The sequence below is a fragment of the Myroides gitamensis genome, from assembly GCF_029894455.1.
Classification (GTDB): Bacteria; Bacteroidota; Bacteroidia; order Flavobacteriales; family Flavobacteriaceae; genus Flavobacterium; species Flavobacterium odoratum.
The window spans coordinates 1-115,343 of sequence record NZ_JARYHN010000001.1; the positions used below are offsets into that span (position 1 = coordinate 1).

Here is a 115,343-nt window from a genome sequence, read left to right on the forward strand (position 1 = left end):
AAAAAATATCTTTCCCCCGTACGGGCACATGGCCATGTGCCCCTATGCTCGAAGCACCTTTTTCAAAAGAAAACTTTCTTTTGCTTGATGCATTTTCCAAAAAAGCCCCTTGCAAAAACGCAAAAAAGCAACATCATCGCTCCACGCGATCCCAAACCATGAAAAAGTCAAAAAAACTTTTAGATGTAACGTGTATGATAATAGCGAGTTGCGACAATTATCGAAAATACTTTTAAAAAAAGGTTGCGTAAAGTTTGGAAGTGGCGAAAAAGGTGCTACTTTTGCATCCGCATTAAACAAGCAGACGTTCATAGAAAAGCAGTAGAAAAGACTTGAGATTAGCTAAAAAATATTTTTAAAAATAAATTTGGATAATCGAAATAAAGAGTCTTATCTTTGCAGTCCGCTTCAGTAAATACTGGGGTTAGCGAAAAGGGATGAAAAAATATTTTTCAAAAAAGTTTTGCTAATTCAAATAAAGTTTTTACTTTTGCACTCGCTTTGGTAAACAAGGGATGACGAAAAGAGGGAAAGAAAAAAATCTAAATTTTTTTTGTCAAATCAAAAAAGTTGTTTACTTTTGCACTCGCTTCGAAATTTAAGTAGAAGAGAGTTTGAAACACGATCATAGACATATTGGACAACAGCATACAAAATAAAGAGAGTAAGGTGATTTTAGGATCACGAATAAACTAGCTAACTTTTTACAATATTAAAAATATACGATGAAGAGTTTGATCCTGGCTCAGGATGAACGCTAGCGGCAGGCCTAACACATGCAAGTCGAGGGGTATAGAGAGCTTGCTTTCTAGAGACCGGCGGATGGGTGAGTAACGCGTATGCAACCTACCTTTTACAGGGGAATAGCCCGGAGAAATTCGGATTAATGCTCCATGGTTTATATGAGTGGCATCATTTATATAATAAAGATTTATCGGTAAAAGATGGGCATGCGTATCATTAGCTAGTTGGTGTGGTAACGGCATACCAAGGCGACGATGATTAGGGGTCCTGAGAGGGAGATCCCCCACACTGGTACTGAGACACGGACCAGACTCCTACGGGAGGCAGCAGTGAGGAATATTGGTCAATGGAGGCAACTCTGAACCAGCCATGCCGCGTGCAGGATGACGGTCCTATGGATTGTAAACTGCTTTTGTACGGGAAGAAATGTAATTACGTGTAATTATTTGACGGTACCGTAAGAATAAGGATCGGCTAACTCCGTGCCAGCAGCCGCGGTAATACGGAGGATCCGAGCGTTATCCGGAATTATTGGGTTTAAAGGGTTCGTAGGCGGTTTAGTAAGTCAGTGGTGAAATCTTATAGCTTAACTATAAAATTGCCGTTGATACTGCTAAACTTGAATAGTATGGAAGTAATTAGAATATGTAGTGTAGCGGTGAAATGCTTAGATATTACATGGAATACCAATTGCGAAGGCAGATTACTACGTACTTATTGACGCTGATGAACGAAAGCGTGGGTAGCGAACAGGATTAGATACCCTGGTAGTCCACGCCGTAAACGATGGATACTAGCTGTTCGGTTTTCGGACTGAGTGGCTAAGCGAAAGTGATAAGTATCCCACCTGGGGAGTACGTTCGCAAGAATGAAACTCAAAGGAATTGACGGGGGCCCGCACAAGCGGTGGAGCATGTGGTTTAATTCGATGATACGCGAGGAACCTTACCAAGGCTTAAATGTAGATTGACAGGTTTAGAGATAGACTTTTCTTCGGACAATTTACAAGGTGCTGCATGGTTGTCGTCAGCTCGTGCCGTGAGGTGTCAGGTTAAGTCCTATAACGAGCGCAACCCCTATTGTTAGTTGCCAGCGGGTCATGCCGGGAACTCTAACAAGACTGCCGGTGCAAACCGTGAGGAAGGTGGGGATGACGTCAAATCATCACGGCTCTTACGTCTTGGGCTACACACGTGCTACAATGGCCAGTACAGAAAGCAGCTACCAGGCAACTGGATGCGAATCTCAAAAACTGGTCTCAGTTCGGATTGGAGTCTGCAACTCGACTCCATGAAGCTGGAATCGCTAGTAATCGGATATCAGCCATGATCCGGTGAATACGTTCCCGGGCCTTGTACACACCGCCCGTCAAGCCATGGAAGCTGGGGGTACCTGAAGTCGGTCGCCGCAAGGAGCTGCCTAGGGTAAAACTGGTAACTAGGGCTAAGTCGTAACAAGGTAGCCGTACCGGAAGGTGCGGCTGGAACACCTCCTTTCTAGAGAAAAAAAGAGGTTGGTTTATTTACTCTCGCTGTTTGTTCAAATAAAAAAAATAAGTAATATACAGAGTCTCGTAGCTCAGCTGGTTAGAGTACTACACTGATAATGTAGGGGTCGGCAGTTCGAGTCTGCCCGGGACTACTAAGTATTACAAAGGAAATTCTAGAGGTTAGTTAAACCGTTGAAAGTTACTGTTGACTGTAAACTGTTAACCTGTAACCTTATAATGGGGGATTAGCTCAGCTGGCTAGAGCGCCTGCCTTGCACGCAGGAGGTCATCGGTTCGACTCCGATATTCTCCACAAGAACGCAAGTTCAAAACGATCATTGACATATTGTAACGACAAATACAGTTAGATAGTAATAGTAATATTATTATTTTAATAAAAATTTATAGAAAGTACGATTCGAAAGAATTGTAAGCACATAAGCAAAATAAGGGCGTATGGGGAATGCCTAGGCTCTCAGAGGCGAAGAAGGACGTGATAAGCTGCGAAAAGCTACGGGGATCGGCACACACGACTTGATCCGTAGATATCCGAATGGGGCAACCCACTATGTTGAAGACATAGTATCCGAATAGGAGGCGAACCTGCTGAACTGAAACATCTAAGTAGGCAGAGGAGAAGAAAACAAAAGTGATTCCGCTAGTAGTGGCGAGCGAACGCGGAATAGCCCAAACCAATGTTGTTACGGCAATATTGGGGTTGTAGGACCACGATATTTCTTGCGGATTGAATTAGAATTACCTGGAAAGGTAAACCGAAGAGGGTGATAGTCCCGTATAAGTAAGAGAAGATAAGGATAGTGGTATCCTGAGTAGGTCGGGGCACGTGAAACCCTGATTGAAACTGGCGGGACCATCCGCTAAGGCTAAATACTCCTGAGAGACCGATAGTGAACCAGTACCGTGAGGGAAAGGTGAAAAGAACCGTGAATAACGGAGTGAAATAGATCCTGAAACCATACGCCTACAAGCGGTCGGAGCCCCTTTGTGGGGTGACGGCGTGCCTTTTGCATAATGAGCCTACGAGTTACCGTTGCTGGCAAGGATAAGTGATTAAGTCATGGATCCGTAGCGAAAGCGAGTCTTAATAGGGCGCTTTAGTCAGTAGTGGTAGACGCGAAACCGTGTGATCTACCCATGGGCAGGTTGAAGTTTAGGTAACACTAAATGGAGGACCGAACCGTTTAACGCTGAAAAGTTTTCGGATGACCTGTGGGTAGGGGTGAAAGGCCAATCAAACTCGGAAATAGCTCGTACTCCCCGAAATGCATTTAGGTGCAGCGATGATCATAGTTACTTAGAGGTAGAGCTACTGATTGGATGCGGGGGCTTCACCGCCTACCAATTCCTGACAAACTCCGAATGCTAATTAATGATAATCATCAGTGAGGGCATGGGTGCTAAGGTCCATGTCCGAGAGGGAAAGAACCCAGACCATCAGCTAAGGTCCCCAAATGTATGCTAAGTTGAAAAAACGCGGTTTGATTGCCCAGACAGCTAGGATGTTGGCTTGGAAGCAGCCATTCATTTAAAGAGTGCGTAACAGCTCACTAGTCGAGCGATCGAGCATGGATAATAATCGGGCATAAGTATACTACCGAAGCTATGGATTTACGTTTTAAACGTGAGTGGTAGGGGAGCATTCTATCGACGTAGAAGCCGTATTGTGAGATATGGTGGAGTTTATAGAAAAGAAAATGTAGGCATAAGTAACGATAAGGGGTGCGAGAAACACCCCCGCCGTAAGACTAAGGTTTCCTGAGCTATGCTAATCAGCTTAGGGTTAGTCGGGACCTAAGGCAGACCCGAAGGGGGACGTCGATGGCCAACGGGTTAATATTCCCGTACTACTAATAATTGTGATGGAGTGACACAGTGATGAAAGCACCGCGAACTGACGGAATAGTTCGTTGAAGCACGTACCTATATTCCCTATAGTAAAATGCGTAGGGGATGGAGAAATGCGATAGTACTCAGCGTTTTCGAACAACGAGATAGTGTGCCTAAGGGCTGTCAAGAAAAGCTTCTAAACTTAGATTATTAGTACCCGTACCGTAAACCGACACAGGTAGTCGAGGAGAGTATCCTAAGGCGCTCGAGAGATTCATGGCTAAGGAACTAGGCAAAATAGACCTGTAACTTCGGGAGAAAGGTCGCCAGCGCAAGCTGGCCGCAGTGAAAAGGTCCAGGCGACTGTTTATCAAAAACACAGGGCTCTGCAAAATCGTAAGATGAAGTATAGGGCCTGACACCTGCCCGGTGCTGGAAGGTTAAGAGGAGATGTTATCTTCGGAGAAGCATTGAATTGAAGCCCCAGTAAACGGCGGCCGTAACTATAACGGTCCTAAGGTAGCGAAATTCCTTGTCGGGTAAGTTCCGACCTGCACGAATGGTGTAACGATCTGGACACTGTCTCAGCCATGAGCTCGGTGAAATTGTAGTATCGGTGAAGATGCCGATTACCCGCAGTGGGACGAAAAGACCCTGTGCACCTTTACTATAGCTTAGTATTGTTCTTGGATAAGTGATGTGTAGGATAGGTGGGAGACTTCGATCCTGCGTCGCCAGGCGTAGGTTAGTCATTGTTGAAATACCACCCTTTGCTTATTTGAGATCTAACTCTGCACTGCAGAGGACATTGCTTGGTGGGTAGTTTGACTGGGGTGGTCGCCTCCAAAAGAGTAACGGAGGCTTCTAAAGGTTCCCTCAGCACGCTTGGTAACCGTGCGTAGAGTGCAATGGCATAAGGGAGCTTGACTGGGAGACTAACAAGTCGATCAGGTACGAAAGTAGAGCATAGTGATCCGGTGGTTCCGCATGGAAGGGCCATCGCTCAAAGGATAAAAGGTACGCCGGGGATAACAGGCTGATCTCCCCCAAGAGCTCATATCGACGGGGGGGTTTGGCACCTCGATGTCGGCTCGTCACATCCTGGGGCTGGAGAAGGTCCCAAGGGTTGGGCTGTTCGCCCATTAAAGTGGCACGCGAGCTGGGTTCAGAACGTCGTGAGACAGTTCGGTCTCTATCTACTGTGGGCGTTAGAAATTTGAGTGGATCTGATTCTAGTACGAGAGGACCGAATTGGACCAACCTCTAGTGCATCTGTTGTCTCGCCAGGGGCATCGCAGAGTAGCTACGTTGGGCAGGGATAAGCGCTGAAAGCATATAAGTGCGAAACCCACCACAAGATGAGATTTCTTTAAAGAGCCGTTGAAGATGACAACGTTGATAGGCTATAGATGTAAAGGCAGTAATGTCATAGTCAAGTAGTACTAATAGCTCGTAAGCTTATGTGTACTCCCTCTACTAATAAGTAGAGGGAGGGCAACTTTCTAAAATGAAATAAGTATTTGTTACGTTATAATATACCGAATTAGTTATAGGATCCGAGAGGAATTTATAACAACCGCTTTAGGGTGGTTATTGCGGCGGGGCTCACCTCTTCCCATTTCGAACAGAGAAGTTAAGCCCGCTAGCGCAGATGGTACTGCCACATGGTGGGAGAGTATGTCGTCGCCCTTCTTTTGAAAAGCCTGATTACGTAAGTAGTCAGGCTTTTTTGTTTTATACCGGTTTGGAAAGACGTAGGGGCCAATGGCAATTGGCCTTCTTACATGATATATATTGTATCACAGTAAAATATCGTGATGAAACGCTGCACCGTAAGGGCCAATGGCAATTGGCCTTCTTACATGATACATATCGTATCGCAGTAAAATATCCTTATAAACGCTGCACCACAAAAAAACACAAAAAAGCAAAACAACAAAAAAGCATTCCTCAAAAACGCTTTATCTTCTATTTATTCCTTACAATTTAGCCCTTGAAACACATTATTATCAAATGTGTTTTTTTTATTTAATTTTTTTGCATTATTCGTAATTTCTGATTTTTACTCAGAATTATTTTGTTTACAAATATTTAACTACCGAATAATATTCATTAAATGATAAATATTTCCGTATATTATTCTTTTGTATTATCTTTGCACTGTAAAACTAGAAAACGATGGAATATAAGTTAGATGAAATTGATTTGAAGATCTTGCGTATGATGCAAGACAATGCGAGAATCAATAATTCTGAATTAGCTCGTGAGCTTGGAATGGCTCCTTCAGCTGTATTAGAACGCGTGAAGAAACTGGAGCATAAAGACGCTATTGTAGCGTATCATGCAAGAGTTAATCCGAATGCGATTAATCAGAAGATGCTTTCTTTTATCTTTATTAAGGTAGATGAAATTATTGGAGATGAGAATACAGGTAGAGCACTAGCTGAAATTCCAGAAGTACTAGAAGTACATGATATAGCGGGTGATGACGGTTATATCGTAAAAGTAAGAACATCGGATTCGATTGCCCTTGTAAATTTAATGCGTAATTCTTTGTCTAAGATTGACGGAATTATTTCAACAAGAACAATCATCGTGTTACAAACAGTAAAAGAAGATAATAAATTAATAATTCCAGACACATTAGAATAGTTATGAAAGCAGTAGCTACAAATCAAACGAATAATAAAGTAGTATTAGGTGCCTATTTAGTAGTGTACTTCGTATGGGGATCTACTTTCTTTTTTATTCATAAAGCATTGAGTGATTTCACACCCTTTGTTTTAGGATCTTTGCGCTTTTTTGCTGCCAGCATGATTTTGTTGACCTATTGTAAAATGCGCGGGTATAAGATCTTTAATAAACAGGTCGTAAAGCAAGCGTGCATTACTGGATTTTTGTTGCTTTTCATTGATATGGGGAGCCTTAATTTGGGCAGAGCAACACGTATCAAGTGGTATTGCAGCTATTATGGCCGCAGCAGCAGCCTTATGGTTCATCATTTTAGATAAACCACAATGGAAACACAACTTCTCAAGCTTACCTATTATATTAGGTTTGATTCTTGGATTCGTTGGTGTAATCATGTTATTTGCTGAGCAAATTACGATTGCAGGAGATGAAAGTCAACGTTTATTGAATATCTTCTGTATGGTATTGTTGATTTTAGGATCAATTGCTTGGACAGTAGGATCGTTGTATTCTAAATATTCAAAAGCGAAAAACGAGAATAAAGGTGAGGATTTACACGTGATGGTAAAAACATCATGGCAAATGATTACTGCAGGTGTTCTATTTACTGTGGTTGCTTTATTAAATGGTGAATATGCTCAATTTGATGTATATGAGATTTCAGCTTCAGGATGGTTTTCTTTGGTGTATTTAATCACTTTCGGATCAATCCTAGCTTTTGGATCTTACATTTGGTTGATTCAGAATAGACCTGTAACAGAAGTGAGTACATACGCTTATGTAAACCCTGTGGTTGCTGTAGCTTTAAGTTACTTCTTTACAGATGACATTATTACAAGCCTTCAAATTGGAGGATTGGTAGTTGTATTGTTAAGTGTTGGTTTAATGAATTGGGACCTTTATAAGGGGAGTAAAATCTTTAAAAAAGTATTTTCAAAAAAACGTTCATTAGATGCACGTGACGAAGAACAACTAAATATGAGTAATTAATTCTTTTTTCATTATTATAAAATTGATTGAAGCTAACGGAGTAATTCGTTAGCTTTTTCTTTATCTAATACTTTCAAGTAGAGTTATTTGATTTGAAAATTTGTAGAAAATTATTTTTTACAATTAAAAAATGTTGTACTTTTGCACAGCTTTTAGATCAGCGCTGTTTCACTAAAAGTCAAAGAGTTATAAATGTAAAACCACTTCTGTTCTTTATCGCTGAATAACGAAACTAGATAACACAGGATACAAATTTATTATCAGCACATGTCTGAAAACATTAAAACACAGGAAGAATTTTTAAATGATTTTAACTGGGATAACTATGAAAATGGTATCGATGCAGTTGATGCAGCTCAATTAAAAGAATTTGAAAGCTTAGTAGACAAAACTTTTATTTCTACAGACGACGAGGAAGTAGTTGAGGGAGTTGTAGTGAGAATTACTGACAGAGACGCTATTGTAGATATCAATGCTAAGTCTGAAGGTGTTATTTCATTAAACGAATTCCGTTACAATCCAAACTTAAAAGTAGGTGATAAAGTTGAAGTATTAATCGACGTTAGAGAAGATAAATACGGACAATTAGTATTATCTCACAGAAAAGCTCGTACAATCAAAGCTTGGGATAGAGTTATTGCTGCTCATGAGTCAGGAGAAATCGTTAATGGTTTCGTGAAATGTAGAACTAAAGGTGGTATGATCGTTGACGTATTCGGAATCGAAGCATTCTTACCAGGTTCTCAAATCGATGTTAAGCCTATCCGTGATTACGATCAATACGTAAACAAAACAATGGAATTCAAAGTAGTTAAAATTAACCACGAATTCAAAAACGTTGTTGTATCTCACAAAGCGCTTATCGAAGCAGATATCGAAGTACAGAAAAAAGAAATTATCGGTCAATTACAAAAAGGTCAAGTGTTAGAAGGTGTTGTTAAAAACATTACTTCTTACGGAGTATTCATTGACTTAGGAGGTGTTGACGGATTAATCCATATTACAGATTTATCTTGGTCAAGAATCAACCACCCAAGCGAGGTGTTAGAGTTAGATCAAAAATTAAATGTTGTAATTTTAGATTTCGACGACGAGAAAACAAGAATCCAATTAGGTTTAAAACAACTTTACGCTCACCCTTGGGATGCTTTAGATGCTAACTTAAACGTTGGTGACAAAGTAAAAGGAAAAGTAGTTGTTTTAGCTGATTACGGTGCTTTCATCGAAGTTGCTGAAGGTGTTGAAGGTTTAATCCACGTTTCTGAAATGTCTTGGTCTACTCACTTAAGATCAGCTCAAGATTTCGTAAAAGTTGGAGACGAAGTAGAGGCAGTTATCTTAACTCTTGATAGAGAAGAAAGAAAAATGTCTTTAGGTATTAAACAATTATCACAAGATCCTTGGACTGATATCACTGCTAAATATCCTGTAGGATCTAAGCATTCAGGTATCGTTCGTAACTTTACTAACTTTGGTGTATTCGTAGAATTAGAAGAAGGAATTGATGGATTAATTTACATCTCTGACTTATCTTGGACTAAGAAAATCAAACACCCATCTGAGTTTGTAAACGTAGGTGATAAATTAGATGTTGTTGTATTAGAGTTAGACGTTGAAGGACGTAAATTATCTTTAGGACACAAACAAACAACAGCTAACCCATGGGATAAATACGAAGATGCTTATGCAGTAGGTACTATCCACAATGGTGAAATCTCTGAATTAGTTGACAAAGGTGCTACAGTAGTTTTCGAAGAAGACGTAGTAGCTTTCATTCCAACTCGTCACTTAGAAAAAGAAGACGGGAAGAAATTGAAAAAAGGTGATGCTGCTGAGTTCAAAATCATCGAGTTCAACAAAGAATTCAAAAGAGTTGTAGCTTCTCATACTTCTATCTTCCGTGAAGAAGAAGAGAAAAATGTGAAAACAGCTGAAACTTCAGTAAACACTGCAGAAAAAACAACTTTAGGAGATATCGACGCTCTTGCTGAGTTGAAAGAAAGAATGGAAAAAGGAAACTAATCCTTCTATCTATACCAATTAAAAGCCCTAACCCTTTGGTTAGGGCTTTTTTTGTGGCTTTTTAATGCTTTATTTTTGATAGAGGGGGTTATCTTTGAGGAATTTGAAAAAGTATATAAGAAGCGAAGCTATGATTGAACTTAAACCTTTGCGTAAAGAAGATGTGACCCCTTTTTATTCCTGGCTAAATGAGGAAGATGTAATTAAGTATTCAATGAGTGTTTTTCAACGCTTGTCTTCGAAAGAGGAAATAAAGCAATGGTTTAACCACTTGTTTGAAGAACAAAATACTTATAATATTGGGATTTACTTGTCTGCTACAAATGAACTCGTCGGATACGCAGGCATTAGTGGAATTTCAACAATGAATAAAAGTGGAGAATACTTTATTTTTATTGGAGATAAAAAACAATGGGGAAAGGGAATTGGTACTCAAGTAACACAACAAGTGGTAGCCTATGGCTTTGAGCAGCTACAGTTAAACCGTATTATGCTTACAGTATCTCAACCAAATATAGGGGGAGTAAAAGCCTATGAAAAGGCTGGATTTATCGTGGAGGGGATATTAAAAGAAGCGTGTTATCGCGACGGTGTTTTTCACGATAAAATAGTTATGGCTATGCTGCGTTCATCTTATCAAACAAAATAACAGATTCTCCTTGAGGGAACTTATAGTGAGTGTGGAATACGCCTGTATATAAAGAAGGATTAGGCTGTAAAAACGCGATAATTAAGCGTTTTTTTTATGTTATTCAATGATTTAAAATTATATTTGATACTTGTTATTTTAACTTTTATTAATAAGGTTTATTGTGAATAGAAGACTTTTTTATTTTCTATTTGCTGGAAATTGTAAATTGTATGGGAAGATATACAGATAGAAGCCGGTTGTGGGAATTATCTCAAACTTTTTCTTTATTCGTCGTGTTGGTTGTTTGTTCGTTATTTACTTATGGGGCTTTTGCTCCCTTAGTAATTCTTATTGCCGCCTCTCGCGTGTCCTACACTTCTTGGGTGATGAAATCACTCGTTGTATTAGCTATTCATATTTTGGTTATGATTGTACTACTCTTTTTGAGTTCTTCCTCTGAGAACACAATAGATAATATAATGAATGCCGTTTTCCTAATGTTTGGAAGCACTTATGTCTTTGTTGTTTTTATGTCCTTCTATATTCGAGAATATTTAGAGCGATTGGATTTGAAACAATATATGAAGCTAGAAGCAGATGTTTCCTACAGTTATCGCGAAATGAAAGACAGTATTTTGAAATTACAAACAAATGAACCCGATGAAAAGGATGTTTTCTCGGCTATGTTAGCAGGGTTTCGAACGAAAATATCAGATGTAACCATGCAAGAGGATTTGCAAGAAATGGAACATTTAGCGAGCTTAATCGTAGAAAAGGAGGAAGAAAGAAGTAAGCTCTTCTTTCTTAAACATTCGTCCGCTTTGGAGAGTATTTTAAAGCAGTATGTCGAACTACAAGACTTGCCTTTAGTTGACCCAGAAACGGAAAAATTTAAAGCGAGACTTAGAGAAGTGATTGCATTAGCAAAAACAGCATTTGAAAACGAACTAATAGGAATGTTTGATGTAGAGGTGATGTCGATGACAAGTGAAGCAGATTTCTATAAAAATTATGTACAAGCTAAAGGATTAATATAATGGGGTGGCTAACTGAAAAAAATATCATCTGGGAAATAAAAAAAGGAAGTATACTTTTAGGGTGTTTAATCGTTCCTGTTTTTCTGCCTTTTGGTATTTGGTATATGGGAAAACAAGCGAAAATGGCCAAAATGATGGAAGGATTAAGAGGTGTTGGTATTTTATTTGGCCTTAATCTTTTAAATTGGATTGTGATAGGCATCATGATTAAAGCTTCAATTGGTTTTAATGATAATTTCCATATGGTTCTAAGTATGTTGTTGTTTGGCAGTTTTCTCTTTTATTCGGTGATTTTACTAGGTGCAAATACAAGAGAATTCTTGCAACGAGAACATTTAAAAGAGTTTATGGAGTTGGACTGGGAGGAATATGATTATGTTACACTCATTCGAAGTAAGGAAATACGCGAAGTGACAACCTTACTTGATTTTGTCGAAGAATTAAAACGTTGGGATATCGCTATTTTAGATGAAAAAGTATCCAGTCAAATTGTCGATTTAGTTGCTTTGTTGACGAAGATTAACAGTCTTAAAGAAGGACAAACAGCTTTGTTTATTGAGCGACATGTTTTTTCCTTGACTAGTTTGTTGAGACAATTTCACCAAGTTGAATTGAGTAAATTGGAAGGAAATTCAATTCATCGCGTAAAGGAAAAGTTAAGACAAACACTAGATATTGCTTTGAGTGCAATTCGACAAGAGGTGTTGGATGAAATGAAACAGCAAAATCGCGTAGCAGAAGTAGAAGCAGACGTTTATTTAGCGTCTTTGCGCAACGATGGTTTACTTTAAGAGCTAGAGGATGCAATCGGAATTTTAGTATCGACAACGAGAAAAAAAAGAAAATAACACTAGATGATAATTTGTTAACGCTTATAAAAACTAGAGAAATCTAGCGCTACACTATGGAAAAAGATATTCAACAAATGCGCGCTGAAAATGCAGTGTCTGAAGTTAAAGTAGAATTTACACCAGAGGAATTAACGAAAATCGATAACTATAAAAAGAGTATTGATTTAACGAATACGACCCAAGTGATTCAATATGGATCTAGTAGTCAATTAAAAGCGAGTTCTTTCGCTACTGAGATTTTAAAACAAGTACAAACGAGGGATTTGGGAGAAACGTCAGGAATATTAGTTTCTTTGCGCGAAGAGGTAAAATCTTTTGAAGGAATTGCAAATAAGAAAAGTTTTTTTCCTTTTTTGGATACGTTAAAGAAAAAAATAGCGCGTTTACAAGCGCAATATAGCAAAGTTGAAACTAATATTAATGGGATAGAGTTGCAGCTAGAGCGTCATTATAAGTTAATGATGAAAGATGTTGCGATGTTTGATAAACTCTTTGATGAGAATAAAAATTACTTCAAAGAGTTGTCCTTGTATATTGCTGCAGGAGACGAGAAATTACAGGAACTAAATACGATCGAATTGCCAAGAGCGAAGGCTGAAGTTGAGCAAGAACAAGATCCTGCAAAAATTCAGGCGTATAAAGATTTGGAACAACAAGTGATTCGCTTCGATCGAAAAGTACACGATTTGAAATTAACACGCATGATTATCTTGCAATCTTCTCCACAGATTCGAATGGTGCAGAATAACAGCTTAATGTTGATGGAAAAACTGCAATCAAGTATTGTTAATACTATTCCTTTGTGGAAAAATCAGATGATTTTGACCTTGGGAATTGCACGATCACAACAAGCATTAAGCGCTCAACAAGCTATAACTGATGCAACAAATGAATTGTTGACTAGAAATAGCGAAATGTTGAAAGATTCAACGGTTAAAATTGCAAAAGAAACGGAACGAGGAATTGTAGATATTGAAACAATTCGCAAAGTAAATGCGGATATTATTAGTACGATAGATGAAATTGTTCGCATTCAAGAAGAAGGAAAAGGAAAACGAAGAGCAGTTGAAATCGAATTAATTGAACAAGAAAATGAATTAAAGAAACACTTGATAGGAAACGCTACAGCAACTAGCAAGTAAAAAAATGAAATAAAAAAAGGAGATTCATCTGAATCTCCTTTTTTGTATGTGTGCTATATTATTTAGCTGCATTAGTAGCTGTTAGCTCAGCAATCTTAACGATTACTTCTGTAGCTTTTACCATGCTTTCTACAGGTACATATTCATACTTCCCGTGGAAGTTATGTCCACCTGCAAAAATATTAGGACATGGTAATCCCATATAAGATAATTGAGATCCATCAGTTCCACCGCGAATTGCTTTGATAAGAGGCTTAATACCTAAATCTTTCATCGCTTGTTCTGCTGTATCCACAATATGCATTACAGGTTCTACTTTTTGTTTCATGTTGAAGTATTGATCTCCAATCTCACAAGAAACAATAGGTCCACCGAATTTTTTGTTGTGTTTTTTGTTGAATTTCTTCGCTAACTTGTCAATAAATACTTTGCGTTGCTCGTATTTTTTCAAGTTATGATCGCGGATAATCAACTCAACTACTGATTCTTCGATACTACCGCTTACTGTGTGTACGTGGAAGAACCCTTCGTATCCTGTTGTTTTTTGAGGAACCTCGTCTTTTGGTAATTTGTTGATGAATTTATTTGCTAAAAGAATAGAGTTAATCATTTTTCCTTTTGCATATCCAGGGTGAACACTCTTACCAGAGAACGTCAATTTAGCATATCCTGCATTGAAGTTTTCGTATTCTAATTCTCCAATTTGACTTCCATCCATTGTGTAAGCCCATTCAGCACCGAATTTCTTTACATCAAATAAATGTGCTCCACGTCCGATTTCTTCATCCGGTGTAAATCCAATTCGAATTTTTCCGTGTTTGATTTCTGGATGTTGTACCAAATACTCCATCGCTGAAACAATTTCTGTAATTCCAGCTTTGTCATCTGCTCCTAATAAAGTAGTTCCGTCAGTAGTGATTAACGTTTGACCTTTATATTGTAATAGATCTTTAAAGTATGAAGGTGATAAAACAATGTTCAGTTCTTTGTTTAAAACGATATCCCCACCATCGTAGTTAGTTACAATTTGCGGTTTTACATTTGCACCAGAAAAATCAGGTGAAGTGTCAAAGTGCGCAATAAAACCAATAGTAGGTACTTCGTGCTCTACATTGCTTGGCAAAGTAGCCATCACATATGCGTTTTCATCTATTGTTACGTCTTCTAGACCAATTTGTTTTAGTTCTTCAACTAATTTGTTTGCTAAATCCCATTGCTTTTCAGTACTTGGGCAGGTTTGAGAAGAAGGATCAGACTCAGTATCAACAGTTACATAACTGATGAAACGATCAATAATATGTTGCATAGTATTAAATTTTATATCTAACAAAAGTATGAATTTATTAAATGATAGCCTTATAATGTCTCAGCTTTTTCTCTTGAACAAGAAGAAAGGGAACTGAAAAATATTAGAATATCATTAGTATGCCTTTTTTTGAAAGCTTGCAATTATTTGAAAGGAAGTATTGTTGTATCTTTGATTTTTATTTAAAATATCGCCGCAAATGAAATATTTACTTTGTTTATTTACTTTGTTGATTGTGAATCTAGTGGGAGCTGTAAATCCGATAAAGGAATATGTAGATGATCCCGTAAATTCAAATTTTAAATATGAAGAGGTTCGCATTAAAACCCCTGATGGGTACGCGTTAAATACGTGGATCTTATATGCGAAGGAAGAGAAAAAACTAAATCGAACGTTGGTTTTAGCTTATGGTGATACGGGAAATATGTCCTATTGGTTGAGACAAGTCATAGAAGTAGTCAACCAAGGTTATCATGTAGTACTGTTTGACTATCGTGGATTTGGCGAAAGTGATGCCTTTCCTTTAGAGGAAGATCAGTTGTACTACGACGAATTTGCAACGGATTTACAAGCAGTTGTTGCTTATACAAAAAATAAGTTTCAAACTAAGATAGGCGTTTGGGCTTTGTCTACAGGAACTCTTGCTGCTGTACTTGCCTATGATGTTGAACCCTATGATTATTTGATAGCAGATGGATTTATGGTAAGCCCCAAAGCGATTGTTGCCAAATTAGATGGATTTTTAGAGAAAGAAATAAAATTACCTGAACAAGCGCGAGATTATGATAAAGCACTTACGCGTTTATCAATTCCTGTATTGTTTTTTGCGGGAGATCGCGATGGCTTGACAACCGTACACGAGAGCAATCGTGTGAAACCTTTGAATGTTAAAAGTCAGGTGGTTATTTTTAAAGGAGGGCATTTACAAGGTTTTCAAGCCATGACAAACACGTATCACGGACAGGGATACATCGAAGCAATTAATTCTTTTTACGATAAAACTTTTGAAAAGTAATATAATAATGGAACACAGACATTTTCTCCTGTATAAGCCTCATGGATATATCAGCCAATTTATTTACGAGAAAAAGAGAACAAAAAAGAAACTAGGAGAATTATTTGATTTCCCAGAAGGTACTATGGCCATTGGACGTTTAGATGAAAATTCAGAAGGGTTGCTGTTGTTGACCACGGATGGAATGACAAGTGAGCGTGTGCGTGGTGAAAAATATGAAAAAGAATACTATGCTCAAGTTGATGGCCAAATTACAGATGAAGCAATTGATATATTGCGAAAAGGAGTGGAAATTGGTGTCAAAGGGGAAAAGTATGTTACAAAAGAGTGTGAAGTAGAAGGTCTGTCAGCAGTGCCTAATTGGATTGGTGTAGGACGAAGAATACGCGATGAAAGACATGGGCCAACAAGTTGGATACGTATCGTATTAACAGAAGGAAAGTTTAGGCAAGTCCGAAAAATGACAGCGAGTGTTGGATTTCCTACTTTGCGATTAGTTCGCGTTCGAATCGGAGATATTACATTAGAAGGATTACAAGTAGGGGAAGTAAAAGAAGTTTCAAGAGTATAAATACAAGTTGTATGAGTAGTAAAGCAAATGAGAATTACCAATTTCAGAAAATAATAGCAATTGTAGGGGTACTCTTGTTTATTATCAAGCTAGTTGCCTGGTATATGACTCGATCTGTAGCGATTTTTACAGATGCTTTGGAAAGTGTAGTGAATGTGATTAGTGGTTTTATCGGTTTATATAGCTTATATCTTTCGGCACAACCTCGAGATCGAAATCACCCTTATGGACATGGTAAAGTGGAATTTATTTCCGCAACAATCGAGGGAGGGCTGATTATTATGGCAGGTATTGCTATTATTTTTGAAGCCGTACGCAATTTGATTAATCCTCAGCCTATTGGACAATTGGATTACGGAATTTATTTGGTTGCCATTACTGCAATTGTGAATTTTATTTTAGGTTGGTATGCCATTAAAAAAGGAAAAACAAATAAATCGCTAGCTTTAGTTGCTAGTGGAAAACATTTGCAATCTGATACCTATTCCACCTTAGGAATTATTATCGGTTTATTGTTGCTGTATTTTACTAATTTACACTGGCTGGATGGAGCGGTTGCTTTAGTTTTTGCCTTTATCATTATTATAACAGGATATAAAATTGTTCGTGGTGCTGTTTCAGGTATTATGGATGAAACAGATGAGGCTTTACTGGAGGAGGTTGTAGCATATTTAGAACACAATAGAAAAGAAAATTGGATTGATTTGCACAATATGCGTATCATTAAATATGGAAGTGTTTTGCATTTTGATTGCCACATGACTGTCCCTTGGTATTTTACAATTGTAGAAGGGCACAAGGAAGTAGAATTGTTAGAAAAGGAAATAAGTGAACACTTTGGTGATGATTTAGAACTCTTTGTTCATATGGATGATTGTAAGACATTTTCGTGTAGTATATGCAGCAAACAAGATTGTCCATTTAGAAAAGAACCTTTTGTCAAACAAATTAAGTGGACAATAGAAAACGTTTCAAAAAATAAACGACATACTTGTACTACAGAGCAAGAGTAAAGCGCTTTGTGTATCTGTCAAATTGGAGAATGTCATCTTCAAAAAAATGATCAAAAACACCATTGGAAATTAAGTTTTCAATGGTGTTTTGCGTATAACCATGAGATTGAAGTACAATTGCTTCGTCAGCAAATTGAAGCGCTAGTTCAATATCGTGACTAGAGAAGAGAATGGTTTTATTTTCTTGTTGTGTGAGCTGTTGCAATAATTGGTATAGCTTCACTTTGTGATTCAAGTCCAAATGGCTTGCAGGTTCATCTAAGATAATCAAAGGTGTATTTTGAGCCAGTGCTCGTGCAATGAAAACACGTTGTAATTGTCCATCACTTAAATTCAGTAAAGGTTGCTGAATGAAAGCAGATATAGCAGTAAGGTCAATTGCTTTTTCAATCCAATAAGTATCTTCTTTAGTGGGAGTAGATTTCCAGTCGATATAGGGAATTCTACTAATTTGCAAGACTTCTAAAGCACTTAAATTAGAATGGGGAATAGGATCGGTTAAAACAACGCTGATTTCTTTGGCGCGTTCAGCTGCAGAATACGAAGTGAAATCTCGCCCATTTAACGTAATCATGCCTTGCAAAGGTTGGAGATGTCCCGTTAGAGTTCGAATCAAGGTTGATTTGCCAATACCATTGATGCCGAGCAAAGTAGTTAAAGTTCGAGGCTTTAGCTGAATATTGAGCTCTTTTTGAATGGGGGGTGTTGGTTTTTTTCCTTGGGAGTATCCAATCGTTAAGTCCTTCGTTTGTAGCATGATATTCTTATTTTAGGGCGAGGTACAAACTTACTACAAACTTTTTTACTGCTAGTGAATTACAAGGTAAAAAGAAAGACTTTCATCGGTAGATTCGTTTGATTATAATATAGAGTACAGTAAATAAGTTTTATATTTGTTGCGTAATAAATTTAGATTGTCGAAATAATGAAACCGAACACACAACAACTAACGGAGTTAACTACACAAGTAAGAAGAGATATTCTTAGAATGGTACATGCGGTGAATTCTGGGCATCCAGGAGGTTCATTAGGGTGTGCTGAATACCTAGTGTCTTTGTATCAAGCAATCATGGACCGCAAGGAAACATTCACAATGGATGGAGAAGGCGAAGATCTTTTCTTCTTATCGAATGGACATATTTCTCCAGTATATTTTATAGTGTATTAGCACGTAGTGGATATTTTCCAGTAGCAGAATTAGCTACGTTTAGAAAGTTAAATACTAGATTGCAAGGGCATCCTTGTACACATGATAAACTACCAGGTGTACGTATGGCTTCAGGATCTTTAGGACAAGGATTGTCTGTGGGAATTGGAGCAGCTCAAACGAAAAAATTAAATAAAGACGAGCATTTAGTTTATGTACTCTTAGGGGATGGTGAACTTCAAGAAGGTCAAAATTGGGAAGCGATGATGTATGCTTCTGCTAATAAAATCGATAACTTAATTGCAACAGTTGATTTAAACGGCAAACAAATTGACGGGCCAACAGAAGATGTATTAAATTTAGGTTCTATGAAAGCTAAGTTTGAAGCATTTGATTGGACTGTAATCGAAATCAAAGAAGGAAATTCAATTGATGCTATTCTAAAAGGATACGAACAAGCAAAAGCTTTGACTAAACAAGGAAAACCAGTTTGTGTGTTGTTACATACAGAAATGGGGAATGGGGTTGATTTTATGATGGGAACACATGCTTGGCATGGAAAAGCTCCTAACGATGCACAGTTAGAAGAAGCTTTAAAACAAAATCCAGAAACTTCATTTGGAGATTATTAATCTAGTTGACTTTAGAATTATCATGAAAAAATATACGAATACAGGAAGTAAAGATACGCGTTCAGGTTTTGGAGCTGGACTTACAGAATTAGGACAAAAAAACGAAAACGTAGTTGCCTTATGTGCAGATTTGATCGGATCGTTGAAAATGGACGATTTTAAGAAGAATCACCCAGAGCGTTTCTTTCAAGTGGGAATTGCAGAAGCAAATATGATTGGAATTGCAGCAGGGATGACAATTGGTGGAAAAATTCCTTTTACAGGAACATTTGCTAACTTTTCAACAGGACGTGTGTATGATCAAATTCGTCAATCTGTAGCATACTCGGAGAAAAATGTAAAAATTTGTGCTTCACACGCAGGATTAACGTTAGGAGAAGATGGAGCTACACACCAAATCTTAGAAGATATTGGATTAATGAAAATGTTGCCAGGAATGACTGTAATTAATACATGTGATTACAATCAAACAAAAGCAGCTACTTTGGCTATTGCTGAACATGATGGACCTGTGTATTTGCGTTTTGGTCGCCCGGTAGTGCCTAACTTTATGCCAGCGGACGAAAAGTTTGAAATTGGTAAAGCGGTTCTTTTACAAGAAGGAAAAGATGTTACAATTGTTGCAACTGGACATTTAGTATGGGAAGCTTTATTAGCAGCAGAAACATTAGCAGCAAAAGGAATTACAGCAGAAGTAATCAATATTCACACTATTAAACCGTTAGACGAAGAGGCTATTTTGCGTTCTGTTGCTAAAACAGGATGTATTGTAACAGCTGAAGAACATAACTTCTTAGGAGGGTTAGGTGAAAGTGTTGCTAGAGTTTTAGCTTTAAATAATCCATTACCACAAGAATTTGTTGCTGTACAAGACACTTTTGGTGAATCAGGTACTCCTGATGAATTAATGGAGAAATATGGTCTAAAAGCGGCTAATATTGTAGAGAAAGCAGAAACTGTTATCAATAGAAAATTCAAAAGATAATATACACAGTTGATATAAATAAAAAAGAGATGGTTTACCATCTCTTTTTTTATTTCTAGTAATAAGTACAAATAAAAAAAGCAGTTAATTTATTAACTGCTTTTTTAAAATATTTTTTATTTGCTAGGCCAAACCCATTCGCCGTCTACCATAAATGGTTTACACTTGCTATCTAAGTAGCGAGGGGTATCTGAACATGTTTTTAATTCAGGAGCATCATAACTATAATGCTTAATTTTACCATTAGCATCTTTATATTGTAATTCTATTCTAGTAGGAACTCCATCACCATCATCGTCAATATCTAAAAAGTTAGGAACACCGTCTGCACTAGTATCTAACTCAAAGTAATCGTGAATCGTTAATTCAGTACCAATTTTTTCTGTTTTTTTACTTCGAATTTAGAAGGAATGCCATCTAAATCATGATCTCTTTCAAATGCACTTATTAAAGTCAAATCAGCGATGTAAGGTTGATATGCTTTTAACGTTGAATATCCAGAATTAAACTGACCTAATCCTGAAGGAATGAAGGCAATAATACGCCCAGCAGTAGTTTCGTCAAAAGAGATTGTACCATCTGGGTTAATTCCAGAGTTTAAAGCGGTTTTGATAAAACGCAGCATTTGACGTTCTCCTGTATATATACGTAGTGGAGAGGGTACCGTTCCTTTTAATTCAGCCACTGTGTGTGGGAATGAATAAAAACCACCGATAAAAGGATGATTGATTGAAGCTATGTTTTCATTTTTTAATGTAAAGTTAGTTCGCTTTACAAATATTGAATCGACTGGTGAACTTTTCTTTCCTTCTCCTTCATTAAGTACAAGGTAGTACATTTTGTATTTTACAGTATCCGCAGATTTAGCATATTTAAAAATAGTTTTTGTACGGTCATAAGGATCTGGTAATGTATAAGCAGTATAATCATCATTGTTCATCATGATAGATTTCAAACGGCTATCTTCAAAAATAGTAGGTTGATTTTTGTAATTAGCACTTGTTATACTATCAAAAGAAATGACACCATTGCGTTCAATCATGTAATTGTTTTTCAAATACTTTTCGATTGAAGTAATGTTTTCTGTATAAACTTCTTTGGAATCTCTAGGCGGTACAAGAGGTAAGCCTCCAGAATCATCACTCTTATTACAGTTAGATACTGTAAAAGCGATTGTTAGGATACCTAAAATAGAAAATAGTCTATTCATTATTTTTGAGTTATTTTAGTAGTGCAAGATACAATTTTACTTTATTTTTGTCTTGTTTATTGAAGAATTTTAATATTTAATTATGCGTATTGACAAGTATTTGTGGTGTGTACGGTATTATAAAACAAGAAATATAGCAACTGAAGCTTGTAAGAAGGGACATATTACAGTAAATGGACAAACAGTAAAGCCTTCACGTGAAGTTTTTCCTACAGATAAAATCACATTGAGAAGGGATCAAATAGTCTATAAATTAACGGTATTAGATGTACCTCAAAGTAGAGTTGGTGCTAAATTGGTTGATATTTATCGTAAAGATGAGACACCAGCAGAGGCTTTTGAACATTTAGACTTACTCCGTCAAACCAAAGAGTACTATCGAGCGAAAGGAACGGGACGACCAACGAAAAAAGATCGAAGAGATATCGATGGATATTTGGATAATGAGGAGTATGACGAAGATGTTGAATAAATCGTATTGGGAAGATCGCTATCAAAATAAAGAGGATTTTTGGAATGCAAAGGCCATTACAACCCCTTTGAAAGAGTATATTGATCAGTTAGAAGATAAATCAATACACATATTGGTTCCAGGAGTTGGACATGGGCATGAATTAGTTTATTTGCACAAGCAGGGATTTAACCAAAGTGTTGGCGTAGATTTTACAACAATGGCCTTTGAGCAAACAATCGAAAATGAACCCAGTATTACTAAAGATGTAGTTGTTCTAGCAGATTTTTTTCAGCACCAAGGAAAGTATGACTTAATTCTAGAACAAACGTTTTTTTGTTCTCTTCCTATAGAAAAAAGAAAAGATTATGTTCAAAAAATGCATGAGTTACTTCAACCAGAAGGAAAATTAGTAGGATTGTTATTCGATACTACATTTGACCTTGATACACCACCTTATGGTGGCAATAAAGACGAGTATTTAGCGCTATTTGAACCTTATTTTACCATCGAGGTTATGGAACGAGCATTCAATTCCATAAAACCCAGACAAGATCGAGAATTGTTTATTATATTAAAGAAAAAGATATGGCACAAAAAATCATTTTAAATAAAGAGCAGATTGGGTTTAAAACCAAACGTATCGCGTATCAGATTTACGAAACATTTTCTGAAGAAGAAGAAATTGTAATTGCAGGTGTAGCGAATAGTGGTTTTATTTTTGCTCAAAAAATTGCCAAAGTAGTAGAGGAGATAGCTTCAATTAAAGTGAAATTGTGTGAAGTACAGATTGATAAGGCTAATCCTATTAATCCAATTCGCACCTCCTTAACGCCAGAAGAATATACAGGTAAATCAATTATTTTAGTAGATGATGTATTAAATTCAGGAGCAACGTTGATTTATGGAGTAAAACACTTTTTGAACGTACCAATAAAGAAGATGAAGACGGCAGTCTTAATTGACAGAAACCACAAGACATACCCTATTAAAGCTGATTATAAAGGATTATCCCTGTCTACTTCTTTGTTAGAGCACATCCAAGTGGTTTTTACGGAAGAAGATGAATACGCCTACTTAAGTTAATCTTTAAGTATCATTTTAATCTCCTCTACAATTTGATTGACGGGTTTATCATCAACAGGAATGACGTGTTTAGCTTGATAATAGAAATAGCTGCGATCAAATAAATGTTTAGCGATAAAAGTTTCAAGAGTATCTTCTGTGTTGGTTTGCAACATTGGTCGATGCTCTTTTTCTTTTGCTAAGCGTTCTGTTAAGGTCTGTATGGATGCCTTTAAATAAAAAGATTGAATCCCGTCTTGTTGCAATATGAGATGATTGTTTGCATAACAAGGGGTGCCTCCGCCTAAACTTAGTATTGCTCTTTCGTTTTTGTTTAAAAGTTGATGTAAGATTTGGTGTTCAATCTTTCTGAAGTATACTTCGCCTTTTTCAGCAAAAATTGTTGTTATCTTTTGTTGTTGCTGTTTTTCAATTTCATGGTCTAGGTCATAGTAAGAAAGTTGTAGTTCTTGGGCTAATTGTTGAGCAATTGTAGATTTTCCTGCGCCCATATAACCTAAAATAATTATTTTTTCCATAAAATAAGGGGTTGTAAAATAGTGAGTTATGCATAAATACCCCATTTTAGGGGGATGTTGTTGACAAAAATAAAACAAAAACATGATGTTTTTAAAAAAAAACGTTCTATATTTGCACCCGCAATCAGGAATTGATTAGACTCGATAGCTCAGTTGGTAGAGCACAACACTTTTAATGTTGGGGTCCTGGGTTCGAGCCCCAGTCGGGTCACAAAAATTCTAATACGATTCTAAGATTGCAATGACTCGATAGCTCAGTTGGTAGAGCACAACACTTTTAATGTTGGGGTCCTGGGTTCGAGCCCCAGTCGGGTCACAAAAAAAACATACTTTTATAAAATACAAAGCAATTCTATGGATTGCAATGACTCGATAGCTCAGTTGGTAGAGCACAACACTTTTAATGTTGGGGTCCTGGGTTCGAGCCCCAGTCGGGTCACATATTTTATAAAAACAAAGCATACAATTTATACTTGTAATGACTCGATAGCTCAGTTGGTAGAGCACAACACTTTTAATGTTGGGGTCCTGGGTTCGAGCCCCAGTCGGGTCACAATTACTTTTATAAAAATGCACTTACAAGTTACATTGTAACGACTCGATAGCTCAGTTGGTAGAGCACAACACTTTTAATGTTGGGGTCCTGGGTTCGAGCCCCAGTCGGGTCACAAAAGCTATTCCTAATCGAATGGCTTTTTTTAATTCTTTTCTTGTTTCTTCAGTAATGAAAATGAAAAAAGAATTATATTTATCACACACAAGGCCGGGTGGAGGAATTGGTAGACTCGCCATCTTGAGGGGGTGGTGTCGCAAGACGTATGGGTTCGAGTCCCATTCCGGTCACAAGTAAACGCAAATAACATCATGTTATTTGCGTTTTTTTATTTTGAAAAAGTTGAAGGATTGACGAAATTTAAACGGATGAGCATACTCAGTTTTCACTGTGTAATAGAAAAGGATAAACTTTGTGAGTTTATCCTTTTCTTATTTTTGTAGGGTGTTATCGTTTTTCGATATACTGCATAAATAAAGTAACGATTGGATGGTGTACATCCATAATATCTTCTTTTGAAAAAGAAGCTAAAGGAAACCATTGTAACGCTTTGATATCATCTTTGGGTTGAATATCTGCTGTTGTTGCAGGAATTTCCAACAGATACAAGTGGGTGATGATTTTGTCTTTGTGATTGCGGTAGCGCGGATCGTCAATTTTAGTTGAGCCTACGTACTTAATTTCATCTGGTGTGGCTACGAGGTTCGTTTCTTCAAATAACTCTCTTACAGCGGCTGATTCATAGCTAGAATCGTCTGCGTCAACGAAACCTCCGACAAATCGCCATTTGGGTTCGTGTTCTTTTTTACCTAATAAGAGAGAATAGGTGTGGTCTGAATTTAATCGTAAAACAGCAATATCGACCGTTGGTATTGCGTTTGGGTAAACTTTTTCTTGCATTTTTGTTGTTTTGAGGAGATGAAGGTAAAACAAAAAAGGCTGAAATTACATTCAGCCTTTGTGTTATTTTAAAAATGAAATGATTTTTTCCAATGCCATTCCTCTTGATCCTTTGATTAAAACTGTATGATGCGCCAATATTTGTGCTACATCTCCATATGCTGCCATGAAATCGGGTAGTGTTTCAAAAAAAGTTATCGCGGTTGAAACAGTCGTATCTTTTACTTTTGAGAATTCTTTTCCAATGAAAAAGGCTTTTTCAAAAGTGGTATCTTCTACTTGTTGGATGATGTTTTTATGTTCTTTTTCACTTGCTGTACCCAACTCAAACATATCTCCTAAAATGTAAATTTTGGGGGAAGTGGACGGGAGTTGGTTAAAGTTCGCAACAGATAGTTCCATACTCGAAGGATTTGCATTATACGCATCTAATAAAATGGTAAATGGTTCTTGTTTAATCCATTGAGATCGATTGTTCGTTGGGATATACGCTTGAATAGCTTGATTTGCTTCTTCTAAGCTCACGCCAAAATACTGACCAATGGCTACAGCAGCTGCCATATTTGTAGCATTATATTGACCAGTAAGATGAGAGGTTATGCGCTGTTCTCCTAATTGTATTGTTGCCAATTCTGTGTGTTCAATGATTTCAACTTCAAGGTTAGCTTCTGTTTCTTTTGACCCAAAAGTATACCTTGAGAAAGTGATGGTTTTTGCATCCTGTCTAGGGTCATCTGCATTGACAAAAGCCATCTTGTGATTATCTTCTAAATAATCGTATAATTCACTTTTTCCTTTAATTACTCCTTCAAAACCGCCAAACCCCTCTAAATGGGCTTTGCCAAAGTTAGTAATATAACCATAATCTGGTTGTGCAATGGTACATAGAAGCGCAATTTCGTTGAGGTGATTGGCTCCCATTTCTACGATTCCAATATCGGTTTCATCGTCAAATTGAAGTAAAGTTAAGGGTACACCAATGTGATTGTTGTAGTTGCCTTGAGTTGCTTTTACGTTGTATTTGCGACTTAAAACGGCCTTGATTAGCTCTTTGGTTGTTGTTTTTCCGTTACTACCTGTTAAGGCAATAATCGGAAGTCCCAATTGCTGTCTGTGATAGTTTGCTAATTGTTGTAAAGCTTGTAAGGCATTGGGTACAAGAAACATTTTATCTCGGTCCGTTACGAGTTTAGGATTATCCATGATTACATAACGCGCTCCTTTATCTAAAGCCTCTTGTGCAAATTCATTTGCATCAAAATTATCGCCTTTTAAAGCGAAAAAAAGACTGTTGGGCGTAATATTTCTCGTGTCAATTGCTATGCCGTCAGCTTCTGTGAAGCAGCTGTATAATTCCTGTATATTCATAAGTCAAAAGTAAAAAAAAAGTCCTAATTTTAATTAGGACTTTTAAAAGAAATATAGGTTATCTTATTTTAGTTTTTCGTTTTGCGAATCACTTGTTTTTGACCCACTTTAGTCATGGCTAAACGGAATCCGATATAGTCAGTAGCTTGATCTTCTGGATAGAATCTTCTTGTAGCTGGATCTAACCAGTATGCTCTGTCTTTCCAAGAACCACCTTTGATTACACGACTCTTATCGTTGTAAATATTAGTAATTTTGTCTCCTTTTTTATTTGTAACTGAAGTTTCAGCTAACGCATCTATGTCTTCTTCACCTGTCGCTTGTTTTACGTCTGCATCGTAAGCAATTTGAGAAACTTGTCCAGGTAAGTTACGCAAGCGTAAACGCCCATTAGATAAAGTATCAAATTTCACGGTTTGATCCGTTACGATTTGTGGTTTTCCGTCAGGCCCGATTTGGTTTTTGTAATAAATGTTCCCTTTGAAAAAGTTGAAATCTGTATCGATTTGATCAATTTGTGGATCGTATACATCCGCTACCCATTCTGCTACGTTACCAGCCATATCATATAGACCAAAATCGTTAGGAGCATAAGATTTTACAGCATTTGTGATATCTGCATTATCTGTTGCCCAACCTGCGATTCCACCATAATCTCCACGACCTTGTTTGAAGTTAGCATATTGAGACTTCAATGTATTGTTGCGTTTGTTTCCTGATTTTTTAGTAGGATTCTCCCAAGGATATGTTTTTCTTCCTTGGTAGTTGTTGTATTCTCTAGTTCCAGCCATTCCAATTGCTGCATATTCCCATTCTGCCTCAGTAGGTAGACGGTATTCAGCCGTGAAAAGACCGTAGTTCATTGTAGCATAAAGGTTTTTTTCTCCCTCTTTTGCTTTGTTTTTTACACCGCGATATACGATATCTGTATTACCTCCGTAAACAGCCTCCGGATTCGCTAAATATGTCTCAGTGCTAAAGTGAGCGTCAGCATAAGCTTCCATAATCTTAGCATCTTTTTTCAGATATCCAGCTCGCTCTAACGTTAACTCGTTCACTCTGTCTGTTCTCCATTTCGCATAGTCATTCGCTTGCAACCAAGTTACTCCAACTACAGGGTAGTTCGAATAAGCAGGGTGTCTTAAATAACTAGAAATTAGTGTTTCATTGAAACCTGATCCACTTCTCCATACGGTTGTGTCAGGTAAAGCGCTCTTGTAGATTTCTGCATAAACTTGATTCGTTGGAGGGAAAACACTCTTTAACCAGTATAAGTACTCGTTATAAGCAATGTTAGTTGTTTCAGCTTCATCTAAATAGAAAGATTGGACATACTGTTGTTTAGGATTGTTGTTCCAATCAGCCATAATGTCGTCTTGCACTCTTCCCATTGTAAAAGCACCCCCTTCAATGGATACCATACCCTTAGGATTCTGCTGTTCAAAATTCGTGTTGTACTGAAAGCCTCCTTTTTTATCATTTATTTTCCAACCAGTAGCAGAAGAAACTCCATTATTTGTGTTACTGCAACTCGTTAAACCAACTGTAGCTAGTAGGCCAGCAAGCAGTTGTAAAGTCATAAGTCTATTAATCTTCATGTTAAAAACGGGTAAATAATTTGACGCAATATAAGAATTAACGATTAATTAGCAATATCCTTGCTATGAATATTTTAAAAAAAACTTAATTTTTATGTTCAAAAATAATTATGATCATCTAAATAACGCTTTTTTTATTCGTGTATTGTATATGGAAAAAATAATTATTTTTGCTAAGGAATAATTCTTCCTCATGCAAATATATATGAAAATAATTATTAATACACTACTGATTCTTACTTGCTTTACACTTTTTTCTCAGTCGAGAAGATTGGAGTTGAAGTGGGACAATAAATTAGTCGAACAAGCGTTATCTACAGATGATTTTGACGTCGCCAAAATAGATAAAAATTTAACATTTGAAAATGTTAATAAAAAGTTAATTTACTTAGATTTGGAATCAAATATTCCATCGGGATTTAAAAATAATGTACGAATTCTTCAAGTTAGTTACGAAGATTTAGACGCGAATTTCCTATCAGACGCTCAGAAAAAATTATATCAAGGAGAATTAAAGATAGAAATTAAATCGGCAAGGATGCATGATATTTCTCAAAGTTATGTCTATTTTTCTCCGATTGTCTATGCAAATGGTGGTTTAAAACGAGTAAAAAGCATCTCGTATCTCATCGAAAATCAATCTTCTCAACCTAATATCAGACAAAATTTGGTCAATGGAGGTCGAAATCTCAACGCCAATACCGTACTTAAACAGGGAAATTGGTTCAAATTTGGCGTGAATAAAACGGGAATTTACAAATTAGATAAGAACTTTCTTACCCAATTGGGAGTTCCTTCCTCTGTTGATCCTCGTACGATTCAGATTTATGGGACAGGAGGAACGATGCTACCTATAGTGAATCAAGCAAATTATCCGACCGATTTACAAGAAAACAGTATTTATGTACAAGGGGAGTCTAAGGGAACAATGGAGGCTGATGATTATGTTTTGTTTTATGCAACAGGTGTAGATCAATGGAATGAAGAAAGTTTAACGTATCAAAACCTATATGTAGACGAAGCGATTTACTTTCTGACGTATGGACAACAACAAGGATTGAGAATTAGCAATTTTGTGGAACCTACAGCAAGAGAAACAGCAACCATTACTGAATTTGATGGAAAGGTTTTTCACGAGAAAGATCTTGTTAATATAGGTAAACTGGGCAGAAAGTGGTTTGGTGAGGAGTTTGGCATTGTCAATGACCAAAGCTTTTCATTAGAGTTAATGCATTTAAAAACTAGCGAACCCGTTACATTTGGTGTGAACACGGCTTCTAGTTCGTATGGAAATACATCTTTTACGTATACGATTAATAATAGGTTTGCTGGGGCGGTTACTTTTTTCCCTATTCGAAGTGCAACGACAAAAGGATATGAAAGCTTTTTGGAAAAAGAGGAGTATTTAAGTTCTCCTGCTGTTGAGGTAACATTAACGTATCAAAATGGAGGAGTGCCAAACTCTAAAGGATACCTCGATTATATCGAGTTTTTCTATACCGGTAACTTACTAGGAGGAACCAAACAATATCGCTTCTCTAATAATAAGGTGAAAACAATAGAAGGCGTGGTTCGTTGGAGCTTGACAAATACCAATCAAGTGAATCGAATTTGGAATGTTATGGATGTTTCAGCTATTACGACACTTCCTGTGGCTAATCAAAGTCAGTATAGCTTCAAAGCTTATGGTGGAACCAATCAGGTTTTTCAAGTAGAAATTCCAACAGATTATTACTCGCCTAAAATGGTCAATAATAGTCGAGTGCGCAATCAAGACCTCAAAGGAGCAGTTCAAGCACAAGGAACGGTTGATTACCTTATTATTACCAATGAAGCTTTTGCTTCAGCTGCACAACAATTAGCGCAATTCCATCGCCAAAATAACAACTTAAAACCAATGGTTGTAACAGTTGATCAGATTTACAATGAGTTTTCTTCTGGACAGCAAGATGGCGCAGCAATTCGAAACTTTGTTCGTTATGTCTATGAGAGCATGCAACAAAAAGGAAGTGAGTTGAAATACCTTAACTTATTCGGTACAGGGTCTTATGATTATAAGCAGCGAATAGAACAAAATGCGAATATTGTGCCTTTACATTATGGAATGAGTAAAACGAAAAAAGCGCAGAATAGCAATTCTAACTTTTCGATGTACACCACCTTTATGTCAGATGATTTTTATGGCTTGCTCGATGAAGGAGAAGGCGATATGTATAATGTAGTCTTTGGAATTGACCTTACGGTTGGAAGGATATTGGCGAAGAATTCGGATGAGGCCAATCAGGCAGTTCAGAAAATAATAGCGTATCACGGAGATCAAGCACGCGGACGTTGGAAAAATAACCTCGTTGCCATGGCGGATGATGTTGATAAATCGTCTGATTACGTTTTACAAGTTGAAACGGATACTATTGTAAATCGTATTTTAACCCATAATCCGTTTTTTAATGCCAAGAAAATCTACCTTGATGCTTATGTACAAGAAACATCCGCAGGAGGAAATCGCTATCCGCAAGCAAGGTTAGACTTCTTAGATGCTATTGAAAAAGGAGCTTTGTTCATTAATTATTTAGGACATGGTGGAGAGGATGGATTAGCTCAAGAACGTGTTTTCACAATTGAAGATGCTCGAAAGTTAAGTAATGAAAATAAATATCCTGTTTTTTCTATTATTACGTGTGAGTTCAGTCGATTTGATGATCCGAATTACACAAGTGGAGGTGAAGTATTATTTAATAATTCAAAAGGTGGGGCTATCGCTTTGATTGGAACGACGAGAGAAATCGGAATTGATATTGGACGATTGTTGAATCGAACCTTTACCGATTTGTTTTTTGAGCATGCTGCGACCTATTCTATGGCGGATGCTTTGAGACATACTAAAAATGCATATACGAATAGAGATAAAAATGTCGTTTCATTTATTGGAGACCCGGCGTTGAAAATTGCATTGCCTCATTTAAAGGTAGTGTTGTCTCAAGTGAATGAAGAGGATGTTCAGCTAACAACAAACAACCCTGTAAAAGCGTTAGACTATGTAAAGATGAAGGGAGAGGTGCAAGATGAAGGAAATAATGTTGTCAATTCTTTCACCGGAAGTTTAGCCGTTGAGATTTATGACAAGTATTTAGATAAGAAAACATTGGGGAATGACAATGTCATGAACAATGGTATTCCTTGGGTAATGGATTATCAAACTTTAGGAGAGGTAGTCTTTAGAGGAAATGCCAGTGTAAAAAATGGGGCTTTTTCTTTTGACTTTATCATGCCAAAAGATATTCGACTCAATGAAGGAAAAGGGAAAGTGAGTTTTTATTCTTCGAATCAAGAGATTGAATATACAGGAAATAATGATGATTTAGTGATTGGCGGGCTGAATGAAAATGCACCAAAAGATATTACTCCACCTATAGCGAGACTATATATGGATAATGAATCTTTTGTCTCTGGAGGAGCAACTGACAATAATCCTGTATTTCTTGCGTTTGTTGAAGATGAAAGTGGGATTAATACGGCTAGCGGAATAGGACACGATATCGTAATTGTGGTAGATGATAAGGAAGATAAAAGTGTGATACTTAACGATTACTACGAAACTGAGTTGGATAATTTCAGAAAAGGAAAGGTGACTTACCAGCTGAAAGAGTTAGATCCAGGAATGCATACGATTCAATTTAAAGTATGGGATGTATACAATAATTTGTCAACCACCGAAATTCAGTTTTTGGTTAAACAAGATGAAGCCTTAAAAATTGAAAAAGTATTGAATTACCCTAACCCTTTTGTCAATTATACGGAGTTTTGGTTCACACACAATAGACCATTAGAGCCTTTGGATGTTCAAGTGCAGATTATGACGATTACGGGAAGAATTGTAAAAACAATCAATCAACAGATCACAACGGAAGGAAATTTAAGTCGTGAGATACAATGGGATGGACGTGATGATTTTGGAGATCGAATCGGAAAAGGAGTCTATATTTACCGCTTGACTGTATGTTCATCACAGACGGGAAAAAAAGTCGAAAAAATAGAAAAATTAGTTATACTTTAGGAAACAATTATATTTGTATAATTTTATAAACACAACTGAATGAAAAATTTCACAGCATTAGTTATATCTATACTAGGAGGATCTGCACTGTATGCACAGACAGATATGCATCCCATAACAACAGGAGTTCCTTTTTTAACGATTGCAGCTGACGCAAGATCAGCAGCTATGGGAGATATGGGAGTTGCGACTACAACAGATGCTTTTTCACAACAACACAATGCTTCAAAATACGCTTTTGCAATAAAAGATCAAGGATTTGCGATGAGTTATACGCCGTATATGTCTAAGATATCTAGCGGAATGTCTCTTGCTCAAGTAAACTATTTCAATAAATACAACGAACGAAGTGCATTTTCTGTAGGGTTCCGTTATTTTGGAATGGGAGAAGTGACTTATAGAGAAGATTATAATAGTATTGGAGCAACGTACAAACCAAGCGAATTTGCGATTGATGCATCTTATGCATTGAAATTAAGTGAGAAATTTGGTATGGCTGTTACTGGGCGTTTCATTAATTCCAATCTGAAATTACCTGATACAGGAGATGGTGATGCATCAAGCGCAAGTACATTTGCTGTTGATATTTCGGGATTCTACCAATCGGATAGAATGTCTTTTTCTGACTTTGACGGGCGTTGGAGATTTGGTTTTAATTTACAAAACTTAGGTCCTAAAATGAGTTATAGCGATAAACCAACAGGAGATTTCTTACCTGCAAATTTAAAATTAGGAGCTGGTTTTGACTTTATTTTAGATGATTATAATACCTTAACGATTACCACCGAGTTTAATAAATTAATGGTGCCAACTCCTCCAGCAGATGTAACTGATCCAGAAGAGATGCGCAAGTATAACGACACAGGATGGTTTAAAGGAGTGTTTAAATCTTTTGGTGATGCACCAGGCGGTTTTAGTGAAGAAATGAAAGAAATTGCTTGGGCAATGGGAGCAGAGTATTGGTATGACAATACATTTGCATTCCGCGCAGGTTATTTCAATGAAAATAAAAATAAAGGAGCTAGACAATATGCAACACTAGGGGCAGGATTTAAATACAGTATGATTACAGTCGATTTATCGTACTTGTTCTCTACATCAAAAATCAACAACCCACTAGAAAATACACTTCGTTTTTCCCTAACGTTTGATTTAGGAAGAAAAACATACCCTAAAGGATAACAAAAGAAAAGTATTATATTTGTACCCTAATCCAAACCGTTTTACCAAAAACGAGTTTGGATTTTTTATCTCTAATCGTTTGACTTATGAAAAAAGTAGAAGTAGTAACGACCTTCATTGAATATGAATCGATTCGCGAATTAGCACAACAAGATCAAGAATTGATGGAACAGGCGATTGCCATTCGAAAAAACGCCTATGCACCTTATTCTCAATTCCGCGTAGGAGCTGCTTTACTGTTAGAGGATGGAACGATTGTATTAGGATCGAATCAAGAGAATGCTGCTTTTCCATCGGGTTTATGTGCAGAACGCACCGCTATTTTTCAAGCAGGAGCTTTACATCCAGGTAAAAGGATTTTAAAGCTAGCAATTTCAGCAACATCAGACTTAAAAGTAACGGATCATCCCATCCCACCTTGTGGTGCATGCAGACAGAGTATATTAGAATATGAAGTGAAACAAGCTCAACCTATTGAGATGTTTTTTATGGGAGCAGAGGGAATTGTTTGTTATTCACCTTCTCTCCTTAATATGTTGCCTTTTCATTTTGATGCAAAATCAATGTAAAAGACAAGAACAAATAAGTAGATATAAGTAGAATAGGGTATAAAATAAAAAGTTTTACCCTCTTGATACCTAGTTAATTACTCGTTTTGAAAAAAACGAGTGTTAACCTTGATATTATATCAAATAAATTATTAATTTTGATATGAAAAGGCGATGAAACTAAAACTTCGCTTCCAGGTCCCTAAAAAAATTGAACGCGGACCTTTTGAATTTATAAAATGGACACATACCCCCAGATCATCACAATATTAGCTAGCGTTAATATTGTTCCCGAAGAAATTTCAATTGGTAAGTTATTGCTTACGTTATTCTTAGTATTCCTAAATGGATTTTTCGTTGCAGCAGAGTTTGCAATTGTAAAAGTAAGAACCTCACAAATTGAAGTACATCAAGAATTAAACTCTAAAGTAGCTGGTGTTGCTAAAAATATAGTTGCAAACTTAGATGCCTATTTGGCAGCAACTCAATTAGGAATTACATTAGCATCATTAGGATTAGGTTGGGTTGGAGAAAGTTCATTGACTCCCGTTATCATGAAGGCATTTGATTTATTCGGTATGACTGGACCAGAATGGTATTCAGTTGCCAAGAGTATTTCATTTCCAATAGCCTTCGCTATTATTACGATTTTGCATATTGTTTTTGGTGAATTAGCACCAAAATCAATCGCGATTCATTTCCCTACAAAAACAACATTCTCTATCGCTTTACCGTTGCGTGTATTCTATTTTGTATTCAAACCGATTATTTGGATGATGAATGGATTAGCAAATGGTATTTTGCGTATGTTCGGTATTACACCCGTACACGGTTCAGATATACATACAGAAGAAGAGTTGAAAATGATCATCACCGAAAGTCAAGCAGGTGGTGCAATCGAAGAAACAGAACGACTATTGATTCAAAATGTTTTCGATTTTGATGATAGACGTGTAAACAATATTCAAACGCTGCGTAAAAATGTTTCAGCAATTGAAATCAATACAAGCGTAAAAGAAGCCATCGATTATGCCATTACAGAAGGGTATTCTCGTTTTCCAGTGTATGATGATTCCCTTGATGATATCAAAGGAGTAATTTATACCAAAGATTTGATGAAAGCCATGATCAAAGAAAAAGAGGACGTATCTCTTGCTTCTTTAATGCGTGAGCCTATTTATATTTCGGAAAATGCATTGATTAAAAATGTATTGAAACAGTTTCAAGCAAAACACTTGCAAATGGCAATTGCAACCAATGAGGTTGGAGAGTTTACAGGTATTGTTACGATGGAAGATATTTTAGAAGAATTAGTAGGAGAAATTCAAGATGAGTATGACAATGAAGAACCGATTGTAGTTTCTACAGGTGAAGGCGTATACATGGTGGATGCTCACTCGAATATTTCTGATATCAACCGTTGGTTGCCTTTCAAATTTGAAGAAAGTGAACATTATGATACATTAGCGGGATTAATCAGTGAAGTTTGCCCTGATCAAGAATTAAAAGAAGGTGATATCATCGATTTAGAACATTATACAGGAGAAGTAGTCAATATGTATCGAAACTCGGTAGAAAAGGTTCAATTAACGTTGAAAGATGAACATCTAGAAGATATAGCACAGAGCTAATAAAAAAGGCAACCGAAAGGTTGCCTTTTTTATTGGAAAAGAGAAAAGAGTGTAGGGGCGAATGGCATTCGCCTTCATGCATGATAAATCTAGTATTATTTGCCTAAACTACATCAAGCACAAACCTCACAAAGCACAAACGGTCCAAATAGAAATTAACAAATAAAAAGGAGTAGGTGAATTTGTTGAATTAAAAAAAAGACGGTACTTACATCCTTTAATGGAATCATAGAATAAGATGAAATATCAAGCCGTATATCAAATAATAGAAGTAGAAACGTATTGTAATTTACGTGTACAATCGGGATTATCTCCTAAAACAAAAGAAGCTGCCGCTATTGGCTTGCGTAATTCGCTTTGTTGTGTTGCTATTTTAGACGAAGCCAACAACAAGGAAGTAATTGGCATGGGACGACTGATAGGCGATGGAGCCTGTCATTGTCAAGTTGTGGATATTTGTGTTTTACCAGCCCATCAAAAAAAAGGATTAGGTAAACTAATTATGAAGAAATTGGATGAATATATTCAAGAAAATTTACCTGTTTCCTGCTACATTAACCTAATTGCAGACGGTGAAGCTTATCGATTATATGAACAATATGGATTTAAATCCGTTTGGCCTGCATCTCGTGGAATGGGATACACAAAAAAAGAGTAGGTTATTTATTGAAATGGTATAAAAAAAGGTAGGGGCGAATATTCGCCCCTACCTTTTTTATAAAGTTATAATATCAAAATCGTGATCTAATGGTCGGAGCTGTTCGACTAGTTTTTGTATTAAATCATCTCCTGTTTCTTGATAGAACTGTGCAAAGTTATAGTAACGCTCTTGCAGACTATTTTTAGGGAATAATTCCAATTGAATAGCCAAGATGCGATCAAGTACTTCTTTGTTCTTTTTCTTTTCTGCTTTTTGTAAGCGTTTTTCCAAGTGATCAAGTCCTTTGATTTGTTTTTTCTCTTGCGCATTTACTGCCCCAATAAACGAAGCATCGGTTTGTTGGGCAAGTGCTCTGAGTTGATCAAATTGTTGCTGTAATACCTGACGTTGTGCGTCAAAGTCAAAAGAAACATCAGATAATTCGGCTGATTTCTTTTGTAGTAATACTTCTGCAGGAGCAAAAACATCAGACCAGGTAAGTTGTAACTTATCTAATTTTTTGACCTGTTTTTCTGTAGCAAGTAAGACTGAATTTCTCAACAATAACATAGGAAAATCAACCTGATGTAAATCAAAGACTGGTTTCAATTGCAACCAGTACGCTAATTCTCCTCCTCCTCCGATATAACATAAATTCGGTAGAATGGTTTCTTGGTATAGAGGACGTAAAATTACGTTAGGACTGAAACGCTCTGGGTGATTACTCAGTTCTGCTAGTATCTCTTCTTTGGAGAAAGAAAGCGTTGTATTGTTAATCTTGAATCGATCTTGATCCCAAATGATACGCTCGCGTAATTGGTCCTGAATGTAAAATAAGTTAATGTCTCTAGGGGTTACTTGAACAAAATAATCCTCAAGAATAGCATAGGTTTTCTCTACCTCTTGAATGGCATTTTGTTGCAGCAATTCTTGTTGTATACTAGGTGCAAAAAGAGATTTCAGCTGAACATGATCTCCATCGACAATAACTAAGCCATAAAATTCAAATAATGCATTGGCTAAATAACGGGTTGCATCAGCTAAGTTGTCGTGTTTGAGGTAGCTCTCTTCAAATAAAGTTTTGAGTTTTTTAGCATGGTCCCCAGCATTTAATTGCCCTTTAAATACTTCGTAGACTTTGTCTAAGGTTGCTGTACTCAAACGACCTACAGGGCCTTTGCTTTCTTGATCCCAACAAATCTTCTTATCCTGAAAATAGAAGTGATTAATTTCTTCAAAATCGTGATCTTCGGTTGCCATCCAAAAAACAGGAACAAAGTTGTACGCCGGGTATTGTTGTTTCAATTCTACCGTCAAATTGATGGTAGAAACAATTTTATAAAGAAAATACAGCGGACCTGTGAACAAATTCAATTGATGTCCTGTTGTAATGGTAAATGTGTTTTCCTCTCGCAATAAAGCTATATTTTGTTGGGTTGCAGCGGATAATTCTATGCCCTGATATTGTTCAACTAACGCATCGTGTAAAACACGGCGTTTTTCAGTTGAAAAATGCTGTTGTTTGGCTTCTATCTGCAGTTTAAAATTAGCTAAAGTGGGAAAATGTTGATATAATGGTTTTAATTTCTCCGCTTGGTTGAGGTAATCAACCATTAATTTGGAAAAATAACCAGAGTTTTGAAATGTAATTGTAGGTATAGTCATAAGACACAAGGTCAATTAGAAAGTTTGTTTTAAAAAAAAAAGTTTTACTATCAAGATAGTAAAACTTTTTAAGCATAGTAAAAATACGGTTTTATTTCAAATATTAATACATTAATTCAATCCATCCGGAATAAACACCCGTGATAGCTTCAAAATAATACCAGTACGTTCCACTTGGTAGTTTGGTACTGCCATTCGATTGTCCATACCATTCGTTCGTATATCCTCCTGTTTTTTTGTAAACTTCAATTCCATTTCGGTTGAATAGCCTCAAATTAATTACACCATAAGGTGTTAGGTCCCAATTGTCATTGAGTCCATCACCATTAGGAGAAATTCCTTTAGCAATGATACAGCCTTCAGTTGTCACAGTGAAACTATCTTCAAAGGTACAATCGTTTAACTTTGGAAGCCCATAGTCTTTTTTCGCATAGATATAGATGGTTTTAGGGCCATAAAAGATACTCTCAGGTGTATTCAATTTGATGTTATTTCCTTGATTATTTGATTCTAAATAATACGCATACCCCTCCGGCAATTCTGGAAGTCTATAAGGAGTACATTCGGTGGTTACTTGGTCTTCCATTCTAAATCTTGGCACGGCATGCAAGCGGATTTCAGATTGCGTCGAACAGGTATTGTTATCTGTTATTTTAACGGTGATAAGCTGTTCTTGGTAGTAAGGCACCAAGTGATTGGAAGGATCCTCTATGGCATTCGTTTCACTTTCTGCATCCTCAGGTGAATTAAAAAAATGAATGTTGTATTTTATCTCGTCTTTATTGCTTAATAAGGTACTTACCGTTTGATTTAAATCATAAACCAGTCCCGTTTCTGTTTCAGTTGCACAAAGCTCAGAATAAGTGAAAGCAGTCGATTTAATATCGATGTCATTGACAACTAATTGCAAAGGAATATCGATCGGACATTTATCGTCAATGGTCATGCGTATGGTAATGGTATTACGCATCGAGCTATATTTAGTTGGGTTACTGATCTTGCGAATGGTATCATTAAATGGCTCGAAATAAGTGAAGTCAATCTTTCCAATATTGTTTTCACTGAGTTTGTTTTCAAATCGGGTTAAATTGAACGTGGCTATCTTTTCTTTATCTTTTAGTTCTTCAACACATAAGGCGTATTTTAAAGGCTCTTTGGGTTTTTTGGGTACTTCATTAAGTACTAGTTCAATTTCAAGTGTTTTTAGAAAATTCCCATTAGCTCTTTTAAAACGCGCATAAATTTGTTTGGGATTATCTTCTGCTTTCACAGTATAAGGAGAGGATAAGACATTAGTTGAGGTTGTTTTTTTTGCGTCCTCTCTGTCTTCGAAGAAATCGATGATAAATGTTTGTTCACTATTGTTGATGTCTTCTTTAATAAGGTCTAAATCAAAGATTTCTTTATTGTCATAATTTTCATCACATTGTTCGTATGTTTTTTTGTCAAAGTCGCAATTAAGTACTGCATTGGCATTCCCGTCAAAAAGAGATGGTAAACCCTGCATCGGTATCAGACCAGCGATTAACAGCAATCAAAATACCATCTCCAGGTTGTACGTCGTAATATCGTACAAAACCCGGTACAGTAGCTGTATTTCCTAGCCATGTAGATGCACCTGGCTCTTCACATAGCATTGTTTCTGTCATAGACAGACCAATGTCATATTGACGAGCATCTACTCCATCATTTTGTGAGCCTCGATCGGCAGGGCCAAGATTGTCAAAATTTGGGTTTTTCCAAGAAGCAAAGTCGTAATCAACAGGTGCATTAGGACTAATACGAAAGGTAAAGGTAGATCCTGATTCAATTTCTACATAATAAAGAACTAAGGAACTTGACAGAGGATTAAATGGCCCACAAGAGGTTCGCAAGTTGGTGTAGTTGGAATTAGGAGGCGTTTGTCCACCTAATTGTTCGTTTGAACATAGGTTTGTAACATCTTCGGGATTTATTCGTTGTGAATATATTAAATTAGATGTGATTAGTAATATTAGTAGTGAAAAATACTTCATATCGTTAGTTTTTGGGTTGAGTGTATAGTAAATATAACTTAAAATTAACTTAAAATAAATCTTTTGCTAGAGAATTTTTTAAAATATTATTTATACTAAGAAAATGTAGGTAATTTTGTCTCTTAAATTATCTAGGGTGCAAACGACAATTACATTAATTACTCCGCCTTTTACACAGCTGAATACACCATATCCAGCAACAGCTTATATTACAGGTTTTTTGAATACCTTATCCATTTCAAGCTATCAAAGTGATTTGGGAATTGAAGTGATTCTGCGACTGTTTAGCAAAAAAGGATTGACTCGTTTATACGATCATATTCACACAGTCGTAGGGGAGGTTAATGGCAATACGCATCGTATGTTGGCTTTAGAAAATGAGTATATTGCTACGATAGATGCTGTAATTAAATTTTTGCAGGGAAAAAATCCAACGTTTGCACATACCATTATCAAAGAAGATTTTTTACCTAGAGCCTCTCGATTTGATCAGCTAGAAGAGCTAGAATGGGCTTTTGGTTCGATGGGGATTCAAGATCAAGCGAAGCATTTAGCGACGTTGTATCTTGAAGATATAGCGGATTTAATTGTTGATACAGTTGATCCTCATTTTGGGTTTAGTCGTTATGCCGAACGTTTAGGACGATCAGCGCATACTTTTGATGAGTTATATGAGTCGTTGCAGCAACCTTTGACCTTTATTGATGAATTGACCCTTGAACTTTTAACGGGGATTGTTGCTCAATCTAATCCCAAGATTGTTGGATTTTCAGTGCCTTTTCCAGGTAATTTATACAGTGCTTTTCGCTGTGCACAATGGATCAAACAAAATCATCCCGAAATAAAAGTAACAATGGGTGGGGGATACCCCAACACGGAGTTACGTTCCTTATCCGACACCAGAGTATTTGAGTTTTTTGATTTTATTACCCTAGATGATGGGGAAGCGCCTTTAGAAAACCTAATTCTCCATGTTGAAGGGAAATTAGCACAAGAAGAATTAAAACGCACGTTTGTGTGTAAGGATAATAAAGTGGTCTATATTAATAATCCACTTAAACGAGATTACAAACAAGCAGAAGTTGGAACGCCCGATTATTCAAGCTTAAAGCTCAATGACTATATTTCCGTAATTGAAGTTGTCAATCCGATGCATCGTATGTGGAGTGACGGACGTTGGAATAAGTTAACCATGGCACATGGTTGTTATTGGGGAAAATGTACGTTTTGTGATATTAGCTTGGATTATATCAAGGTATATGAGCCTGTAGCCGCTAAGTTAATTGTCGATCGAATGGAGACGTTAATTGATCAAACGGGAGAAACGGGATTCCATTTTGTAGATGAAGCGGCGCCACCGGCTTTGATGCGTGAAGTAGCTTTGGAAATTATTCGAAGAAAAATCACAGTATCTTGGTGGACCAATATTCGCTTTGAGAAAAGTTTTACTCGTGATTTGTGTTTCTTGTTAAAAGCTTCTGGTTGTATTGCGGTATCAGGTGGACTAGAGGTTGCCTCTGATCGTCTGTTGAAACTCATTGAAAAAGGAGTAACCGTTGAACAAGTGGCGCGCGTGAATCGAAACTTCACGGAAGCAGGTATTCTAGTACACGCCTATTTGATGTATGGATTTCCAACGCAAACGGCACAAGAAACTATCGACAGTTTAGAAATGGTTCGTCAATTGTTTGAAGCTGGTATTATGCAATCGGGTTTTTGGCATCAATTTGCGATGACTGCCCATTCTCCTGTAGGAATGAATCCCGATGAATACAAGGTAATTGCGCAGAAGAAAGAAAATAGCGCTTTTGCCAATAATGACGTGCCCCACGTGGAAATGAATGGTGCCATTCACGATAAGTTTTCCTTCGGATTAAAGAAATCCTTGTTTAACTATATGCATGGCATGTGCCTAGATTGGCCACTAAATGAATGGTTTGATTTTAAAGTACCCCGTACATCAGTTCAACCCGATTATATTGCCTCTTGCTTAGAAAGTGAACTTTTACCAACGTATAGAGGAAATCAAAAAGTAGTTTGGTTGGGAACCTATCCATATAAAGAATATTTTTCTAAGAAGAGAAAAGGACAAGTACGCGAAATGGTCAATCTGATCTTCTACACTAAAAATGATACGATTACTATTAGCCTAGACCTAGAAGAAGGCGATTGGTTTGCTTCTTTTATTGAAGAATTAAAGGGAAGTACCACGCAAACGAAAACCTATCAAGAGATGAAAACGAGTTTTGAAACGACGTGTTCTACTGACTTTGAGCTATTTTGGTTTTCAAAGCCAGTACAACAATTGCGTGAAACGGCACTACTTGTGGTTTAGCGTAGTTTGTTTTTTTTCGAATTGATATAAGCGTAATTCAGTATAAAAGATCACTAGAATTGTACCTCCCAAAATAAAAAACACTTCCGTTGAGGTATAATACGTTTGGGGAAGAACAGCAAAATAGAATAGCAAATTGATTGCGAATGCTAAACTGCCCAAGATTAGCAGTAGTTTTCCGCTTAATTTTTGAGAAAAATCCCAGTTTTCTTGATTTTTCATGCTTCGAGGAGTTCGATAACCTATAAGGCCAATATCTTTGCACTTTGGTATAAGCCATCCAACAAAAATATAGAGGATTGGCACAAAAAAGTAATGGAAAAGAGTAGGGGTTGACATAAGCAGTTAGTTAGGAGTTAGTATAAAAGTTGCAATTGTCGAGGCAAGTTCGGCATGTAAAGGAAAAGAAGGATCTCCATAGCTTTTCATGTTATCTTCGTCTTTATCTATTTGTTTTAACACGTGATTCATGTTTTTTAAAGTCACGCGTTTTGCCTTGGGATTCGCCTGACTCAATAAATCTCCTTGTTTTAAAGAAACTTGTACATCTTTATCTCCATCAATAATCAATGTTGGTTGTTTTATTTTGGCTATTTCTACGCTTGGATCGTATTTCATCCAGGATATTAAGTAAGGTTGTACACTAGGGCGATACAAGGCTTGAAGCATAGGAGAAATATCTTTTACTGTTTGTCCATTTTTTAATGCAGTATTGATTTCTGTTACTTTTGCTCCTAAAGCGGGGAATTGTTGGGTGATTTGTTCATAGATGATTTGATCTGCAGTTGTACCTGGTCCTTGTAAAGAAACGTACTTCGTGATTGTAGCAGATTTATTTGCTAAAAGATTGGCAAGTAGTGCCCCCTCACTATGTCCAACTAAAGTAATCTTAGGATATTGAGACGTGAAATAAGTGACAATTAAAGCTAAATCATCCACTCCGTCTTCAAAACGCCCTTCTTCTTCTTTTATCGGTTGATTCAGTTTTAATTGCGTAATAAAGCGTTTGTCGTAGGTAAATACATCAAGATTATGAGAGCTTAAAGCTGTCGCTAACATTTTGTATGAATTGCCTTTTAAACCAGCAAAACTATTTCCATTGCGATTGGTTGGACCTGAACCAGGAACAATAATAACGAGATTGTCGTTTTTTGTAGCTGTGGTATATAAATCTCCTAGTAATTGGGAATCAATAGCAATCTCTTTGATTTGAGGTGCTTGAGCAAATCCCAATAACGCACATAAGGCTGTTAGGAGGTAAATAAAGAAGTGTAATATAGTTTTCATCGTAGTATAAGGTTAGAGTAGTAGTTTTTTTTCTATAAGTGTTAGTATAAATAAACCAATAGTTTAGATACAACTTCAGCTAGTAATACTGCTACAATTAGTAATACATGATGAGAAGCCTGTTTTGAATTTGTTGCATTTTTGTATCCTCTATAAAGTAAAAATCCCATAAAAACAAGAGCTGTAAGTCCTACTAAAGCACTTAAACCAAATAGAAAGAGATTGATAAAAGGGAGTTCTGTTATCATTGTAGGATTATGCAAATTGGCGACTAAGAAATCAGTCGTTTCTTGTTGGATGTTTCCTATATTGACAAAAAGTGAAAAATAAAAAGGAACCCTACAAATGAGTGCTACATTGAAAATATCAATAAGACGTGCTTTGGTTGGTAAAAAACGCGAGAGTATAAATAAGGTAACCGTTAGACATAGTGTATTTACTATATTATCTATTAGCGGTTGATACCATTGAATTTGGGAGGTAAGATGCATATCTAAAACTCCATCAAATCGAGTATTAGTAAGAAAAGCAAACAAAGACCCAGCCACTAAAAGAAGTGAACCAATGAAGAAGAGTTTCGTTTCCTGAAGAGTTTCAAAAGGTTTGGTAATAGCATTTTTCATAAAGTTGTAGTTGTGTTGGTTCGTAATTATGTTATGGGTTTTGTAGTTTTTGGATGTGTTCAATCATATCGTCTAATTTATTTCGCACAGTCGGATAGCTAATATTCATTTGTTGCGCCATTTGTTTTAAACTTCCACTGTAAAGAAAAAATTGTAAGATGAAATCTTGCTCCTCTTGTGTCAATTGAGAGAGTAGTGGTAATTCAAATTGTCCACCTACCGTTGTTTCACAACTTTCACAAGCTAATTGGGTAACATGTAATTTATTATTACAACTAGGGCAATGTGTTGGCAGTTTATGTTTTGTTTTCAATTTGTTTAATTTTATTAAAGGCTAATTTAATAAAATTTAGTTTAAAATGAAAAATATTTTTTATTAAGTTGTTTTTTGAGGAGGTGAGATGATGAGGAGGTGAGACGATAAGGAGGTGAGACGATAAGGAGGTGAGACGATAAGGAGGTGAGCCTGACCGGGACTATCTCTTAAAGTGTGTAAGTTAAAAATAAAGACTTCACAAAACGAACTTCACAAGAGCAAACCTCACAAATCAACCCATAACTCATAACCTTAACTTCTAATTTCGTAGTGCCTTTGTTCGACATTCTTTGGAGATTCCTTGGAGTATACTAGGAAAATAGGCCATTTTGTCGAAGGAAAGTCGAAGGAAAGTCGAAGGAATCTCCAAGAAGAGCTGAAGAAGAGCTGAAGAAACCTTATTCAAGTCACAAAGCAATTGGAGAGGAGAGATGGGAAAAGGGTGAGAGGTGTGAACAATTTCTGGTTGAAAACAAATCTTATTTTATCCATAAACTTTACGACTTCACAAAGTACAAACCTCACAAAGAGCAAAGAACAAACCTCACAAAAAAACATTCCTCCCTATTCTATTTTCATAAAAAAAGGTACGAACAAATAATGTCCATACCTTTTTTGCGTAAGTAAAATAATATTATTGATAAAAAACCTCTTTCTTGTCTAGTAGTAGTAGTGATTTTAAAGCAAAGTAAAATATTTTTCTGGCTGTTGTAATCGTTAGCACAAGAAAGAGGAAGAAATAATAATAATTGAAATTATTTTTGAATATAATTTTGGTCGATTTTCTGATCGATTTTTTCTAATACAGTTTCTGTATGAATAATCGTATACAACACACAAAAGATATTAGCTGTAATCATAATCGCTTGTAGTGTTTGTGCGGCATAATCAAATTGAGCTAGTGTATAGTTCATACAAATCAAGAATAAACTAGCAGCAATTAGAGACGAACTACTTGTGCGTTGTGCTACGCGCCAATGTTTGTCATCTTTTAACGCATTATGACTTCTATAGCCTATTAAATGCACTTGTTTAAAGTGAAAAAGAAGATTAAAAAATCCTATTAGGCCTAGAACTATAGGAAAAATATATAGCATGGTCATATTTGTTGTTTTTTGGTTGGTTTTGGTATTTGCTAAAATAAACAAAAAATTAACTTAAACTTAATCTAGAAGTCTAAAAGGAAAGAATTATTTGTTTTTCAATATTTTAAGTTATAATGAGTGCTTAATTTTTTTGTTTTTAGTTAATAGCTAGTTTTATTGTGCTTAATTCAAAAAAATCGCGTTGTTAATAAAGTATTTGTTTTATGTTGATGGAATAATTAAGAAAAAAAAGAACATAAAAAAAGCTCACTTACGAGAAGTGAGCTTGATTCTAACTATTTGAAAACAATTAATTTACAATTTCAAAACTTGATTCATAAATTTTTCAACTTCTTCAGAAGCAAAGTCAACACCACCAACAATACGTTGAATCATATTTCCTTTTTTATCAAAAATTACAGTGGTAGGAATAGAGGTTCCCAAGTAAGTACTTGAAACTGTAGCTGCGGGAATATAAATGGGAAGATCTAAATTTCTTTTGTCCATAAAAGCTTTTGCTTTTTCATAATTACCATCGATATCAACTAGTAAGAAAACAACGTCTTGGTTTTTCATTTTTTCTTTTAATGCTTGAATGGAAGGCATTTCTTTAATACAAGGAGGACACCAAGTAGCCCAAAAGTTAACAAATACAACTTTACCTTGTAAAGAACTCAAGGATACCTTTTTCCCTGTTGCATCAAAAAATACAGCATCCGTTGTTTTGGTGTTTACAACAGGGGCGTTTTTTTGCTGTGCTTGAGCGGGAGTACTAGCATATAATCCCAATGCTAGTAAGAGCATAAGAGCTCCGAGATGACGATTTAATTTTTGTGTGAATTGCATCATACTACATTTATTTTTTTGAGTTTTTCATTTCTTCTGAAGGCTTGTTAATTACTAAGTCTTCTTTGTGAAGTGCACCGAATACTTCCGTAAGAGTATCCAATTGCACGCCTAATTCAACGGGGATTCTAGAGAGCTGATCGCCTTTTTTCGTGATTACAAAATTACCTGATTGGGTGTTGAGAATGCTCTTCGTAGCCATCCATAAGGTCGGTTGTTTTCGCTGTAAGGCTAATTTCACTTGTGCATAATCTCCTCCTTGTAATTTTCCATTTGTATTATCAAGGTCAAATTCCAACGTTAAGGATCTATCCTGTTGATTCAATACGCCAGAAGTTCTCGACAGTTGTACTGTAAATTGCTCCCCAGGATAAGCACTAATGGTAAACGTTGCAGCAGCCGTTTTTTGTATAGCCCCTGCGTGTTTTTCGGGTATTGCTACAGTTAAACGCAATTGATTATTTTGAGCCATTTCAAAAATAGGCGTATTTCCGTTATTGCCAACTAAAGATCCGTTAGATAAATTACGCTGTGTAATAATTCCATCAAAGGGAGCTACAATACGCAAATAATCTTGAAGCTGTTTGGCTTGTGCTGTACTGGCTTTAGCAGATTCAAAAGCAGATTTTGTACTGTTCATTGTACTTTGTGCACGTTCTAATTCGACTTGTGCAACAGCTCCTGTAGTTCTTGAGGCTTCTAGCAAGCGATCATATACTTGTTTGGCTAAAAGGTAATCACTATAGGCTTTATCCTGGATAGACTGATCTGATAACGCACGTTGATTCATCTCAGGTGCTTCTAGTAAGGCTAATAATTGTCCCTTTTTTACATGATCTCCACGATCAACATACAAGTGTTTAATGAAACCAGAAACCTTAGCATATAAAGCGACCTGCTCATAGGGTTTGATTTCACCTGGTACAGTAATAGAATAAATAGGATTTAATTCCTGTAAAGGAGACGTGCTCAAATCTACAGGAATAGTTGGAGGAGTAGCTGTTTTTTCAGTTGGAGCATTATCCTTGCAAGCTGTGAAAAATAAAGTGCTACCTAATATCGTGAGAGATAAAATGACGTATCGTTTCATAATTGTGTTATTAAAAATCAAAATTAATGGGTTTCAAGTGAGTGAAATTTACTTTTTGGATCATCAGGATCTAATGAAGGACCAACTAAGGTTGCTTTTTGCATCGTTGAGGTAAAGAAATGCGGTAGAAGCAATAAGATGGTAACGGTCGATGCTAAAAGCCCCCCAATTACAGCTTGACCTAAGGGAGCAACTTGTTCTCCACCATCTCCTAAACCTAAAGACATCGGCAACATTCCAGCAACCATGGCGGCAGCAGTCATTAATACTGGGCGTAGACGCGAAGAAGCAGCTAAGCGAGCTGCATTAACAGTGCGCAAGTGCATTTCTTTTCGATAGTATTCCGCTTGATTAATTAAGAGCACGGCATTGGAAACGGAAACCCCAATAGACATAATAATCCCCATATACGATTGTAAGTTTAAGGTACTTCCACTGAGGAATAATAACAGTAAACTTCCTGCAATTACTGCCGGCAATACAGATAGAATCACTAATGGTAATCGGAAAGATTGATAGTAAGCGGATAGCATCAAATAGATGGTAACAACGGCAACACCAAGTCCGATTAATAAATTACCAAGTGTTTCATCTAAGAGATTGAGCGTTCCTTCTGTCCAAACAATAGTTCCTCTTGGTGGTTCTCCTACATTGGCAATGGCTTTCTTCACAGCTTTAGAAGCTGATCCTAAATCTTTATCGTGGATGTTTGCAATAACAGTTACATATCGATTCGGCCCTTTTCGGTTCACTTGAGCTGCTTCATCTACTAAATTAACTGTTGCAACATCCTCTAAAATTGGACGTAAACTACCTTTTTTCAATGGAAGTGCTTTGAGTTTTTCAGCACTGTCAATCGTTCCTTCTGGAATTTGAACCTGTACTTGGGAAAACCAATCCAGAGTTTGGATCCACCCATAAATTTTTGTCCGTATAACGCGTAGAAGAAGTTGCCGTAGCTAAACTTCGGGTAACATCGCTCATCGTTAAACCAAATTGACCTAATAAATCGCGGTTTACTTCAATTTGTAAGGTTGGATAGTTTAAAGGTTCTGCAATTCGAATATCGCGTAGATAAGGAATCTCTTTTAATTCTTGTTCAATTTTCTTGGCGTGATTTTCAGCCATTTTAATTTGTCTCGCACCAACTTTAACTTCAATAGGTGTCATGGCTCCTTGACCCATGATTTTTTCTACCAACTCCATAGGTTCAAAGTTAATCAGGACCTCTGGTCGATTGGCACTTACTTTTTCTCGAATTTGCTCTTTGAGTGTTGAAATTGACCCTTTGTAAATACTTTGATCAATCGCTACTTGCAATACGGCCTCATGGGAAGCATTAGTAAATAAGAAAATAGGGTTAATCGGCGTTCCTGATGGATGCATCCCTACAAAAGAAGAAGTGATAGAAATTCCATTTTCTGGTAGTACCGAAGCAATATCGCTGATGATATCTTTGACAATTTCTTCTGTTTTCTCAATGCGACTTCCCTGAGGAGCTTCAATACGAATCTGAAAATCTCCACTGTTAGAAGCAGGCATGATATCGGTTCCAATGAATTGCAGTAAAAGGGCAATACACCCCACAGCTACAAGGATGTAACCAACAAAAAGTGCACGAGATCGCTTATGCCAAACACGCACCACTTGAGAGTAACGCAAGCGAAATTTCTCAAAGAATTTGCGTTGTCTTTTTGTTTTCTTGTCATAAATCGCAAGGTGTTTGTTCTTCATTAACCAATTGGCTAAAATTGGAACGAACGTTTGTGACGCTAAGAAAGAGAAAATCATGGCAAACGCTACCGCCATTGAAAGAGGCATGAACATGTCTTTCGGAATCCCTGTCATTATGAAAGCAGGGGTTAACACCGCTAAAATACAAAGAAGAATAAGCAACTTGGGAATTGAAATTTCAAGAAGCGCATCTAAAATAGCTTGGGCCTTGGATTTTCCCATCTCAAAGTGCTGGTGAATATTCTCTATGGTCACGGTGGCTTCATCGACGAGAATACCAATGGAGAGGGCAAGTCCACTCAGGGTCATAATATTAATGGTTTGCCCCATAAAATATAATGCTGCCACGGCAGATAAGATTGCTACTGGAATCGTCAATATTACAATGATGGCTCCACGTGTATCACCTAAGAATAAGAAAATCATCAATCCAGTAAATAAAGCTCCTAAGATTCCTTCGTGAATCAAGTTGGTTAAAGAGCGCTCAATGTATTTGGATTGGTCAAATTCATAACGGATAGACACATCTTCAGGAAGTGTGTTTTCTAATAAAGGCAAAGACGCCTTTAAGTTTTTTACTACATCAATGGTTGAAGCATCTGCTTTTTTGATAATCGGCAAATAAACAGAGCGCGTACCATTAATTAAGGCATACCCTGTTGTTTGGTCAGCTGCATCAATCACCTGTGCAACATCTTTTACATAGATGGTTCTATTGTCAGTTGTACGCACTGGCGTATTGAGAAATACTTCTGGATTGGTCGCAATGGAGTTAATCGGAGCCATTAAGTTTTGTTCTCCAATGCGGATATTTCCAGCAGGAGAGGGGTGACTGTTTTTCGTAATAGCTAAGGTAATTTCTTCTGGACTCAATCCATTGGCTTGCATGGCCTGTGGGTCAATATTGACAATAATAGAACGCACATTACCCCCGAAAGGAGCAGGTGCAGTTACCCCAGGAATTTCCACAAACATGGGTCTAATTCGCGTCTGTACCATGGTTTGTAGTTCTGTAATGGTACGTTGAGGGCTCTCAAAAACGAGTTGCCCAACAGGTAGAGAACTACCATCAAATCGAACCACCATCGGAGGTACAGCTCCTGGGGGTAAGAATCCCATTGCACGGGAAACTTGGGTGGAAACTTCTCCTGCTGCTTGCGCCATATCCGTTCCTGGATAAAAGGATAATTTCATCAAGGTTAATCCTTGAACACTTTTAAAATCAATGTTTTGAACTCCTCCTACGAAGAGTAATACTTTTTGAAATTCATTGGCCATAAACCCATCCATATAGGCTGGCGAAAGTCCACCATAAGGCATGGCAATATAAATGGAAGGAAGTTCTATTTCTGGAAAGATATCGACATTGATTTTCTTAATCGAATTAATCGATAAGAAGCCCAAGGCTAATACGATGATTAGAATGGCAATAGGCTTTCTTAAGGCAAATCTGATTAGATTCATACGGAGTCTATATTATAAGTTAGTAAATAAAAAGTCGAAATTCGCGGTTAAGGTTGCCTCAGAAACCAATTGCATCCAATATTGTTGGGTTGCATCAATATGGGTTTTCTCCGCTTGTTCGAGTAGCTGTTGAATTTGTAAGAGCTCACTCAGTGTGATTAAGCCGCTTTTATAACGTGCCATATACATGGAGTATGCTTGAGTCGCATGTACAATCGCTTGGTGCGTTTGCTGCAATTGCGCTGTTTGTTCTTTAATCTGAACCTGACTAGCTTCTATATTGGCATGTAAGGCTTGCTCATACGCATTGTATTTTTTCTCCGCACTTTCTGCTTGTTTACTGAGGGCTTGTTTTTTATATTGGTTGGTAAATAAGGAAGAAAAATTCCAAGTGATACCAACGCCAACCAGATAGTTATCGACAGAATTCGAAAAACCATCTTTCCATTTGTCAGTAACCGTATTGGTTTGAATACCACTACCTCGAATCGCATACCCCCCTAGCACTTTTACACTTGGAAGTGCCGCTCTTGTCATAGATTTACTGCTGTGTTCAAAATAAGAGGCTTCTTGTTTGTATTGCGCTAAAACAGGATGTTCAATCTCCTCAGTTGTGTTTGATGTATTGGTTTTGTGTAAAGGAAAAGTTAGAAAGTTGTGTAAACGCGTTGCATCAAGGGTATCTAGTGGTTCTCCAACTAATTCCGTTAAGGCAATGTGAGTCGCTTGTTTACTTCCAGTCCAAAAACTTTGCTGTCCTGCTGCTTGTAGATAGGAAGAATGTGCCAATAGATTATCAGCTGCAGGTTTTAATCCTGATACAGCTAATCCGTTGGTAATTAACTCGATGCTCTTCAGGCGTTCTGCGTTTTTGCTCATCCAATCATAATTGGCTGTAGCGTATAAAAGCTGAATATGTCGGAAGGCTAATTCTTTTTTGAGTTGTAGGACGTAAGCTTCTTTTTGTGCTATTTGTTGTTGGTATTGTGCAGTAGCAGCTTTGTTTTCCTGCTGCTGTTTACCAAAGGCAAATACTTCCCATTCAACCACGGCTGAACCAAAGGTATTGAAGGTTTGGTCACTGCCATCCAAGAGTGTCGGGTTTCCACTGACATTAAAAAAGCCAGATTGTGGAAAAAATGCCCCATTACTCCCCTCAAAAGTACCATACGAGTTTTGGGCTTGAATTTTAAATTGAGGTAAAGCTTGACTTTTTACCGCTTGTGTTTTGCTTGCTGTTGAGGCTACTAAAGCTGTTTGTGCTTGTAATCCTGGATAATTATGTGCTACTTTTTCCCACAAGTCGCCTAAGGAATTTTTTCCTGGCTCTTGAGCATAAATAGTCACGCTTAAACAGGTCAACCACAGGTATGTAGCCGAACGAAAAATCGTTTTCATTAGAAAGAGAATATAAGGGATCTGTCCAGAGATAGATCGCAAATTATTGGATTTTGTTAACGATAGATAGTAGGTAAACCGTGTAATAGCTTAAGCTAATCACGATAGACTGACCAGAAAGACGTTAAAAAATCAAATTCTCAGGTTCTGAAATTCGATAAATAAAGGGAGCTTGCCCTGTAATTGGGAGGTATCCTGATACGCAGGATTTGTATTGGATTCACCTTTGATGCGAATACCAAAAAAGAAAATAAGAAAAGTAGATACAACTAAAGCAATAAATGGATTTGTGAGATCCCATCCCGCTTTTTGTAACACTTGGCTATGATCATCGATACTTAGACTTTGACCACAACTTCTTTCAGTTACTGTTGTGTATTTTTTACTTTTATTGGTTTTGGTTGTTTGTTCTATAGGAGTTGTCGTGTCACCAAGTAAGTGGTTGAGACTCGTCTGCATGGAACAAGTAGAGAAAATAAGCCATACCGCACACGCCAAAGCGAACGCTTTTTGCATTTTTTTGAGCATGATATGTGACGTGTTTATTTTCATAGAGTGACAAACATAGGGTATTTCAAAATTAAATACAACGTTTTTTTGTTTTTAATTCGGTGAATAGTAATTCGTCAGATTCATAATAGAAGACGTATGAATAAGCCTAATTACAAAATGATAGTCTCACACAAAAAAATAATGACATAAAAAATAATGACATAAAAAATAAAAGAGAAGCCTTTGGTATGAATTTTGATTGATATTCAGGAAAGAAACAAAAATTAAATAACACAATATGAAAAGAGTATTAGTATTATTTGGGTTAATTCTTAGCTTGTTCGCAGTGACAAGTTGTAGTACAGATGATAATAGTGGATGGAGACCTTATCCAGTAGGTGGTTTAACCATGGTGAATGGTTATGGTGGTTCAGAGGCTGTGTGGTATTTGGCTAATGGTCGTTTTGTACAACCTCCTTATCAAGGGTTGATGTACAAAGGCTATGATTATATCGGATTATATACAGGTAATCGTTCGTTGGATATTGTCACCAATCAAAATGAAAGAATTGTAACCAATGCAGGGATACAAGTGGTGGATGGACAACTCTATACTTCATTCGTAGGAGGGAAATCAAAAGATAAGGTTATCCACTTTATAACCAATGATCAACGTATTACCCTTGGAGAAGAAGGGAATTTGACTCATTCGGGACTTCGTTTTTTTAATTTGACAGGAGAGGATTTAGCTGTAAATGTAAAACTAGATGATGAGGTTGTGTTTACCAATCGAAATACGGAAACAGAAACGTCAGCGAAAGAAAATGAAAAATTTATCGCTCAAACAAGTAAAACCTATACAGTGAGTGTACAAGATAAAGACGGTAAAGAAATAGCTAAACGCGATCAAATCACTTTGGAAAAAGGCAGGTATTTTTCTTTAATTCTAGTCGGTTCTAACTCTGCTGAAAAACCTTATTATATAGGTCTTGTAAAGCAGTTTTAATTCTATATCTATAAATCAATTGGGAAAATAGTCATCATTTATATGGTGGCTATTTTTTTATAGGATAGGCGTTAGTTTCATCAAGGCGAAAAGAATATATTTGTTTATCCAAATGCTTATTTTAGATATGAACACAATCTTTTCCAACCAGCAAATTAATACCACAGAACTGCCTACTACAGATGCAGTAATTTTCCAACCTTTACATGTAAAGTATAAACGTGTTGTCCTAATCAGTACGATTATTTTTCTTTTGTTTATTTTGGCATTGGGAGCAAGTGGCTTCTATTTACCCCTTTTTAGGAGAGGATTCCATGTTGTTGGAATACAAGGCCGTTGTATTTGGTACAAGCGTTGTGTTTTCTTTGCTTGTGTTGGTTTTAAATATGTTGGGTGTGAGTAAAAAAGGATATGCAGTGAGAGAACATGATATTCTATATAAGTCGGGTGTACTCCATCAAAAAGAAACGACAATTCCTTTTAATCGCGTCCAACACGTAGAAATTTATGAAGGAGCTTTGTTGAGGTTATTTGGACTTTGTAGAATTGAGTTTTTTACGGCAGGTGGAAGTTTAGGAGATTTAAAAATCCCAGGTTTACCTCTTGAAGAGGCTAACAAAATAAAGGCTTATGTGATTGAAAAAGTATTACCTCAAGCCAAGGAGAGAGGCGAAAACAATACGCAAGACTTTTTAAATACTGAACAATAATGAATTTCTATATTCCTAATCGACAGGCGCCTATCGGTATTGTTGTCAATTTCATTTATTGGTTGCAAAAATTCGTTCGTGCTTTTTTTCCTGTTCTTATTTTAGTAGCCCTGAGAATCAACAAAGGGGAATGGACAGGGAGGTGGGATTGGATCCTATTGAGTGTAATTGTTGGATTCATTTTAGCCTTAGTTTTTGCTTATTTCAGCTATCGTAATTTTACTTTTCACATTGAAAAGGAAACCGATGCTTTTGTCTTGCAGAAGGGGATTTTTAATAAAACAAAAACGACCATTCAACTTCGAAAGATTCAACAGGTAAATATCAATCAATCGTTTATTAATAAGTTGTTTCAAATATATTCGATTGAGGTCGATTCTGCAGGAAGTGGATCAAAAGAAGGAGTTATTACTTCTGTTTCTCATGAAGTTGCCCAAGCGTTAAAAGAAACATTATTGGCCTATAGAGAAGGATTGCTAGAAGCAGAAGGGGAAGATACTGTAGATCAAGGAACAACTCAAGAAGGGAATGCTGTACAAGATGTTCGACATATCAATGTATTGACCTTATTAAAAGTGGGAGTAACGACCAATTACCTGTATACGATGGGTATTGTTTTGTTATTTGCAAACTCCCTGATATACGAAGGTTCTAAGTTTTTTGGAGATACGATAAATGATGAAGCAATCGATACATTCATCGAAGAACGAATTACTTTTTATGTTGGATTGATTCTAATGCTCGTTTTTTTAGCAGCTATCTTTATTGCCAATATCATTCGCACCGTTATTAAATTTTATAACTATAAAGTGGTGGTTCAACAAGGAAGTTTATTTCTTTCGTACGGATTACTCCATACGAAGAGTACAATTATTAAACCATCTCGTGTTCAATTAGTCAAAATTGTCCGCAATTATTTCCAGAAACTATGGGGGATTTCAAGTTTTAAAATTCACCAAGTCTTTGGAAAAGAATCGTTAAATAAGAAAACAGGTCTAGAAATCCCCGGTTGTTCTAACGAAGAAACCAAAGAGTTCTTTGATATGATTTATAAAAAACCATTGGATTTTCAAGGAGTTGAATTGAAATACAACTATCGTTTCTTTGGTTTTCGTTTTTTCTTTTTGGTGCTTGTACCAATCAGTTTATTTATAGGACTAACACAAGAAACACTAGATACAAGTTTGAGGTTTAGTAGTGCAGCTGCCTATTTTGTAGTGGTAACGTTGTTGATTTGGCGTTATTTTAGAGTGGGACGATTAATTGTTACGGATGATTTTATCATTGTAAAAACAGGAGCTTGGGATATAACACATACCATTTTAGAACCCCATAAAATTCAAAAAATTGTATTGTCTCAATTTGCATGGCAAAAAGCAGCTAATGTGGGAAACCTAATGTTGCATACTGCGGGAGGAATTGTTCATTTTAGTACTTCAAACTATGAACAAATGAAGCAATTTAGAAATCAATGGTTGTATAAGATCGAAAGTGAGAATAAGCATTGGATGTAGGGAGATAGTTAACAGTTTATGGTGGACAGTTTACCGTAAACTGTCCACCGTAAACCATTCCCTATTCCACATATTCTTTAAGTGAACAATTCATCAAGATAAAACCAGGAAGTGTTTCTTTTTTCAATTTCTTTTTGAGGAGGGGAACGAGTAATCCATTGAAATTTTCACCTTGAACGAATAAGCATTTGTGTTCATCAATGGGGATAATTTCAAAGTAGTGATACCCATCAAAAAGACCTTTAATGCCTAGTTTACCTAACCAAGTTAACTTTTGATGTGGTTTGTATACCTGAACAATAGGAGCAAAGCGCATGTTCTGAATTTTTACTTTCAGTTTTTGACGTGGTGCAGCAGTTCCTTCTATTTTAGTAATAAAAGGATTCCATTTGTAGTAATTTTCAAAATCAATTAATGCATTCCAAATGGTTTCTGCATTCGCTTTAATTTCTATTTGTGTAACCAGTTTCATATCGTATTGTTTTACACAAATATCTTTGCTTTTGAATTAGGAACTCTTGATATACATCAAGAAAACAGAGAAGGATTACTTTCGTCTTAATCTACTTAGTGTTTCGGGCGTCATACCCAACAAGGAGGCAATATACTGATGCGGTACTTGGTTGAATAAAAAGGCATAATCTTGGCAAAAAGCATGGTAACGCTCCTCGCTATTTTGAGATAAGAATTGAAAAATTCGCTGTTCCATTTGATGAAAGCAATGGCCGATAAAATTTCGTTCTTTGGTTTGCCAATCGGCGATTTTCGTTTGTAGCTGTTTGTAGTCTTTCTTTGAAACGGAAAATAAGGAAACAGGAGTCAAGGTGGTAAAGTTCCATCTCGCGGGTTGATCAAAAAGCCAAGAAGACAAATCGGTAATAAAATAACCAGGAGCACTAATCCACTGTGTAATTTCCTTTCCATCAAAATCAGCATGAATGCGGATATAGCCTTCTGTAAGAAAGAAAAGCTGAGTAGCTTCTTTGCCTGCTTCTAGTAAAGAGGTATTCTTGTTGTAGGTATGCGGAACAAAATAGTTGGCGGCTTCTTGTGCTTCATTATCCGTTAAATGAAGTAGGAATTGTAGAGAGGCTTGTAATGACATAAAAAAAATTGTCCTTTGATTCAAAGGACAATTTACGATTATTCGGTTACTTTCGTTTCTTCTTTTTTTCTTTCTTGAATAAATTCATTCAAACTTTTCGCGTACTTGTGATTTTGTATTTCAGGAGTTAACGCATTATAAATGGTATCCAAGTATTTGATATTGCGATCGTATAATTCAGTAAGCGCAATATAAGGAGCTACATCAGAATGTTTGTTGTTTAAAGCAAAGTTAATTGCATTTAAGTATAAACGACCTGCTAATTTTTTACTTACACCTTGTAAGCTGTCTAATTGAGCAGTATTTGCTGTTTTTTGAGCTTCAAATAGGGCTATATATAAATCGTTTTGACGATCTGTAATAAGGGTTCTCGATTTTAGATACTCATTGTATAGTTCATTGCTTTGAGATCCTTGTACTTTTGCATCCTTGTAAAAGTTTTTCAAGGTTGTTTCGATGGTCATTGCTCCTGGTTCTGAAAAAAAGGCCAATTGATTATCAATAGAATTACTATGTCCACGATCTAATGAAAGGAAAAGCATTTCTGGTGATTCTAAATGGTATTTGAAAGCGAAATTTGATGACTTTCCATCAAAAACGACAGAATCTATAGCAGTAAAAACAGTATCTTGAACATGGTATAGATATACTTTCCCTTGCTTTAAGCCTTCAATTTTTCCTGTAATCGTTAGATTGTCTGTTCCTTTTGTGTCTTTGCTACATGAAGCAAGAAGTGAAGCGCCTAAGAGTAAGGCAACACCCATATATTTTTTCATTCTATTCTTATTTAAATAAATCTAACCCTGGGATATTAGGCATACCATCTTTGGCTGCCGCTGCTAATTCAGCCTCGTGAATTGCTGTAGCTTTTTCAATGGCTCTGTTTAATACTAGAACAAGATAATCTTCCAATTGATCTTTATCTTCCATTAATTCATCCGAAATGGATAAGGAACGAATTGTTCTGTTTGCCGTTAAAGTAACCTGTAGTAATTCGTCACTACTTTTTTCGTCAATTAGAATAGTATCTAATCTCTTTTTTGTTTCTTCAATTTTAGCTTGGGTTTCTTGTAATTTACCCATCATTCCCATTAAGTCGCCAAACATAATATAGTACATTAAAATTTAGTGTGACAAAAATAGTATATTCTTTTCAAGTTTTGTTCATGATCTAGAGAAAGACCAGAACTATTTTTGTACTATCTTCCCTATAAATTAATTTACATTAAGAATTAACGAATATATAATCCGTATTTTTGATACTATAACACCCGTTAATACAAAAAAAGATGAAAGAAGAATTTTTGCCCTTAGCTGTGAAACAAAATACAGCAAATCACAGATTTGAATTAACTGTAGATGGATATACTGCTTTTATTGATTATAAAGAAGATAGTAAGCGTATTCACTTAATTCATACAGAAAGTCCTGAAGAATTAGCGGGTCGTGGTGTTGCAACAGCATTGATTGAAAAGACGCTGATGTTTATAGAAGAACACAATAAAACGGTGATGCCGTTTTGTCCGCTTGTGTTTGCTTATATTAAAAAACATCCAGAGTGGAAACGAATCGTTGATTTAGGATTTCCAGCCTATGATAAATTATAGACAAGTAGAGATGAAAAAGAAAATAGTAGGATTTGGAGCTAGTATCTCTACGACCTCCATTAATAAAGCATTTGCAACCTATGCTTTGGAATTTTTTCCAGAATATGAGGTTGAATTGATTGATTTGAATGATTATAAAGTACCTGTATTCTCTGTAGATTGTGAAAAGGAGAATTGTCCTGAAGAAGCGAAAGCATTCTTAGCTAAACTAAAAGAGGCAGATGTGCTTATTTGTTCGATGGCGGAGCATAATCGAAATTGGACAGTAGGATTCAAAAACTTATTTGATTGGTGTTCAAGATTAGACTTGAAGTTGCTTCAAAATAAACCCATGTTTCTTTTATCAACGTCACCTGGCGGATATGGGGCTCAAAATTCAATGAATATTGCTAAGACGATTTTTCCTGCTTTTGGAGGAAATATCTTAACTACATTCGCCTTACCTAAGTTTCATGAAAACTTTGATCGTGAGCAAGGGATTTTAGATGCTGCTTTGTTGGCAGATTTCAAAAATCAAGTTGACGATTTTAAACATAAATTAATCGAAGAAAATTAAAAGAAGAAAGAGATAGTGTATGGACTATCTCTTTTTTGTTAGTATGCTGTTAAAGGTTCGTACTTAGCCCAAAAAGTATGAATATCTTTGAGTTAAATACGGGTAAAACTTAACCAAACAATCTATGACTTCAACCCTTGAAATTCCTGCTACTTTTGATTTTACAAAAGAGTATGTTTTAGAGAATGATCGTGTAAAACTCATTCCTTTAAGTGAAAAACACCTCGTTGATTTACTGTATTACGCACTAAATGAATCCGATATCTGGTATTTTTCGTCGGATAAACCAACAGATAACGAAAATATGATTAAGTATGTAAAATCTGCTTTGGCCATGCGCAAAGAAAAGCAAGGATATGCTTTTGTAGTATGGGACAAAGAACAGCAGAAATTCGTGGGTTCAACTCGTTATTATCGCGTCGATGTACGCAATAAAGTTAGTACAATTGGCTATACTTGGTATAGTAAATCTGCTCAAGGTACAGGAGTGAATAAAAACTGTAAATACTTGTTATTTGAATTTTTATTTGAAAAACTTCGTTTTGAACGGGTAGAATTTGAAGCAGACAATGAAAATCAACGCAGTATAGCCGCTATTCTCAGTTTAGGGTGTAAACAAGAAGGTATTTTGCGAAAAAATAAAATCAGAACGGATGGTACTCGTAGAGATAGTGCCATTTTTGGCTTATTGCGAGAGGAATGGCTCGCGACAGCTAAAGAGAAATTACAAGCTAAATTGTAGTATATGTTGCAGTGGGATGTTCTAAAACTATGATGCAAATCCTAGTCTTCCCCCTGAAAAACGCTTATTTTTGTATTTTAAATCAAAGAAATGAACGAATCTATTCAAGCTCCTGTAGCTAAAAAAATACCTCATGAACTAAAAGCGCATAACCAAGTGCGTATTGATAATTATTTTTGGTTAAACGACAGAGAAGATAAAGAAGTATTGGCTTATCTAGAAGCTGAAAAAGCTTATTACCAAGCCTCTACAGCCCATACGAAAGACTTACAAGAGCGCTTGTTCTCAGAAATGAAAAACAGAATCAAAGAAGATGATTCATCTGTGCCTTATTTCTATAATGGCTATTATTATATTACGCGTTTTGAGCAAGGAAAAGATTATCCTATTCATTCCCGTAAAAAAGGAAACTTAGAGGCAGAAGAAGAAATTATGTTCGACTGTAATGTAATGGCTGCCCCGTATGCGTATTTTCATTTAAGAGGGATTACCGTATCTGAGGACAATCAATGGGTGGCTTATGGTGTGGACACCGTATCTCGAAGAGAATATACATTACATGTGAAAAATCTTCTTACAGGAGAGGTTTTAGATGTAGCAATTACCAATACAACGGGAGCATCTACGTGGGCCAGTGATAATAAAACGTTGTTTTATTCTCGAAAAGATGCAGTTACCTTGCGTTCAGATAAAATTTATAAGCACGTGATTGGTACGCCGATGACAGCGGACGTTTTAGTGTACCACGAAACGGATGATACTTTTGATACTTTTATTTACAAGGAGAAATCTAGAAAATTCCTCGTTATAGGAAGTGAAAGTACATTAACTAGCGAATATCAAATCTTAGAGGCGAATAATCCACAAGGTGAATTCAGAATTTTCCAAAAAAGAGAAAGAGGAGTAGAGTATGGGATTTCGCATTATGATAACCGCTTTTATATTTTGACGAATAAGGATGATGCGGATAATTTTAAATTAATGTCTTGTCCAGAAACACAAACTGCAACCGAACATTGGACTGAACTGATTCCTCATCGTGAAGATGTATTATTAGAAGGGGTTGATATTTTCAAAGATTACTTGGTGATTTCAGAGCGTTCTAATGGACTTCCTCATATCAAAATTCAACCTTGGAAAGAAGGCGAACAAGCGTATTATTTGCCTTTTGAAAGCGAAACCTATAATGCACAAGCACAAATTAATGCTGATTTTGAAACAGAAAAATTCCGCTTTGTATATCAATCGTTAAATACACCGTCGTCGGTGATTGATTTTAATATGCGTACCCAAGAGAAAGAAATCTTGAAAGAACAAGAGGTATTGGGGGATTTCGATAAGCATAACTATGTAGAAGAGCGAATTTGGGCTACAGCAAAAGATGGAGTTAAAATTCCTATATCAATGGTATACAAAAAAGGAATGGAACGCAATGGGAACAATCCATTTTTATTGTATGCGTATGGATCGTATGGAATTACAATGGAACCTTATTTTTCTACTACGAGATTGAGTTTACTTGATCGCGGTTTTGTTTACGCTATTGCGCATGTTCGCGGTGGAGAAGATATGGGACGCGATTGGTATGAAGACGGAAAATTATTAGTGAAGAAAAATACGTTTACAGACTTTATTGCTTGTTCAGCTCATGTAATTGAACAAGGATATACATCCAAAGAATATTTATTCGCAGAGGGTGGTTCTGCAGGTGGTTTGTTGATGGGCGTAATAGCAAATGAACGCCCGGATTTATACCAAGGGATAATTGCACAAGTTCCTTTTGTAGATGTGGTAACCACAATGTTAGATGATAGTATTCCATTAACTACAGGTGAATATGACGAGTGGGGAAATCCGAATGAAAAAGAATACTATGAGTATATGTTGTCTTATTCTCCTTATGATAATGTAAAAGCGCAAGATTATCCTCATATGTATATCTCAACAGGCTTACATGATTCGCAAGTGCAATATTGGGAACCAGCTAAATGGGTAGCCAAATTAAGAGATACCAAAACCAATGACAACCAATTGTATTTTGATATCAATATGGATACAGGACACGGAGGTGCTTCAGGACGATTTGAATCTTTAAAAGAAGTAGCGAAAGAGTTTGCTTTCATGTTCGATTTAGTCGGAATTAAACAGTAAAAAGAATTAAATTAGTATAGGTATTGCGCTCAATTTCTGTGCGCAATACCCCATTAAAAAACAAAAAGATGAAAGAAGAAATCCAAGCTTTTGATAATGTAATCTCTTTAGTAGGAGATACGCCTTTAGTGAAATTGGACAAAGTGACCGCTTCATTAAAAGGACATTTCTACGGAAAAGTAGAAGCTTTTAATGCAGGACATTCAGCAAAGGATAGAATTGCCTTGCATATCATTGAAACTGCAGAGAAAAAAGGAATTTTAAAACCGGGTGGAACAATTGTGGAAACGACTTCTGGAAATACAGGTTTTAGTATTGCGATGATTAGTGCAATTAAAGGATATAAATGCATTCTTTCAGTGAGTGATAAATCATCACCGGATAAGATTGATATGTTGCGTGCGATGGGAGCAAAGGTTTATGTTTGCCCAGCTAACGTGGCTGCTGACGATCCAAGATCTTATTATGAAGTAGCAAAAAGAGTGCACGAAGAAACGCCAGGATCAATTTATATTAACCAGTATTTCAATGAATTAAATACAGAAGCACATTATCTATCTACTGGGCCAGAAATTTGGGAACAAACAAAAGGGAAAATCACTCATTTTGTTTGTTGTTCAGGAACGGGAGGAACGATTTCAGGAACCGCTCGTTATCTGAAAGAGAAAAATCCAGCGATTCAAATCTTGGGAGTAGATGCTTATGGATCTGTTTTGAAAAAATACCACGAAACAGGAGAGCTAGATCCAAATGAAATAGCACCTTATAAAATTGAAGGACTAGGGAAAAACTTGATTCCATCGGCTACTGATTTTGCCGTGATTGACCAATTTGTTAAGGTAACTGATAAAGATGCTGCTTTAGTAGCTAGAGAATTAGCTCGTACAGAAGGGTTATTCTTAGGATATACTTCGGGAGCAGTTTTACAAGCGACACGTTTATATGCAGAACAAGGAATGTTTGATGAAAATAGCGTAGTAGTATTACTATTTCCTGATCATGGATCTCGTTATATGAGTAAAATCTATAGTGATGATTGGATGCGTCAACAAGGGTTTCTCGATGAGAGTGAACCTAAAAATGAAATAAACTACATCAAGTAAAAAATAGAAAAGGCTGTTTGAGTAACAAACAGCCTTTTTTTCTTTCAGATTAAGGGGTTATCAGAAAGAATCCGTAGTCGTCTAAAACTAGCTGGATTTTTAATTTTTCCTTAGTTATAAGATAAAGCACAAATATGTACTTGATTTTCAGTTATTCTAAATTATTAGTAAACAAATGTATGTAAAAAAATCTAATAAATGATTTTATGATTAATATTTTTGTTAAATAATTATAGGATTCTTTATTATTCTCTATTTAGAGAATTAAATTGGGTTTTTTTGAATCAAAACAGCCTTTTTTTCGTTAGTCATTACATTTAAACTAACTCTTCTTGATTTTCCTCTTGTTCAATCTCAATTTGATGAAAGGATTTACTGTTTTCAAGCAATCGTATACTATCTGCTCTAAGATTGCGCAAGATTACTTGTTTATTTAGCTCTTGGTATTTGGCAATTATTTTTTTGAGGATTTCTAGGGCTGACATATCTGCGATATGTGATTCTTTGAAATCAATAATGATTTTGTTAGGGTCTTCTTGAGGAGTGAATTTTTCTGAGAAAGAGGTTGTACTACCAAAAAATAGAGGTCCATAAATAGCATAAATTTTATTGCCTTGTTGATCGAATGATTTTCTAGCTCGAATGCGTTTGGCATTGTCCCAGGCAAAGATTAATGCTGAAACAATGACACCTACCAATACGGCTAAAGCTAAATTATGAGAGAAAATAATGATGGCAGTCACTAGAAAAAGAGTAAAGATATCAGCCTTTGGCATTTTGGTAATTAAGCGAAATGAAACCCATTCAAAAGTGGAAATTGCAACAACCATCATAACACCTACAAGAGCCGCCATCGGAATTTGTTCGATGATTGGTCCGCCAATAAGAATAATGAAAAGAATGGTTAAAGCTCCGATAATACCGGCAATTCGGGTTCTTGCACCGGCTCCAATGTTGACTAAGGTTTGCGCAATCATAGCACAACCACCCATACCTCCAAAAAATCCATTGACAATATTTGCTCCACCTTGTGCCATAGCTTCTCTATTGCTATCGCCTTTGGTATTGGTTATTTCATCTACAATGTTTAAGGTTAGGAGAGATTCAATTAATCCAACACCAGCCATGACCAAAGAGAAAGGGAAAATAATTTGTAGGGTTTCCCAAGTAAAAGGAACAAGGGGTAAGTGAAAACTAGGAAAAGAACCGCTAACGGTTGCAATATCGATGACTTTCTTCGTGTCAATTTGAAAAAAGAAAACGAATAAGGTAATGACCACAATAGCGACAAGGGAGGCTGGAACTTTTTTTGGTTAGTTTTGGAAAAAGCCAAACAGTACCAATAGTTAAGGCTGTCAATCCTAGCATCAGATACAGGGTTGTTCCCGTTAACCAAGTTGTTGAATCCGCTGTTGTGACTTTAAATTGTGCTACTTGAGCCAAGAAGATAATAACAGCTAATCCATTTAAAAAACCATACATCACAGGTTGAGGAATGAGTCGAACAAATCGACCTAATTTACAAGCTCCAACAAGAAATTGGATGCAACCCGCTAAGACTACAGCGGCAAATAGATATTCTACACCATAGAGGGAAGCTAATGCAATTAATACGACTACAGTTGCTCCAGCACCTCCTGAAACCATACCTGGTCTTCCTCCAAAGATGGCCGTAATGATCCCCATTAAAAAAGCAGCATATAACCCCGTTAAGGGAGTTAATCCCGCAAGAATAGCAAAGGATAATGATTCAGGAATCATGGTCATCGCAACGGTTAAACCGGCGAGAATCTCATTTTTGAAATTTAATTTTTTTTAATGCCGGAATAGACAGGAAAGGATGCATCATCGTGATTCTAAATAAGACGACAAAATTAAAAATTTTAATTCAAGTAAAGGGTATAAAGAATCAAGGGATTGCAGTTTGAGTAGAGGAAGAGAAATAGGATTGAGGATGAAGAGAGAAGAATATGTTAGCGTGTTGTGTAACAAAAGAGTAAATCGGGATACTTATAGAGTAAACCAAAAAAATAGAAGTATGAAATTAGTTATTGAAAATTTAAGTAAGACCTATAAAAATGGGGTAAAAGCATTAGATGATTTATCAATAGAAATAGGACCAGGAATGTTTGGTTTGTTAGGACCTAATGGAGCAGGAAAATCAACCTTAATGCGAACAATAGCTACACTACAAAAGCCAGATACAGGAAGTATTCGATTTGGCGATATAAATATTTTAGAACAGCAAAATGAATTTCGAAAAGTATTGGGGTATTTACCGCAAGACTTTGGTGTGTATCCCAATATGTCTGCCGTGGATTTATTGGATTATTTTGCACGACTAAAAGGAATTTCCAATGCTTCAGAACGCCGTGAAATTGTGAATCGCGTGTTAGAAGTAACTAATTTATATGAAGTAAGGCGCAAAAGCGTAAGTGGATATTCCGGAGGAATGAAACAGCGTTTTGGTATTGCTCAATTGTTGTTAAATGACCCTAAACTAATTATAGTTGATGAACCAACAGCAGGATTAGATCCAGCTGAACGTCATCGTTTCTTAAATGTTCTAAGAGAAATTGGAACCAATAACATTGTAATCTTTTCCACGCATATCGTAGATGACGTGAATGAATTATGTCATGAGATGGCTATTTTAAATGGCGGACATCTTTTGGAAAGAAGTACACCGAAAGAAGCAGAACAAAAGTTAACGGGACGTATTTGGTTAAAAGAAATCAATAGAGAAGAGGTGGATCAACACAACCAATTGAATATCCTTTCTGGAAAGTACAACCAAGAAAACCGATTAAAAATTCGCGTATATGCTGAGGATTCTTTAGCAAGCGAAGGGTTTGAATCGGTTAAACCAACCTTGGAAGATGTTTATTTTGTTGCATTAAAAAACGATTAAGGGATGTTTAAAACAGTTTTTTCTTTTGAACTTAAACGTTGGTTTAAGAGCTGGGTATTTTACTTATACCTAGCGATTTTCTTTGCGATAAGTTTCTTATCGATGATGTCGACCATTGGTGTTTTTGATGCCGTGAAAAATACATCAGCTTCTTTATTGCAAATGAATTCCGCTTATTTACTCAATGTGATGTTGGATTCATTCAATATGCTACTGTATTTTTTATTTCCTTCGATTATTGGGATGGCCATTTACAGAGATTATAAATATAATGTACACCATATTTTATATTCGTATCCTTTTTCTAAATGGCAATATTTGCTAGGTAAATTTACTAGTTCTTTTCTTGTGACGCTCTTGATTAGCATCATGATGGGAATTGGTTCATTCTTAGCGACTCTTGTTCCTTGGGCAAATCCAGAGTTGTTAGGTCCTAATGAATTGTGGAACTATGTACAAGTGTACTTAATCAATTTAATTCCCAATATGTTATTTATTGGCGTGATTGTGTTTGCTGTAGTGACATTGACGCGTAGTATTTATACTGGATTTATAACCATCATCATCATCATGATTGTGCAAGGCATCATTAATAGTATTGCAGCTGATGTAGATTATAGAGAATTAGGAGCCTTATTAGATCCTTCTGGAGGACAAGCACTGAGCTATTATACGCGTTATTGGAGTGTAGAGGAATTGAATGTCAATAATTTACCACTAGAGAAGTATTATCTTTTAAATCGATGTATTTGGTTGATAATCAGTTTAATCTCTTTATTCGTTTTAGGTAAAGTATTTAAATTTGAACAGCAACCAGCCACATTCTCGTGGAAGAGAAAAATAAAAGGAGATCGTGTAGTGAAAAATAACTTTGGAGGAATTTTTAAAATTGTATTGCCAAAGGTGCGTTATGATTTTTCTTTCAAAGCCAATTGGAGCAATGTGTTTGCTTTTGCAAAAATCGATTTTAAGTTTTTAGCGCGTAACCGCGTATTCTTGATTTTGATTGGCGTTGGTTTATTGTTTATGATTCTAGTAGCCAGTTTCGCTATGACGATGTATGGAACATCAACTTATCCTTTGACAAGGCAAATGTTGATGATTCCTGGCTCGACCTTCCATTTCTTTATCTTGATGATTACCTTTTTAGGAGCAGGATTACTTGTGCACCGTGGAGAAAATACACGTATGAATTTACTCGTAGATTCAACTGCAGTTCCTAACTGGGTGTTGTTCGTTTCGAAGTTTCTGGCCTTGATTGGATTGCAATTGATGTTGTTGGTATTAATCATGGTAACGAGCATCGGTATTCAGGCGTATAACGGTTTTTATCAGTTTGAAATTGGGTTATACCTTCAAAGTTTGTTGGGGTATGATTGGATTGAATTTATTATTTGGGCCTTGATGGCAATGGCGGTACAAACGTTTTTCAAAAATTATATTATTGGATTTTTCGTTTTACTTGTACTTAATATGGGATGGCCTGCAATTGGTAAAATAGGAATAGAACAACCAATTTTCTTTTTTAATTCGATTCCGACACCTTCTTATTCGGATATGAATGGCTTCGGTTCGAGTGCTGATTTTGGTAAGTTCTTAATCTATGCACTTTATTGGAGCTTATTTGTAGCAGGATTAAGCGGATTGACTTTATTGTTTTGGAGAAGAGGTGTATTTAGTGGATTGAAAGAGCGCTTTTACTATGCGAAGAAACGCTCAAAAGCAATTGTTATCGTACCAACTCTGCTTTTCTTTGTGACTTTTATAGGCTTAGGTGCTTATTTATATTATGAAAATACGGTATTGAATGTGTTTCATTCAGCCAAAGAATCAGAACTTCTTCAAGTGGCATACGAAAAAACGTATAAAAAATATCAATGGATGGCACAACCGCGCATTGTTGATGTCAAGGTAGATATCGATTTATATCCAGAACAGAACAATTTCCAAGCAAGGGGAACTTATATACTGGAAAATAAAACAACGCAAGCATTAGATAGCTTGTACGTGGCTTACTATCCAAGTTTAAAGAATACAATTGTCCTAGAAGGAGGGACATTTTTGTCTACTGATTCTATTCAAGGGGTGAGTTTTTATCGTTTGGATACACCAATGCAAGCAGGAGAAACGAGAACGTTGGAATTTGTTGTAGAAAATAAACCGAATACCATGATTCGTTCGGAATCTCCTATCCTAAATAACGGAACTTTCTTAAACAATAGTTATTTTCCTTCATTAGGATATAGTGATCGTGGGGAGTTGACCGATGATGAAATTCGCAAAAAACACGGGTTAGCACCAAAAGAGCGTATGGCGGAACAAACAGACAAACGCGCTTTACAAAATACGTATATCAGCAGTGATGCTGATTGGATTCACTTTGAAACCACAGTGAGTACATCTGCTGATCAAATAGCAATTGCGCCAGGTTATTTACAAAAAGAATGGACCGAAGGAAATCGTCGTTACTTCCATTATAAGATGGATCAAAAGATGTTGAACTTCTATGCATATAATTCAGCGCGTTATGAAGTTAAACGCGATAAATGGAAGGATGTCAATATTGAGATTTACTATCATAAAGGACACGAATACAATTTGGATCGCATGATGTCTGGAGTGAAAAAATCATTGGCGTATTATTCTGAGGCTTTTAGCCCTTACCAACACAAGCAAGTGCGAATTATTGAGTTTCCATTAAGTATGGGAAGTTTTGCACAGTCTTTTGCTAATACAATTCCATTTTCTGAAACAATTGGATTTGTTGCAGATGTAGATGATACGGATGAAAATGCCGTAGATTATCCTTTTTCAGTAACAGCACACGAAGTAGCACATCAATGGTGGGCCCATCAGGTGATTGGAGCAAATGTACAAGGAGCAACGATGCTTTCCGAAAGTTTATCGGAATATAGTTCATTGAAGGTATTAGAAAAAGAATACGGCAAAGGACAAATGCAGCGTTTTTTGAAAGATGCTTTAGATGGTTATTTAAGTGGACGATCAAGAGAGTCTAAAAAAGAGAAACCGTTGATGTATAATGAAAATCAACAGTACATTCATTACAATAAAGGGTCTTTGGTCTTTTATACGATGAGTGATTATTTAGGAGATGCTGTTTTGAATGGAGTATTAAAAGAATATGTAAAAAAAGTTGCCTTTCAAGAAGCACCTTATACCATTTCTGCAGAATTAGTGAATGATATTAAAGTTGCTACTCCTGATTCGTTGCGCTATATGGTAAAAGATATGTTTGAAACTATTACGTTATATGATAACTATGTGGACAAAGTTGAAATTAAGCCATTAGATGGAGGCAAGTACGAAGTGAAAATCAAAACTTATGTGAGTAAGTATAGAGCCGGAGATAAAGGAGAAAAGATATATGCAGATCAAGGAACAACTCCGCTTGTATTTACTGGAGATAAGAACTTGAAGATAGAATCTTTGCCTTTAGCCGATTATGTTGAGGTTGGTATTTTTGCCAAAGCGAAAGAAGCGAAGAGTAAAGAGAAAGTGCTATACCTACAAAAAGTAAAAGTAACCGCAATTGAAAATGAGTTTACAATTATTGTAGATGAAAAACCAACTGAAGTGGGAATTGATCCTTATTATAAGTTGATTGATACGCGTTCGTATGACAATAGAAAAGCAATATAAAGTAAAAAGGGACCTCGTAAGGTCCCTTTTTTCATTTGTAAATGTCAGTAAGTTAAAGAGTGTTTGTAGTATTATAAGCCAAAACCATATTTTATTTTAATTCCAATAGCGTATGTTTTTAATTTATACGCTGCATTGTCGTACACTGCATTGCGTTGTATTAAAGCTTCTCCTTTTACAGCATCCGGTTTATAACCAATTAAAGCGGATCTGTCAGCTTTACTATCAGATTTCTTGATATCATTTAATCCAATATCAAAATACAATCCAAAGTATAGATTTTGTCTTTCGGCTAATTCGTACTTGTATCCTACTTCTCCTACCCAAGCGATTCGCGTATCAACATCAATATCTTTCTTTTCTTTGGGTAAATCAAAAGAGCCCAATCCTCCAAATTCAGGATAAGGTAAAACCAATTCATATTGTGGAAAATATCCTTCGGTTTGCAGCTGATTGAAAGTCGTTTCTACCTCGCTCGTCATACTCAATCCTAGTTGAACCCCTGTTCTGAAATACAAATTGTTCTCCATTGTATAACCTACTGTAATGGGGATGTTCAGTTGATTTAGTGTTATTTTCTCACTAACTGAACTGGCTTTGTATCGAAAGATAAAGTTATCTCCTTCCCAATCGGTTACAGGTAAACTTCCTTCTAAGCGACTCATGTCGCTCTTGATTGAATTCATGGTATAAATTCCTCCAATACCTGCACTCCATTTGTGAGACAAATGGTAATCGTAGTGAAGCCCAGCTCCATAAGACATTCCTCCATCTGACTTCGCATTGTAAGGCAAACTATTTTGAACGCCTAAATAACCACCCTGTACGCTAACGCCTACTTCGTGTTTGTTGTAATAGTAACGGCTAAATTGAGCTGTTGCTGTTTGACTAATCAAACACAGACCAAATAGGCTTAATGCATATATAATTTTTCTCATAAAATTGATTTTTTTTAAACCAGGCAGTAGAGCTAACTGCTGCCTGATAATTAGTATGTTTTGTATGTTGTTATTCTTTTACAATGAATTGTACTGATTGGTGTTTTCCTTCTGATTTTAGTACTAAGTAATAAGAACCCGAAGCAATTGTAGCTGGTAAGTTCACTTCTTTTTTCTCGTCAGTAAATACGCCTTGGGAAATAACTTGACCAATTATATTATAAATGGTATAGTTATTCTCATATATTTTGTCCTCTTCTAAGACAACTTGTAATGCTTGTGTTTTTGCCACAGGATTTGGATAAACTTTTAGTTTACCATTCTTTTTTAAGATGATTTCAATCGGACAGGTAGTGAGTTTAGTTCCATTAGCTAAGGTTAAAACTGCATGATAGATTGCCGTATCATCTAGTTTCATTCCATATTTATCTCCAGCAGAATAGGATTGTTGTGTACTGATTAACTCGTTGTTTTTATACCATTCGTATTTAATAAATTTATAACCTCCATTGGTTGTCGGATTATTATTCACTAATAGTACATTTTCGTATTTCTGATACACAATGTTTGTGGTAGGAAAGCGTTTCTCGATATAAACATAATATTTCGTACTCTTCGTACCATCTTCTGAGAATACTTCAATTTCTTGTTTGTGTATTCCATATGTACTAACATCAACTACGATACGATTGTTAGGTTTTACTGTCATCCCTTCGTTAACAAGAACTTCTAATAGAACACTATTTTTGTTAGGATCACAATCTAACAGAATATAGGTTTCTTTTTGTATTCTACCATAAGAGACTCCATCAACAAGTAGGTCTAAAATATCTGTAACGTTGGTTTTGATGATGAGGGTTCTTGTTACTGGTGTGGCAGGTAAATAGTTTTCATTTCCATCTTGATAAGCGGTAATCTTAGCAGTTCCTACTTGTAATGGCGTCACTAACCCTGCTGCTGTCATCGTTAAGAGATTAGGCATACTAGTATAGGTTACTTCAAAACGCACTGGAAGTCCTGAAGTAGCTGTTGCATGCAATTGTAAAAATGGCGTATCCTCGATATAAATAATGTTTAGTTCTTCAAAATCGATTTCTTGAGGAGCTTTGACAATAGTCAGTTCCGCTTCTAATTCGAGTATTTCGTAATTTGGACCAAAGTCTATAACTGCTTTTACGTTGTATACACCCACTTCCGTTTGGTGGTTATTGATATAAGTAATAACAGTATTAGGAGGAATACTTCCTGTTACCGCTAAGCTTTTTACTGTTCCGTCATAGACAAATGTTTTAGATAAAAATTCGAGATTATCTTTTCCTTCAAATTCTGCTTTACGAATTTCAAAATCAGCGGAAGTAAAATCTGTAAGGTAATAATTCGGACCAGCTTCTAAGGTACCAATTGTAATGGGATAGAAACCAAGATCTTCGCCTTCTTCTCTACTTAAGCGTCCTCGTGTAGCTTGAAAATTTGTATCATTAAACTGTAAGCCTACTCCTGTAAATTGTAAAATAGGGTCTGCACTGCCAAAGTATTTGTATTGATCAGGATTAGCTATAATGGCAAGAGGAGCTGGTTTAATTTCAAATTGTTCATATACTATATTAATGTAATAGTTTTGTGTATCCATAGAAAAATAGGCAACTCTATAATAATGAAACCCTACATTTTCTCCAGCCATTTTCTCCAATCGTATTTCGCGAATTAAATCAATAGTATCATCCAATTTGAATCCTACAATCGAGTCATAGGTTATAACTGGATCAGGTTGTCCATAGGTTTTCCATTGACCAGGAGTTGGATAAAGATCTAAACGAGCAGGTGTAATATAGAATACATTGGGGATATAATGAACTGTATAGTTGTTAGAATGTACAGTTAAATCATTTCGATGAATAGCATAAAAACCTACATTTTCGCCTGGATCACGAACTAACGAACCTGTTATGATAGTTGCTGGTGTATCTCCATTCGTTAGACCTATAAGGGAGTAAAAAATGGCTGTATTTTCGGGATTTCCATATTCTTTAATATTACTAGGAAGACGGTCTTCATATGGGCTATGAACGCGAATAGTCAAATCTGCGGGTGTAATCGTAAAAGTATTATCGATAAAAATGATGTTGTAATTGGAATTGCTTACATTACCTTGTAAAAAACGATAGATGCCTACATCTTCTCCCGGTTCTCTTGTTATGTTTCCTGTTAAAGAACGTATCGTATCTGAAAATTTAAAACCTTCAGCAGTATAACTGTATCGTGGTTCTCTCTCTCCATATACTTTTGTTTTCGAATCTGCTGTAATAGTTAAAGGTGCTGGAGTAATACTAAACTTGATAGGTTCAAGATACAAGGTGTAATTGGGTATTGAAATAAGTGATCCCAATGTAAAATCATATCGACCTACATTTTCACCAGGTAAACGATAAAGTTGACCACGAAGAGGAACTATATCTTCTTGATGAATAAATCCACTAACAGTATAAGTTAAAGGCGGATCAACTTCCCCATATTCTTTTGCTAATGTATCAGGCGTAATTGTTAATTTCGCTGGGCGTACGCGTACTTTTATGGCTAAGCGTTCACTTTCACATCCACTTGGGCTACGCTGACTAATCCAATAGGAAAAAGTGCGTACAGCGTCTGTTGGTATGGTTGGTGTAACACTACTTCCTTGTCCTCCTGTAGCTCTTGTATACCACATAAGTACATGACCAGGGGCAACATCAATCGTAAAAGGAGTAGAAGTATCACCATAGGTAAATTCAATTGCATTGTTTTCTACAATGGGTATAGCAACATTTTCCATTCGAACAGTAACAGCTGTTCTCGTTGTACTTTCACAGTTATGAATGGTTTGTGAAGCGTAATACGTTCTGTTGTTTGTCAATAAAATGGTAGAAGCAAGGGGAGTACTGCCTTCGGGGGCATTGTACCATTTGATTGTACTTCCAGTAGCTTCTAAATCAGCAATTGTAGGTTGATTAGAAGGACAAAAAAGTTGTTCTGCCTCAGCAGTTGGTGCTGCTGTATTAACAACAGTAGCGGTTATAGGGATACGTGTTGATTCACAACCAGCTACTATATGATAACTCGAGGTATAATAAGTGGTTCCACTAACTATTGGAGTATTGTAAGCAAGAGGTGTTGTTGAGGTAGCTGTTGCATACCAACGTGTAATATATAAATCTTCTACTGCTACTTGTATATGTGCTAATGTAGGGGCATTACATAAATATTGATTGCTATCCGCTCGTGGAGGTTGAGGGGTAAGAATAATGATTTCTATAGGTTTTCGTTCTGCTTTACAGTTCCCGTTAATTAATTCAACATAGTACGTGCCTGATTGGCTGATTGTTGTTATTTCAGTAGCGTCCGTCGCTGAAGCATACCATTTGGGTTGGCCTGTACATGTAGTACGAAGTCTAATTGCTGTAACAGCTGTTGGTGCACAGAAAAAGGGATTTTCAACGGTTATTTCTCCCAAATCTGAAAATACAATTTCTGTTTGTATGGGTAAGGCATTCTTGTTTTTGTTAAGTACAAAAGAAGATGCTTTGTTTAAGGGAAACACCAAGAGTGAACAACAGAAGAGCAGTACTCCTGTTAGTAGTAGTTTTGGATTCATGTATATTGATTTTTAGATCTATTTTTCTAGTTAATTCTTTGAATAGAGAATTGGTTTTAAAATTAAGAAAAATATAACATAATTCAGTTATGAAAATATCTAAAAAAAATCAATAATAAAAATTTTAAGAGATGATATTTAATTCTTTAGTTAATTATAGAGGGTTTTATTTGAAAATAATAATAAAGTAGTTTGGGATAAACTATATCGCTTAGGCTAAATAATGTAGATAGGATAGGGGAAAAGGATGTAAATAAAAAAGGGAAAGCACATGTGCTTTCCCTTTTTTATTCGTCTCAGAAATAAGATTATCCTCTTCTTTCTTTGATTTTTGCTTTTTTACCAGTAAGTTCTCTGAAGTAGAAAATACGAGCTCTACGAACTTTACCTCTTTGATTTAATTCGATTTTTTCTAAAGCAGGCATGTTGATTGGGAAGATACGCTCTACACCAACGTTACCAGACATTTTACGGATAGTAAAAGTCTCAGTAGCACCTGAACCTCTTCTTTGGATAACTACTCCTTTAAAGAACTGAGTTCTTTTTTTGTCACCCTCTTTAATTTCGTAGTACACAGTAATTGTGTCTCCAGCTTTAAATGCTGGGAAGTCTTTTTTTGCAACTAATTCGTCTTGAACGAATTTCATTAAATCTGCCATTTCTGAAAAAAATAATTAATTAATTTAAACTAACATGCACGGACCTCGCCAGAGGTTAGTTTAAAGCGAGTGCAAATATATGAAAATCCAATAAAATAATCCTAATTTTTAGGCTAAATAATTGAGATATTGTTCTTTACTTAATCTATAAGGTGAATCACCCGTTCTGTTTTAAAAAAGAATAGGAAAACTAATTCAAAACGAGAAGCTTAGCTTTATTTTTGCTTGTCTTCTAAAAGATCAGGTCTTCTTGTTTTAGTATGTTCATAAGCCATGTCTTCTCTCCATTTATCAATAGCAGCAAAATTACCGCTTAGTAATACATCAGGAACTTTCCATCCTTTGTATTCCGAAGGTCTTGTATAAATAGGAGGAGCAAGCAAATTATCTTGGAAGCTATCCGTTAAGGCTGAGGTTTCATCATTTAGCACACCTGGAATTAGACGAATTAAAGCATCACATAAAATAACAGCCCCTAATTCTCCACCAGATAGCACATAATCACCTATTGAAATTTCCTTCGTGATAAAATGATCGCGTACGCGCTGATCTACTCCTTTGTAATGGCCACATAGAATAATGATATTCTTTAGTAGTGACATGCTATTAGCCATAGATTGATTCAATGTTTCTCCATCAGGAGACATGTAAATAATCTCATCGTATTCACGTTCCTCTTTTAATTGGGTAATACAACGATCAATCGGTTCAATACTCATGACCATCCCTGCACCACCACCAAATTGATAGTCATCAACATTTTTGTGCTTGTTAGTGCTATAATCACGTAAATTATGAAAGTGTACTTCAACAAGTCCTTTCGCAATCGCTCGTTTTAAAATAGAAGCTTGAAAAGGGCTTTCAATTAATTCAGGAACAACCGAAATGATATCTATGCGCATGGGTTTTAAATTTGAGCAAAGGTACAATCCTCTTTTGTACAATCCAATGGTTATATGTTCATCAAGTTCAGTTTCCTGCGAATTTTTAATTTAATTCAATGTCGCGTATTTATTTATTTGTTGTAGAAATTATCCCTTTATTTGGTTAGAAATATAGGAGATGTTTACCTTTGTAGGTATGAGTTTATCTAAAGCAAATGTATTGTTTATGGCAGCAGTTACGGGGTTAATTGTTGCTAATTTATATTATTGTCAACCCTTAATACCACTAATTGCGGATGAGTTTGGTGTTTCAGAAGCTTCGGCAGGGACATTGACGTATTTAACCCAGGCAGGCTATGCAATAGGTATGTTTCTGATGATTCCGTTAGGGGATCGGTTAGAACGAAAAAAACAAATTACCTACACAACCCTTTGTGCGATTATTGCTTTAGGATTAACGGCAACTGTTACGAATTTCTTCTGGCTACAAGTAATTAGTTTTTTACTGGGTGCTACTTCTATCGTTCCTCAACTTGTTCTGCCAATGGCAGCTAGTTTAGCTTCAGAAGAACAACGAGGAAAAGTAATTGGTACTGTAGTCAGCGGTTTATTGATTGGGATTTTATTTTCTCGTACTTTAAGTGGATTTGTAGGAATATGGTTAGGCTGGAGAGGGATGTTTTGGATTGCAACGGCAATCGGAGTTTTACTTGTTATTCTGATTCAATTTCGACTTCCTATTAATAAACCGACGTATCAAGGATCCATTTCGAGTCTATATCGTTCGCTTTTTATTTTAATTAAAGAACAACCCGTACTTCGAGAAGCTACTTGGATTACAAGTTTAGCTTTCGCTCAATTTGGTGCTTTTTGGACGACGATGGTATTGCTGTTACACAATCAGCCTTTTGGGTATGACAGTGCTTTGATTGGATCTTTTGGATTAATTGGGGCTTGTGGTGCTTTCGCAGCGCCTTTGGTTGGGAAGATTGGTGGAGCAGGAGGCGCTCAAAAATTAATTTTATATGGCATAAGCATGACATTTTTGAGTTTTGTTGTTTTTGCGTTATCTGCCACATCTATTGTAGGCATTATTATTGGAATAGTCCTGATAGATTTAGGATTACAAACGATTCACGTCTCTAATCAAACGCGTATTTACTCCTTATTGCCTGAAGCACGTAACCGATTGAATACTGTCTATATGTCATTTAGTTTCCTCGGAACAGCTTTTGGCTCGGCTTTTGGTTTATATTTGTGGAAATATTTTGGATGGGTAGGTGTTTGTGTTGGTGGCATGGCTTTGGCCTTTTTGTCATTTCTGATTTATCTACGCACAAAGAAAAAAAATAGTAAAAATTAATAACATAAGAAGAATGGAAAACGGTATTTACGCAAAATTTAATACGTCAAAAGGCGAGATTTTAGTTAAACTAACTGAAGATAAAACACCTGGAACAGTAGGTAACTTTGTTGCATTAGCAGAAGGAAAATTAGAAAATTCAGCACGTCCACAAGGAAAACCATACTATGATGGATTAAAGTTTCATAGAGTTATACCAGATTTTATGATTCAAGGAGGATGTCCACAAGGAATTGGATCAGGTGGACCAGGTTATACATTTGATGATGAATTTGATGGAACATTGACACATGATGGTCCTGGAGTATTGTCTATGGCAAATGCAGGCCCTGGAACAAATGGATCACAATTCTTTATCACGCACGTTGCAACCCCATGGTTAGATGGTAAACATACTGTTTTTGGACGTGTAATCAGTGGACAAGATATCGTGGATGCAATTACACAAGATGACGTAATCGAATCAATCGAAATTGTACGTGTTGGTGAAGATGCACAAAAATGGAATGCAGTTGAGGCTTTCCGTACATTTGAAGGAGCAAGAGAAAAAAGAATTGCAGAACAGAAAAAAGCAGGAGAAGAAGCTTTAGAAAAAGTAGCTGCTGGTTTTGAACGTACTGAAAGTGGATTGCGTTACCAAATGATCGTAAATGGATCAGGTAAACAAGCGGAAAAAGGTAAAACAGTTGCGGTTCACTATAAAGGAGCTTTAGATAATGGAATGGAGTTTGACAATTCATACAAACGCAAAAAACCAATCGAATTTCCTTTGGGAATGGGACATGTAATTGAAGGATGGGACGAAGGAATTTCCCTATTACGCGTAGGAGATAAGGCTCGTTTCGTTATTCCTCCTTATTTAGGATACGGAGAAAGAGGTGCAGGTGGAGTTATTCCTCCAAATGCAATCCTAGTATTCGATGTTGAATTAATGGATGTAAAGTAACATAACATAAGCTCCCAATCTTTTTTAAGATTGGGAGTTTTTTATCCAATGCTATTTTTTTTATGAAAGAGAAAATCAATACGTGTTACGAGAAAATAAAACCTTATGTGCATCATACGCCTATTATGGAGTCTGGTCATATTGAAAACTTTCTAGGTAGTGATTTGTATTTTAAATGTGAAAACTTTCAGCGTGCAGGAGCCTTTAAAATGAGAGGCGCAACTAATGCTATTTTGCATTTAACTACAGAGCAAAAAGAAAAGGGAGTCGTAACGCACTCCTCAGGGAACTTTGCACAGGCACTTGCTTTGGCTGCTCGTACTTTTGGCGTGAAATGTTATATTGTGATGCCATTTAATGCACCTAATGTAAAAAAGGATGCGGTAGTAATGTATGGAGGGGAAATTGTAGAATGTGCTCCTACGATGGAGTCGAGAGAGCGTGTGTGTAATCAAGTGATTGATGAAACAGGTGCAACATTCATTCACCCTTCAAATGAAATCAATGTCATTATAGGGAACAGTACAGCAACCAAAGAGTTATTGGAAACCGAACCAGATTTAGACGCCTTGATTGTGCCTGTTGGCGGTGGTGGATTATTAGCTGGAACCATTTTAGCAGCTCAAGCTTTTGGAAAAGCGGGGATTGAAGTATATGCAGGAGAACCTTATGAAGTAGATGATGCCTTTCGTTCCTTAACAAGTGGAAAGATTGAATGCAATCTTTCTGTGGATACCATTGCAGATGGTTTGCGTACACAGTTGGGAGATGTCAATTTTCCAATTATTAAAGAAGGTGTAAAAGCAATTATTCGCGTTCGAGAAAATGAAATTATTAGTGCCATGCGCCTCATTTGGCAACGCATGAAAATTGTTGTTGAGCCAAGTAGTGCTGTAGCTTTAGCCGTATTGATTAAAGAACGCCCACTATTTGAAGGCAAAAAAGTAGGAATTATTTTATCTGGTGGAAATGTAGATTTAGATAATTTACCCTTTTAAAAGGTTTAGTTTTATACTAAACCTTTTTTTATGCTTTTAATCGAATAATTGTTGATAGGTATCACTATATTTTTTTCGTAAACGCTGTTTCGTCTTTTTTACAGCATCAATTGTAATGCCTAAAATATTAGCCGTCTCTTGATTGGTAAGATTCAATCGCTGTAATAAAATAACACGTAAATTAGAATCTGTTAAATCCGGAAAGGAAGCAATGAGATTTGCATAATATTCTGACTGCTCTGTTTGAAAGGTCTTTTTGAATACCAACCAACTCTCATCTGTCATCAAGTGAGAAGAGATGGTTTGTTCTAGCTTCATGCGTTCCGCTTGGGATTTTACACTTGTAGAATCCTTTATTTTATTTAATTCTACTTCTAAGATATTAATCTGTTTTGTTTTTTCTGCTAAGTATTCTTTATAGGAGTCCAAAGAGTGATTCGTGTCTTGCCATCTTTTCTCAGATTCGGCCATCTCTTGTTCAATTTTTTGAATATTAGATTCATACATGGATGCTTGTTTGGATAATTGTTTTCGATATACCTTGTAAAGAAAAACAAGAACACAACCCAATGAAAAAGAAAGCGACAAAAAAAGTAGACGCTGATAATTGATTTTTTCATAGTGATAGCGCTGTGATTCTAATTGTAAGTTAATCAATTCAATTTCGGCATCCCAATTAATTTGATCGATGGCCTTTTGACCTTCAGTTTCACTAATATATTCATTGAGGGTCGTTAACTTTCTTCTATAGAGCAATTCGCGTTTTTCATCTTTTTCCGCAATTGAAACTTCCAATAGTAATTTCATGATATCATATTCAAACCCCTTGACATAATTTAGAGTCTGTGTATACGAAAAAGCCTCTAGTGCTGTTTTCTTGGTATTTGCGACATCACCTTTATCCCAATACACTTGTGCAAGCGAGAGCAAGGCAAACATAGTATTCTTTTTGTCATCCACTTTCTTAGAAAGTGTAATATCTTCTTCTAAATAAGCAATGGCTTTTTCCCAATTTTGTTTATTGTTTTCGATGCTTGCTAAATCACCTAAAATCTTGGCATAACGCAAAAGATCTCCTTGACTTTCCGCTAAATTTTTGGCTTGTATTAAATAAGGGTAAGCTAATGCTTCTTGTTTGTCCTTAATTGCAAAATTACCAATTGCATTCAATAAGCTCGTGTAATTGATATTGTCTTTGGAAGTGAATTGTAATGCTTTGGTTAAGTAGGTAATTCCCTGCTTGTATTTGCCAATGGTTCCATAGAAATAACCAATTTTTCGGTAGATATCAGTAGGCTGTATGGTAATTTCTTCTGGATGATGATCTAAAATGTAAGCAACTTCACTATAGTAATTAGCGGCTTCGATATAATGATTATACGTATAGTAGTAAAAACCTATTTGGGTATTAAACCAATGGGTTAAACTAGGGAAATTTAAAGCTTTTATTTGTACTTCCGCTTCTTTCATTAATAAGGTTGTCTGCTCATTAAATGCGCCTAGTTCCTCCGCTTTAATCTGGGCTCTTTTCACCTTCTGAATGATATGTAATAGATCTTTTTGTAAGGGATGAGGACTGGAGGATTGAGCCTGAACTAGTTCGTCTAATTTAGTAATATCATCTACTTTATGTAGCTCTGTTAGGAATTGGTTGATATGTAAAGAGGTATTATCTCTTGTATTGCTACAAGAGTAGAAACATAATAAAATAATAAAGTATACTATTTTTTTCATAAATACCTTTTTATATCGAATGAATGAGCAAATATAGTTAAATTTTTGGATGTCTACCCTTTTGTCCACCCTAATGTCCACCCCAAATATATTATTTTTTTAACAGAATGTTATATTTTGCTTAAGTTTTTGTAAAGACACCTTATGGCTTCAAAAACACAGAACAATTAAATCAATTATTAATCATTATTTACTCTATTTAATTTATGAAGCAGAAATTACTTTTAACGTGGCTGTTCTTACTCAGCTTTTCGTTATCAATGTTCTCCCAGATCCAAATTGGTTCGGGAACAGCTACTACGGATCGGTTTCCGATTTATGGACGAGACTCTTTCAGTGTTAGTCAACAGATTATTCTGAATTCTGAGTATGTAGCTCAGGATGGAATGGCTGGAGATATCACGAAAATAAAATGGTTTGTAGATGCTTTTTCGGATGGTAGTGATAAATGGGACGACTGGGATGTATATATTACTCACACAACTAAAACCTCTTTTTCAGGAAGTTCTGATTATGTGTCTTTAGTAGGAGTCACACCAGTATTTAGCGGTATAATTACTCCAGTTGTAGGCCAATGGCTGGAATTGACCTTGACTACTCCTTTTAATTATAATGGGACGGATAATATTCTAGTTACCGTAGTGGAAAAAAAACCAGATTACTCTACTTACGATGGAAGACCTTTTTTTAGAAGCTATACGGCGACAAATAGAGGGATATATAGTTCTAGAGATTCAGGAGGAATTTATAATGTGGTAAATTTAAATAGTGTTTCTGGAACACGAACTAATTCGGTGGGCCAAATACAATTTTTAGGAGTTTTGAATCCTTGTCAAAAACCAGAAAATCTTTCTGTTTCTGGATTAACTTCAACCACAGCTACGATGAATTGGGTGAATAACTCAGGGAGTATTATGGCACAAGAGTATGAACTGCGTACTAACACAAATGTCGGAACAGCGACTGGAAGAATTAGCACTGGTTCAGTATCAAATGCTGAAGAACAAGTTGATTTGACTACGTTGACTCCAGATACACAATATTATTTTTATATCAGAACAAATTGTGGAGATAATAATAATTCGTCTTGGGCAGTGATTAGCTTCAAAACTCTTTGTACGTCTGTTAATATTCCTTATGTAATGGCTCTTTCTTCATCTTCTGTTGTGCCAAGTTGCGTTACAGTACAAGATGTTAATAACGATAGTAAGACTTGGACGGCTTCTAGTAAACCTTCTTCTTCAGGTTTTGTAGATGCAAATGTAATGAAGTATAATATGCATGCTACTAATGCCGCGAATGATTGGTTTTATACGCAAGGATTAAATTTAGTAGCAGGACAAAGCTATCGTGTTTCTTTTAAGTATAGAGATGCAGGACAAGTCGAAAAGTTGAGAGTAAGTTATGGCTCGTCAGCTCTTAATACAGCTATGACCAACGAATTATTTACAATTGAAACAGGAACTACCAACGCGACAGTAAATAAATTTATTGATTTTATACCTGCAACAAGTGGTGTATATTATATTGGTTTTCAGTCGTATTCTGATGCGAATAAGGCTTCTTGGTTTATTGGAGATATTAAAGTGGATGCATCGCCAGCTTGTATTGAACCAACTGATGCTATACTTACTAGTGTGACAACAAATACAGCTATTTTTAGATGGACAGCTTCACGTAGTTTACCAGCAAATGGGTATGCATATGAAGTTCGTACGGAAGGTAATCCAGGTGATGCTGCTGGGCGTGTAGCATCTGGAACTACAGCAGCGGGCGTAGTTACAGCAACAGTAAATGGACTACAGTCTAATACTGCCTATAAGTTTTATGTGAGAGCTGTATGTTCTGGAACTGATTTAAGTGTATGGACAGAGGTATTAAACTTTAGAACGGATTGTGCAATCGAGAACGTACCTTACGTAATGGATATCAATTATGTAACTACACCAAATATTCCGTTCTGTTTAGCAGTACAAAATGTCAATGATGATAATAAAACATGGATATCATTTGATAAACCATCTGGAACTCCATTTAGAGGTACAAAAGTAATGGGATATCCTTTTCATAGTACGAATGCTGCGGATGATTGGTTTTTTACTAATGCAATTAATTTAGTCGCAGGTCAAAGTTATCGATTGAAATTTAAATATTCGCATGGTAATTGGGCTGAAAAACTACGTGTAAGTTATGGTGCCTCAGCGGTGAATACAGGAATGACGACTGAGTTGTTCACTGTAACTACCAGTTCGAGTGGTACTACAATTGAGAAAATTATAGATTTTACACCAGTTACAAGTGGGGTGTTTTATATTGGTTTCCAAGCGTATTCAGATGCAAATAAACTGAATCTATATATAGGAGATGTTGAATTAGATAAAACGCCAACTTGTTTTGTTCCAGGAGAGATAACCGTTGATAGTGCTACTTTAGCTTATAATAGTGTTACGTTTACTTGGGCGGTGCCAGAGCAAGCGCCTGCTACTGGATATGAATATGAAGTTCGCACTTCAGGTAATCCAGGAGAAACAGCAGGGCGTGTAGCAACAGGAATGACAGCTGCGGGTGTATTAACAGCTACAGTAAATGGCTTACAACCGTTAACAGATTATAAAATTTACATCCGATCAGTGTGCGTAGGGACAGATAAAAGTGCTTGGACAGAAGGAAAAGTATTTAAAACACTTTGTCAACCTCCTGCTTTAGTTTCTTCTACTGGTGGATCAATTTGTGGAGTTGGTACGACAACACTTCAAGCTACTTATGAAAGAGGCCTGGTAAGATGGTATGAAACAGCTACAAGCACAACTGCATTAGGTACAGGAAATACATTTGTTACACCAGAAATTTCACAAACGACATCATATTGGGTAAGTTCAACCGCGGATGCAGTAATTAAGAATGTAGGAAAAGTTGCCCCAACTGATAATTCTACGTATGAAGGTACGGATACAGGTATTGTATTCTCTGTTACAGAGCCAATAAAAATTACAAGTGCAAATATTTATGCTACAAGTAGTGGAACTATAAATGTAAAAATTACTAATAGTGCAGGAACCGAATTATATTCTACAGGGAATATAAATATTCAGGCAAATGGTTTAACAACACCGACTCAAGTTCCTATGAATTTTGATGTACAGCCAGGTACAGGTTACCGCATGTTAATTAAAGCTTATTCAGGAGTATCTTTAATTAGAGAATACTCAGCTTCTTTTCCTTATGTAAGTGATGATAATGCAATTACACTTACAGGAGGATATCTTTCGGGTGCAAGTTCCACCTATTATTATTTTTATAATATTGGATATGAAGTAGGATGTACAAGTCCTCGTACTGAAGTAGTAGCTACTGTAACTGAAGCACCAGCTTTTACATTATCAACAGCGGAGTTAGAAATTTGTAGAGAACAAGCAAGCAATGTAGTTACTGTTACTGAAGGAACTGCAAATTATGATACGTACGAATGGATGCCAACTACAGGAGTAACAGGAAATGCTACTACGGGATGGACATTCTCACCAACAGAGACTACAGATTATGTGTTAACTGTTTCTCAATCGAATGGTGCTTGTAAAGTTAAAAAGACAGTACGAGTTGTTGTAAAACCTACTCCAGAGGTGAATGGTATGCTAACATCAATAGAGTTGTGTCCTGGAACAGTAGGAGAATTGAATGCTGGTACTGGTAGAAGTACTGAATCTATTTTTGGAACAGGAACATTGGCTACAGGTACAACAAGTTATCCAAATCCTCTGTCTGCTTACTATGGAGGTGTGAAGACACAAATGCTTTATACCAAAGACGAATTGTTAGCAAAAGGATTAACTGCAGGTAGTATGATTCAAACACTTGCCTTTGAATTAAATGCTTTTGCAGCTTCTCAGTGTAAAGATTTTACCATTCGAATGGGACATACAACTATAACTGCTATGGTATCGGCAAGTTTAGGTACTTCGTCAACGTTGACAACCGTGTATAATAGCCTATCTTTTACTCCATCAGCTTCAGGTTTTGTAACATTTACATTGAACACTCCATTCGTGTGGGATGGTACAAGTAATTTAATTATTGAAACTGTACACAATGCTGGAAACGGAGGTAATGGTTCTGGAACAACACATCGTTATTCAACTACTACATTCGATAGTGTTGTTTACGGAGCATCTGATAGTGTTACTGGAGGAATAGGTGGAATGGATACTAGAACCTCATTTACTTCTAGTGGCGTTTCGAGAAATAGACCTAATATTAAATTAGGATTTACGGCTACACATCAATATACATGGGCTCCATTAATGGGCTTATACACAAACCCAGAGGGAACTGAAGCATATACTGGAGATTCACGTCGAATAGTATATGTAAGAGCTACAGATCCAGCTACTTATACTTTAATAGCTAAAGATGGAGATTCAGAATGTGAGATTACAAGAGAAGTAGCAGTAGAAATAGTAGATCTTGGAAGTTTTGTAATTGATGAATCTACTTTTTGTGAAACAGTAAATGTTACTGATATTCCAATGACTATTACTGGTGAAACAACTGCAAAATGGTTTGCTTCAATGACAGCTACAACAGCGTTAACAACAATTACGCAAACAGGTACGTATTATGTGGAGTTGACCAATGGTATTTGTAGTTCACCACGTCAACCGGTACAAATAGAAATTATCCAACCTGTTCTTCCAATTGCGGATGCGGATCAATCATTATGTGAAGATACTACATTGGCAGATTTAGTGGTTACATTGGCTAATCGATTTGAAAGTAAATGGTATGCATTTGAAACAGCAACGGAAGCTTTACCTGATACAACCGTATTGAGTAACGGAACGACTTATTATGTCTCAAGTCATTTCCCTCAAGTAGGATGTGAGTCTGAAAGAATAGCAATAACTGTTCATTTATCTCGTACTCCAGCTCCAGAAGCACAGGCGATACAGAGATTTTGTTTAATTAATAATCCAACAGTTGCTAATTTAACAGCAGAAGGAACAGCTATTAAATGGTATGATGCTCCTGTAGGAGGAACCTTGATTACACCTACAACACCTTTACGAGATGAAGCAATATACTATGCTTCACAAAAATTAAACAATTGTGAAAGTGAAGTTAGAACGGCTGTGCAGGTGTTTGTTGAAGCTATATTAGAAGCTCCAACAGTTGCAACAGCAGATATATATTATGCATATGGTGATACACCAGTTGTACTTGAAGCGAACCTTACCAGTGGAGATGAATTAGTGTGGTATGTAGGTGATGCAACAACGGGAAGTACAACTGCACCAACGCCTTCGGCAAATGCAGTTGGAATCACAACGTATTGGGTAAGTCAACGTATCATCAATGGATGTGAAAGTGCACGTACGGAAGTTAAAGTACATGTAACACCAGCTGTATTAACTGTTGTTGCGAATGATCTTGCTAAAGTATATGGAGCAGCAGATCCAACGTTAACTTATACAGTTGAAGGATTTAAATTGACAGATAATGCAAGTGTAGTAACAGGAAGATTAGCTAGAGTAGCTGGAGAAAATGTAGGAGATTATGCAATTGGTATAGGTAGCTTAAGTGCAGCTAATTATACATTTGATTTTACAGCAGCGACTTTCAAAATTACACCAGCAGTATTAAGAGTACAAGCGACTCAAATGACTAAAGTATATGGACAAGTAGAACCTACTTTAGGATTTACGGGACAAGGATATCAATTTAATGATGATAATACAGCATTAACAGGTGCTCTAGTAAGAGAGCCAGGTGAAAATATCGGTACGTATGCGATTACACAAGGTACGTTAACATCGACAAACTATACGATTACGTTTACAGGGGCAAACTTTATAATTACTCCTGCAGAATTGACCATTAAAATGGTTAATCAAACGAAAGTATATGGTGATAATGATCCAGCCGTAAACTACCAAGTAGTAGGATTAACGAATGGCGATACAAATGCGGTTCTTACGGGAGCGTTAACACGTCAACAAGGTGAAAATGTGGGAGTATATGCTTACCAAAACGGAACTATAGCGACTACAACAAATTATCGCTTACAGTTTGAGTTAGGTAATTTAACCATTACTCCAGCTACTTTAATGATTACTCCTATAGGAGGACAGAATAAAGTATATGGACAAGATGACCCAGTATTAAATTATACAGCAACTGGATTTAAATTCACGGACACAACAGCTGTAATTAGTGGTTTATTAGGAAGAGTAGAAGGTGAGAACGTACGTGTTTACCGTTATGCAGTAGGTAGTTTAGCTTCGCTTCATAACAACTATACATTTGTAGTTGATACAGCAATTACGTTTGAAATAAAACAAGCACCTCTTGTTGTTGTTGTTGCAAATCAGCGAAAAATATTTGGAAGCGCTGATCCAATCTTAACTTACACTCTTCAAGGATTGCAGTTTAATGACAGAAATGTAAATGCAATTTCAGGTAATTTAGGAAGAGCAGCGGGAGAAGCAGTAGGTGTTTATGCAATCAATCAAGGAACACTTGCAGCGAGAGCAAATTACTTTATTGACACATTTGTACCTTCAACGTTTGAAATCGTTAGAGATGAAGTAGGTAATGTTACACTACCATCAAAAACATTTACGTATGATGGTACGGTGAAAAGTTTAGCGGTAACAGGAGATTTATCACCAAATGCTGTGGTAACTTATGTTAATAATAATCAAACAGAAGTTGGTCGTTATGCAGTAAAAGCAATTATTGATTACGGTCCGAATTTTGAAACAAAAGAATTGAACGCTGAATTGAGAATTGTCAAAGCAGAACAAGTGATTACGTTTGATGAATTGAGTGTTGTAATATTAGATGATACTCCTTCATTCCAATTAGAGGCTAGAGCAAGTTCTAGATTGCCAATTCGTTACGAAGTGACTTTTGATGATCAACCAATCTTAACCATGACACCAGCTGGATTAGTTACACCATTACAAGTAGGTACAGCAACTATTACGGCTTATCAAGACGGTAATGAAAATTATTTGCCAGCTAAACCAGTGTCAAGAACACTAATCATTAAGAGTAATGGAACGGAAATATCCGAACTACTAGTAGACGGTGTTTCTTATGGTAAAATACAAGATGAAACGTATGTGGTATTAGATTGTGCTACTAACCAAAATACAGTAACCTTAGATGTTATTGTACCAAAAGGCACAACAGTAAAACCAAGTACTCAGATTGTAGTAGACGTGAAAACATATGGAGTACATAGACAAGAAATCGAAGTATTCTCAGAAGATGGCACGAAGAGTAAAAAATACTATGTAATCATAGAGAAACGTTTAGCAACCACAAATGTTATTTATCAGAAATACGAAAACGTATTATTAGTAAATAACAATCAAGAAACAAACGGAGGCTATAATTTTGTGAAATTCGAGTGGTTTAAAAATGACGAATTGATCGGTACACAACAAGCGTATTCTGCAGGAGGTGAATATGGAATGAAACTAGATCCAACTGCTACATACCACGCTGTTCTTACTTTGAAAAATGGAACTAAGTTTACAACTTGTCCAATTGAATTAGGATTTGAACAGGCAGAGGAATTGCAAGTTTACCCGAATCCAGTTCGTAAAACAGAGTCGTTGAATGTTGTATTAGATTCTAAAACAGATTATGAAAACTCATACATTATTTATAACGTATTAGGACAAGTAGTAAGTAAAGGATCATTCAATGGCAATAGAAAAGAGTTGAATTTACCAACTACAATTACTACAGGATCTTATTTCTTAGTATTGAAATCAGAAGGGAAACACCAATCTGTTCAGTTTATTGTAAGAGAATAGTAGGAAAGAGTAGGTTTATTAATTTTAAATAGTTGTCAGGCGGTAGCACCGCTTCCGCCTGATTTTTAAAACGAATTTTATGAAAAAAGTTATATATGCATTAAGCCTATTTGGTCTGTGTTTGATTAGTCAAACAGCGACAGCTCAATTTAGCCGTTACTATTACAACAAACACGAAGTCGGCGTTAGCGTGCAAGGTGGTTATTTAGGTGTTCAAAATAGTTTGCCTTACAATGCGAAGTCAGATGGAGGAATGTCTTATGGAGCAGGGCTTCACTACGATTATCATTTGTCTCGCAAATGGAGTGTAGGTATTGGAGGAATTTATACCATGAATACCATCAAGAGCGACATGAGTCGCTTAGAAGGAAGTTTACCTGTAACCGATTGGGAAGGAGATAACTTTATCTTTCGATACAAAGCCAGTTCAGTTAGCGAGAAAATAACACTAAATCAGCTGAACATTCCAATTACAGTAGGTTATACAATGGAGAATAATTTGTATTTCAGAACGGGAGTTCAGATAGGGTTGAGTATGACGAGCGAGGTAGAAACGACTTTCAATCAGCTGCAAACCGAAGGATATTTTCCACAATATGAATTGGTTTTACCTTATCCTGAATTTGGAGGATTGGGCTCTTTTGATTCACCTAAAGAAAAGAAAGATATTGATGTTGATACGCGAATCGCTTGGGTAGGAGAAGTAGGATACAAGTACGAATTAGCCGAAAGACAAAATCTATACTTTGGATTGTATTTTGATATTGGATTAAATGATATCAAGAAATCTGATAGTAAAGCTGACAGATCCGCTTTAATTGGTTATAAACCGGATGCTGTAAAAGGAGAAGCTTTAGTACAACGCAATGCAGTGTACGACAATGCAGCGTATAAATTAAAAACATACGCTGTGGGAATTAAAATAAAATATGGTTTTGGTCTATAATTGATTTTTTGTTTTAATTGTTTTAGCACTCGCTCGTTAAGAGTGAGTGCTTTTTTAGGGAAAGAGAGAGGGTGGTCTAACAAGGCTGCCCTCTTCTTATTTATGCTGGTAAACGAATGATGTTGATCAAGATAAAGTCTTAATAAGGTGGGATATAAAAAAAGGCTGTCTCTTTTGAAGACAGCCTTTTTTTTTATTAATTGAATAAGTTATGCTTTTTTACGCGTATCTAATTCTCCGAAGTACATTTCTTGAAAACTCTTAGTTACACCGTGATCCACACGTTTATGGAACGTTCTAGGGTCAATTTCACTTGGTTTTTCATATCCAACTGCACTGATGAATTCTCCTAAAGCTTTCATTGTATTTTTGTGGAAGTTAGCTACACGCATTCTCTTGTCTGTAACATCTAATGCTTTGTATAAGGTTTCATCTTGTGTAGCAATTCCTACAGGACAGTGACCACTGTCACACTGTAAAGCTTGAATACAACCTAAAGCAAACATCATCCCTCTTGCACTATAACATGCATCAGCACCAAGTGCCATTGTCTTAGCAATATCAAAGGCAGAGATAATTCTTCCTGAAGCTAAAAGTCTGATTTTTCCTCTTAATCCATTTTCGATTAATGTCTTATTAGCAAATACCAAAGCATCATTCAAAGCCATTCCCATATAGTCGATAAACTCTAATGGAGCAGCTCCTGTACCACCTTCAGCACCATCAATAGTGATAAAGTCAGGTGTGATACCTGTTTGTTTCATTGCATCAATAATAGCGATGAACTCATCTCTACGACCAATACAGATTTTAAATCCAACTGGTTTTCCGTTTGATAACGTTCTAAGCTTAGCCAAAAACTGTACTAATTCAATTGGATTACTGAATGCAGTGTGTCCAGATGGTGAGTGTACCGTTGTATGAGGTGTAATACTTCTAATTGCAGCAATTTCAACCGTATTCTTTTCAGCTGGTAATAATCCTCCGTGTCCAGGTTTAGCTCCTTGAGAAAGTTTTAACTCGATCATTTTTACCTCAGGGTAATTTGAACGCTCTTCAAACAATTGGTCACTGAAGAATCCTTTTTCATCACGACAACCAAAGTATCCTGTACCAATTTGCCAAATTAAATCTCCTCCTGAACGGTGGTATTGGCTAATTCCTCCTTCACCTGTGTTGTGAGCAAAACCACCAATTTTAGCTCCTTCGTTTAAAGCAGTAATCGCTTTTTTACTCAAGGCACCATAACTCATTGCACTAATATTATAAATACTTGCGCTATACGGTTGTTTACAATCTTCACCTCCAATTAAGGTTCTGAAATTAGTATCTGAAACGTGTTTTGGATATACAGAGTGTGCAGCCCATTCGTAACCAATACGATTAGCATCATCTTGCATACCAAATGAAACGGTTTGTTTTTCGTTTTTAGCTCTTTGATAAACAATAGAGCGCTCGCGACGGTTAAATGGTTTTCCGTCTAATTCTCCTTCCCAAAAATACTGACGCATCTCTGGACGAATAGATTCAAACATATATCTGAAACGCGCAAATAAAGGATAGTTTTTACGAATCGTATGTTTGTTTTGAATTAAATCATAGATTGTTAAATATGTTAGAATTCCGGAGATTACAAGATTAACAATGCTAGCTGTTGATTGGTAAAGAACAAAAGTGGTAATAGAGTACAATACGTAAATCACAACCAATGCAATGGTCAATTGTCCAAATGTGAATCGATTAAAAAACTTTTTGTGAAACATAAATCTAAAATTTAGTGCAATCTTTTTGTTGTCTAGTTTGTAATGTTAATAGTTTAAAAATAGGGTGAATAGGGCCGATTTTTTCCCCTTTTCTAATTCAAAAAAACAGAAAATAAAATCACTTCTATCGGAAGCAAAGGTAGTAAAGATTTTGAATTTAAAAGATTTTTATAATTATTATTTTGGCAAGATTATGCTGTAAAAATGCTAATATGATAATTTTATTAGGAATGAATGATGATTTTTTATATATTTTTATATTTGTATGATTAAAATTTAATCTTTGCTCTTTTTTTTTAGTGTTTAAGCGTATGGAAGCTTGGTTTTATAGGTATAATTGAAATTTATAGATGCTGTGTTTACCACTGATGAAATAGGCGATTAGACAACAAAGGGCAGTGTAGATAAGTGTTTCACTTCCAAATAATTCAGTAGCCATAAAGATACACGCCAGTGGAGTTTTTGTAGCACCTGCAAATACAGCAACAAATCCTAAACTAGCAACAAATCCGATAGGCAATTGAAGGTATAGGGCTAAAAAGCTACCCAAGGTAGCACCAATGAAGAATAAAGGGGTGACTTCTCCACCTTTGAAGCCTGCACCTAATGTAAGAGCTGTAAATACTATTTTGAGTAAAAATACACTGTAGGTTTGCGAGGTATGAAAGGAATCAACAATAGTTTCTACCCCCAATCCTAAGAATCGCGTATCTTGAATCAAATAAAAAAGAAAAAGAAAGACAATTCCACCCAAAAATGGACGCAAAGGAGGATAACTAATAAACTTGGATGCAAAATGCGAAACGGTATCCGTTGACTTAACAAATAAAATGGCTGTTAACCCAAATAACACCCCCGCTATACTCACCTTCAGCAGTGTATAGAGTTCTAAAGTAGGAACCCAATCTACTATATAAACCGTATGCGTGATGCCCCAAGCTAAACATACATAATGCGAAACAATGGAAGTAAGGAGCAAAGGCAAGATATAAGTGTACTTATTACGACCAACAACCATGAGCTCTAAAGCGAACACCGTTCCAGCTAGTGGAGTTCCAAAAACAGATGCAAATCCGCCTGCAATCCCCATCAGGAGCATCGCTTGTCGATCTGTAGCCTCTAGTTTGAAAAGTTTCGTGAATTGATCTGCGATTGCACCCCCCATTTGTACCGCAGTTCCTTCTCTACCAGCAGAACCTCCAAATAAGTGGGTAACCCAAGTACCTACTAAAACTAAAGGTGCCATTTTAAATGGTATTTTTGCTATAGGGTGATGGTATTCTTGAATTAATAAGTTATTGCCTTTGTTTGCATTCCCTCCAAAATAGTAGTATAAACAGCCAATAAGAAATCCTCCAACAGGAAGCCCAAATAAGAATAGTGGATTCGCTTGACGTACTGTTGTAACGTATTCTAGAACAAATAGAAATAGAGCAGAGGCACTACCAATTAAACTACCAATAAGTACACTTAAAACTACCCAAACGAAAGGTTTGTTCGGGGAATGGAAAAGAAAGTCTTTAATTTTTTTACTTGTATTCATAACGGCTTTGTATAGATTATATAAACTATAGTATACTAGACGTCATCAGCTCCAAGGCGGTTCGAGGCAGACATCATTGCCTATTATGATGATACAAAGATAAAAAAAAGTTCAACCCATCGAGTTGAACTTTCGTATTTATTTTTTATAAAAGATTAAATATCATCAAATTCTACGTCTGTAAAACTGTTTACTGAATCATCATCTTCTTTTTGATATTCTTTTTTGAAATCTTTTTGGTGTCTTTCAGAAATAACTTCTTCACCTTTATGATTTACTACGTATTCTGTCATTTCATCTAAGATGTCTTTAAATGCAGCAAAATCTTCTTTGTATAAATAGATTTTGTGTTTTTTAAAGTGGAATGATCCATCGTCTTCTGTGAATTTTTTACTTTCAGTTACGGTTATGTAGTAATCATCAGCTTTTGTAGCTCTTACATCAAAGAAATAAGTTCTTCTACCCGCTCTCAATACTTTCGAGAAAATCTCTTCTTTTTCTAACATTTCGTTATCTCTCATAATCCTTCTATCAATTAATTGATTTGTATATATAGCTTTCAAAAGTCTAAAAAAAATCCTAATAAACCAACTTTTTACACTATTTCTTTTTCTTTCAATTGTTTTTCATGTAACTCCGCATAATATCCTTGTTGATTAATTAAAGTTTCATGTGTTCCCGCCTGAATAATTGCACCTTGATCTAAGACAATAATCTGATCTGCATTTTTAGCTGAGGATACGCGATGCGTAACAATGAGCGTAGTGATATGTTTGCTGTGTTCTTCTAAATGTTTTAAGATGCGCTCCTCAGTTTCTGTATCTACTGCGGATAAAGCATCGTCCAATAAGAGAATAGGAGCGTCTTTGATTAAGGCTCTCGCAATAGAAACACGTTGTTTTTGCCCACCAGACAAGGTCAATCCTCGTTCCCCTAAAACAGTGTCATACCCTTTTTCAAATTGCTCAATATTGTGATGAACGACTGCCTTTTTAGCGGCATCAATTATTTCCTCAATCGTCGCATCTTCTTTTCCAAATCGTATATTATTGCTGATCGTATCCGAAAATAAAAAGGAATCTTGTGGAACAACGGCAACATTTTTTCTCAAATCAGTTAAATTACAATCCTCAATAGGAGTTCTGTCAAATAGAATACGCCCTGAATCAATAGTATACATACGACTGATTAACGATAATAACGTACTTTTTCCAGATCCTGTTTTTCCTAAAATAGCCAGAGTTTCGCCTTGTTTTAAGCTAAAGCTGACATCTTTTAAAGCCTGGATACCTGTGTCCGTATAAGTAAAAGAAACATGTTCGAATGTGATATCTCCTTTGATTACTGTAGGATTAGGATTGGTATTGTAAATTTCAGGTTGTACATCTAAAAACTCATTGATACGCTTTTGTGAAGCTTCTGCTTCTTGAATCATCGAAGAAATCCATCCCAAAGAAGCAACAGGCCATGTTAACATATTGATGTAAAGAATGAACTGGGCAATGACTCCAATATCGGGAATTTTGCCATTGAAATACATGATAGAACCAATGGTAATTACCAGTAAATTACTCAGTCCAATCAACAAAATCATCAAAGGACCAATCAAGGCTCCCGTTTTAGCTAGTTTAAGCGATTTCTCTTTGCTGCTCTGGGTTAATTCTTCAAATTCAGCTACTTTTTTAGGTTCAATAGCATAAGCTTTGATGACGCGCATCCCCGAAAATATCTCTTGCGTAAAAGTAGATAAGATGGATAAGTTCTGCTGAAAAATTAAACTGCGTTCATTGATTTGTTTGCTGAGTTTAAAAATAAAATACCCCAATAACGGCAAGGGTAGAAGCGAATAAAAAGTCAATTGAGGTGAAATGATATACATCTGCGTCAATACAACAGCAAAGCGAATTAATGTATTGATCGAATACATGACCGCCGGACCTACGTATTGTCTTACTTTTCCAACATCTTCACTGATGCGGTTCATTAAATCCCCTGTTCTATTTTGCTTGTAAAAGCTTTGAGTGAGAATTTCGTAATGCTTGAAAATATCATTCTTTAGGTCAAATTCAATATGGCGAGACATCACAATCAACGTTTGACGCATTAAAAAAGTCAAAAATCCGGCAATTAAAGTCGTAACCAAAATCCAAAAGATATTGGACAATAACAGCGCAGTAACTTTTTCCTTGTCAAAGGTGTTTAATTGCTCTAAAATTCGAATCGAATCCCCAACTAATTTTGGAGTATAAAGAGTGAAAATCTGAGCAACGATCGTAATAATAACACCCGTAAGGAAGTGATATTTATACTTATAGAAATATTTATTTAAGGATTGTAAAGCTCGCATAGTTTGTTTGTCTAGTCTTGCAAAGTAAGGAAAATGATGGAGATAAAACCATCTTTTCACAACTTTAAAAAGTAAGATGCAAATATAAACTATTATTCTTTTTTCTTGTAATACTGATCTTTCATTTCACACAAGGATAGGGGAATTAACGAGATTGGATGAAAAAATAATTGAGGGTAGTACTAAAATCAAATTATTAAAAATAAACTAATTAAAAGTTAAAAATATTTTAATGAAATAAAAGGTAAAGAGAAAGTGAATATATTTGTTGCATACTAAAAAGAAGAAAAATGCAATTTATCGTTATAAAAAAGGGAAAGAAGATAAACTTACGTCAAGCATCGTGAGCAATATCCTTATTTTTTATAATGAAATAAAATAACAAAGGGTTTGTCATCGCGGCAAACCCTTTTTTTGTGTGTAAATGAAAGATATGAAAGTATTAAAATTTGGAGGAACTTCTGTGGGAAGTCCTGAGCGATTCGAAAAGTTATGGCCTATTATCCAATCGCAAAAGAGCGATCGAAAATTGGTCGTTTTATCTGCAGTGGCAGGAACAACAAATGCATTAGTAGCGATTGCAGCACACTATGCACAAGGAGAAGTAGCTCAGGCGCGGCAAATGATTCAACAGCTATTTCAATCTTATCAAGTATTTGTGGATGCGCTTTTTGTTACCACGGAAGGAAAAGAAAAGGGACATACGCTAATCCAAAGTCATTTTACGCTGCTAGATGAGTTGGGAAATGATTTGTTTACTTCGGTAGAAGAACGTTGGGTCTTGGCACAAGGCGAATTGTTGTCCACAGCGCTCTTTCATCAGTATCTTACAGAAAAAGGAATTGCATCCGTTTTGCTTCCTGCTTTAGATTTTATGCGAATCAGTGAAGATCAGGAACCTGATTTACCCTATATTCAACAACAATTAAACGATAAGCTTACTCAATTTCCGACAGCAACCTTGTTTATTACACAAGGGTACATTTGTAGAAATGCTTTTGGCGAAATAGACAACCTAAGACGAGGGGGATCTGATTATACTGCTTCTTTAATTGGAGCAGCATTAAAGGTAGAAGAAATTCAAATTTGGACGGATATTGATGGTTTTCACAACAATGATCCACGTTGTGTATCCAATACCAAACCCATTGCTCATTTGAGTTTTGATGAAGCCGCTGAATTAGCCTATTTTGGAGCGAAAATATTACATCCTCAAAGTGTTTTTCCAGCGCAAAAAGCCAATATTCCTGTTCGACTACTCGATACATTGGATATCCAGGCGCCAGGTACTTTAATCTCCTCGACGTTTGATCATCCCGATGAAATTGTAGCCGTTGCAGCGAAGGATAATATCACAGCTATTCGCATCCACTCTTCGCGTATGTTACTAGCTTATGGTTTTCTAAGACGTGTTTTTGAAGTATTTGAACGTTATAAAACACCCATAGATATGATTACCACTTCTGAGGTAGCAGTTTCATTGACGCTGGATGACTGTACACATTTACAGGCAATTATAGCAGAATTGAACCATTTTGGAAAAGTGGAAGTGGATGAAGATCAGACTATTGTTTGTATTGTAGGAGATTTTAAGCGAAATAAGAATGGGTATGCAACTCTTGTGTCGGAAGCGGTAAAACACATTCCGATTCGCATGATTTCCTATGGAGGAAGTGAGCATAATATTTCACTTTTGCTTCCGTCTAAATACAAAATAGAAGCTTTACGCGCTTTACATCACCGATTATTTTAAAGAGAGAACTATGATTTCAACTGCGATATTAGAACAACTAAAAAAAGAAGAAACACCTTTGTATTACTATGATTTGCCATTGCTCAGAGCAACGATATCTGCGGCAAAAGCTGCTGCGGATCAATGGGGATTTCACATTCACTATGCGGTAAAGGCGAATAATAACCCCAGAATCCTCCAAGAAATTAGCACCTTAGGATTAGGGGCTGATTGCGTCAGTGGCCTAGAAATAGAAACGGCAATTGCCCATGGTTTTCAAGCGAAATCAATTGTTTTTGCAGGTGTAGGAAAAACAGAAAAGGAAATCCGAGTGGCATTGAGTCAAGGCATATTGGCTTTTAATGTAGAATCACTGGAAGAATTGCAAGTCATTGATGCCATAGCTAGAGAAATGGAAACACATGCTTCAGTTGCTTTGCGCATAAATCCCAATATTGATGCAAATACCCATCATTATATCACTACAGGGTTAGATGAGAATAAATTTGGTATCATGATGCACGAATTGGAGGATTGCTTAACCCTGATTCATTCTAATGAAAGTGCGTTAGCTTTGGTAGGATTGCATTTTCACGTGGGGTCTCAAATTACGGATTGGACTGTTTTTAAACGTTTGTGTTTAAAAGTTAATGAATGGAATACGTGGTTTATTGAAAGGGGAATTGTAGTGCCAATCTTGAATGTAGGGGGAGGGGTTGGTATTAATTACAAAAATCCGGATGGCGAAGCAATCGTAGATTTTGCCAACTTTTTTGCTTTGTTTCATCGTTTTTTGGAACCCAAGCCAGGGCAACAAGTTCATTTTGAACTAGGACGATCATTAGTAGCTAATTGCGGAAGCTTAATCAGCCGTGTATTGTATATTAAAAAAGGGGTGAATAAAAACTTTGCCATTCTCGATGCGGGTATGACTGAGCTATTGCGACCTGCACTGTATCAAGCCTATCATCAAATACAGCGTTTGGAGCAAGGTAAACTTCCTGTTGAGGCAACAGAAAAGTACGAAGTAGTGGGGCCTATTTGCGAAAGTAGCGATTGCTTTGGTAAGAATGTAGAGCTTCCTGTATTAGTTCGTGGAGATTTGGTTGCTATTCGTTCTGCAGGGGCGTATGGAGAGGTGATGTCTTCTCGTTATAACTTGCGCCAACCGCTGCAATTTTATTTTGAAGAATAAATGCTTTTGTAGTAGATATTAGAAATACTTTGTTAAATTTGATTGAGATAAAAACAAAACTTTAATTTAACACCAGTAAGATGAAATTAGGAGATATCGACGTAGCAGGAGAATTAATCGATTTGAACTTTCAATTATTAAGAACACAAATCTTATTAGAAGAAGTATTAAAACACAATGCAGAAACATTAAAATTGCCTTCACCTGAAGCAATGAATGAAATTAATGAATTTGCTTTACAATCTATTCAAAAGAAATTTCCAAATATGAATATTGCTAAAAGGGATGATGAACAACAACAACCTCAAGCAGAATAAGGATAAAAAAAAGTCGTGATTTAAATCACGACTTTTTTTATTATGTTAACTGCAGTGAGAAGCGTTCCAATTGGTGTGGCCTCGTCCTTCCCAGCATTTATAGCTTTGTTTGATTTGCGTTACTTGGTTGTGACCATCTTTTGCTTTAATAGTCATGACCACTTTTTTCGCTTGCATCGAATCATCATTTATTCCTTCTTCAGTTAAAGTAATCAAAGTAAGCGATGAATTTGACATTTGTAAAACGGTGATGTCATAGCTGTATTTTCCTTCTGCTTCTTTATCTTCTGGAGCGTAGAATCGCATGATTCCTTCTACTGAAGTTAGTTTCTCACGTTTAATAGCTTCGTTTAGTTTATCTATTGTTTCTTGCGAAATCAATTCGTATTCGTCAATAGCAGTATCAATTTTCACTTGATCTACTGGAGTACTTGTCTCTACCTCAGAAGGAGTGGGGGATGGCGCTTTGTCTTTACAGCCCATCACACTTAATCCAACAAGTATCATGCTGAAATAATAAAATAATCTGTTCATCGCTAATTAATTAAGATTGTACTCTTATAAATATATAGAAAAAAAACAGAATATTGTAATTATTTTTTAGCTTTCTATTGAGATTACTAAACTTTTAGTTATAAACCTATGCTAAAAGAGCGAATTAAATACCAATTTCGAATTGCATTCTAAAATACCAATTGTTTTTACTTGATCCTTGGTAGAAATCTAATTTATCATACGTCAATTCAGCCTGAAGTTTGAAGGCATGTTCCCATAAATATTTGGTTACCCCTACAGTAAACTCAGTCGTATTAGGTAAGTTTAATTGCTCGTATAGTTGTGTTTTCATTTTTTGAGTTGAAACACGCCCAATTAACTCGTAATTACTAAGAAACAAATAACTTAATTGGTAATCCATTCCGTGCCCTGCATATACATAGCTGTTGCGTTTAGTTCCATCTGGATCTATACCAGAAGTAATAGCATCATCAACATTTCGATTCATAAAAGAAACCATTCCAGCCCATCCATCATATTTTAGGATTGCATCGGCCATGAAAGAGTTTAGATTTCTCGTTTCGTATAATTTTGTTCCTGTTTGTCCTTGTGAGTTTTCTGCATTATTGTTGTGTGAAAACGTACCAGCAAGCATTAATTTTGGCTTAGTTTCTCTCGCGATATCTCCTTCAAAGTAAGCTCCATTATTTTTAAAACTTCCCATAGGGAATAATTCCACGCGACCTGTTAAAGCATAGCTATCACTTTCAGAACCTTGGAAATTTCTTCCGCGACCTGTTGAAACCGCTGTTTTGATGACATAACCAAATTTGTCTTTGCGCTCTTGGTGATAGTAAGCTTGCAAACCAAAATCACGGTCGATATTAAATTTAGAGTTGTTAATTGAACGATCCGTTAACTGAAGCGCTCCTGAAGAGTTAATACGCTGTCTGTTTCCTGGAAGTTTTGTTTGTCCAAAGATGAAACTCCAATTCTCATTTGGACGATAAGTCATTGCCGCATCACGGATGATATTCACCGATTCTCCCTCGACAGTTTTCCCCATATCTTTTGGCGCAAATGACAACTGAATTACGTATAAGAACTTAGGATTCCCTACATAACCATCGAAACGCAAACGCAAACGACGAATCTCTCCTTCATATTTTGTTTTTTCCCCTTCATTCTCCATAAAAGTCAAGCGGTTTTGCATGCGAAAACGCAAGTTTAATTGAAATATACTATCCGAAGATGTAATTCCAACTCCTTTACCGAAGTTGTAATAAGGAAGTTGAGCTAATTTAATATCGTTATTAGCCGTTTCAATCTTTTGTGCTATTGCGTTAAGTGATAGTAACGACAATATTAATAAATAGATTTTTTTCATGTGTTCGTGTGTTGAGATTGCAAAAATAAGATTAGTTTTGTTTCCACATTTATATCGTTGTTATTGAAATGTAAGGGCAATGTTATTAAATGGTTAACTAAAGATAGTAAAGAAAAAACAGCATGTCATATATTGGATATCATTTTACAGTAGAGCCTTTAGTGCCTGGTGTAGAAATTCTTATCGCAGAATTAGGTGAAAAAGCATTTGAAAGTTTTGAAGAAACAGCTATAGGCGTTAGTGCGTATGTACAACAAGACTTGTGGACAGAAGATATTTTAGAAGATATTTTTATTCTACAATCGGATCAATTTACCATTACCTATCGAAAAGAAGAAATCGAACAAGTAAATTGGAATGAGGAGTGGGAAAAGAATTTTGATCCCATTGACGTAGATGGAGTATGCTATATTCGAGCGCCATTTCACGAAAAAACACAAGCGCAATACGATATCGTAATTGAGCCTAAAATGAGTTTTGGAACAGGACATCATGAGACAACTTATATGATGGTACGCCAAATCTTAAACAACGACATGCAAGATAAAGTTGTTTTGGATATGGGATGTGGAACGTCAATTTTAGCTATTTTGACTGCTATGCGCGGAGCGAAACACGTCGATGCTATTGATATTGATAATTGGTGTTATCTGAATTCAATTGAAAATGCTGCCCGTAACGCTTGTAGTAATATTGAAGTATTTGAAGGGGATGCCTCTATTTTAGTTCAAGAACCTAAATATGATGTGGTTTTAGCCAATATTAACCGAAATATTTTATTGAATGATATGGATCACTATATCCGTACCATGAAAGAAAATGCTGAAATTTACTTCAGTGGATTCTATACAGAAGACGTTTCAAGTATTAAAAAAGCAGCAGAAGAAAAAGGTTTAACCTTTGAAAATCATTTAGAAAAAAATAATTGGGTATCTTTGAAGTTTAAAAAGTGATAGTCATTGTATTAAAATTTTGATATTATGAGTACAAAAGAAATCGTAGAAGAAAAGATTGATGTATCAGAATTGTTGAATGGTCAGAGTGAAATTATCTTGTATAATGATGATGTCAATACGTTTGATCATGTAATTGAAACCTTAATCAAAGTATGTGACCATACAGCAGAACAGGCAGAGCAATGTGCGATATTAGTACACTATACTGGAAAATGTACGGTTAAGACGGGTGAGTTTAAAAAATTAAAACCACAATGCTTGCAATTATTAGATGCAGGGTTAAGTGCTGAAATACAATAAAAGGGAGCTAATTGCTCCCTTTTTGTTTAAACTGTGGTCCTATAAATAAGCGTGTAGGATTTCCTCTTGCTATGTGTAATTGATTCATCCACGTTTGTTTTTCCACGAGTTCTGCGTGGTTCTCTTTGGATTGTTCCAATTTAAGAAGCAATCGCTCTTTGGCTAATTTTTTGTTCTGGTGCTGTGATCGACTATCCATCGCAATGACCTGTAAACCTGTCGGAAGATGCGTGATGCGTACTGCAGAACTTACTTTATTGACGTGTTGCCCTCCTGCACCTGAACTGCGAATCGCTTGATAAGCGAAATCTTTTTCCTCCCAATGTACTGCTTGTTCTCTCGGTTCAGTTTCAAAAATACCTATGAACCAATTCTTGCGTTTGTGCTTGGGCCTCAAAGGACTGCTACAAACCCACTGTATACTTCCTAACCATGATTCAATAAATGCTTGAACAGCTTGCTTATCTGTTCCTTTTATTTCAACGAAAATCGAATCAGATGCTGCTAGAGTTGAAGATAAATAGGTAGCAACAAGCTGCTGTTGATTCGCTTCTTTGACTAAAATAGCTGCGATTTTAGTAACAGCAAGAGCACATTCTGCTGGCCCTCTTCCTGATGTAATTTGTATAATCCGCTCCATATTACTTATCCATTCGTACAAACTTAGGAGTAAAGGTTCCTAGTACTTTTACTAAATCTTCTTGTGCTTGCATGACAGCATTAATGTCTTTATAGGCCATTGGTGCTTCATCTACACTACCACCTATTAGTTGTACACCCGCTGTTTTTAATTCGGTTTTAATATCGCTCTTGGTGAATTTACTCTTGCAAACATTTCTTGAATGTAATCGGCCTGCTCCATGTGAAGCAGAATGCAAGCTAGCTTCATTTCCCAAACCTTCCACGATAAATCCATTTGTCGTCATGGATCCTGGGATAATACCCAATTGACCAACTGCAGCAGGTGTTGCTCCTTTGCGGTGAACAATCAATTCTTCTCCATTGATGACTTCTTTCCATGCAAAATTGTGGTGATTCTCTATGGTAAAAGCAATTTGTTTTCCCAAAGCTTTGGCAATGCGACGGTGAATATCGTCATGACAAGCTTTAGCATAGTCACCAGCTAAATTCATCGCCATCCAGTATTCTTGACCATCGTGAGTGTCGAGATCCAACCAAGCCAAATGTTGTGCATTACTTGGTATAGGACATTGTTTTGTTGCCAAATAAGTATAGTGTTTTGCAATATTGGCGCCCAAGCCTCTCGATCCACTGTGGGATAAAACAGCTAAATAATCACCTGGAATTAATTTCCACTCTGGTTTGGTTTCTGCTAAGTGAACAATGCCAATTTCAACGAAGTGATTTCCACTCCCTGATGTCCCCAATTGCTTGTAGGCCTTATCTAGTAATCCTTTCACAAAGGGAATATTCTTAAATTCATCGCGATAGAATACTTCGTGATCTACTTTATTTTGATGCGTTTCATACATACCAAACTTGGTGTGATCGGATAAAATATTCAATAACTGATGGTCTTTTCCTTTGAGAAAGGAAGCTGGTAAATTGAATACAGATAAACTCATTCGGCATCCAATATCAACCCCAACTCCATAAGGAATAACAGCATTGTGTGTGGCTAAAACCCCACCAATTGGCAATCCATACCCATAATGAGCATCGGGCATTAAAGCACCAGCTGCTGCAACGGGTAATTTTAAAGCAGTATATAATTGATATTTGGTTTGTTCATCTATAGCATCTGTTCCAAAAATGGAGAAAGGCGCCCTAGTGTGAGTCAATTCATGTCGTTTGATTTCGACTTGCTTGACCATGCTTTCTGCTACTTTTCCCCAGATACCATCACCTAAATAGGCGTCGGGGTTCTGTAACACTTGTTTTGCTTCCCTAAGTACCGCGTCTTTGTTTTCTTTTTTCTTATAACGACTAATGGTACCTAAAGCAATATTGATTGTATTATTTTGGGGAAAACCCAATTGAATTAAGTCTTTCCCTGAAAGTTTCCTTCCCATGATATGTTGTTTAATTGACAATAAAGGTCATGTAGGATTTACATGACATAAAAAATCGTTGGCGTTCGACCAACACGTCAATTCGGGTTTTCTGTAAAGGGTCCGGAATAAACAAAAAAAAGCCCGAATTTACATCTTCGGGCTTTTCATATATAAAAGTAATTGATTTTACTAAAAAGAAGTACCACGAAGATACACTCCTGCACCTGGTGCGGATGTGAACAATGCCGATGTAGAATTTAGTACAAACATTTTTTCTTCGTTTTTTATGTGTTAAACTTATTTTAATGCAAATTTTGCAAAAACTTTTTGATATAAACAACAAAAAATGATTTTTTATTTTTCTAAAGGAATAATAGTGAGAAAAAAGCAATAAGTGCTTGTTTGAGAATTGATGTAGTAAAAGAGTACTGTTACTAAGATTTGTCTATTTTTGTAAATAAAAACATAGAGTATGAAAAAAGTAATTGGATTAATGGTAGCCTTTGGCTTTCTATTTCAATCTTGTGTAACAACAGAAGAGGTAACCGTAAAAAAAGAAGGAGCAATCACCTATGCAATGGATATGGATTTCTCTGAGTTACTACAAACAATGCCGAGCAGTGCAAATGGAATGTCTAAAGACGTAAAAAAGGCATTAGATCTAATTAATGGAGAGGAATTGACGGTAGAACAATTGTTAGATATTAGTTTGTTAGAAAGTAAAAAACCAGAACAAAAGAAAGATAGTATCCTAAAAGCAAATCCCAATTTATTAAAGAAAACAGAAAACCTTCGCGTACGAGTGATGATGAATGATTCTATTGGGAATATTGGTTTGAAAATTAGTGCGAAAAATGCATCAGATTTGAATACTTCTTTGGTTAATCTATCGGAATTAAGTGCTTTAGGTGAAGGAAATGGCAAGAAATTAGATGCTCCTGAGTTTGTGAAGAAATCTAAATTTGAGTGGAAGAAAAAATCATTAAAACGTACCTTATCAGTGAAACCGGAAGAATTACAAAAAGGTTTAGGTGAAATCGGGCAAATGGCAGGGATGTTTACGTATCGCATTAAAGTAAATTTCGAACAAGCAATCAAATCAGTATCTTATCCAGACGCTTTAATTGCACAAGATGGTAAATCATTTGTCAAAGAATTTAAAATGTCAGATGTAATAAACAATCCAAAAGTATTAGAATATACTGTAGAATTGAAATAATACCATTTTTTATAAAGAATAACAACAAAAGGAAGCCCTGGGCTTCCTTTTGTTGTTATTTAGTAAGCTACTATCTATGGAGAAACAACTATAAATTCTAATACAGCATCTTCCAAAACATTAACCTTTATTGTTACATGGTTCCCGTATTGATCATACAGATTAAAAACCATAGGTTTTCTCCATATATGATTAGCCCATAAAGCTCCATGCCATACGCGATAGACCCAGAAGCATGCACCTGATCTCTCATGATTTTTCTCTGTTATCGTGATCTTCCATTTGTCTGTAATATGAAAGGTTGTCGTGAACCGAGCCCAATAATTAATTCTAACAGAGTTGTCTGTGGTGGTGGAACAGGCTTTGTAATTTCCTTTTTGTCTATAGTTAAACCAATATTCATCTTGTATATCTGTACTTTCGCTGATAGAATCAGTGTTAGAGGAAAAGTTTACATAATAGCTCTTTAGAATTGAATTGTAAGAGTCGGGTCTTATTTTTTCAATGGTCTCTACAGTAATGTCTTTTTGTTGAAACGTACGAGCCTCTACAAGGTGTATAGGCAGAGAATTTGATACGATATTTAGATGATTACTTGTATGTGTATCTTCTGTTCTTTCATCTAAAGGGACTGTTTTATGATGCATCAAGCAGCGTGCATGAAGTTTTATTTTTCCTAAAACCTGAGTGGTAGACAGGTAAAATAGGCAATTAGAGATTTTGCGTTCTGTTATTTCATTTTCATTTTCAACAGCTAAAGAAGAGACATATTTTCCAGGTATATCACTAAATAAAAATATATCGTTTAATGGCGTATGATTCTCATCTTCCCATTGTATGTTCTTGAAAATCTCATGGGAAGGAATTGAAATATAATTGCCTTGGATATCTAAGGCTTCTAATAGAACTTGAACTTGAATCTGATGTCTTCCATTAGCATAAAGAGGAAGAGATTCAGACGCTGGAATTCGTGTCGTAATAAGCTTCAAGGAAACGAGCGAATTGATTTCATTCCAAGTCGATGAATCGTCAAATAAGCGTTTATCAATAGCTACAATCTTTTCTTGTTTAACATGAATATTACCAGATACTTGAGTGTTGTTTTTGATACGGGCTTTTTCATATACTTGGGCATTCCCATAGACAGAGGCCTGCTCAGAAACCATAGCATGACCGTATACAGAAGCTTGTTCATATATCTCCGCCTCATTGCAAATTATGGCATGATCACTAATTGTTGCATCGCCATAAACTTTGGCATTGTCTAAAATCAGACAATCTCCCAACTGACTTAGGTTTTTTTCGCTTTCAACCCAGCCTCCTTTGGCTCCAGTGGCTATATATTCTATACGCCAAAGTGTATAGCCTTTATGAATCATAGATTCCTCTGTAAGTTTATATTTTTTCATATGTTGTTTTAAAATTTCAGAAAGTTTATATTGTGATAGGAGCTATGCTTCATTCAGTTTGATATACATACAGTTCATTTTATATTTCGCCTGATAAAGAGGAGTAATGACTTTTTGAAATGTAATTAATTGATATTGAGTTTGGTAAAGCTATTTTAAATACAAGAATTAATTAGAGATATTTCGTTAAAACAAGTATCAGATAGTGATTTTTTAAACAAAAGAACATCTTTTTAAAAAGATGGAATTTTATTTCCTTGTTTGGATAAACAAGGAAGCATAAGAATAGGTTTACAACGTTTGAAAACTTTGTTTATCAGAAAAGGAAGAGAAATAGAAATGAAGAGGATTGAGGTAGGTGATATAAGGAAAAACGAAAGAAATCGTAGTGTAGAAGCAATAAAAAAACAGCAGCACATGGAGATGTACTGCTGTTTTATACTATTTTATCTTTTATAAAGTGAATATAATATTCAGTCAGAATTAAAGATTTTTTATAATTTATTCATGTTTCCAGCTAGCGCTTCAATGAATTTTCCGATAGGCCCTTTCACCATCATAGCCATCATAGGATTGAAACTTCCTTCAAATAGAAGTTGAATTTCAGTATTGTTCGCGTCAACTTCTGTGATGTTTCCAGTTAAGGTAAACGGTAATTTATCACTTGCAGCTCCTAAAACAATTTGAGAATTTGGAGTGGCCTCTTTTTTCTTTAATTTGATTTCTGGCATTCCTTTCAAAGCAAAGATGAAAGAATCCTCTCCAGTTACTTCAAATTTAGCAATCGATTCAGGCATTAACTTTTCGAAGTTCTTTACGTCAGATAATGCATTAAATATATATTCAGCGGATTGCGCTACTTTTACTTTTGGACTTTCTAATTGCATACTTTTATTTCTTTAATTATTGATTCCATTCTGATGGATTAATTCTCCATTCTTGTAGTGTCTCTAAATCAGAAGCAGAGATATAATTTTGTTTTACTGCATTTTCTAATAGAGAAGTATAGTTACTCAAGGTCGTCAATTCAACACCCGCTTGAGCAAAGTTATCTTTAGAAATTTGAAATTCATAGGTAAAGATAGCAGCCATACCTACAATATCAGCTCCATTTTCTTTTAAAGCTTCAACAGCTTGTAAGCTACTTTTTCCTGTACTGATCAAATCTTCAATTACAACTACTTTTTTTCCTGGTTCTAATTGTCCTTCAATTTGATTTTGTCTTCCATGCTTTTTAGGCTCAGGACGAACATAAACGAAAGGCAATTCTAAGGCTTCAGCTACTAATAAGCCAATTCCAATAGCTCCTGTTGCAACACCAGCAATTACATCAGGCTTACCATATTTTGCTACAATATGCTTTGCAAACTCCTCTTTTAAGTATTTTCTAATCTCTGGATAAGACAGTGTAATACGGTTATCACAGTAAATAGGAGATTTCCATCCAGAAGCCCATGTAAAAGGATTTTTTGGATTTAATTTAATTGCGTTAATTTGCAGAAGTAATTCGGCAGTTTGTTGAGCTGTTTCTTTAGTAAAAATCATAATACAAATGTATAAAGTTTTTGTAAACGATAAACCGTTGTTTCTAACTGATAAAATTGAGAAAGAAACCGATTTTCAGTTGTTCTTGTTAGACAGTGTTGATATTGACAAAATTATCATTAAATATTTTCAAAATAAAATTGATAAGGCATTTTTATATCATCCAGACGAAAAAGCCATGATGAAAAGGCTAAAAGAAAAAATTCCTGTTCAAAAAGCGGGTGGAGGTGTTGTGTATAATGCAGAAGGGAAAGTACTTTTTATCAAGAGAAATGGTAAATGGGATTTACCTAAGGGAGGAATTGAGAAATATGAAGAAATAGCAGATACAGCAGTAAGAGAAGTAGAGGAAGAGACGGGGGTTCGAGAATTGAAAGTGATCAAAAAACTTCCCAAAACCTACCATATCTTTAAGCGAAATGGAAAATATCGATTGAAAATTACCAGTTGGTTTGAGATGAGCACGTCCTATGATGGCGCATTAATAGGGCAAGCAGAGGAGGGAATTGAAGAAGTAGTTTGGTTTGATAAGGAACAAATCAAAGAAGCAATGTCCAATTCCTATGAAAATATTAAACTTTTAGTAGAAGAAGCAGGTTTGCTTAGTGAATAAAATAAAAAAGTCGCTCTTGAGCGACTTTTTTTTATCTGTTATATTCGTACAGGTTCGGGTACTAATCTGATGTAATCTCCGTGATTTCGAATCACATCGCGTACTATACTTGAGCTGATGAAAGAAGTACTTGCAGCAGTAAGTAAAAATACCGTCTCAATTTTTGACAAAAAGCGATTGGTATGTGCAATTGCTTTTTCAAATTCAAAATCCGCCGGATTTCGCAAGCCTCTTAAAATAAATTGAGCCTTTTTTTCATGACAAAAATCGGTAGTTAACCCTTGATAGGTCTCTACTTTTATTTTTGGTTCATTTGCAAAGGTTTTTTCAATAAAAACCTTGCGTTCTTCTAAACTGAACATGTATTTTTTATCCGCATTGACACCAATCGCAATGATAATTTCATCGAAAAGAGGCAAAGCTCGTTTGATAATGTCGTAATGTCCATTGGTAATAGGATCAAATGATCCTGGAAAAACAGCTCTTCTCATATTTTGGGAGTCTTTATTTCTGCAAAGCTAAAACTATTGCATTGTCAAACAAATCGGGCAATGAAATTTTAGCTTCTGCTGCCTGTTGAGGTAAAATACTTTCTCTAGTTAAACCAGGAACGGTATTCATCTCTAATAAAAAGGGAGTATCTCCAACAATGATAAATTCACTTCTCGAAAATCCATCCATTTTTAAAATACGATAAATCTTAACCGCAATATCTTCTATTTTTGCTTTAATTACATCGTCAATACGAGCGGGCGTAATCTCTTGAGATTTACCTAAATATTTTGCTTCGTAGTCAAAAAAGTCATTTTCACTGACAATTTCAGTAATAGGTAAGACGATAACATCACCTCTATAATTAATTACACCTACAGAAACTTCTGTTCCCTTAAGGAAGCTCTCAATTAAAATTTCATTGTCTTCTTTATAAGCAACCTCAATTGCTTGAACTAATTCTTCGGTTGTATGAACCTTAGAAATACCAAAGCTAGATCCTGAACGGTTAGGCTTAACAAAACAAGGTAATCCAACACGTTGAATAATTGCCTCAGGGTTGATATCATCTCCCTCATTCAAATAATAGGATATAGCTGTTTTAATACCATAAGGCTTTAAAACAGAAAGCATATCTCTTTTGTTCATGGTTAATGCGGCTTGATAAGCATTACATGAGGTATGAGGCATATCGATTAATTCAAAGTACGCCTGCAATAAACCATCCTCACCAGGTGTGCCGTGAATGGCATTAAAAACAACATCAAAGGTTAATTTTTGCCCTTTGTATGATACAGAAAAATCATTTTTGTCTACTGGGAATTCCTCGTTGTGCTCGTCTACATAGACCCATTTATCGCGAAAAATATGGATTTTATACGGTGTGTATGTTGTGCGATCCAATGTGTCAAATACAACTTGACCACTTTTCAGCGAAATTTCAAACTCGCTTGAATAGCCTCCCATAATTATTGCTACGTGCTTCATATACCCAGGATGTTGAGGTTAGATTTATAAAAGAATTGTTTCAAACAAATTTATAATAAAACACAGAAACAAAAAATCTTTTCGATTTTATATCTTTGTCAAAAATCTAACCCTATGAAATTAGTTCAATTTTTTAAAAGTAAGAGCTTTTTAATTTCTTTGGCAGCAGCCATCATCATCTCTATTGTGGGGGTACTAGGCCTATTGAAATGGTTGAAAGTAACGACAAATCACGGACAGCGAATTGAAGTACCCAATTTATTAAAGCTAGATACGTATCAAGCCGAGCAGACGTTGGATCAAAAAGAATTGCGTATGATTGTCTTGGATACGCTGGATTACAATAAAAATTTCCCTCCTCTAACTGTTTTAGAACAAGATCCTATGCCAGGTTTTAGCGTGAAGGAAAATAGAAAAATCTACGTTAAAATTAATGCGGCTGGGTATGGTAAAGTGATTTTACCAGAATTAGAACAGTTAACGTACCGACAAGCGAGCGCTACGATTGCCTCTATGGGATTAAAAGAAGGAACAAGATCCTATGCCACGTTTATTGGTAAAGATGTTGTTTTGGAAGTACATCAAAATGGTAAGAAATTGAAAAAGGGAGATTTAGTAGTGAAGAACTCTAAAATCGACTTCGTTTTAGGAGATGGAAAAGCGGGTCTTTCTGCAGAACAATTGGATGTAGCACCCGATATTGATTAAGAAAAATAACTTATGCAAGAAAATGTAAATGAAGTGTTTGATGATTTAGAAGATGAATTATTTGAACATTTTCGATTTGAAGCAGGTAAAGGGCAAGCGCCGCTACGTGTAGATAAATTTTTGATGAACTTAGTTGAAAATGCAACGCGCAATAAAATTCAACAAGCAGCATCAAACGGGAATATTTTTGTGAATGATGTGGCTGTGAAGTCGAATCATAAGGTGAAAGCCTTGGATGTTGTGCGTGTACTCATGAAACAACCTCCTTTTGAAAATATTATTATTCCAGAAAATATCCCATTAAATATCGTGTATGAAGACGATGCTTTATTAGTGGTTAACAAAGAACCTGGATTGGTTGTACATCCTGGACATGGAAACTATACTGGGACCTTGGTCAATGCGTTAGCGTACCATTTTGAAAATTTACCGCTAAATAGCAGTGAACGCCCAGGACTCGTACACCGTATTGATAAAGATACGAGTGGATTATTAGTCGTAGCGAAGACGGAGTGGGCAATGACAGAATTGCAACGTCAATTTGCTGAGAAAACTACGGAAAGAGAATATGTAGCTTTGGTATGGGGGAATGTAGCGGAAGATCAAGGTACCATAGAAAGTTATATTGGAAGACACGTGAAAGACCGTATGCAAATGGCTGCCTTTGAGGATGAGAGTAAAGGAAAATGGGCCGTTACGCATTATAAAGTATTAGAGCGTTTTGGTTATGTGACCTTAGTTTCTTGTCGTCTAGAAACAGGACGTACGCACCAAATTAGAGTGCACATGAAGTATATTGGACATACGCTATTTAACGATGAACGTTATGGTGGAAATTTGATCTTAAAAGGAACCACCTTTACAAAATATAAACAGTTTATCGAAAATTGTTTTCAGCTCTTGCCAAGACAAGCACTTCATGCTAAAACCTTAGGCTTTGAACATCCTATTACTAAAGAGTATGTTCGCTTTGATTCAGAAGTGCCTCAGGACATGGTTGCTTGTATTGAAAAATGGAGAACCTATTCACAAAATTCCACACTTGAGTTAGAATAAAATAAAACCACAAATTAAATTTTGTGGTTTTTTTATGCACAGAAATGAACCTAGAATAAGGGTTTTTCGCGAAAAAAAGGGTATTTTTGGAGTTTGCTAGACAATTGTGAATAAAGATTAACATTTATACACTGCTTGTTCTAGATATGTTGAGGTAATCCATGGAAAATAAGTTTAGAAAGCATCTTGAATCAAATTTTGCTGAATTGATACAATACCCTATTTTACTTGCTGTTAGCGGTGGAGTAGATAGTGTTGTTTTATTACATTTATGTCATCGAGTAGGACTCAATGTTGCAGTAGCACATTGTAACTTCCACTTAAGGGAGGAAGATAGTAATTTAGATCAACAGTTTGTTGAAGATCTAACTGCGCAACTAAAAGTGCCTTTTTTTGTAAAAGAATTTGATACCAATCACTATGCAACAGAAAATAAAGTTTCCATTCAAGTTGCTGCAAGAGAACAACGCTATGTTTGGTTTGAAGAAATTTTAAGACAAGAAAAATATCAATATTTATTGACTGCGCATCACTTGGATGATTCGATGGAAACTTTTTTTATCAATTTTTCAAGGGGAACGGGCATCGAAGGATTGCTAGGGATACCAGAGAAAACAGACTATATTCGGCGGCCACTGTTAGTATTTACTAGAGCAGAAATTGAGGCGTATGCAAATAAGAATCAACTGACTTGGCGAGAAGATTATACAAATGCGCAAACAAAATATTTGCGAAATAAAATAAGAAAAAATATCTTGCCTGTTTTTAAGGAAATCAATCAGCACATGGATCAAACTTTCCAACAGACCATTGGATTTTTGAAAGAAGCACATCAAATGAGTGAGGATGCACATCAAATGATGTTTGAGAAAGTAGTGCTGAAACAAGGGGATGACCTCTTATTTCCCTTAAAAGAATTAAGTGAATTGTCATTACCTAAAGCCTATTTGTATAAATGGTTAGAACCTTACGGTTTTAAAGCGTGGAACGATATTGCGGATTTAGTAAAGGCAGAAACAGGAAAGAAAATTCTGGCAGAAAACTATTGCTTGATTAAAGATAGAGGATACCTCTTACTGCGATTAAAAAGCAAAATGGCAGAAGAGGCAGAGGATTCTTTCTATATACAAGAGAACCAAACTATTACACAACCAATATGCTTAACATCAACTAATTATGAAAGAAATGAAATTGAACTGACGACGGATCCCTTATGTGCTTATCTTGACCGAGATAAATTGCAGTTTCCGTTGCTGATTCGCAAACCCAAGAAAGGAGATTATTTCGTGCCTTTTGGAATGAAAGGAACAAAGCGAATTTCGAAATATGTAAAAGATGAGAAAATGACCCAAATAGAAAAAGAAAATATTTGGTTATTGTGCTCAGGTGATACTATTGTATGGATTATTGGAAGTCGAATGGATGAACGATTTAAAGTAAGAAATACAACTACTAATGTTTTAAAAATTAAATTAACCGTATGAAAAAATTAGCTTATTTGCTATTTTTCTTTATATCTATTTTCACGGCTCAGGCGCAGATGATGGAAAATCCTGCTAAATGGACAACGAAAATTGAAAAGAAATCCGATACAGAATATACCATCACATGGAATGGTATTATTCAAGATGGATGGCATATGTACTCCCAATATACAGCTGATGGAGGACCCTTGCCAACCGAATTTATATACAACAATATAGATGGAAATTACGAACTCGTTGGTGATGCCAAAGAGAGTGAAACAAAAACCGTTTATAACGATATCTTTGAAGTAGATGAGACTTATTTTGTAGGTCCTGTTCAATTGGTACAAGAAATTAAATTAACTAACGCTGATACACCGAATATTCAAGTAGAATTAGGATATCAAGTGTGTTTAGATGTTTGTATCAGTCAAAGTAATTTGTTTGTATATGACTTAAAAACACTTCAGGTTACGGAAGTGGAGAATTTTGAGGCTTATGAAAATAAGACAACTACAGCAAAAGAAGGCGAAACAGCTGCAACGGATACAAAAGCAACTGCTCCTAAATCAGAAGAGAAAAGAGGATTATTTACCATCTTCATTTTAGCATTCTTCTCAGGTTTTGCAGCTTTATTGACTCCTTGTGTGTTCCCAATGATTCCAATGACCGTGAGTTTTTTTACAAAACAAAGTAAAACACGCGCGAAAGGAATTAAAAACGCGATTATCTATGGTTTATCAATCATCTTAATTTATGTAGTATTAGGAACGATTGTAACCGCAATCTTTGGAGCAGATTCATTGAATGCATTGTCAACAAACGTATATTTTAATATCATTTTCTTCTTGTTGTTAGTTGTGTTCGCAACGTCTTTCTTAGGAGCATTTGAAATTATGTTACCCAATTCTTGGGCGAATAAAGTAGATTCACAAGCCGATCGTGGTGGTATTATCGGTATCTTGTTTATGGCTTTAGCTTTAGCTATTGTTTCATTCTCTTGTACTGGACCTATCGTAGGAACTTTGTTAGTAGAAGCAGCTTCTAAAGGTGGAATTGCTCCAATCGTTGGAATGTTAGGTTTCTCTTTAGCATTAGCACTTCCATTTATGTTATTTGCGATGTTCCCAGGATGGTTAAACTCTATGCCACGCTCTGGTGGATGGTTAAACACAGTAAAAGTTTCTTTGGGATTCTTAGAATTAGCATTAGCATTTAAATTTTTATCCAATGCCGATCTTGTATTACAAGCACATTGGTTAGAAAGAGAAGTGTTCTTAGCGATTTGGATTACCATTTTCGGAGCTTGGGCCTTGTACTTATTTGGTAAGATTCGACTACCACACGATAGCCCAATGGATAGTATTTCCGTAGGACGTTTATTCATGGGATTATTCGTTACAACATTTACCATCTATTTGGTACCTGGACTATGGGGAGCACCATTGAAGATTATCTCAGGTTTTCCGCCTCCGATGACATACTCAGAAAGTCCTTATGGCGTAGGTGGTAAAGGTGGATCAGGAGGAGCTTCTACAACAGAAGTTTTACCAGAAGGAGCGAAGTACGGTGCACATGACATCGTTGCTTTCACCGATTACGAACAAGGAATGGCGTATGCCAAATCAGTAAATAAACCAGTATTGCTAGATTTTACAGGATTCGCTTGTGTGAATTGTCGTAAAATGGAAGATTATGTTTGGTCAGATCCCGCAATCTTAGCTGTATTGAAAAATGAAGTGGTCTTGATTTCATTGTATGTAGATGATAAAAAAGAATTGCCAGAAAATGAGCAATACATATCAGAAACAACAGGAAAGAAAATCAAAACCATCGGAAATAAATGGAGTGATTTCCAAATGAAGCACTATCATGCCAATGCACAACCGTACTATATTGTGTTGGATGCAGAAGGACAACGTTTGTCTGAACCCGTTGGATATACTCCAGATGTGGAAGAATACAAAGCGTGGTTAGAAGGTGGTATTCAAAAAGGAAAATAAATGATAAACAAAAAAGCGATCGAAAATTTCGGTCGCTTTTTTTTGTTTATTTTAAGACTAAATCAGGGGATTAATTAATAAATTGTATCCTTCAAATTCAAAAAATAAATTGGACCATTAAATACAAGTAAAATGATAAAAAAGTTTGTTATTACCAGTTTGGCCGTATTTGCCTTATCCGTTGCGCAAGCACAAGTGCAAACACCGCCAACAAGTACAAAATCAGAAGTGCATCAGGTAGTGGGGCTAACAGATGTCAAAATTGATTATTCTAGACCTAATATGCGCGGACGTTTGGTGTTTGGTGATTTAGTTCCCTATGGACGTTTATGGCGCACAGGTGCCAATATGAATACAGTTGTTTCTTTTGCTAATGATGTGGAAATTGACGGGAAAGTATTGAAGAAAGGATCGTATGCAATTTATACCATTCCAAAAGTAGAGGAGTGGGAGGTGATTTTTTATAAAGATACCAACAATTGGGGATTACCAGAAAAATGGGATGAATCTAAAATTGCATTATCTACGAAAGTAAAGGTGCAAAACTTAGACCGTAAATTCGAAACGTTTACCATGGCGATTAATAACGTAAATATTGATTACGCAGA

Annotated in this window: 92 protein-coding genes, 8 tRNA genes, 3 rRNA genes, 3 pseudogenes and 1 riboswitch (1 of these 107 running past the window's edge); of the genes and pseudogenes, 61 read left to right on the top strand and 45 right to left on the bottom strand. The window is 36.1% G+C overall.

All coding sequences use genetic code 11. The features are described 5' to 3' along the window. The 13 genes and pseudogenes from M2306_RS00005 to M2306_RS00065 form a co-directional block, all read left to right on the top strand. The coding region (locus tag M2306_RS00005) for a hypothetical protein (RefSeq protein ID WP_498882714.1) at positions 1–236 on the top strand (236 nt) is incomplete at its 5' end. 486 nt (positions 237–722) lie between these two features. Continuing rightward, positions 723–2,240 (top strand): 16S ribosomal RNA (locus M2306_RS00010). Between the two features lie 71 nt (positions 2,241–2,311). Beyond that, positions 2,312–2,385, top strand: a tRNA-Ile gene (locus M2306_RS00015). 87 nt (positions 2,386–2,472) lie between these two features. Continuing rightward, a tRNA-Ala gene (locus M2306_RS00020) sits at positions 2,473–2,546 on the top strand. 122 nt (positions 2,547–2,668) lie between these two features. Then, positions 2,669–5,547 (top strand): 23S ribosomal RNA (locus M2306_RS00025). A 116-nt stretch (positions 5,548–5,663) separates the two neighbouring features. Next, a 5S ribosomal RNA gene (gene rrf / locus M2306_RS00030) occupies positions 5,664–5,773 on the top strand. Together the 16S, 23S and 5S rRNA genes with 2 tRNA genes alongside form the textbook arrangement of a ribosomal RNA operon. 486 nt (positions 5,774–6,259) lie before the next feature. Further along, a complete protein-coding gene (locus M2306_RS00035) occupies positions 6,260–6,733 on the top strand; it encodes an Lrp/AsnC family transcriptional regulator (protein WP_002987335.1) in 474 nt (157 codons plus the stop codon). A 2-nt stretch (positions 6,734–6,735) separates the two neighbouring features. Then, positions 6,736–7,762, top strand: a pseudogene (locus tag M2306_RS00040) (EamA family transporter). 267 nt (positions 7,763–8,029) lie between these two features. After that, positions 8,030–9,784, top strand: a complete 1,755-nt coding sequence (gene rpsA / locus M2306_RS00045; protein WP_002987330.1) for a 30S ribosomal protein S1 — start codon at positions 8,030–8,032, stop codon at positions 9,782–9,784. A gap of 130 nt (positions 9,785–9,914) precedes the next feature. After that, the gene (locus tag M2306_RS00050) at positions 9,915–10,433 is read left to right on the top strand and encodes a GNAT family N-acetyltransferase (protein ID WP_259189837.1); all 519 of its coding nucleotides are present in this window, start codon (positions 9,915–9,917) and stop codon (positions 10,431–10,433) included. Between the two features lie 212 nt (positions 10,434–10,645). Continuing rightward, positions 10,646–11,452 carry a peptidylprolyl isomerase gene (locus M2306_RS00055; protein ID WP_259189835.1) on the top strand — a complete coding sequence of 269 codons (807 nt, stop codon included), beginning with the start codon at positions 10,646–10,648 and terminating at the stop codon, positions 11,450–11,452. Next, complete coding sequence (locus M2306_RS00060; RefSeq protein WP_259189831.1) at positions 11,452–12,243, top strand: hypothetical protein; 792 nt, start codon at positions 11,452–11,454, stop codon at positions 12,241–12,243. Before M2306_RS00055 ends, M2306_RS00060 begins: the two co-directional genes overlap by 1 nt. Before the next feature lie 113 nt (positions 12,244–12,356). Further along, positions 12,357–13,445 carry a toxic anion resistance protein gene (locus tag M2306_RS00065; protein ID WP_115091537.1) on the top strand — a complete coding sequence of 363 codons (1,089 nt, stop codon included), beginning with the start codon at positions 12,357–12,359 and terminating at the stop codon, positions 13,443–13,445. A gap of 58 nt (positions 13,446–13,503) precedes the next feature. Here M2306_RS00065 and pepT read toward each other — a convergent pair whose 3' ends face one another. Beyond that, positions 13,504–14,751: a peptidase T gene (pepT, locus tag M2306_RS00070; RefSeq protein ID WP_002987321.1), complete on the bottom strand. Its 1,248-nt coding sequence runs from the start codon at positions 14,749–14,751 to the stop codon at positions 13,504–13,506. Positions 14,752–14,950: 199 nt separating this feature from the next. Between pepT and M2306_RS00075 the strand changes: the two genes are divergently transcribed. From M2306_RS00075 to M2306_RS00085, 3 genes are read left to right on the top strand one after another with little or no spacing between them, the layout of a single operon-like run. Further along, positions 14,951–15,766 (top strand): alpha/beta hydrolase family protein, encoded by an 816-nt coding sequence (locus tag M2306_RS00075; RefSeq protein ID WP_115091536.1) that lies wholly within the window; start codon positions 14,951–14,953, stop codon positions 15,764–15,766. Positions 15,767–15,773: 7 nt separating this feature from the next. Continuing rightward, positions 15,774–16,337: a pseudouridine synthase gene (locus M2306_RS00080; protein WP_115091535.1), complete on the top strand. Its 564-nt coding sequence runs from the start codon at positions 15,774–15,776 to the stop codon at positions 16,335–16,337. Positions 16,338–16,348: 11 nt separating this feature from the next. Then, positions 16,349–17,350 carry a cation diffusion facilitator family transporter gene (locus M2306_RS00085; RefSeq protein ID WP_115091534.1) on the top strand — a complete coding sequence of 334 codons (1,002 nt, stop codon included), beginning with the start codon at positions 16,349–16,351 and terminating at the stop codon, positions 17,348–17,350. Here M2306_RS00085 and M2306_RS00090 read toward each other — a convergent pair. After that, entirely contained in the window at positions 17,334–18,107 is a 774-nt protein-coding gene (locus tag M2306_RS00090; protein ID WP_259189814.1) for an ABC transporter ATP-binding protein, read from the bottom strand. The two genes, M2306_RS00085 and M2306_RS00090, sit on opposite strands and share 17 nt — an antisense overlap. Before the next feature lie 231 nt (positions 18,108–18,338). On the opposite strand from M2306_RS00090, the pseudogene M2306_RS00095 reads away from it, so the two are divergent. Both M2306_RS00095 and M2306_RS00100 read left to right on the top strand, forming a co-directional pair. Continuing rightward, positions 18,339–19,129, top strand: a pseudogene (locus M2306_RS00095) (transketolase). A 22-nt stretch (positions 19,130–19,151) separates the two neighbouring features. Further along, positions 19,152–20,114 (top strand): transketolase family protein, encoded by a 963-nt coding sequence (locus tag M2306_RS00100; protein ID WP_259189809.1) that lies wholly within the window; start codon positions 19,152–19,154, stop codon positions 20,112–20,114. Positions 20,115–20,230: 116 nt separating this feature from the next. On the opposite strand, the gene M2306_RS00105 is transcribed toward M2306_RS00100, so the two are convergent. Together M2306_RS00105 and M2306_RS00110 are read right to left on the bottom strand one after the other, a co-directional pair. Continuing rightward, positions 20,231–20,515, bottom strand: a complete 285-nt coding sequence (locus tag M2306_RS00105; RefSeq protein ID WP_498882908.1) for a hypothetical protein — start codon at positions 20,513–20,515, stop codon at positions 20,231–20,233. Continuing rightward, positions 20,476–21,324, bottom strand: a complete 849-nt coding sequence (locus M2306_RS00110; protein ID WP_498882715.1) for a hypothetical protein — start codon at positions 21,322–21,324, stop codon at positions 20,476–20,478. Before M2306_RS00110 ends, M2306_RS00105 begins: the two co-directional genes overlap by 40 nt. Before the next feature lie 82 nt (positions 21,325–21,406). Between M2306_RS00110 and M2306_RS00115 the strand changes: the two genes are divergently transcribed. The 3 genes from M2306_RS00115 to M2306_RS00125 are packed head-to-tail and all read left to right on the top strand — an operon-like array spanning position 21,407 to position 22,861. Further along, complete coding sequence (locus M2306_RS00115; RefSeq protein ID WP_115091529.1) at positions 21,407–21,796, top strand: RNA-binding S4 domain-containing protein; 390 nt, start codon at positions 21,407–21,409, stop codon at positions 21,794–21,796. After that, positions 21,753–22,385 (top strand): methyltransferase domain-containing protein, encoded by a 633-nt coding sequence (locus M2306_RS00120; RefSeq protein WP_498882716.1) that lies wholly within the window; start codon positions 21,753–21,755, stop codon positions 22,383–22,385. The genes M2306_RS00115 and M2306_RS00120 overlap by 44 nt, the downstream gene beginning before the upstream one ends. After that, positions 22,364–22,861, top strand: a complete 498-nt coding sequence (locus tag M2306_RS00125) for a phosphoribosyltransferase family protein (RefSeq protein ID WP_115091527.1) — start codon at positions 22,364–22,366, stop codon at positions 22,859–22,861. The genes M2306_RS00120 and M2306_RS00125 overlap by 22 nt, the downstream gene beginning before the upstream one ends. On the opposite strand, the gene M2306_RS00130 is transcribed toward M2306_RS00125, so the two are convergent. Continuing rightward, positions 22,858–23,379: a shikimate kinase gene (locus M2306_RS00130; RefSeq protein WP_181816712.1), complete on the bottom strand. Its 522-nt coding sequence runs from the start codon at positions 23,377–23,379 to the stop codon at positions 22,858–22,860. The genes M2306_RS00125 and M2306_RS00130 overlap by 4 nt on opposite strands. Positions 23,380–23,517: 138 nt before the next feature. Here M2306_RS00130 and M2306_RS00135 point away from each other — a divergent pair. The 6 genes from M2306_RS00135 (at position 23,518) to M2306_RS00160 (ending at position 24,222) form a co-directional block, all read left to right on the top strand. Next, a tRNA-Lys gene (locus M2306_RS00135) sits at positions 23,518–23,590 on the top strand. Between the two features lie 32 nt (positions 23,591–23,622). Continuing rightward, positions 23,623–23,695, top strand: a tRNA-Lys gene (locus M2306_RS00140). Between the two features lie 50 nt (positions 23,696–23,745). Beyond that, positions 23,746–23,818 (top strand) — tRNA-Lys (locus M2306_RS00145). Between the two features lie 41 nt (positions 23,819–23,859). Then, positions 23,860–23,932 (top strand) — tRNA-Lys (locus M2306_RS00150). Positions 23,933–23,974: 42 nt separating this feature from the next. Continuing rightward, positions 23,975–24,047, top strand: a tRNA-Lys gene (locus tag M2306_RS00155). 93 nt (positions 24,048–24,140) lie between these two features. Next, positions 24,141–24,222 (top strand) — tRNA-Leu (locus M2306_RS00160). Between the two features lie 157 nt (positions 24,223–24,379). Here the strand turns inward: M2306_RS00160 and M2306_RS00165 are convergent. From M2306_RS00165 to gldJ, 3 genes are all read right to left on the bottom strand, one after another. Then, a complete protein-coding gene (locus M2306_RS00165) occupies positions 24,380–24,832 on the bottom strand; it encodes an NUDIX domain-containing protein (protein WP_259189798.1) in 453 nt (150 codons plus the stop codon). A 63-nt stretch (positions 24,833–24,895) separates the two neighbouring features. Beyond that, positions 24,896–26,200, bottom strand: a complete 1,305-nt coding sequence (locus M2306_RS00170) for a UDP-N-acetylmuramoyl-tripeptide--D-alanyl-D-alanine ligase (protein WP_259189796.1) — start codon at positions 26,198–26,200, stop codon at positions 24,896–24,898. 68 nt (positions 26,201–26,268) lie between these two features. After that, positions 26,269–27,798, bottom strand: a complete 1,530-nt coding sequence (gene gldJ / locus M2306_RS00175) for a gliding motility lipoprotein GldJ (RefSeq protein ID WP_181816710.1) — start codon at positions 27,796–27,798, stop codon at positions 26,269–26,271. A gap of 205 nt (positions 27,799–28,003) precedes the next feature. Here gldJ and porU point away from each other — a divergent pair, with 205 nt between their 5' ends. From porU to M2306_RS00200, 5 genes are all read left to right on the top strand, one after another. Next, a complete protein-coding gene (porU, locus tag M2306_RS00180; protein WP_259189785.1) occupies positions 28,004–31,852 on the top strand; it encodes a type IX secretion system sortase PorU in 3,849 nt (1,282 codons plus the stop codon). A gap of 39 nt (positions 31,853–31,891) precedes the next feature. Next, positions 31,892–33,034, top strand: a complete 1,143-nt coding sequence (gene porV, locus M2306_RS00185; protein WP_115091477.1) for a type IX secretion system outer membrane channel protein PorV — start codon at positions 31,892–31,894, stop codon at positions 33,032–33,034. Positions 33,035–33,120: 86 nt separating this feature from the next. Next, on the top strand, positions 33,121–33,603 hold the full coding sequence (locus M2306_RS00190; RefSeq protein ID WP_002987283.1) for a cytidine deaminase: 483 nt from the start codon (positions 33,121–33,123) through the stop codon (positions 33,601–33,603). 218 nt (positions 33,604–33,821) lie between these two features. Further along, entirely contained in the window at positions 33,822–35,213 is a 1,392-nt protein-coding gene (locus M2306_RS00195) for a hemolysin family protein (RefSeq protein WP_115091476.1), read from the top strand. Positions 35,214–35,451: 238 nt separating this feature from the next. Beyond that, positions 35,452–35,871 (top strand): GNAT family N-acetyltransferase, encoded by a 420-nt coding sequence (locus tag M2306_RS00200; protein WP_259189770.1) that lies wholly within the window; start codon positions 35,452–35,454, stop codon positions 35,869–35,871. Between the two features lie 57 nt (positions 35,872–35,928). On the opposite strand, the gene bshC is transcribed toward M2306_RS00200, so the two are convergent. From bshC to M2306_RS00215, 3 genes are all read right to left on the bottom strand, one after another. Next, complete coding sequence (gene bshC, locus M2306_RS00205; protein ID WP_259189767.1) at positions 35,929–37,518, bottom strand: bacillithiol biosynthesis cysteine-adding enzyme BshC; 1,590 nt, start codon at positions 37,516–37,518, stop codon at positions 35,929–35,931. 103 nt (positions 37,519–37,621) lie between these two features. Continuing rightward, positions 37,622–39,025 carry an FIDD domain-containing protein gene (locus M2306_RS00210; protein WP_498882717.1) on the bottom strand — a complete coding sequence of 468 codons (1,404 nt, stop codon included), beginning with the start codon at positions 39,023–39,025 and terminating at the stop codon, positions 37,622–37,624. Beyond that, on the bottom strand, positions 39,000–39,533 hold the full coding sequence (locus M2306_RS00215) for a hypothetical protein (RefSeq protein WP_498882718.1): 534 nt from the start codon (positions 39,531–39,533) through the stop codon (positions 39,000–39,002). The genes M2306_RS00210 and M2306_RS00215 overlap by 26 nt, the downstream gene beginning before the upstream one ends. Before the next feature lie 136 nt (positions 39,534–39,669). Here M2306_RS00215 and M2306_RS00220 point away from each other — a divergent pair, with 136 nt between their 5' ends. Further along, entirely contained in the window at positions 39,670–41,868 is a 2,199-nt protein-coding gene (locus tag M2306_RS00220) for a B12-binding domain-containing radical SAM protein (protein WP_259189761.1), read from the top strand. Here M2306_RS00220 and M2306_RS00225 read toward each other — a convergent pair. From M2306_RS00225 to M2306_RS00275, 11 genes are all read right to left on the bottom strand, one after another. After that, a complete protein-coding gene (locus M2306_RS00225) occupies positions 41,854–42,207 on the bottom strand; it encodes an SdpI family protein (protein WP_259189760.1) in 354 nt (117 codons plus the stop codon). The genes M2306_RS00220 and M2306_RS00225 overlap by 15 nt on opposite strands. Positions 42,208–42,213: 6 nt before the next feature. Then, positions 42,214–43,155 carry an alpha/beta hydrolase gene (locus tag M2306_RS00230; protein ID WP_259189759.1) on the bottom strand — a complete coding sequence of 314 codons (942 nt, stop codon included), beginning with the start codon at positions 43,153–43,155 and terminating at the stop codon, positions 42,214–42,216. 41 nt (positions 43,156–43,196) lie between these two features. Beyond that, positions 43,197–43,778 (bottom strand): hypothetical protein, encoded by a 582-nt coding sequence (locus M2306_RS00235; RefSeq protein ID WP_259189757.1) that lies wholly within the window; start codon positions 43,776–43,778, stop codon positions 43,197–43,199. 31 nt (positions 43,779–43,809) lie between these two features. Then, the gene (locus tag M2306_RS00240; protein ID WP_259189755.1) at positions 43,810–44,091 is read right to left on the bottom strand and encodes a DUF2089 domain-containing protein; all 282 of its coding nucleotides are present in this window, start codon (positions 44,089–44,091) and stop codon (positions 43,810–43,812) included. A 758-nt stretch (positions 44,092–44,849) separates the two neighbouring features. Continuing rightward, positions 44,850–45,122: an SdpI family protein gene (locus tag M2306_RS00245; RefSeq protein WP_498882719.1), complete on the bottom strand. Its 273-nt coding sequence runs from the start codon at positions 45,120–45,122 to the stop codon at positions 44,850–44,852. 372 nt (positions 45,123–45,494) lie between these two features. Further along, positions 45,495–46,028 carry a TlpA family protein disulfide reductase gene (locus M2306_RS00250; protein WP_259189748.1) on the bottom strand — a complete coding sequence of 178 codons (534 nt, stop codon included), beginning with the start codon at positions 46,026–46,028 and terminating at the stop codon, positions 45,495–45,497. Between the two features lie 7 nt (positions 46,029–46,035). Beyond that, the gene (locus M2306_RS00255) at positions 46,036–47,115 is read right to left on the bottom strand and encodes an efflux RND transporter periplasmic adaptor subunit (RefSeq protein WP_259189746.1); all 1,080 of its coding nucleotides are present in this window, start codon (positions 47,113–47,115) and stop codon (positions 46,036–46,038) included. Positions 47,116–47,138: 23 nt separating this feature from the next. Beyond that, positions 47,139–48,050 (bottom strand): efflux RND transporter permease subunit, encoded by a 912-nt coding sequence (locus M2306_RS00260; RefSeq protein WP_498882909.1) that lies wholly within the window; start codon positions 48,048–48,050, stop codon positions 47,139–47,141. Then, positions 47,968–50,313: an efflux RND transporter permease subunit gene (locus tag M2306_RS00265; protein WP_498882720.1), complete on the bottom strand. Its 2,346-nt coding sequence runs from the start codon at positions 50,311–50,313 to the stop codon at positions 47,968–47,970. Before M2306_RS00265 ends, M2306_RS00260 begins: the two co-directional genes overlap by 83 nt. A 12-nt stretch (positions 50,314–50,325) precedes the next feature. Then, positions 50,326–51,711: a TolC family protein gene (locus M2306_RS00270; protein WP_259189743.1), complete on the bottom strand. Its 1,386-nt coding sequence runs from the start codon at positions 51,709–51,711 to the stop codon at positions 50,326–50,328. A gap of 132 nt (positions 51,712–51,843) precedes the next feature. Next, complete coding sequence (locus tag M2306_RS00275; RefSeq protein WP_230847977.1) at positions 51,844–52,227, bottom strand: hypothetical protein; 384 nt, start codon at positions 52,225–52,227, stop codon at positions 51,844–51,846. A 274-nt stretch (positions 52,228–52,501) separates the two neighbouring features. Between M2306_RS00275 and M2306_RS00280 the strand changes: the two genes are divergently transcribed. The 4 genes from M2306_RS00280 (at position 52,502) to M2306_RS00295 (ending at position 55,433) form a co-directional block, all read left to right on the top strand. After that, positions 52,502–53,209, top strand: a complete 708-nt coding sequence (locus M2306_RS00280; RefSeq protein WP_259189742.1) for a hypothetical protein — start codon at positions 52,502–52,504, stop codon at positions 53,207–53,209. 127 nt (positions 53,210–53,336) lie between these two features. After that, positions 53,337–53,612: a hypothetical protein gene (locus tag M2306_RS00285; RefSeq protein WP_498882721.1), complete on the top strand. Its 276-nt coding sequence runs from the start codon at positions 53,337–53,339 to the stop codon at positions 53,610–53,612. After that, the gene (locus M2306_RS00290; RefSeq protein ID WP_498882722.1) at positions 53,605–53,919 is read left to right on the top strand and encodes a PH domain-containing protein; all 315 of its coding nucleotides are present in this window, start codon (positions 53,605–53,607) and stop codon (positions 53,917–53,919) included. The genes M2306_RS00285 and M2306_RS00290 overlap by 8 nt, the downstream gene beginning before the upstream one ends. After that, positions 53,919–55,433 (top strand): PH domain-containing protein, encoded by a 1,515-nt coding sequence (locus M2306_RS00295; protein ID WP_259189740.1) that lies wholly within the window; start codon positions 53,919–53,921, stop codon positions 55,431–55,433. Before M2306_RS00290 ends, M2306_RS00295 begins: the two co-directional genes overlap by 1 nt. A gap of 61 nt (positions 55,434–55,494) precedes the next feature. Here the strand turns inward: M2306_RS00295 and M2306_RS00300 are convergent, their stop codons facing one another. The 4 genes from M2306_RS00300 to M2306_RS00315 form a co-directional block, all read right to left on the bottom strand. Further along, on the bottom strand, positions 55,495–55,905 hold the full coding sequence (locus M2306_RS00300; protein ID WP_115091460.1) for an SRPBCC domain-containing protein: 411 nt from the start codon (positions 55,903–55,905) through the stop codon (positions 55,495–55,497). A gap of 75 nt (positions 55,906–55,980) precedes the next feature. Continuing rightward, positions 55,981–56,538 carry a Crp/Fnr family transcriptional regulator gene (locus tag M2306_RS00305; RefSeq protein WP_115091459.1) on the bottom strand — a complete coding sequence of 186 codons (558 nt, stop codon included), beginning with the start codon at positions 56,536–56,538 and terminating at the stop codon, positions 55,981–55,983. 38 nt (positions 56,539–56,576) lie between these two features. After that, positions 56,577–57,314, bottom strand: coding sequence for a DUF4369 domain-containing protein (locus M2306_RS00310; RefSeq protein WP_259189737.1), 738 nt, complete (start codon positions 57,312–57,314; stop codon positions 56,577–56,579). A 7-nt stretch (positions 57,315–57,321) separates the two neighbouring features. After that, entirely contained in the window at positions 57,322–57,645 is a 324-nt protein-coding gene (locus M2306_RS00315; RefSeq protein ID WP_002987236.1) for a YbaB/EbfC family nucleoid-associated protein, read from the bottom strand. Between the two features lie 182 nt (positions 57,646–57,827). On the opposite strand from M2306_RS00315, the gene M2306_RS00320 reads away from it, so the two are divergent. The 5 genes from M2306_RS00320 (at position 57,828) to capA (ending at position 62,697) form a co-directional block, all read left to right on the top strand. Further along, a complete protein-coding gene (locus tag M2306_RS00320) occupies positions 57,828–58,145 on the top strand; it encodes a GNAT family N-acetyltransferase (RefSeq protein ID WP_002987234.1) in 318 nt (105 codons plus the stop codon). A 10-nt stretch (positions 58,146–58,155) separates the two neighbouring features. Beyond that, positions 58,156–58,701, top strand: coding sequence for an NADPH-dependent FMN reductase (locus M2306_RS00325; RefSeq protein ID WP_259189735.1), 546 nt, complete (start codon positions 58,156–58,158; stop codon positions 58,699–58,701). Positions 58,702–58,825: 124 nt separating this feature from the next. Continuing rightward, positions 58,826–59,443 carry a GNAT family N-acetyltransferase gene (locus M2306_RS00330; protein ID WP_115091455.1) on the top strand — a complete coding sequence of 206 codons (618 nt, stop codon included), beginning with the start codon at positions 58,826–58,828 and terminating at the stop codon, positions 59,441–59,443. A gap of 90 nt (positions 59,444–59,533) precedes the next feature. Further along, the gene (locus M2306_RS00335) at positions 59,534–61,594 is read left to right on the top strand and encodes a S9 family peptidase (RefSeq protein ID WP_259189733.1); all 2,061 of its coding nucleotides are present in this window, start codon (positions 59,534–59,536) and stop codon (positions 61,592–61,594) included. Positions 61,595–61,662: 68 nt separating this feature from the next. Continuing rightward, positions 61,663–62,697, top strand: coding sequence for a cysteate synthase (gene capA / locus M2306_RS00340; protein ID WP_002987226.1), 1,035 nt, complete (start codon positions 61,663–61,665; stop codon positions 62,695–62,697). A gap of 317 nt (positions 62,698–63,014) precedes the next feature. On the opposite strand, the pseudogene M2306_RS00345 reads toward capA, so the two are convergent. Beyond that, positions 63,015–64,488 (bottom strand): annotated as a pseudogene (locus M2306_RS00345) (SulP family inorganic anion transporter). Between the two features lie 247 nt (positions 64,489–64,735). On the opposite strand from M2306_RS00345, the gene M2306_RS00350 reads away from it, so the two are divergent. Together M2306_RS00350 and M2306_RS00355 are read left to right on the top strand one after the other, a co-directional pair. Continuing rightward, complete coding sequence (locus M2306_RS00350) at positions 64,736–65,608, top strand: ABC transporter ATP-binding protein (RefSeq protein ID WP_259189732.1); 873 nt, start codon at positions 64,736–64,738, stop codon at positions 65,606–65,608. 3 nt (positions 65,609–65,611) lie between these two features. Next, positions 65,612–69,268, top strand: a complete 3,657-nt coding sequence (locus M2306_RS00355) for an ABC transporter permease/M1 family aminopeptidase (RefSeq protein WP_259189731.1) — start codon at positions 65,612–65,614, stop codon at positions 69,266–69,268. A gap of 71 nt (positions 69,269–69,339) precedes the next feature. On the opposite strand, the gene M2306_RS00360 is transcribed toward M2306_RS00355, so the two are convergent. The 4 genes from M2306_RS00360 to trmD form a co-directional block, all read right to left on the bottom strand. After that, positions 69,340–70,206: an outer membrane beta-barrel protein gene (locus M2306_RS00360; protein ID WP_259189729.1), complete on the bottom strand. Its 867-nt coding sequence runs from the start codon at positions 70,204–70,206 to the stop codon at positions 69,340–69,342. A 70-nt stretch (positions 70,207–70,276) separates the two neighbouring features. Beyond that, positions 70,277–73,834, bottom strand: coding sequence for an MBG domain-containing protein (locus M2306_RS00365; protein WP_259189728.1), 3,558 nt, complete (start codon positions 73,832–73,834; stop codon positions 70,277–70,279). A gap of 308 nt (positions 73,835–74,142) precedes the next feature. Beyond that, complete coding sequence (gene rplS, locus M2306_RS00370; RefSeq protein ID WP_002987216.1) at positions 74,143–74,493, bottom strand: 50S ribosomal protein L19; 351 nt, start codon at positions 74,491–74,493, stop codon at positions 74,143–74,145. Positions 74,494–74,708: 215 nt separating this feature from the next. Then, the gene (gene trmD / locus M2306_RS00375) at positions 74,709–75,395 is read right to left on the bottom strand and encodes a tRNA (guanosine(37)-N1)-methyltransferase TrmD (protein ID WP_115091448.1); all 687 of its coding nucleotides are present in this window, start codon (positions 75,393–75,395) and stop codon (positions 74,709–74,711) included. Between the two features lie 178 nt (positions 75,396–75,573). Between trmD and M2306_RS00380 the strand changes: the two genes are divergently transcribed. The 3 genes from M2306_RS00380 to M2306_RS00390 all read left to right on the top strand — a co-directional run bounded on the left by M2306_RS00380 (position 75,574) and on the right by M2306_RS00390 (position 78,684). After that, complete coding sequence (locus M2306_RS00380) at positions 75,574–76,740, top strand: MFS transporter (protein WP_259189841.1); 1,167 nt, start codon at positions 75,574–75,576, stop codon at positions 76,738–76,740. Between the two features lie 13 nt (positions 76,741–76,753). After that, positions 76,754–77,686, top strand: coding sequence for a peptidylprolyl isomerase (locus M2306_RS00385; protein ID WP_115091446.1), 933 nt, complete (start codon positions 76,754–76,756; stop codon positions 77,684–77,686). A gap of 62 nt (positions 77,687–77,748) precedes the next feature. Continuing rightward, positions 77,749–78,684 (top strand): pyridoxal-phosphate dependent enzyme, encoded by a 936-nt coding sequence (locus tag M2306_RS00390; protein ID WP_115091445.1) that lies wholly within the window; start codon positions 77,749–77,751, stop codon positions 78,682–78,684. A gap of 36 nt (positions 78,685–78,720) precedes the next feature. Here the strand turns inward: M2306_RS00390 and M2306_RS00395 are convergent, their stop codons facing one another. Then, the gene (locus M2306_RS00395; RefSeq protein WP_259189719.1) at positions 78,721–80,418 is read right to left on the bottom strand and encodes a tetratricopeptide repeat protein; all 1,698 of its coding nucleotides are present in this window, start codon (positions 80,416–80,418) and stop codon (positions 78,721–78,723) included. A 206-nt stretch (positions 80,419–80,624) separates the two neighbouring features. Here M2306_RS00395 and M2306_RS00400 point away from each other — a divergent pair, with 206 nt between their 5' ends. Together M2306_RS00400 and M2306_RS00405 are read left to right on the top strand one after the other, a co-directional pair. Then, entirely contained in the window at positions 80,625–88,241 is a 7,617-nt protein-coding gene (locus M2306_RS00400; protein WP_259189718.1) for an MBG domain-containing protein, read from the top strand. Positions 88,242–88,320: 79 nt separating this feature from the next. Continuing rightward, the gene (locus M2306_RS00405; RefSeq protein ID WP_115091443.1) at positions 88,321–89,187 is read left to right on the top strand and encodes an outer membrane beta-barrel protein; all 867 of its coding nucleotides are present in this window, start codon (positions 88,321–88,323) and stop codon (positions 89,185–89,187) included. A 209-nt stretch (positions 89,188–89,396) separates the two neighbouring features. On the opposite strand, the gene M2306_RS00410 is transcribed toward M2306_RS00405, so the two are convergent. From M2306_RS00410 to M2306_RS00425, 4 genes are all read right to left on the bottom strand, one after another. Further along, complete coding sequence (locus M2306_RS00410; protein WP_115091442.1) at positions 89,397–90,950, bottom strand: FMN-binding glutamate synthase family protein; 1,554 nt, start codon at positions 90,948–90,950, stop codon at positions 89,397–89,399. A 325-nt stretch (positions 90,951–91,275) separates the two neighbouring features. After that, positions 91,276–92,493, bottom strand: a complete 1,218-nt coding sequence (locus tag M2306_RS00415; RefSeq protein ID WP_259189715.1) for a voltage-gated chloride channel family protein — start codon at positions 92,491–92,493, stop codon at positions 91,276–91,278. Positions 92,494–92,522: 29 nt separating this feature from the next. Continuing rightward, a riboswitch (Fluoride riboswitch) is annotated at positions 92,523–92,583 on the bottom strand. 65 nt (positions 92,584–92,648) lie between these two features. Beyond that, positions 92,649–93,014 carry a PUR family DNA/RNA-binding protein gene (locus M2306_RS00420; protein WP_002987195.1) on the bottom strand — a complete coding sequence of 122 codons (366 nt, stop codon included), beginning with the start codon at positions 93,012–93,014 and terminating at the stop codon, positions 92,649–92,651. 74 nt (positions 93,015–93,088) lie between these two features. Further along, positions 93,089–94,840: an ABC transporter ATP-binding protein gene (locus M2306_RS00425; RefSeq protein ID WP_259189714.1), complete on the bottom strand. Its 1,752-nt coding sequence runs from the start codon at positions 94,838–94,840 to the stop codon at positions 93,089–93,091. Positions 94,841–95,273: 433 nt separating this feature from the next. On the opposite strand from M2306_RS00425, the gene M2306_RS00430 reads away from it, so the two are divergent. The 3 genes from M2306_RS00430 (at position 95,274) to M2306_RS00440 (ending at position 98,084) form a co-directional block, all read left to right on the top strand. Continuing rightward, the gene (locus tag M2306_RS00430) at positions 95,274–96,593 is read left to right on the top strand and encodes an aspartate kinase (protein ID WP_259189713.1); all 1,320 of its coding nucleotides are present in this window, start codon (positions 95,274–95,276) and stop codon (positions 96,591–96,593) included. 10 nt (positions 96,594–96,603) lie between these two features. After that, positions 96,604–97,767 carry a diaminopimelate decarboxylase gene (lysA, locus tag M2306_RS00435; RefSeq protein WP_259189704.1) on the top strand — a complete coding sequence of 388 codons (1,164 nt, stop codon included), beginning with the start codon at positions 96,604–96,606 and terminating at the stop codon, positions 97,765–97,767. A gap of 80 nt (positions 97,768–97,847) precedes the next feature. Continuing rightward, positions 97,848–98,084, top strand: a complete 237-nt coding sequence (locus M2306_RS00440; protein WP_259189702.1) for a hypothetical protein — start codon at positions 97,848–97,850, stop codon at positions 98,082–98,084. A 45-nt stretch (positions 98,085–98,129) separates the two neighbouring features. On the opposite strand, the gene M2306_RS00445 is transcribed toward M2306_RS00440, so the two are convergent. Beyond that, positions 98,130–98,618 (bottom strand): hypothetical protein, encoded by a 489-nt coding sequence (locus M2306_RS00445; RefSeq protein WP_115091437.1) that lies wholly within the window; start codon positions 98,616–98,618, stop codon positions 98,130–98,132. A gap of 124 nt (positions 98,619–98,742) precedes the next feature. Further along, positions 98,743–99,966, bottom strand: coding sequence for a porin (locus M2306_RS00450; RefSeq protein ID WP_115091436.1), 1,224 nt, complete (start codon positions 99,964–99,966; stop codon positions 98,743–98,745). A gap of 122 nt (positions 99,967–100,088) precedes the next feature. On the opposite strand from M2306_RS00450, the gene prmA reads away from it, so the two are divergent. Both prmA and M2306_RS00460 read left to right on the top strand, forming a co-directional pair. Then, positions 100,089–100,919 carry a 50S ribosomal protein L11 methyltransferase gene (prmA, locus tag M2306_RS00455; RefSeq protein WP_259189699.1) on the top strand — a complete coding sequence of 277 codons (831 nt, stop codon included), beginning with the start codon at positions 100,089–100,091 and terminating at the stop codon, positions 100,917–100,919. Between the two features lie 27 nt (positions 100,920–100,946). After that, positions 100,947–101,222, top strand: coding sequence for an ATP-dependent Clp protease adaptor ClpS (locus M2306_RS00460; RefSeq protein WP_002987178.1), 276 nt, complete (start codon positions 100,947–100,949; stop codon positions 101,220–101,222). Positions 101,223–101,229: 7 nt separating this feature from the next. Here the strand turns inward: M2306_RS00460 and prfH are convergent, their stop codons facing one another. Together prfH and M2306_RS00470 are read right to left on the bottom strand one after the other, a co-directional pair. Then, entirely contained in the window at positions 101,230–101,862 is a 633-nt protein-coding gene (gene prfH, locus M2306_RS00465; protein ID WP_259189695.1) for a peptide chain release factor H, read from the bottom strand. Position 101,863: 1 nt separating this feature from the next. Beyond that, a complete protein-coding gene (locus M2306_RS00470; protein ID WP_259189693.1) occupies positions 101,864–103,255 on the bottom strand; it encodes an RtcB family protein in 1,392 nt (463 codons plus the stop codon). 454 nt (positions 103,256–103,709) lie between these two features. On the opposite strand from M2306_RS00470, the gene M2306_RS00475 reads away from it, so the two are divergent. Then, complete coding sequence (locus M2306_RS00475) at positions 103,710–104,456, top strand: hypothetical protein (RefSeq protein ID WP_115091432.1); 747 nt, start codon at positions 103,710–103,712, stop codon at positions 104,454–104,456. Between the two features lie 74 nt (positions 104,457–104,530). Here the strand turns inward: M2306_RS00475 and M2306_RS00480 are convergent, their stop codons facing one another. From M2306_RS00480 to pyrE, 3 genes are all read right to left on the bottom strand, one after another. After that, the gene (locus M2306_RS00480) at positions 104,531–105,865 is read right to left on the bottom strand and encodes a hypothetical protein (RefSeq protein ID WP_259189689.1); all 1,335 of its coding nucleotides are present in this window, start codon (positions 105,863–105,865) and stop codon (positions 104,531–104,533) included. A 494-nt stretch (positions 105,866–106,359) separates the two neighbouring features. After that, positions 106,360–106,752, bottom strand: coding sequence for an SRPBCC family protein (locus M2306_RS00485; protein WP_115091430.1), 393 nt, complete (start codon positions 106,750–106,752; stop codon positions 106,360–106,362). Between the two features lie 16 nt (positions 106,753–106,768). Further along, positions 106,769–107,410, bottom strand: a complete 642-nt coding sequence (pyrE, locus tag M2306_RS00490) for an orotate phosphoribosyltransferase (RefSeq protein WP_115091429.1) — start codon at positions 107,408–107,410, stop codon at positions 106,769–106,771. 7 nt (positions 107,411–107,417) lie between these two features. Between pyrE and M2306_RS00495 the strand changes: the two genes are divergently transcribed. Further along, positions 107,418–108,023 (top strand): NUDIX hydrolase, encoded by a 606-nt coding sequence (locus M2306_RS00495; RefSeq protein ID WP_115091428.1) that lies wholly within the window; start codon positions 107,418–107,420, stop codon positions 108,021–108,023. A gap of 38 nt (positions 108,024–108,061) precedes the next feature. Here the strand turns inward: M2306_RS00495 and coaD are convergent, their stop codons facing one another. Both coaD and M2306_RS00505 read right to left on the bottom strand, forming a co-directional pair. Continuing rightward, the gene (gene coaD, locus M2306_RS00500) at positions 108,062–108,514 is read right to left on the bottom strand and encodes a pantetheine-phosphate adenylyltransferase (RefSeq protein ID WP_115091427.1); all 453 of its coding nucleotides are present in this window, start codon (positions 108,512–108,514) and stop codon (positions 108,062–108,064) included. A 13-nt stretch (positions 108,515–108,527) separates the two neighbouring features. Next, complete coding sequence (locus M2306_RS00505) at positions 108,528–109,502, bottom strand: D-alanine--D-alanine ligase (protein ID WP_115091426.1); 975 nt, start codon at positions 109,500–109,502, stop codon at positions 108,528–108,530. A gap of 114 nt (positions 109,503–109,616) precedes the next feature. Here M2306_RS00505 and M2306_RS00510 point away from each other — a divergent pair, with 114 nt between their 5' ends. The 5 genes from M2306_RS00510 to M2306_RS00530 form a co-directional block, all read left to right on the top strand. Continuing rightward, positions 109,617–110,210 (top strand): PASTA domain-containing protein, encoded by a 594-nt coding sequence (locus M2306_RS00510; RefSeq protein ID WP_259189681.1) that lies wholly within the window; start codon positions 109,617–109,619, stop codon positions 110,208–110,210. Between the two features lie 12 nt (positions 110,211–110,222). Next, positions 110,223–111,266, top strand: a complete 1,044-nt coding sequence (locus M2306_RS00515; protein WP_259189679.1) for an RluA family pseudouridine synthase — start codon at positions 110,223–110,225, stop codon at positions 111,264–111,266. Positions 111,267–111,427: 161 nt separating this feature from the next. After that, complete coding sequence (gene tilS, locus M2306_RS00520; RefSeq protein ID WP_259189677.1) at positions 111,428–112,750, top strand: tRNA lysidine(34) synthetase TilS; 1,323 nt, start codon at positions 111,428–111,430, stop codon at positions 112,748–112,750. Next, a complete protein-coding gene (locus tag M2306_RS00525; protein WP_115091423.1) occupies positions 112,747–114,735 on the top strand; it encodes a protein-disulfide reductase DsbD family protein in 1,989 nt (662 codons plus the stop codon). Before tilS ends, M2306_RS00525 begins: the two co-directional genes overlap by 4 nt. 132 nt (positions 114,736–114,867) lie before the next feature. Beyond that, positions 114,868–115,343 carry the 5' portion of a DUF2911 domain-containing protein gene (locus M2306_RS00530; RefSeq protein WP_002987151.1) on the top strand. Its footprint extends 379 nt past the window's final position, so 476 of the gene's 855 nt are visible here — the first part of the coding sequence; the start codon lies at positions 114,868–114,870; its stop codon lies beyond the right edge, outside the window.

Bases quoted from the DNA above. Each gene is read 5' to 3' on its own strand.
- M2306_RS00035 (WP_002987335.1), top strand. From the start codon at position 6,260: ATGGAATATAAGTTAGATGAAATTGATTTGAAGATCTTGCGTATGATG.
- rpsA (WP_002987330.1), top strand. From the start codon at position 8,030: ATGTCTGAAAACATTAAAACACAGGAAGAATTTTTAAATGATTTTAAC.
- M2306_RS00050 (WP_259189837.1), top strand. From the start codon at position 9,915: ATGATTGAACTTAAACCTTTGCGTAAAGAAGATGTGACCCCTTTTTAT.
- M2306_RS00055 (WP_259189835.1), top strand. From the start codon at position 10,646: ATGGGAAGATATACAGATAGAAGCCGGTTGTGGGAATTATCTCAAACT.
- M2306_RS00060 (WP_259189831.1), top strand. From the start codon at position 11,452: ATGGGGTGGCTAACTGAAAAAAATATCATCTGGGAAATAAAAAAAGGA.
- M2306_RS00065 (WP_115091537.1), top strand. From the start codon at position 12,357: ATGGAAAAAGATATTCAACAAATGCGCGCTGAAAATGCAGTGTCTGAA.
- pepT (WP_002987321.1), bottom strand. From the start codon at position 14,751: ATGCAACATATTATTGATCGTTTCATCAGTTATGTAACTGTTGATACT.
- M2306_RS00075 (WP_115091536.1), top strand. From the start codon at position 14,951: ATGAAATATTTACTTTGTTTATTTACTTTGTTGATTGTGAATCTAGTG.
- M2306_RS00080 (WP_115091535.1), top strand. From the start codon at position 15,774: ATGGAACACAGACATTTTCTCCTGTATAAGCCTCATGGATATATCAGC.
- M2306_RS00085 (WP_115091534.1), top strand. From the start codon at position 16,349: ATGAGTAGTAAAGCAAATGAGAATTACCAATTTCAGAAAATAATAGCA.
- M2306_RS00090 (WP_259189814.1), bottom strand. From the start codon at position 18,107: ATGCTACAAACGAAGGACTTAACGATTGGATACTCCCAAGGAAAAAAA.
- M2306_RS00100 (WP_259189809.1), top strand. From the start codon at position 19,152: ATGAAAAAATATACGAATACAGGAAGTAAAGATACGCGTTCAGGTTTT.
- M2306_RS00110 (WP_498882715.1), bottom strand. From the start codon at position 21,324: ATGAATAGACTATTTTCTATTTTAGGTATCCTAACAATCGCTTTTACA.
- M2306_RS00115 (WP_115091529.1), top strand. From the start codon at position 21,407: ATGCGTATTGACAAGTATTTGTGGTGTGTACGGTATTATAAAACAAGA.
- M2306_RS00120 (WP_498882716.1), top strand. From the start codon at position 21,753: ATGGATATTTGGATAATGAGGAGTATGACGAAGATGTTGAATAAATCG.
- M2306_RS00125 (WP_115091527.1), top strand. From the start codon at position 22,364: ATGGCACAAAAAATCATTTTAAATAAAGAGCAGATTGGGTTTAAAACC.
- M2306_RS00130 (WP_181816712.1), bottom strand. From the start codon at position 23,379: ATGGAAAAAATAATTATTTTAGGTTATATGGGCGCAGGAAAATCTACA.
- M2306_RS00165 (WP_259189798.1), bottom strand. From the start codon at position 24,832: ATGCAAGAAAAAGTTTACCCAAACGCAATACCAACGGTCGATATTGCT.
- M2306_RS00170 (WP_259189796.1), bottom strand. From the start codon at position 26,200: ATGAATATACAGGAATTATACAGCTGCTTCACAGAAGCTGACGGCATA.
- gldJ (WP_181816710.1), bottom strand. From the start codon at position 27,798: ATGAAGATTAATAGACTTATGACTTTACAACTGCTTGCTGGCCTACTA.
- porU (WP_259189785.1), top strand. From the start codon at position 28,004: ATGAAAATAATTATTAATACACTACTGATTCTTACTTGCTTTACACTT.
- porV (WP_115091477.1), top strand. From the start codon at position 31,892: ATGAAAAATTTCACAGCATTAGTTATATCTATACTAGGAGGATCTGCA.
- M2306_RS00190 (WP_002987283.1), top strand. From the start codon at position 33,121: ATGAAAAAAGTAGAAGTAGTAACGACCTTCATTGAATATGAATCGATT.
- M2306_RS00195 (WP_115091476.1), top strand. From the start codon at position 33,822: ATGGACACATACCCCCAGATCATCACAATATTAGCTAGCGTTAATATT.
- M2306_RS00200 (WP_259189770.1), top strand. From the start codon at position 35,452: ATGAAATATCAAGCCGTATATCAAATAATAGAAGTAGAAACGTATTGT.
- bshC (WP_259189767.1), bottom strand. From the start codon at position 37,518: ATGACTATACCTACAATTACATTTCAAAACTCTGGTTATTTTTCCAAA.
- M2306_RS00210 (WP_498882717.1), bottom strand. From the start codon at position 39,025: ATGCAGGGTTTACCATCTCTTTTTGACGGGAATGCCAATGCAGTACTT.
- M2306_RS00215 (WP_498882718.1), bottom strand. From the start codon at position 39,533: ATGAAGTATTTTTCACTACTAATATTACTAATCACATCTAATTTAATA.
- M2306_RS00225 (WP_259189760.1), bottom strand. From the start codon at position 42,207: ATGTCAACCCCTACTCTTTTCCATTACTTTTTTGTGCCAATCCTCTAT.
- M2306_RS00230 (WP_259189759.1), bottom strand. From the start codon at position 43,155: ATGAAAACTATATTACACTTCTTTATTTACCTCCTAACAGCCTTATGT.
- M2306_RS00235 (WP_259189757.1), bottom strand. From the start codon at position 43,778: ATGAAAAATGCTATTACCAAACCTTTTGAAACTCTTCAGGAAACGAAA.
- M2306_RS00250 (WP_259189748.1), bottom strand. From the start codon at position 46,028: ATGATGCAATTCACACAAAAATTAAATCGTCATCTCGGAGCTCTTATG.
- M2306_RS00255 (WP_259189746.1), bottom strand. From the start codon at position 47,115: ATGAAACGATACGTCATTTTATCTCTCACGATATTAGGTAGCACTTTA.
- M2306_RS00265 (WP_498882720.1), bottom strand. From the start codon at position 50,313: ATGAATCTAATCAGATTTGCCTTAAGAAAGCCTATTGCCATTCTAATC.
- M2306_RS00270 (WP_259189743.1), bottom strand. From the start codon at position 51,711: ATGAAAACGATTTTTCGTTCGGCTACATACCTGTGGTTGACCTGTTTA.
- M2306_RS00275 (WP_230847977.1), bottom strand. From the start codon at position 52,227: ATGCAAAAAGCGTTCGCTTTGGCGTGTGCGGTATGGCTTATTTTCTCT.
- M2306_RS00280 (WP_259189742.1), top strand. From the start codon at position 52,502: ATGAAAAGAGTATTAGTATTATTTGGGTTAATTCTTAGCTTGTTCGCA.
- M2306_RS00285 (WP_498882721.1), top strand. From the start codon at position 53,337: ATGAACACAATCTTTTCCAACCAGCAAATTAATACCACAGAACTGCCT.
- M2306_RS00295 (WP_259189740.1), top strand. From the start codon at position 53,919: ATGAATTTCTATATTCCTAATCGACAGGCGCCTATCGGTATTGTTGTC.
- M2306_RS00300 (WP_115091460.1), bottom strand. From the start codon at position 55,905: ATGAAACTGGTTACACAAATAGAAATTAAAGCGAATGCAGAAACCATT.
- M2306_RS00305 (WP_115091459.1), bottom strand. From the start codon at position 56,538: ATGTCATTACAAGCCTCTCTACAATTCCTACTTCATTTAACGGATAAT.
- M2306_RS00310 (WP_259189737.1), bottom strand. From the start codon at position 57,314: ATGAAAAAATATATGGGTGTTGCCTTACTCTTAGGCGCTTCACTTCTT.
- M2306_RS00315 (WP_002987236.1), bottom strand. From the start codon at position 57,645: ATGTTTGGCGACTTAATGGGAATGATGGGTAAATTACAAGAAACCCAA.
- M2306_RS00320 (WP_002987234.1), top strand. From the start codon at position 57,828: ATGAAAGAAGAATTTTTGCCCTTAGCTGTGAAACAAAATACAGCAAAT.
- M2306_RS00325 (WP_259189735.1), top strand. From the start codon at position 58,156: ATGAAAAAGAAAATAGTAGGATTTGGAGCTAGTATCTCTACGACCTCC.
- M2306_RS00330 (WP_115091455.1), top strand. From the start codon at position 58,826: ATGACTTCAACCCTTGAAATTCCTGCTACTTTTGATTTTACAAAAGAG.
- M2306_RS00335 (WP_259189733.1), top strand. From the start codon at position 59,534: ATGAACGAATCTATTCAAGCTCCTGTAGCTAAAAAAATACCTCATGAA.
- capA (WP_002987226.1), top strand. From the start codon at position 61,663: ATGAAAGAAGAAATCCAAGCTTTTGATAATGTAATCTCTTTAGTAGGA.
- M2306_RS00350 (WP_259189732.1), top strand. From the start codon at position 64,736: ATGAAATTAGTTATTGAAAATTTAAGTAAGACCTATAAAAATGGGGTA.
- M2306_RS00355 (WP_259189731.1), top strand. From the start codon at position 65,612: ATGTTTAAAACAGTTTTTTCTTTTGAACTTAAACGTTGGTTTAAGAGC.
- M2306_RS00360 (WP_259189729.1), bottom strand. From the start codon at position 70,206: ATGAGAAAAATTATATATGCATTAAGCCTATTTGGTCTGTGTTTGATT.
- M2306_RS00365 (WP_259189728.1), bottom strand. From the start codon at position 73,834: ATGAATCCAAAACTACTACTAACAGGAGTACTGCTCTTCTGTTGTTCA.
- rplS (WP_002987216.1), bottom strand. From the start codon at position 74,493: ATGGCAGATTTAATGAAATTCGTTCAAGACGAATTAGTTGCAAAAAAA.
- trmD (WP_115091448.1), bottom strand. From the start codon at position 75,395: ATGCGCATAGATATCATTTCGGTTGTTCCTGAATTAATTGAAAGCCCT.
- M2306_RS00380 (WP_259189841.1), top strand. From the start codon at position 75,574: ATGAGTTTATCTAAAGCAAATGTATTGTTTATGGCAGCAGTTACGGGG.
- M2306_RS00385 (WP_115091446.1), top strand. From the start codon at position 76,754: ATGGAAAACGGTATTTACGCAAAATTTAATACGTCAAAAGGCGAGATT.
- M2306_RS00390 (WP_115091445.1), top strand. From the start codon at position 77,749: ATGAAAGAGAAAATCAATACGTGTTACGAGAAAATAAAACCTTATGTG.
- M2306_RS00395 (WP_259189719.1), bottom strand. From the start codon at position 80,418: ATGAAAAAAATAGTATACTTTATTATTTTATTATGTTTCTACTCTTGT.
- M2306_RS00400 (WP_259189718.1), top strand. From the start codon at position 80,625: ATGAAGCAGAAATTACTTTTAACGTGGCTGTTCTTACTCAGCTTTTCG.
- M2306_RS00405 (WP_115091443.1), top strand. From the start codon at position 88,321: ATGAAAAAAGTTATATATGCATTAAGCCTATTTGGTCTGTGTTTGATT.
- M2306_RS00410 (WP_115091442.1), bottom strand. From the start codon at position 90,950: ATGTTTCACAAAAAGTTTTTTAATCGATTCACATTTGGACAATTGACC.
- M2306_RS00415 (WP_259189715.1), bottom strand. From the start codon at position 92,493: ATGAATACAAGTAAAAAAATTAAAGACTTTCTTTTCCATTCCCCGAAC.
- M2306_RS00420 (WP_002987195.1), bottom strand. From the start codon at position 93,014: ATGAGAGATAACGAAATGTTAGAAAAAGAAGAGATTTTCTCGAAAGTA.
- M2306_RS00425 (WP_259189714.1), bottom strand. From the start codon at position 94,840: ATGCGAGCTTTACAATCCTTAAATAAATATTTCTATAAGTATAAATAT.
- M2306_RS00430 (WP_259189713.1), top strand. From the start codon at position 95,274: ATGAAAGTATTAAAATTTGGAGGAACTTCTGTGGGAAGTCCTGAGCGA.
- lysA (WP_259189704.1), top strand. From the start codon at position 96,604: ATGATTTCAACTGCGATATTAGAACAACTAAAAAAAGAAGAAACACCT.
- M2306_RS00440 (WP_259189702.1), top strand. From the start codon at position 97,848: ATGAAATTAGGAGATATCGACGTAGCAGGAGAATTAATCGATTTGAAC.
- M2306_RS00445 (WP_115091437.1), bottom strand. From the start codon at position 98,618: ATGAACAGATTATTTTATTATTTCAGCATGATACTTGTTGGATTAAGT.
- M2306_RS00450 (WP_115091436.1), bottom strand. From the start codon at position 99,966: ATGAAAAAAATCTATTTATTAATATTGTCGTTACTATCACTTAACGCA.
- prmA (WP_259189699.1), top strand. From the start codon at position 100,089: ATGTCATATATTGGATATCATTTTACAGTAGAGCCTTTAGTGCCTGGT.
- M2306_RS00460 (WP_002987178.1), top strand. From the start codon at position 100,947: ATGAGTACAAAAGAAATCGTAGAAGAAAAGATTGATGTATCAGAATTG.
- prfH (WP_259189695.1), bottom strand. From the start codon at position 101,862: ATGGAGCGGATTATACAAATTACATCAGGAAGAGGGCCAGCAGAATGT.
- M2306_RS00470 (WP_259189693.1), bottom strand. From the start codon at position 103,255: ATGGGAAGGAAACTTTCAGGGAAAGACTTAATTCAATTGGGTTTTCCC.
- M2306_RS00475 (WP_115091432.1), top strand. From the start codon at position 103,710: ATGAAAAAAGTAATTGGATTAATGGTAGCCTTTGGCTTTCTATTTCAA.
- M2306_RS00480 (WP_259189689.1), bottom strand. From the start codon at position 105,865: ATGAAAAAATATAAACTTACAGAGGAATCTATGATTCATAAAGGCTAT.
- M2306_RS00485 (WP_115091430.1), bottom strand. From the start codon at position 106,752: ATGCAATTAGAAAGTCCAAAAGTAAAAGTAGCGCAATCCGCTGAATAT.
- pyrE (WP_115091429.1), bottom strand. From the start codon at position 107,410: ATGATTTTTACTAAAGAAACAGCTCAACAAACTGCCGAATTACTTCTG.
- M2306_RS00495 (WP_115091428.1), top strand. From the start codon at position 107,418: ATGTATAAAGTTTTTGTAAACGATAAACCGTTGTTTCTAACTGATAAA.
- coaD (WP_115091427.1), bottom strand. From the start codon at position 108,514: ATGAGAAGAGCTGTTTTTCCAGGATCATTTGATCCTATTACCAATGGA.
- M2306_RS00505 (WP_115091426.1), bottom strand. From the start codon at position 109,502: ATGAAGCACGTAGCAATAATTATGGGAGGCTATTCAAGCGAGTTTGAA.
- M2306_RS00510 (WP_259189681.1), top strand. From the start codon at position 109,617: ATGAAATTAGTTCAATTTTTTAAAAGTAAGAGCTTTTTAATTTCTTTG.
- M2306_RS00515 (WP_259189679.1), top strand. From the start codon at position 110,223: ATGCAAGAAAATGTAAATGAAGTGTTTGATGATTTAGAAGATGAATTA.
- tilS (WP_259189677.1), top strand. From the start codon at position 111,428: ATGGAAAATAAGTTTAGAAAGCATCTTGAATCAAATTTTGCTGAATTG.
- M2306_RS00525 (WP_115091423.1), top strand. From the start codon at position 112,747: ATGAAAAAATTAGCTTATTTGCTATTTTTCTTTATATCTATTTTCACG.